The 111,189-nt window shown below is 71.4% G+C and carries 110 protein-coding genes and 1 pseudogene (2 of these 111 only partly in view); 59 read left to right on the top strand and 52 right to left on the bottom strand.

The window, feature by feature from the left end:
• The 4 genes in view from G3I78_RS27625 to G3I78_RS27610 are tightly spaced (at most 11 nt apart) and all read left to right on the top strand, a layout consistent with a single transcriptional unit that may run on beyond the window.
• A protein-coding gene (locus G3I78_RS27625) for a CaiB/BaiF CoA-transferase family protein (RefSeq protein ID WP_164429286.1) crosses the window boundary here: on the top strand, positions 1–1,151 show its 3' portion. The gene continues 10 nt to the left of window position 1, outside the view; only the last 1,151 of its 1,161 coding nucleotides appear in the window; its start codon lies beyond the left edge, outside the window; it ends in the stop codon at positions 1,149–1,151.
• Positions 1,148–1,948: an enoyl-CoA hydratase gene (locus G3I78_RS27620; RefSeq protein WP_164429284.1), complete on the top strand. Its 801-nt coding sequence runs from the start codon at positions 1,148–1,150 to the stop codon at positions 1,946–1,948. The genes G3I78_RS27625 and G3I78_RS27620 overlap by 4 nt, the downstream gene beginning before the upstream one ends.
• Positions 1,941–3,074: a thiolase family protein gene (locus tag G3I78_RS27615; protein WP_164429282.1), complete on the top strand. Its 1,134-nt coding sequence runs from the start codon at positions 1,941–1,943 to the stop codon at positions 3,072–3,074. The genes G3I78_RS27620 and G3I78_RS27615 overlap by 8 nt, the downstream gene beginning before the upstream one ends.
• Positions 3,075–3,085: 11 nt before the next feature.
• On the top strand, positions 3,086–4,234 hold the full coding sequence (locus G3I78_RS27610; RefSeq protein ID WP_164429281.1) for an acyl-CoA dehydrogenase family protein: 1,149 nt from the start codon (positions 3,086–3,088) through the stop codon (positions 4,232–4,234).
• 22 nt (positions 4,235–4,256) lie between these two features.
• Here G3I78_RS27610 and G3I78_RS27605 read toward each other — a convergent pair whose 3' ends face one another.
• Complete coding sequence (locus G3I78_RS27605) at positions 4,257–5,285, bottom strand: phosphotransferase family protein (protein ID WP_164429279.1); 1,029 nt, start codon at positions 5,283–5,285, stop codon at positions 4,257–4,259.
• A complete protein-coding gene (locus G3I78_RS27600) occupies positions 5,282–6,583 on the bottom strand; it encodes an acyl-CoA dehydrogenase family protein (RefSeq protein ID WP_164429277.1) in 1,302 nt (433 codons plus the stop codon). Before G3I78_RS27600 ends, G3I78_RS27605 begins: the two co-directional genes overlap by 4 nt.
• 76 nt (positions 6,584–6,659) lie before the next feature.
• On the opposite strand from G3I78_RS27600, the gene G3I78_RS27595 reads away from it, so the two are divergent.
• Genes G3I78_RS27595 through G3I78_RS27585 form a run of 3 tightly spaced genes read left to right on the top strand, consistent with a single transcriptional unit; the run spans position 6,660 to position 8,565 of the window.
• Positions 6,660–7,298: a helix-turn-helix domain-containing protein gene (locus G3I78_RS27595; protein ID WP_164429275.1), complete on the top strand. Its 639-nt coding sequence runs from the start codon at positions 6,660–6,662 to the stop codon at positions 7,296–7,298.
• Positions 7,295–7,750 (top strand): VOC family protein, encoded by a 456-nt coding sequence (locus tag G3I78_RS27590; RefSeq protein ID WP_164429273.1) that lies wholly within the window; start codon positions 7,295–7,297, stop codon positions 7,748–7,750. The genes G3I78_RS27595 and G3I78_RS27590 overlap by 4 nt, the downstream gene beginning before the upstream one ends.
• Positions 7,747–8,565 carry an SDR family oxidoreductase gene (locus tag G3I78_RS27585; protein ID WP_164429270.1) on the top strand — a complete coding sequence of 273 codons (819 nt, stop codon included), beginning with the start codon at positions 7,747–7,749 and terminating at the stop codon, positions 8,563–8,565. Before G3I78_RS27590 ends, G3I78_RS27585 begins: the two co-directional genes overlap by 4 nt.
• A 125-nt stretch (positions 8,566–8,690) precedes the next feature.
• Here the strand turns inward: G3I78_RS27585 and G3I78_RS27580 are convergent, their stop codons facing one another.
• From G3I78_RS27580 to G3I78_RS53250, 3 genes are read right to left on the bottom strand one after another with little or no spacing between them, the layout of a single operon-like run.
• Positions 8,691–9,002 carry a DUF1330 domain-containing protein gene (locus G3I78_RS27580; RefSeq protein ID WP_164429268.1) on the bottom strand — a complete coding sequence of 104 codons (312 nt, stop codon included), beginning with the start codon at positions 9,000–9,002 and terminating at the stop codon, positions 8,691–8,693.
• An 8-nt stretch (positions 9,003–9,010) separates the two neighbouring features.
• The gene (locus tag G3I78_RS27575) at positions 9,011–9,199 is read right to left on the bottom strand and encodes a ferredoxin (RefSeq protein ID WP_164429266.1); all 189 of its coding nucleotides are present in this window, start codon (positions 9,197–9,199) and stop codon (positions 9,011–9,013) included.
• Positions 9,196–10,476 carry a cytochrome P450 gene (locus G3I78_RS53250; protein WP_164429264.1) on the bottom strand — a complete coding sequence of 427 codons (1,281 nt, stop codon included), beginning with the start codon at positions 10,474–10,476 and terminating at the stop codon, positions 9,196–9,198. The genes G3I78_RS27575 and G3I78_RS53250 overlap by 4 nt, the downstream gene beginning before the upstream one ends.
• Positions 10,477–10,605: 129 nt before the next feature.
• Between G3I78_RS53250 and G3I78_RS27565 the strand changes: the two genes are divergently transcribed.
• The 6 genes from G3I78_RS27565 to G3I78_RS27540 all read left to right on the top strand — a co-directional run bounded on the left by G3I78_RS27565 (position 10,606) and on the right by G3I78_RS27540 (position 17,592).
• A complete protein-coding gene (locus tag G3I78_RS27565) occupies positions 10,606–11,001 on the top strand; it encodes a carboxymuconolactone decarboxylase family protein (protein ID WP_164429262.1) in 396 nt (131 codons plus the stop codon).
• A 47-nt stretch (positions 11,002–11,048) separates the two neighbouring features.
• A complete protein-coding gene (locus G3I78_RS53245) occupies positions 11,049–11,897 on the top strand; it encodes an NAD(P)-dependent oxidoreductase (RefSeq protein WP_203615587.1) in 849 nt (282 codons plus the stop codon).
• A 102-nt stretch (positions 11,898–11,999) separates the two neighbouring features.
• The gene (locus G3I78_RS27555; protein WP_164429261.1) at positions 12,000–13,268 is read left to right on the top strand and encodes an aromatic ring-hydroxylating dioxygenase subunit alpha; all 1,269 of its coding nucleotides are present in this window, start codon (positions 12,000–12,002) and stop codon (positions 13,266–13,268) included.
• A gap of 14 nt (positions 13,269–13,282) precedes the next feature.
• Positions 13,283–13,612 (top strand): hypothetical protein, encoded by a 330-nt coding sequence (locus G3I78_RS27550; RefSeq protein WP_164429259.1) that lies wholly within the window; start codon positions 13,283–13,285, stop codon positions 13,610–13,612.
• Positions 13,612–14,871 (top strand): amidohydrolase family protein, encoded by a 1,260-nt coding sequence (locus G3I78_RS27545; protein ID WP_164429257.1) that lies wholly within the window; start codon positions 13,612–13,614, stop codon positions 14,869–14,871. Before G3I78_RS27550 ends, G3I78_RS27545 begins: the two co-directional genes overlap by 1 nt.
• Before the next feature lie 60 nt (positions 14,872–14,931).
• The gene (locus G3I78_RS27540) at positions 14,932–17,592 is read left to right on the top strand and encodes a protein kinase (protein ID WP_164429255.1); all 2,661 of its coding nucleotides are present in this window, start codon (positions 14,932–14,934) and stop codon (positions 17,590–17,592) included.
• Here the strand turns inward: G3I78_RS27540 and G3I78_RS27535 are convergent.
• Together G3I78_RS27535 and G3I78_RS27530 are read right to left on the bottom strand one after the other, a co-directional pair.
• The gene (locus G3I78_RS27535; RefSeq protein WP_164429253.1) at positions 17,576–18,340 is read right to left on the bottom strand and encodes a glucose 1-dehydrogenase; all 765 of its coding nucleotides are present in this window, start codon (positions 18,338–18,340) and stop codon (positions 17,576–17,578) included. The genes G3I78_RS27540 and G3I78_RS27535 overlap by 17 nt on opposite strands.
• A gap of 5 nt (positions 18,341–18,345) precedes the next feature.
• Positions 18,346–19,812: a fatty acid--CoA ligase family protein gene (locus G3I78_RS27530; RefSeq protein ID WP_164429251.1), complete on the bottom strand. Its 1,467-nt coding sequence runs from the start codon at positions 19,810–19,812 to the stop codon at positions 18,346–18,348.
• 73 nt (positions 19,813–19,885) lie between these two features.
• Here G3I78_RS27530 and G3I78_RS27525 point away from each other — a divergent pair, with 73 nt between their 5' ends.
• Positions 19,886–21,052 (top strand): acyl-CoA dehydrogenase family protein, encoded by a 1,167-nt coding sequence (locus tag G3I78_RS27525; RefSeq protein ID WP_164429249.1) that lies wholly within the window; start codon positions 19,886–19,888, stop codon positions 21,050–21,052.
• Positions 21,053–21,074: 22 nt separating this feature from the next.
• Here G3I78_RS27525 and G3I78_RS27520 read toward each other — a convergent pair whose 3' ends face one another.
• The 8 genes from G3I78_RS27520 to G3I78_RS27485 form a co-directional block, all read right to left on the bottom strand.
• Positions 21,075–22,031 carry an electron transfer flavoprotein subunit alpha/FixB family protein gene (locus G3I78_RS27520; protein ID WP_164429247.1) on the bottom strand — a complete coding sequence of 319 codons (957 nt, stop codon included), beginning with the start codon at positions 22,029–22,031 and terminating at the stop codon, positions 21,075–21,077.
• 36 nt (positions 22,032–22,067) lie between these two features.
• Positions 22,068–22,853 (bottom strand): electron transfer flavoprotein subunit beta/FixA family protein, encoded by a 786-nt coding sequence (locus G3I78_RS27515; protein WP_164429245.1) that lies wholly within the window; start codon positions 22,851–22,853, stop codon positions 22,068–22,070.
• Positions 22,854–22,886: 33 nt separating this feature from the next.
• Positions 22,887–23,633, bottom strand: a complete 747-nt coding sequence (locus G3I78_RS27510) for a GntR family transcriptional regulator (protein ID WP_164429243.1) — start codon at positions 23,631–23,633, stop codon at positions 22,887–22,889.
• A gap of 24 nt (positions 23,634–23,657) precedes the next feature.
• On the bottom strand, positions 23,658–24,851 hold the full coding sequence (locus G3I78_RS27505; protein ID WP_164429241.1) for a CaiB/BaiF CoA-transferase family protein: 1,194 nt from the start codon (positions 24,849–24,851) through the stop codon (positions 23,658–23,660).
• 131 nt (positions 24,852–24,982) lie between these two features.
• A complete protein-coding gene (locus G3I78_RS27500; protein ID WP_164429239.1) occupies positions 24,983–25,249 on the bottom strand; it encodes a hypothetical protein in 267 nt (88 codons plus the stop codon).
• A gap of 61 nt (positions 25,250–25,310) precedes the next feature.
• Positions 25,311–26,762: a FadD3 family acyl-CoA ligase gene (locus tag G3I78_RS27495; protein WP_164429237.1), complete on the bottom strand. Its 1,452-nt coding sequence runs from the start codon at positions 26,760–26,762 to the stop codon at positions 25,311–25,313.
• Positions 26,759–27,940: an amidohydrolase family protein gene (locus tag G3I78_RS27490; protein WP_164429235.1), complete on the bottom strand. Its 1,182-nt coding sequence runs from the start codon at positions 27,938–27,940 to the stop codon at positions 26,759–26,761. The genes G3I78_RS27495 and G3I78_RS27490 overlap by 4 nt, the downstream gene beginning before the upstream one ends.
• Positions 27,941–27,978: 38 nt before the next feature.
• Positions 27,979–29,517, bottom strand: a complete 1,539-nt coding sequence (locus tag G3I78_RS27485; RefSeq protein ID WP_164429233.1) for an AMP-binding protein — start codon at positions 29,515–29,517, stop codon at positions 27,979–27,981.
• A gap of 87 nt (positions 29,518–29,604) precedes the next feature.
• Here G3I78_RS27485 and G3I78_RS27480 point away from each other — a divergent pair, with 87 nt between their 5' ends.
• From G3I78_RS27480 to G3I78_RS27470, 3 genes are read left to right on the top strand one after another with little or no spacing between them, the layout of a single operon-like run.
• Positions 29,605–30,324 (top strand): enoyl-CoA hydratase/isomerase family protein, encoded by a 720-nt coding sequence (locus G3I78_RS27480; RefSeq protein ID WP_343243863.1) that lies wholly within the window; start codon positions 29,605–29,607, stop codon positions 30,322–30,324.
• A 45-nt stretch (positions 30,325–30,369) separates the two neighbouring features.
• Positions 30,370–31,233, top strand: a complete 864-nt coding sequence (locus G3I78_RS27475; protein WP_164429229.1) for an LLM class F420-dependent oxidoreductase — start codon at positions 30,370–30,372, stop codon at positions 31,231–31,233.
• A gap of 5 nt (positions 31,234–31,238) precedes the next feature.
• Positions 31,239–32,081 (top strand): SDR family oxidoreductase, encoded by an 843-nt coding sequence (locus tag G3I78_RS27470; RefSeq protein ID WP_164429227.1) that lies wholly within the window; start codon positions 31,239–31,241, stop codon positions 32,079–32,081.
• Positions 32,082–32,084: 3 nt separating this feature from the next.
• Here the strand turns inward: G3I78_RS27470 and G3I78_RS27465 are convergent, their stop codons facing one another.
• From G3I78_RS27465 to G3I78_RS27450, 4 genes are read right to left on the bottom strand one after another with little or no spacing between them, the layout of a single operon-like run.
• Positions 32,085–32,843, bottom strand: coding sequence for an SDR family NAD(P)-dependent oxidoreductase (locus G3I78_RS27465; RefSeq protein ID WP_164429225.1), 759 nt, complete (start codon positions 32,841–32,843; stop codon positions 32,085–32,087).
• On the bottom strand, positions 32,840–33,676 hold the full coding sequence (locus G3I78_RS27460) for a TauD/TfdA family dioxygenase (RefSeq protein WP_164429224.1): 837 nt from the start codon (positions 33,674–33,676) through the stop codon (positions 32,840–32,842). The genes G3I78_RS27465 and G3I78_RS27460 overlap by 4 nt, the downstream gene beginning before the upstream one ends.
• Positions 33,677–33,696: 20 nt before the next feature.
• Entirely contained in the window at positions 33,697–34,908 is a 1,212-nt protein-coding gene (locus G3I78_RS27455; protein ID WP_164429222.1) for a CoA transferase, read from the bottom strand.
• Positions 34,905–36,356, bottom strand: coding sequence for an aldehyde dehydrogenase family protein (locus G3I78_RS27450; protein WP_164429220.1), 1,452 nt, complete (start codon positions 36,354–36,356; stop codon positions 34,905–34,907). The genes G3I78_RS27455 and G3I78_RS27450 overlap by 4 nt, the downstream gene beginning before the upstream one ends.
• A gap of 212 nt (positions 36,357–36,568) precedes the next feature.
• On the opposite strand from G3I78_RS27450, the gene G3I78_RS27445 reads away from it, so the two are divergent.
• From G3I78_RS27445 to G3I78_RS27410, 8 genes are read left to right on the top strand one after another with little or no spacing between them, the layout of a single operon-like run.
• A complete protein-coding gene (locus G3I78_RS27445) occupies positions 36,569–37,360 on the top strand; it encodes an NAD(P)-dependent oxidoreductase (protein ID WP_343243862.1) in 792 nt (263 codons plus the stop codon).
• Positions 37,361–37,378: 18 nt separating this feature from the next.
• Entirely contained in the window at positions 37,379–38,239 is an 861-nt protein-coding gene (locus G3I78_RS27440; RefSeq protein WP_164429217.1) for a mycofactocin-coupled SDR family oxidoreductase, read from the top strand.
• A gap of 35 nt (positions 38,240–38,274) precedes the next feature.
• Positions 38,275–38,466 carry a ferredoxin gene (locus G3I78_RS52900; RefSeq protein ID WP_164429215.1) on the top strand — a complete coding sequence of 64 codons (192 nt, stop codon included), beginning with the start codon at positions 38,275–38,277 and terminating at the stop codon, positions 38,464–38,466.
• A 15-nt stretch (positions 38,467–38,481) separates the two neighbouring features.
• Positions 38,482–39,837, top strand: coding sequence for a cytochrome P450 (locus G3I78_RS27430; RefSeq protein ID WP_164429213.1), 1,356 nt, complete (start codon positions 38,482–38,484; stop codon positions 39,835–39,837).
• A gap of 17 nt (positions 39,838–39,854) precedes the next feature.
• Positions 39,855–41,498: an OB-fold domain-containing protein gene (locus G3I78_RS27425; protein ID WP_164429211.1), complete on the top strand. Its 1,644-nt coding sequence runs from the start codon at positions 39,855–39,857 to the stop codon at positions 41,496–41,498.
• Entirely contained in the window at positions 41,495–42,394 is a 900-nt protein-coding gene (locus tag G3I78_RS27420; RefSeq protein ID WP_164429209.1) for an alpha/beta fold hydrolase, read from the top strand. Before G3I78_RS27425 ends, G3I78_RS27420 begins: the two co-directional genes overlap by 4 nt.
• Entirely contained in the window at positions 42,391–42,912 is a 522-nt protein-coding gene (locus tag G3I78_RS27415) for a DoxX family protein (protein WP_164429207.1), read from the top strand. Before G3I78_RS27420 ends, G3I78_RS27415 begins: the two co-directional genes overlap by 4 nt.
• Complete coding sequence (locus G3I78_RS27410) at positions 42,909–43,724, top strand: NAD(P)-dependent oxidoreductase (RefSeq protein ID WP_164429205.1); 816 nt, start codon at positions 42,909–42,911, stop codon at positions 43,722–43,724. Before G3I78_RS27415 ends, G3I78_RS27410 begins: the two co-directional genes overlap by 4 nt.
• Position 43,725: 1 nt before the next feature.
• On the opposite strand, the gene G3I78_RS27405 is transcribed toward G3I78_RS27410, so the two are convergent.
• Positions 43,726–44,184, bottom strand: coding sequence for a MarR family transcriptional regulator (locus tag G3I78_RS27405; protein ID WP_164429203.1), 459 nt, complete (start codon positions 44,182–44,184; stop codon positions 43,726–43,728).
• Between the two features lie 148 nt (positions 44,185–44,332).
• On the opposite strand from G3I78_RS27405, the gene G3I78_RS27400 reads away from it, so the two are divergent.
• Positions 44,333–44,881, top strand: coding sequence for a 2'-5' RNA ligase family protein (locus tag G3I78_RS27400; protein WP_164429201.1), 549 nt, complete (start codon positions 44,333–44,335; stop codon positions 44,879–44,881).
• Between the two features lie 84 nt (positions 44,882–44,965).
• Here G3I78_RS27400 and G3I78_RS27395 read toward each other — a convergent pair whose 3' ends face one another.
• Complete coding sequence (locus G3I78_RS27395; RefSeq protein WP_164429199.1) at positions 44,966–45,955, bottom strand: helix-turn-helix domain-containing protein; 990 nt, start codon at positions 45,953–45,955, stop codon at positions 44,966–44,968.
• Positions 45,956–46,260: 305 nt separating this feature from the next.
• On the bottom strand, positions 46,261–47,238 hold the full coding sequence (locus G3I78_RS27390; RefSeq protein ID WP_164429197.1) for an alpha/beta hydrolase: 978 nt from the start codon (positions 47,236–47,238) through the stop codon (positions 46,261–46,263).
• Between the two features lie 247 nt (positions 47,239–47,485).
• Between G3I78_RS27390 and G3I78_RS27385 the strand changes: the two genes are divergently transcribed.
• Positions 47,486–48,454, top strand: coding sequence for a TerC family protein (locus G3I78_RS27385; RefSeq protein WP_164429195.1), 969 nt, complete (start codon positions 47,486–47,488; stop codon positions 48,452–48,454).
• A gap of 84 nt (positions 48,455–48,538) precedes the next feature.
• Positions 48,539–49,420, top strand: coding sequence for an LLM class F420-dependent oxidoreductase (locus G3I78_RS27380; RefSeq protein WP_164429193.1), 882 nt, complete (start codon positions 48,539–48,541; stop codon positions 49,418–49,420).
• Positions 49,421–49,440: 20 nt separating this feature from the next.
• Here G3I78_RS27380 and G3I78_RS27375 read toward each other — a convergent pair whose 3' ends face one another.
• On the bottom strand, positions 49,441–49,638 hold the full coding sequence (locus G3I78_RS27375) for a hypothetical protein (RefSeq protein ID WP_164429191.1): 198 nt from the start codon (positions 49,636–49,638) through the stop codon (positions 49,441–49,443).
• A gap of 117 nt (positions 49,639–49,755) precedes the next feature.
• Here G3I78_RS27375 and G3I78_RS27370 point away from each other — a divergent pair, with 117 nt between their 5' ends.
• Complete coding sequence (locus tag G3I78_RS27370; RefSeq protein ID WP_164429189.1) at positions 49,756–50,661, top strand: LysR family transcriptional regulator; 906 nt, start codon at positions 49,756–49,758, stop codon at positions 50,659–50,661.
• A 169-nt stretch (positions 50,662–50,830) separates the two neighbouring features.
• Here G3I78_RS27370 and G3I78_RS27365 read toward each other — a convergent pair whose 3' ends face one another.
• A complete protein-coding gene (locus G3I78_RS27365; protein WP_164429187.1) occupies positions 50,831–51,394 on the bottom strand; it encodes an NAD(P)H-dependent oxidoreductase in 564 nt (187 codons plus the stop codon).
• Positions 51,395–51,512: 118 nt separating this feature from the next.
• On the opposite strand from G3I78_RS27365, the gene G3I78_RS27360 reads away from it, so the two are divergent.
• From G3I78_RS27360 to G3I78_RS27345, 4 genes are read left to right on the top strand one after another with little or no spacing between them, the layout of a single operon-like run.
• The gene (locus tag G3I78_RS27360; protein ID WP_164429185.1) at positions 51,513–52,184 is read left to right on the top strand and encodes a TetR/AcrR family transcriptional regulator; all 672 of its coding nucleotides are present in this window, start codon (positions 51,513–51,515) and stop codon (positions 52,182–52,184) included.
• 47 nt (positions 52,185–52,231) lie between these two features.
• Positions 52,232–53,278, top strand: a complete 1,047-nt coding sequence (locus G3I78_RS27355) for a LacI family DNA-binding transcriptional regulator (protein WP_203615585.1) — start codon at positions 52,232–52,234, stop codon at positions 53,276–53,278.
• Positions 53,279–53,298: 20 nt separating this feature from the next.
• Positions 53,299–54,477 carry a 4-hydroxybenzoate 3-monooxygenase gene (locus tag G3I78_RS27350; protein WP_164429181.1) on the top strand — a complete coding sequence of 393 codons (1,179 nt, stop codon included), beginning with the start codon at positions 53,299–53,301 and terminating at the stop codon, positions 54,475–54,477.
• 31 nt (positions 54,478–54,508) lie between these two features.
• Positions 54,509–55,945, top strand: coding sequence for an aldehyde dehydrogenase family protein (locus tag G3I78_RS27345; RefSeq protein WP_164429179.1), 1,437 nt, complete (start codon positions 54,509–54,511; stop codon positions 55,943–55,945).
• 31 nt (positions 55,946–55,976) lie between these two features.
• Here G3I78_RS27345 and trxA read toward each other — a convergent pair whose 3' ends face one another.
• Positions 55,977–56,363 (bottom strand): thioredoxin, encoded by a 387-nt coding sequence (gene trxA, locus G3I78_RS27340; RefSeq protein ID WP_164429177.1) that lies wholly within the window; start codon positions 56,361–56,363, stop codon positions 55,977–55,979.
• 145 nt (positions 56,364–56,508) lie between these two features.
• Here trxA and G3I78_RS27335 point away from each other — a divergent pair, with 145 nt between their 5' ends.
• Positions 56,509–57,939 (top strand): NAD(P)/FAD-dependent oxidoreductase, encoded by a 1,431-nt coding sequence (locus G3I78_RS27335; protein ID WP_164429175.1) that lies wholly within the window; start codon positions 56,509–56,511, stop codon positions 57,937–57,939.
• Here the strand turns inward: G3I78_RS27335 and G3I78_RS27330 are convergent.
• Entirely contained in the window at positions 57,936–58,580 is a 645-nt protein-coding gene (locus G3I78_RS27330) for a peptide deformylase (protein WP_164429173.1), read from the bottom strand. The genes G3I78_RS27335 and G3I78_RS27330 overlap by 4 nt on opposite strands.
• Before the next feature lie 138 nt (positions 58,581–58,718).
• On the opposite strand from G3I78_RS27330, the gene G3I78_RS27325 reads away from it, so the two are divergent.
• Complete coding sequence (locus G3I78_RS27325) at positions 58,719–60,116, top strand: PepSY domain-containing protein (RefSeq protein ID WP_164429171.1); 1,398 nt, start codon at positions 58,719–58,721, stop codon at positions 60,114–60,116.
• Between the two features lie 59 nt (positions 60,117–60,175).
• Here the strand turns inward: G3I78_RS27325 and G3I78_RS27320 are convergent, their stop codons facing one another.
• Together G3I78_RS27320 and G3I78_RS27315 are read right to left on the bottom strand one after the other, a co-directional pair.
• The gene (locus G3I78_RS27320; RefSeq protein ID WP_164429169.1) at positions 60,176–60,622 is read right to left on the bottom strand and encodes a MarR family winged helix-turn-helix transcriptional regulator; all 447 of its coding nucleotides are present in this window, start codon (positions 60,620–60,622) and stop codon (positions 60,176–60,178) included.
• A complete protein-coding gene (locus G3I78_RS27315) occupies positions 60,619–61,110 on the bottom strand; it encodes a MarR family transcriptional regulator (RefSeq protein ID WP_164429167.1) in 492 nt (163 codons plus the stop codon). The genes G3I78_RS27320 and G3I78_RS27315 overlap by 4 nt, the downstream gene beginning before the upstream one ends.
• Positions 61,111–61,256: 146 nt before the next feature.
• On the opposite strand from G3I78_RS27315, the gene G3I78_RS27310 reads away from it, so the two are divergent.
• Positions 61,257–62,222, top strand: coding sequence for a pirin family protein (locus G3I78_RS27310; protein ID WP_164429165.1), 966 nt, complete (start codon positions 61,257–61,259; stop codon positions 62,220–62,222).
• A gap of 174 nt (positions 62,223–62,396) precedes the next feature.
• Here G3I78_RS27310 and G3I78_RS27305 read toward each other — a convergent pair whose 3' ends face one another.
• From G3I78_RS27305 to G3I78_RS27295, 3 genes are all read right to left on the bottom strand, one after another.
• Positions 62,397–63,233 carry an LLM class flavin-dependent oxidoreductase gene (locus tag G3I78_RS27305; protein WP_164429163.1) on the bottom strand — a complete coding sequence of 279 codons (837 nt, stop codon included), beginning with the start codon at positions 63,231–63,233 and terminating at the stop codon, positions 62,397–62,399.
• Entirely contained in the window at positions 63,230–64,087 is an 858-nt protein-coding gene (locus tag G3I78_RS27300) for an alpha/beta hydrolase (RefSeq protein ID WP_164429161.1), read from the bottom strand. Before G3I78_RS27300 ends, G3I78_RS27305 begins: the two co-directional genes overlap by 4 nt.
• Positions 64,088–64,257: 170 nt before the next feature.
• Positions 64,258–65,151, bottom strand: coding sequence for a LysR family transcriptional regulator (locus tag G3I78_RS27295; RefSeq protein WP_164429159.1), 894 nt, complete (start codon positions 65,149–65,151; stop codon positions 64,258–64,260).
• An 83-nt stretch (positions 65,152–65,234) separates the two neighbouring features.
• On the opposite strand from G3I78_RS27295, the gene G3I78_RS27290 reads away from it, so the two are divergent.
• The 3 genes from G3I78_RS27290 (at position 65,235) to G3I78_RS27280 (ending at position 69,670) form a co-directional block, all read left to right on the top strand.
• Positions 65,235–66,521 carry an MFS transporter gene (locus G3I78_RS27290; RefSeq protein WP_164429158.1) on the top strand — a complete coding sequence of 429 codons (1,287 nt, stop codon included), beginning with the start codon at positions 65,235–65,237 and terminating at the stop codon, positions 66,519–66,521.
• A 237-nt stretch (positions 66,522–66,758) separates the two neighbouring features.
• The gene (locus G3I78_RS27285; protein WP_164429157.1) at positions 66,759–67,982 is read left to right on the top strand and encodes a serine hydrolase domain-containing protein; all 1,224 of its coding nucleotides are present in this window, start codon (positions 66,759–66,761) and stop codon (positions 67,980–67,982) included.
• A gap of 38 nt (positions 67,983–68,020) precedes the next feature.
• A complete protein-coding gene (locus G3I78_RS27280; RefSeq protein WP_343243861.1) occupies positions 68,021–69,670 on the top strand; it encodes an alpha/beta hydrolase in 1,650 nt (549 codons plus the stop codon).
• Here the strand turns inward: G3I78_RS27280 and G3I78_RS51275 are convergent.
• Complete coding sequence (locus G3I78_RS51275; RefSeq protein ID WP_343243860.1) at positions 69,663–69,860, bottom strand: Gfo/Idh/MocA family oxidoreductase; 198 nt, start codon at positions 69,858–69,860, stop codon at positions 69,663–69,665. The two genes, G3I78_RS27280 and G3I78_RS51275, sit on opposite strands and share 8 nt — an antisense overlap.
• A 59-nt stretch (positions 69,861–69,919) precedes the next feature.
• Between G3I78_RS51275 and G3I78_RS27270 the strand changes: the two genes are divergently transcribed.
• The gene (locus G3I78_RS27270; protein ID WP_164429007.1) at positions 69,920–70,123 is read left to right on the top strand and encodes a hypothetical protein; all 204 of its coding nucleotides are present in this window, start codon (positions 69,920–69,922) and stop codon (positions 70,121–70,123) included.
• A 270-nt stretch (positions 70,124–70,393) separates the two neighbouring features.
• On the opposite strand, the gene G3I78_RS27265 is transcribed toward G3I78_RS27270, so the two are convergent.
• A complete protein-coding gene (locus G3I78_RS27265; RefSeq protein WP_203615584.1) occupies positions 70,394–71,410 on the bottom strand; it encodes a zinc-dependent alcohol dehydrogenase family protein in 1,017 nt (338 codons plus the stop codon).
• Between the two features lie 299 nt (positions 71,411–71,709).
• Entirely contained in the window at positions 71,710–73,098 is a 1,389-nt protein-coding gene (locus G3I78_RS27260) for an MFS transporter (protein WP_164429155.1), read from the bottom strand.
• A 184-nt stretch (positions 73,099–73,282) separates the two neighbouring features.
• Between G3I78_RS27260 and G3I78_RS27255 the strand changes: the two genes are divergently transcribed.
• Entirely contained in the window at positions 73,283–74,170 is an 888-nt protein-coding gene (locus G3I78_RS27255) for a helix-turn-helix transcriptional regulator (RefSeq protein WP_164429154.1), read from the top strand.
• Positions 74,171–74,406: 236 nt separating this feature from the next.
• On the opposite strand, the gene G3I78_RS27250 is transcribed toward G3I78_RS27255, so the two are convergent.
• Positions 74,407–74,904, bottom strand: coding sequence for a hypothetical protein (locus tag G3I78_RS27250; RefSeq protein WP_164429153.1), 498 nt, complete (start codon positions 74,902–74,904; stop codon positions 74,407–74,409).
• 197 nt (positions 74,905–75,101) lie between these two features.
• On the opposite strand from G3I78_RS27250, the pseudogene G3I78_RS27245 reads away from it, so the two are divergent.
• A pseudogene (locus tag G3I78_RS27245) lies at positions 75,102–75,188 on the top strand (D-alanyl-D-alanine carboxypeptidase); the annotation flags it as partial.
• Between the two features lie 78 nt (positions 75,189–75,266).
• Here the strand turns inward: G3I78_RS27245 and G3I78_RS27240 are convergent.
• The 6 genes from G3I78_RS27240 to G3I78_RS27215 all read right to left on the bottom strand — a co-directional run bounded on the left by G3I78_RS27240 (position 75,267) and on the right by G3I78_RS27215 (position 79,156).
• A complete protein-coding gene (locus tag G3I78_RS27240) occupies positions 75,267–75,881 on the bottom strand; it encodes a hypothetical protein (protein WP_164429152.1) in 615 nt (204 codons plus the stop codon).
• A gap of 92 nt (positions 75,882–75,973) precedes the next feature.
• Entirely contained in the window at positions 75,974–76,825 is an 852-nt protein-coding gene (locus tag G3I78_RS27235) for an ABC transporter permease (protein WP_164429476.1), read from the bottom strand.
• An 11-nt stretch (positions 76,826–76,836) separates the two neighbouring features.
• A complete protein-coding gene (locus G3I78_RS27230) occupies positions 76,837–77,733 on the bottom strand; it encodes an ABC transporter ATP-binding protein (protein ID WP_239158074.1) in 897 nt (298 codons plus the stop codon).
• A gap of 11 nt (positions 77,734–77,744) precedes the next feature.
• Positions 77,745–78,098, bottom strand: a complete 354-nt coding sequence (locus tag G3I78_RS27225; protein WP_164429151.1) for a transcriptional regulator — start codon at positions 78,096–78,098, stop codon at positions 77,745–77,747.
• Positions 78,095–78,601, bottom strand: coding sequence for a hypothetical protein (locus tag G3I78_RS27220; RefSeq protein WP_343243859.1), 507 nt, complete (start codon positions 78,599–78,601; stop codon positions 78,095–78,097). Before G3I78_RS27220 ends, G3I78_RS27225 begins: the two co-directional genes overlap by 4 nt.
• Positions 78,602–78,697: 96 nt before the next feature.
• On the bottom strand, positions 78,698–79,156 hold the full coding sequence (locus tag G3I78_RS27215) for a hypothetical protein (protein WP_239158073.1): 459 nt from the start codon (positions 79,154–79,156) through the stop codon (positions 78,698–78,700).
• A gap of 120 nt (positions 79,157–79,276) precedes the next feature.
• Between G3I78_RS27215 and G3I78_RS27210 the strand changes: the two genes are divergently transcribed.
• The 5 genes from G3I78_RS27210 (at position 79,277) to G3I78_RS27190 (ending at position 85,814) form a co-directional block, all read left to right on the top strand.
• Complete coding sequence (locus G3I78_RS27210; RefSeq protein WP_164429150.1) at positions 79,277–79,858, top strand: TetR/AcrR family transcriptional regulator; 582 nt, start codon at positions 79,277–79,279, stop codon at positions 79,856–79,858.
• 105 nt (positions 79,859–79,963) lie between these two features.
• Positions 79,964–81,091 (top strand): SRPBCC family protein, encoded by a 1,128-nt coding sequence (locus G3I78_RS27205; protein WP_343243858.1) that lies wholly within the window; start codon positions 79,964–79,966, stop codon positions 81,089–81,091.
• A 106-nt stretch (positions 81,092–81,197) separates the two neighbouring features.
• Entirely contained in the window at positions 81,198–81,593 is a 396-nt protein-coding gene (locus G3I78_RS27200) for a hypothetical protein (protein WP_164429149.1), read from the top strand.
• 246 nt (positions 81,594–81,839) lie between these two features.
• Positions 81,840–84,785 (top strand): aminotransferase, encoded by a 2,946-nt coding sequence (locus G3I78_RS27195; protein WP_164429148.1) that lies wholly within the window; start codon positions 81,840–81,842, stop codon positions 84,783–84,785.
• 3 nt (positions 84,786–84,788) lie between these two features.
• Positions 84,789–85,814, top strand: coding sequence for a LacI family DNA-binding transcriptional regulator (locus G3I78_RS27190; RefSeq protein ID WP_164429147.1), 1,026 nt, complete (start codon positions 84,789–84,791; stop codon positions 85,812–85,814).
• An 18-nt stretch (positions 85,815–85,832) separates the two neighbouring features.
• Here G3I78_RS27190 and G3I78_RS27185 read toward each other — a convergent pair whose 3' ends face one another.
• From G3I78_RS27185 to G3I78_RS27175, 3 genes are all read right to left on the bottom strand, one after another.
• Positions 85,833–86,900, bottom strand: coding sequence for a LacI family DNA-binding transcriptional regulator (locus tag G3I78_RS27185; RefSeq protein ID WP_164429146.1), 1,068 nt, complete (start codon positions 86,898–86,900; stop codon positions 85,833–85,835).
• 119 nt (positions 86,901–87,019) lie between these two features.
• Positions 87,020–89,398: a beta-galactosidase gene (locus G3I78_RS27180; protein WP_164429145.1), complete on the bottom strand. Its 2,379-nt coding sequence runs from the start codon at positions 89,396–89,398 to the stop codon at positions 87,020–87,022.
• Positions 89,398–91,155 carry a beta-galactosidase gene (locus tag G3I78_RS27175; protein WP_164429144.1) on the bottom strand — a complete coding sequence of 586 codons (1,758 nt, stop codon included), beginning with the start codon at positions 91,153–91,155 and terminating at the stop codon, positions 89,398–89,400. Before G3I78_RS27175 ends, G3I78_RS27180 begins: the two co-directional genes overlap by 1 nt.
• Positions 91,156–91,444: 289 nt before the next feature.
• Here G3I78_RS27175 and G3I78_RS27170 point away from each other — a divergent pair, with 289 nt between their 5' ends.
• The 3 genes from G3I78_RS27170 to G3I78_RS27160 all read left to right on the top strand — a co-directional run bounded on the left by G3I78_RS27170 (position 91,445) and on the right by G3I78_RS27160 (position 93,592).
• Positions 91,445–92,098, top strand: coding sequence for a PAS domain-containing protein (locus G3I78_RS27170; RefSeq protein WP_164429143.1), 654 nt, complete (start codon positions 91,445–91,447; stop codon positions 92,096–92,098).
• The gene (locus tag G3I78_RS27165; protein WP_164429141.1) at positions 92,095–93,072 is read left to right on the top strand and encodes a threo-3-hydroxy-L-aspartate ammonia-lyase; all 978 of its coding nucleotides are present in this window, start codon (positions 92,095–92,097) and stop codon (positions 93,070–93,072) included. The genes G3I78_RS27170 and G3I78_RS27165 overlap by 4 nt, the downstream gene beginning before the upstream one ends.
• A gap of 160 nt (positions 93,073–93,232) precedes the next feature.
• Entirely contained in the window at positions 93,233–93,592 is a 360-nt protein-coding gene (locus G3I78_RS27160; protein WP_164429139.1) for a cupin domain-containing protein, read from the top strand.
• Between the two features lie 115 nt (positions 93,593–93,707).
• Here G3I78_RS27160 and G3I78_RS27155 read toward each other — a convergent pair whose 3' ends face one another.
• Positions 93,708–94,682, bottom strand: coding sequence for an NAD(P)-dependent alcohol dehydrogenase (locus G3I78_RS27155; RefSeq protein ID WP_164429137.1), 975 nt, complete (start codon positions 94,680–94,682; stop codon positions 93,708–93,710).
• A gap of 123 nt (positions 94,683–94,805) precedes the next feature.
• Between G3I78_RS27155 and G3I78_RS27150 the strand changes: the two genes are divergently transcribed.
• On the top strand, positions 94,806–95,507 hold the full coding sequence (locus G3I78_RS27150) for an SDR family oxidoreductase (RefSeq protein WP_164429135.1): 702 nt from the start codon (positions 94,806–94,808) through the stop codon (positions 95,505–95,507).
• A gap of 463 nt (positions 95,508–95,970) precedes the next feature.
• Here the strand turns inward: G3I78_RS27150 and G3I78_RS27145 are convergent, their stop codons facing one another.
• Together G3I78_RS27145 and G3I78_RS27140 are read right to left on the bottom strand one after the other, a co-directional pair.
• A complete protein-coding gene (locus G3I78_RS27145; RefSeq protein ID WP_164429133.1) occupies positions 95,971–97,317 on the bottom strand; it encodes a VWA domain-containing protein in 1,347 nt (448 codons plus the stop codon).
• The gene (locus G3I78_RS27140) at positions 97,314–98,171 is read right to left on the bottom strand and encodes a MoxR family ATPase (protein WP_164429466.1); all 858 of its coding nucleotides are present in this window, start codon (positions 98,169–98,171) and stop codon (positions 97,314–97,316) included. Before G3I78_RS27140 ends, G3I78_RS27145 begins: the two co-directional genes overlap by 4 nt.
• Before the next feature lie 149 nt (positions 98,172–98,320).
• Between G3I78_RS27140 and G3I78_RS27135 the strand changes: the two genes are divergently transcribed.
• The gene (locus G3I78_RS27135; RefSeq protein ID WP_164429131.1) at positions 98,321–98,890 is read left to right on the top strand and encodes a TetR/AcrR family transcriptional regulator; all 570 of its coding nucleotides are present in this window, start codon (positions 98,321–98,323) and stop codon (positions 98,888–98,890) included.
• 62 nt (positions 98,891–98,952) lie between these two features.
• Here the strand turns inward: G3I78_RS27135 and G3I78_RS27130 are convergent, their stop codons facing one another.
• Together G3I78_RS27130 and G3I78_RS27125 are read right to left on the bottom strand one after the other, a co-directional pair.
• A complete protein-coding gene (locus G3I78_RS27130) occupies positions 98,953–100,263 on the bottom strand; it encodes an FtsX-like permease family protein (RefSeq protein WP_164429128.1) in 1,311 nt (436 codons plus the stop codon).
• A gap of 3 nt (positions 100,264–100,266) precedes the next feature.
• Positions 100,267–101,052, bottom strand: coding sequence for an ABC transporter ATP-binding protein (locus G3I78_RS27125; RefSeq protein ID WP_164429127.1), 786 nt, complete (start codon positions 101,050–101,052; stop codon positions 100,267–100,269).
• A 140-nt stretch (positions 101,053–101,192) separates the two neighbouring features.
• Between G3I78_RS27125 and G3I78_RS27120 the strand changes: the two genes are divergently transcribed.
• From G3I78_RS27120 to G3I78_RS27095, 6 genes are all read left to right on the top strand, one after another.
• Positions 101,193–101,837, top strand: a complete 645-nt coding sequence (locus G3I78_RS27120) for a hypothetical protein (RefSeq protein WP_164429125.1) — start codon at positions 101,193–101,195, stop codon at positions 101,835–101,837.
• A gap of 58 nt (positions 101,838–101,895) precedes the next feature.
• Complete coding sequence (locus tag G3I78_RS27115) at positions 101,896–102,576, top strand: ABC transporter permease (RefSeq protein WP_164429123.1); 681 nt, start codon at positions 101,896–101,898, stop codon at positions 102,574–102,576.
• Between the two features lie 101 nt (positions 102,577–102,677).
• Positions 102,678–103,352: an ABC transporter permease gene (locus tag G3I78_RS27110; protein WP_164429121.1), complete on the top strand. Its 675-nt coding sequence runs from the start codon at positions 102,678–102,680 to the stop codon at positions 103,350–103,352.
• The gene (locus G3I78_RS27105; protein WP_164429119.1) at positions 103,349–104,287 is read left to right on the top strand and encodes an ABC transporter substrate-binding protein; all 939 of its coding nucleotides are present in this window, start codon (positions 103,349–103,351) and stop codon (positions 104,285–104,287) included. The genes G3I78_RS27110 and G3I78_RS27105 overlap by 4 nt, the downstream gene beginning before the upstream one ends.
• A 42-nt stretch (positions 104,288–104,329) precedes the next feature.
• On the top strand, positions 104,330–104,923 hold the full coding sequence (locus G3I78_RS27100) for a hypothetical protein (RefSeq protein ID WP_164429117.1): 594 nt from the start codon (positions 104,330–104,332) through the stop codon (positions 104,921–104,923).
• Positions 104,924–105,006: 83 nt separating this feature from the next.
• Positions 105,007–105,924 carry a hypothetical protein gene (locus tag G3I78_RS27095; RefSeq protein ID WP_164429115.1) on the top strand — a complete coding sequence of 306 codons (918 nt, stop codon included), beginning with the start codon at positions 105,007–105,009 and terminating at the stop codon, positions 105,922–105,924.
• A gap of 102 nt (positions 105,925–106,026) precedes the next feature.
• Here G3I78_RS27095 and G3I78_RS27090 read toward each other — a convergent pair whose 3' ends face one another.
• Complete coding sequence (locus tag G3I78_RS27090) at positions 106,027–107,181, bottom strand: betaine/proline/choline family ABC transporter ATP-binding protein (protein WP_164429113.1); 1,155 nt, start codon at positions 107,179–107,181, stop codon at positions 106,027–106,029.
• Between the two features lie 210 nt (positions 107,182–107,391).
• Between G3I78_RS27090 and G3I78_RS27085 the strand changes: the two genes are divergently transcribed.
• Positions 107,392–110,361 (top strand): alpha-L-rhamnosidase, encoded by a 2,970-nt coding sequence (locus G3I78_RS27085; RefSeq protein ID WP_164429111.1) that lies wholly within the window; start codon positions 107,392–107,394, stop codon positions 110,359–110,361.
• Here the strand turns inward: G3I78_RS27085 and G3I78_RS27080 are convergent.
• Both G3I78_RS27080 and G3I78_RS27075 read right to left on the bottom strand, forming a co-directional pair.
• Positions 110,334–110,990 (bottom strand): LUD domain-containing protein, encoded by a 657-nt coding sequence (locus G3I78_RS27080; protein WP_164429109.1) that lies wholly within the window; start codon positions 110,988–110,990, stop codon positions 110,334–110,336. The two genes, G3I78_RS27085 and G3I78_RS27080, sit on opposite strands and share 28 nt — an antisense overlap.
• Positions 110,987–111,189, bottom strand: partial view of a LutB/LldF family L-lactate oxidation iron-sulfur protein gene (locus G3I78_RS27075; protein WP_164429107.1) — the final stretch only. 1,285 nt of this gene lie beyond the right edge of the window; only the last 203 of its 1,488 coding nucleotides appear in the window; its start codon lies off the right edge, out of view; the stop codon is at positions 110,987–110,989. The genes G3I78_RS27080 and G3I78_RS27075 overlap by 4 nt, the downstream gene beginning before the upstream one ends.

The following is a 111,189-nucleotide window of genomic DNA, read 5'->3' as shown; positions in this document are numbered from 1 at the left end:
TGGACGGCGTCACCGTCGTCGCCCTCGAACAGGCCGTCTCCGCGCCGCTGTGCACCCGCACCCTGTGCGACCTCGGCGCCAGGGTCATCAAGGTGGAGAACCCGGCCGGCGGCGACTCGGCCCGGTACATCGACGACGTGGTCGGCGGGATCTCCGCCCACTTCGTGTGGGTGAACCGCGGCAAGGAGTCCGTCACCCTCGACCTCAAGACCGAGGCCGGTCTCCGCACCCTGCACCGCCTCCTCGACCGCGCAGACGTCCTGGTCTCCAACCTCACCCCCGGCACCACCGCCAAGCTCGGCCTCGCCCCCGACGACCTCGCCGGCAGCCACCCCGATCTCATCGCCGTCGAGATCGACGGCTACGGCCGGGGCGGCCCCCTCTCCCACAAGCGGGCCTACGACCTCCTCGTCCAGGCCGAGTCCGGCGCCTGCGCGATCACCGGAACCCCGGGCGCGCCCGCCAAACCCGGCCCGCCGATGGCCGACGCGAGCACCGGCCTGTACGCGGCCCTCTCGATCGTGGCCCTGCTGTACTCCGGTGAGCGGCGGTCCGTCACGGTCAGCCTCTTCGACACGATGACCGAGCTGATGGGCTACGCCCTCCACCACACCCGCCACACCGGCGTCGACCAACAGCCCCGCGGTATGGGCTCCCCGGCCGTCTCCCCGTACGGCGCCTACCGCACCGCCGACGACCAGACCGTAGTCCTCGGCACCACCAACGACCGCGAATGGCAGCGCCTGGCAAGGGAGTTGCTTGAACGCCCGGACCTCGTCGACGACGAACGCCTGCGCACCAACCCGGGCCGGGTCGAACACCGCGACCTGCTCGACACGGAGCTGGCCGCCTGGTGCGCTCGGCACGAACTGTCGTACATCCAGAGGCGCGCCGACGAGGCCGGAATCGGCAACGCCCGCTACAACACCCCCAGCGATGTCCTCGCCCACCCGCACCTCACGGCCCGCGACCGCTGGCGTGACATCGACACACCGTCCGGGCCGGTACCGGCGCTGCTGCCGCCCCCGGTCATCTCGGGCTACGACCCACCGATGGGCGCGATTCCGGCGCTCGGTGCGCACACCGACCGGGTGCTGGCCGAACTGGGCCTGTCCGACGAGGAGTTGCGCGAGCTGCGGAGGGGTGCGTGACCGTCCTGCTGTCCAGCGACGCCGACGGCGTGCGCACCCTGACGCTGAACCGGCCGTACCGCAGGAACGCCGCCGACCCCGAGCTGTGGCAGGCGCTCCGGGAAGCGCTGGCCGCCGTGACCCGGGACCGGAGTGTCCGCGCGCTCGTCCTCACCGGGGCCGGTGGAGCCTTCTGCTCGGGTGCCGATCTCAAGTCGGGGGACTCCCGGCACCCGTTGGACAAGGTCCGCGACCTGAACGACGTGGCGGTCCTGCTCCACGAACTCCCCTTCCCCACCGTCGCGAAGGTGACCGGCGTGGCCGTCGGCGCGGGCTGGAACCTGGCGCTCGGCTGCGATCTCGTCGTGGCCACCCCCGAGTCACGCTTCTCCCAGATCTTCACGCGCCGCGGGCTCTCCCCGGACTGCGGCGGCACCTGGCTGCTGCCGAGACTCGTCGGACTCCAACAGGCCAAGCGGCTGACCCTGTTGGCGGAGACGATCGACGCCGAGGAGGCGCGGGCGCTGGGGCTCGTCACCTGGGTGGTGCCGCCCGAGGAGATCGACGAGTTCGTCGCGGACCTGGGGCGGCGGCTCGCGGCGGGTCCGCCGGTCGCCCTCGCCCAGACCAAGGCGCTCCTCAACGAGGCCACCAGCAGCACCCTGTACGAGGCACTTGCCTCGGAAGCGCGCGCCCAGGCGGCGAACTTCGCTACCACGGACGCCCAGGAGGCCTACGCGGCCTTCGCCGAGAAGCGCGAGCCCCACTTCACCGGCCGCTGGTACCGATCCCCGACCTCGGAGGACCCCCATGCGTGAAGCAGTGATCGTCGAGGCTGTCCGGACGCCGGTGGGCAAACGCAACGGAGGTCTCTCGGAGGTCCACGCCGCCGACCTTTCGGCCCTGGTCCTCCGTGAGCTGGCCCGCCGGACCGGCATCGACCCCGCGATCGTGGACGACGTCGTCTGGGGCTGCGTCTCCCAGGTCGGCGACCAGTCCAGCAACATCGGCCGCTACGCCGTCCTCGCCGCAGGCTGGCCCGAGACGATCCCCGGCACCACCGTCAACCGGGCCTGCGGATCGAGCCAGCAGGCCCTCGACTTCGCGGTGCAGGCCGTGATGTCGGGCCGGCAGGACGTCGTCGTGGCGGGCGGGGTCGAGGTGATGAGCCGGGTGCCGCTCGGCTCGGCGCGGGCCACCGGGATGCCGTACGGCCCCCAAGTCCTCGCCCGATACCCGGGGTTCGACTTCAACCAGGGTGTCTCCGCCGAGAAGATCGCGCAGAAGTGGGGGCTCTCGCGTACTCGCCTGGACGAGTACGCGGCCCTGTCCCACGAACGGGCCGCCATCGCCCAGGACGCCGGTGCCTTCGACGCGCAGATCGTGCCGGTGGGCGCGGTCACGGCCGACGAGGGCATACGGCGGGGCAGTACCGTCGAGAGGCTGTCCGCCCTCAAGCCCGCCTTCCTGGACGACGGGGTGATCCACGCGGGCAACGCCTCCCAGATCTCCGACGGGGCGGCCGCCCTGCTGGTGACGACTCCGGAGCGGGCAAGGGAGCTGGGGCTGACGCCGATCGTGCGCTGTCGCGGGGGAGTCGTCACCGGCTCCGACCCCGTGCTCATGCTCACGGGCCCGATCCCGGCCACCGAGAAGGTACTGCGGCAAACGGGTGTGGGTCTCGCCGAGGTCGGGGTCTTCGAGGTGAACGAGGCGTTCGCCTCCGTGCCGCTCGCCTGGCTCGCCGAGGCCGGAGCCGACCCCGCGCTGGTCAACCCCTTGGGCGGTGCCATCGCCCTGGGGCATCCGCTCGGGGCCTCGGGCGCCGTCCTGGCCACCCGCATGATCCACCACATGCGCGACCACGGCATCCACTACGGACTCCAGACCATGTGCGAGGGCGGCGGCACGGCCAACGCCACCCTCCTCGAACTCGTTTCCTGAAGGAGGGGACCGTGCGCCGAGACGTCTTTGACGCCGACCACGAGGAATTCCGCAAACTGGTCCGGGAGTTCGTGGCCAAGGAGGTCGTCCCGCACTACGCCGACTGGGAGAAGGCGGGCCGCCTGCCGCGCTCGCTCTTCGAACAGCTCGGTGAGCTCGGGCTGTTGGGCATGTCGATCCCCGAGGAGTACGGCGGCACGGGACTCGACGACTACCGGTACAACGTCGTCCTCCAAGAGGAGTCCTCCCGCGCCCTCGTTACCCTCGGCACGGTCCGCACCCAACTGGACGTCGTCCTGCCCTACTTCCTCGCCTACGCCGACGAGGACCAGCGCCGACGCTGGTTGCCCGGACTCGCGGCCGGCACGCTCCTCACCGCGATCGCCATGACGGAGCCCGGCACCGGATCCGACCTGGCCGGCATCCGCACCACCGCCGTCCGGGACGGGGACACCTATGTCCTGAACGGCGCCAAGACCTTCATCACCGGCGGACTCCTCGCCGACCTGGTGATCGTCGTCGCCCGCACCGCCACCGACCCCGACGACCGGCGGGCCGGACTGACCCTGCTGATCGTCGAGGACGGCATGTCCGGGTTCACCCGCGGGCGCGTCCTCGACAAGATGGGCATCAAGGTCCAGGACACCGTCGAGCTGGCCTTCGACGACGTGCGCGTACCCGTGGCCAACCGGCTGGGGGAGGAGGGCGCAGCCTTCCGCTACCTCGGCCACAACCTCCCGCAGGAACGGATGACGGTCGCCGTCGGCTCGGTCGCCCAGGCGCGGGCCGCGCTGGACACCACGATCGACTACGTCAAGGAGCGCGAGGTCTTCGGACGGACGGTCGCGTCCTTCCAGAACACCAAGTTCGAACTCGCCGCCGTCGCCGCCGAGATCGAGGCCGCGCAGGCCATGCTGGACCGGGCGGTCCTGTCCCTGGTCGACGGTGAACTGTCCGGCTCCGACGCGGCGAAGGTGAAGCTGTTCTGCACCGAGATGCAGGCCCGTGTCGTCGACCGGTGCCTGCAACTCTTCGGCGGCTACGGCTATATGACGGAGTACCCGATCGCCCGGCTGTACACCGACGCCCGGATCACCCGGATCTACGCCGGCACGAGCGAGGTCATGAAGGTCATCATCGCGAAGTCGCTGGGCCTGTGAGGGAGTTCGGCGCCACGACCGTCTACGGGGCAGCGACTCCGTAGCCCGTCGTCTCCGCCAGTTCCGCCGCGCTCCGCATGAGGTCGAGGACCATCGGGCCGAACGCCCGCAACTTCTCGTTGTCGCCCGCCCGTTGGAAGCCCTGCTCCAGGACGATCGCCAGCTTCCACTGGGCGAGGACGTCGTAGTAGTCCATGTCGTCGACCTGGCGGCCCGAGACCGAGGCGTAGTGCCGGATCAGTTCGGTCCGTGCGGGCATGCCGGTCAGGTCGACGTAGAGGGCGGTGGCCGCCTCGGGGGTGCTGGTGTCCTCGGGCCAGCCGCGCAGCATCCAGGCGAGGTCCAGCTTGGGGTCGCCGACCGTGCCCATCTCCCAGTCGACGATCGCGGCGAGCCGGGCCGGAGCGCCGTGCCGGAACATGACGTTGGCGAACTGGTAGTCGCCGTGCATCAGGCCGGGGACGTAGTCGAGGGGCTTGTGGGCGCGCAGCCAGGCGGAGGCCTCGTCGAAGCCGGGCAGCTCGCGGCCCTTCACCCGGTCCAGGTAGCGCGTCCAGCGGTCGACCTGACGCTCGTGGAAGCCGTCGGGGCGGCCCAGGTCGTGCAGGCCCTTCGCCCGCCAGTCCACCTTGGAGAGCAGGGCGATGCCCTCCGCGAGCCGGTACCCGAGGCCGGCCCGCGCGCTGAGGTCGGTGTCGAAGGGGGCCGCCCAGCCTCGTACGCCCATGGGGGACCAGCCGTCGACGAACTCCATGAGATAGAAGGTGCGGCCCAGGACCGCGGGGTCCGTGCAGACGGCGACCGCCTCGGTGTGCGGGACGTCCGTGCCGTTCAGCGCCTCGATGATCCGCCACTCCCGCAGGATCCCCTCGTCCCGGGCGGCCGGGGCCGTGGGCGGCGGGATGCGCAGGGCGCAGTGCAGGTCGCCGCGCCGGATCTCGTAGATCTCGTTCTGAGCGCCGCCGGAGACGTACCGGTGCTCGATCGGCTCGCCCTTCCCGGGGAGCCCGGACTGGTCCAGCCAGTTGGCCAGTCGCTCGACGTCGATCACCGGGTACCCGCCTCGTCGGGAAGGAACTCGGCGTACTTGGCGCGCGCCGCCGCCACCCGTTTGGGCAGGTAGGCGCTGGGCCACAGGTCCTCGCTCGGCTTGTGGTCGCGGAGCACCTGACGGGCGACGGTCACCTTGTGGACCTCGGTCGGGCCGTCGGCGATGCCGAGGACGCTCGCGCCGAGCAGCATCCGGAACAGCGGCATGTCACCGCTGACCCCGAGCGCCCCGTGGACCTGGACGGCGCGGTGGGCGATGTCGTGCAGCACCGCCGGGAGCTGGGTCTTGACCATCGCGATGTCCTTGCGGACCTTGCGGTAGTCGTTGTGCTTGTCGATCTTCCAGGCGGTGTGCAGCACGGCCAGCCGGAACTGCGTGAGCTGCGCGTACGAGTCGGCTATGTGCCCCTGCACGAACTGCTTGTCGGCGAGCCGCTCGCCCTGGGTCCGCCGGCTCAGGGCCCGCTCGCACATCATCTCGTAGGCCTTGCCCGCCAGGCCGATCGTCCGCATGGCGTGGTGGATCCGCCCGCCGCCGAGCCGCGTCTGGGCGATCACGAAGGCCTGGCCCTCGCCGCCGAGCAGCGCGTCCGCCGGGACCCGTACGTCGTCGTAGTGCACGAGCGCGTGCGAACCGCGTTCCTCCGGCTCACCGGCGAGGGCCACGTTGCGCTCGATGACGATGCCCGGTGTGCCGGCGGGGACCAGGAACATCGACATGCTCCTGTACGGGTCGCCGTCCGGGTCGGTCACCGCCATCACGATGAAGAAGGCGGCGGTCCGCGCGTTGGACGAGAAGTACTTCCAGCCGCTGAGCACCCAGTCGTCGCCGTCCTGCACGGCCCGGGTGGTGAACTCCTTGGGGTCGGAGCCCGCCTGAGGCTCCGTCATCGAGTAGCAGGAGAAGATCTCGCCGTCGAGCAGCGGGCGCAGATAGCGGTCCTTCTGCCCCGGGGTGCCGTAGTGGGCGAGGATCTCGGCATTGCCCGTGTCCGGGGCCTGGCAGCCGAAGACGATCGGGGCCCAGGAGGAGCGGCCCAGGATCTCGTTGAGCAGGCAGAGCTTGACCTGGCCATGGCCCTCGCCGCCCAGCTCGGGGCCGAGGTGCGTGGCCCACAGTCCATGGGCGCGCACCTCCTTCTTCAGCGGGTCCAGGACGCGGCGGAGGTTCTCGTCGGGCGGGGTGAACTGGAGGCCGTCCCACAGGAGATCGAGGGGCTCGACCTCCTCACGCACGAACCGGGCGGCCCAGTCGAGCTGCGCCTGGTAGTCCGGTTCGGTTTCGAAGTCCCACGGCATTGTGTCTCCTTCCGGCGGCTGCCAGAATAGCGTTCTCATGAAAGAGAACACAATTCCCCTGACGCGGAACGACGTTATGGAAGAGTCGGAGGACCTGGCCGAGCGCATCGCCCGCCAGGCACTGGCCGGGCGCGGTGCCCGGTACGCCGGTGAGGTGCGCGCCCTGCTGGACGCGGCTCTGGAGGTCATGCGGCGCCGCGGCACCGCCTCACGGCCGCGGGTCGCCGACATCGTGGCGGCGTCCGGGCTGTCCAACGAGGCGTTCTACCGGCACTTCCGGTCCAAGGACGCCCTGGTCGCCGCGATCCTGGAGGACGGCGCCGCGCGACTGTGCGGCTACCTCGCCCACCGGATGGCCAAGGAGCCGGCGCCCGAGGACAAGGTGCACCGCTGGGTCGAGGGCGTGCTGTCCCAGGCCATGGACGAGGAGACGGCGGCGACCACGCTCGCCGTCATGTGGAACGCCCAGAGCGTGGGGGAGGGGTTCCTGTCCGGCCCGCCCTCGACCGCGGGCCTGCTGGCGGAGCTGCTGCGCGAGCCGTACGGCGAACTCGGCAGCGAGAACCCCGAGTTGGACGCGTCCCTGGCCGCCCACGCCACGATGGGCAGGCTCGCGGACCACCTGTGGCGCCGCACGCCCCCGACGGGCGCCGACGTCGACCACATCACCCGGTTCTGTCTGCGCACGGTCGCACCCCGAGGAGCGTACGAGTGAAGCCGAGCGATCAGTTCCATGCCGGGATCGTCGTCGACGATCTCGCCGCAGCCGCCGCCGAGTTGACGGCCCTGTTCGGATACGAGTGGTGCGCGGAGATGGGCGGCTCGACGCGGGTGCGGCTGCCGGAGGGGGACGCCGTCCTCGACCTCAGGTCCGTGTACTCGAAGTCCACGCCCCGCGTCGAGCTGGTGCGGAGTGTGCCGGGGACGCTGTGGCAGCCCGCCGACTCCGGCGTCCACCACCTCGGCTACTGGTCCGACGACGTGGCCGCCGACTCCGCCGAACTCGCCGGTCGTGGCCATGAGTTGGAGGCCCAGGGCAGACGGCCCGACGGCACTCCGTACTGGGCGTTCCACCGCGCTGCCGGAGGAGCACGCGTGGAGCTGGTGACCCGGGAGCTGCAACCGGTCCTGGAACGGTACTGGGCGACCGGCGGGAGGAACGGATGACCGGCGTGGGGATCGTCACCGGCGCGGGCCGGGGGATGGGACTGGAGTGCGCGCGCCGACTGGCCGCCAGGGTGGACCGGTTGCTGCTGGTCGACCTCGACGGGGCGACGGTGACCGCGGCGGCCCAGGAGCTGTCGGCCGGCGAACACCGGGCCGTCGTCGAGCCGTTCGTCCTGGACGTCACCGACCGCGACGGTCTGGCCCGACTCGCCGCCCGCGTCGCCGCGTCGGGCACCCTCCGCGCAGTCGCCCACGCGGCCGGCATCTCCCCGACCATGGCCGACTGGCGGCGCATCCTCCAGGTCGACCTCGTCGGTACGGCCCTGCTGGCCGAGGCGCTGCGACCGCTGGCCGGCGACGGCACGGCGATGGTGTGCTTCGCCTCCATGGCGGCCCGGCTGGGCGCCGCCGAGCCGAACCCCGCCGCCGACGAGGCCCTCGACGCCCCGCTGGACGCCGACCTCCCCGACCGGCTCCGTGACGCCCTCGGTCCCGCAGTGGAGGAGCCGGGCGTCGCCTACAGCTGGGCCAAGCGCGGAGTCCAGCGCTTCGTGCAGCGGGAGGCGATGCGGCTCGGCCCGCTCGGGGCCCGGGTCTGCTCGGTGTCGCCGGGCATCGTGGCGACACCGCAGGGGCGACAGGAGGCGGCCGGGCATCCGTCGATGAGGACGCTCGTCGAGCGGTCGGCGCTGGGAAGGGAGGGCCGCCCGGAGGAACTCGCGGCCGTGGTCGCCTTCCTGCTGTCCGAGGAGGCGTCCTTCCTCACCGGCGTGGACGTGCTCGTCGACGGGGGTGTGCTGGCGGGGCTCGGGTGACGGGCGCGGGGCGGGTGGCTTGGTCACGGCGCGGGGCGGGCGGCTCAGCCGTGGCTCGGAGGAGGGCGGCCCGGTCGTGGCTCGGCGGCAGGCGACTCAGTCTCCGCACCGGGGGGGCAGGCGGTTCAGTCGCCCGGCGTGGGCATCTCGAACCCCGACACGATCACGACCCGGCACTCGGCCGCCGCCTGCCGCAAGGGCTTCGCCTTCTCGTAGGACGCCGACTCGTACCAGGCGCGGGCCGCCTCCGCCGACGGGAACTCCAGTACGACGGTCTGGTCGCCGTGCCACTCGCCCTCTAGGAGTCGCGGCCGGGGATCGGCGGCCAGGACCTTCGCCCCGCTCTCGGCGATGGAGGCAGCGGCCGCCCGGCCGTAGGCGGCCATGCCCGCCGGGTCGCTGATGGCCTCGGTGATGATGACGTAGCCCTTGGGCATGGCTCTCCTCAGCTGATCGTGATCGCGCGCTCGGGACACATCCCGGCGGCGGAGCGCACCGCGTCCTCGAACTCGGCCGGGACCTCGGGGGTCTCCACCACGGCGTAGCCGTCGTCGCTCAGGTCGAAGACCTCCGGGCACAGTGTGCAGCACACCCCGTGTCCCCGGCACCGGTCGTCGTCGACGGTGACCTTCAACGGACCTCGCCCCACTCCAGGTTGAGGTGGGTCAGGCCGCGCAGGATGAACGTCGGCACGTACTGGAAGCGCCGGGCGTCGGCGGGCCCGTGGACGGACTCGGCGATCCGGATGTCCGTCGTACGGTCCAGGATCCGCTCGATGGTCACCCGGGCCTCGGCGCGGGCCAGCGGCGCCCCCGGACAGGTGTGCACCCCACGGCCGAAGGCCAGATGGCGGCGGACGTTCGCCCGGCGCACGTCGAAGCCGCCCGGGTCCTCGAACTGGCGCGGATCACGGTTGGCGGCGCCGTTGAGCACCATCAGCGTGGTCCCGGCCGGGATGTCGACCCCGCCCACGGTCGTCGCCACCCTCGACAGCCGGAAGTCGCCCTTGACCGGGCTCTCGGCGCGCAGCGCCTCCTCGACGAAGTTCGGGATGCGGTCCCGCTCGGTGCGCAACAGCCGCTGCACGTCCGGCTGTTCGGCGATGATCCGCAGCGCGGTGCTCAGCAGCCGGACCGTGGTCTCCTGACCGGCGGCGAAGAGATTGGCGGCGACCCGTACGACATCGGCGACCTCGGGCGTCGAGCCGTCGGGGAAGGTCGCGCTCGCGAGTCCGGTGAGGACGTCACCGCGCGGTTCCCGGCGGCGCTCGGCGATGTACTCCGCGAAGCGGCCGTAGAGGAACTCCAGCGGTGAGTGGTGCATGCTGTCGTCGCCGGTGCTTCCGACGCCCGCCTCGGTGGACGGGCGGTTCTGGAGCCGGTCCGTGAACTCGGCGCGGTCCTCCTCGGGCACGCCGAGCAGGTCGGCGATCACCAGCAGGGTGAAGGGCCCGGCGAAGCCGCCGATGAACTCCCCTTCGCCCGGGGCGAGAAAACCGTCCAGGAGGCTGTCGGCCAGGTGCCACATCGACGCCTCGTTCTCCTTGAGGCGCTTCGGAGTGATCAGCCGCATCAGCAGGGCACGGTGATCGGTGTGCTTCGGCGGGTCGAGGGTGGGGAGCTGGTCGCTCATCGGGAGCGCGTCGCGGTGCTCCTCGATGAGCGCGCTCACGTCGTCGCCCTCCAGCGGCACCGGGAACCCGGGGAAGGGGCCGCTGACCGAGAGGCACGAGGAGAAGGTCTCGGTGTCGTTGTAGACCTGCACCGCCTCGTCGTACCCCGTCACCATCATCACGTCGTGGTGGCTCTCCCGGCGCACCGGGCACTGCCCGCGCAGGGCGTCGAAGTACGGATACGGGTCCGCGACGAGCCGCTCGTCCCGGAAGAAGTCGATGCTCTCGAAGTCGTCCACGATCTGCCGATCTCCCTCCGGCGGCGGCCCTGACGGGGTGGGACGGTAGCACAATTCTCCGCTGTCTGGAATCTTGGATGTACGTTTATGAGAGCGTCATTCTCGCAGTCCGGACCCCACGGGAGACCCATGAAAGAGACCGAAGAGACCGAGGAACTGCGCTCTGCGCGCGCCATGCGGCTGGCGGTGCTCGGCGACACCCATGCCGAGGGCCGGGCCACCGAACTCGACGCGGTTGGTGCCGAGTTCCAGGACTACCTCACCACCACGGCCTGGGGGGTCTGGGCCCGCGGCGGCGCCCTGAGCCCGCGCGACCGCAGCCTGCTGGTGCTGGCCATGACCGCCGCGCTCGGCCGCATGGAGGAGTTCCGCCTCCACCTGGACGGCGGCCCGCGCGTCGGCGTCACCGACGCCGAGGTCGACGAACTCCTCTTCCAGATCACCGCGTACTGCGGGGCGCCGGCCGGCAGCGCGGCCCGCCGCTCGGTACGGGCCGTACGGGCGGGGCGGGAGGGTGAGCGGTGATCGGTACGGGGCGTACGGGCCGTAAGGCCGGGACCGGAGGGCGAGCGGTGATCGGTTTCGTCGGACTGGGCAACATGGGCGCGGTGCTGGCCGGGAACCTCGCGGACGCGGGCCACCCGCTGGTCACCCACGACGCCGCGGGCCCGGCGCGCTCCCCTTCGTCCGCTCTCCACGTCGGCGATGTGGCCGAAGCGGCCCGCCGTGCCGAGGTGTTGGTGCTCAGCCTTCCCGACGGCACCGCGTCCGAGCAGGTGGCCCGTGAGGTCCTCGCCGTCGCCGAACGCCGGGTCCGGTGCGTGGTCGACACCTCGACCGTCGGCGTGGGGGCCGCGCGGACGATCGCCGAGCTGCTCGCGAAAGGCGAGGTCGGCTACGTCGACGCCCCCGTGTCGGGCGGGGTGGCCGGAGCCCGTGCCCGCACCCTGACCGTGATGTACGCGGGCGCCGACGACGCCTGCGCCCGCGTCGAGCCGGTGCTGGCCGGTCTGAGCGACCGCCGCCACCGGGTCGGCGACCGCCCCGGCATGGCCCAGGCGCTCAAGCTCGCCAACAACTTCCTGTCCGCCACCACCCTCGCCGCCACCAGCGAGGCCGTCGCCTTCGGACTCGCCGCCGGGCTCGACCTGGCCACCATGCTCGACGTCCTGAACACCTCCAGCGGCCGCAGCGCCGCCACCGAGGACAAGTTCCCGCGCCATGTCCTCACCGGCCGGTATGCCGCCGGCTTCACCAACTCCCTGATGGCGAAGGACGTACGTCTCTATCTGAGCGAGGTGGCGGAGCAGGGCGGACCGTCCGACCTGGGCCGGACGGCGGGCGCGGTCTGGGAGAGCTTCGCGGCGGCCGAACCCGGTGCCGACTTCACTCGGATCTTCCCGTTCACGGAGGGCGCTTGAGGGCGGGTTCTTGACGGTCGATCGCGAGCGAGAATAGCATTCTCATACGGAGAGACTGAGATTATCGCATCCTCCGTACAGCCGACTGGAGGACCAGACCCCATGGCGCACTTCAAGAAGCCCGATGAGGGCAGCTGGACCGAACACCTCAAGATCGACACCGAGCCGGTCTCCTACGAGGACTCGATCTCGCCCGCGCACTACGAGCTGGAGCGGGACGCGATCTTCCGGCGGACCTGGCTGAACGTCGGCCGCGTCGAGCAACTCCCCAAGCGGGGCAGCTTCTTCACCAAGGAGCTGGACGCGGCGGGCACCTCGGTGATCGTGGCCCGGGGCACGGACGACGAGGTACGGGCCTTCCACAACGTGTGCCGGCACCGCGGCAACAAGCTGGTGTGGAACGACTTCCCGCGCGAGGAGACCAGCGGGGTGTGCCGCCAGTTCACCTGCAAGTACCACGCCTGGCGCTACGACCTCGAGGGCAAGCTGGTCTTCGTCCAGCAGGAGCAGGAGTTCTTCGACCTCGACAAGTCGAAGTACGGACTCAGCCACGTCCAGACCGAGGTCTGGGAGGGGTTCATCTTCGTGAACCTCGACCCCGAGAACACCACCCCGCTCAGGGAGTTCCTCGGCGAGTTCGCCCAGGGCATCGAGGGCTATCCGTTCCACAAGATGACCCAGGCCCACAAGTACCGGGCCGAGATCGGCGCCAACTGGAAGCTGTTCATCGACGCGTTCGCCGAGTTCTACCACGCGCCGATCCTGCACTCCGGCCAGTACATGGCGGATGAGGCCCGCAAGATCCAGAAGTACGGCTACGAAGCCCTGCACTACGACATCGACGGCCCGCACAGCATGGTGTCCTCCTGGGGCGGCATCGCCCCGCCGCACGACCGCGCCATGGTCAAGCCCATCGAAGGCGCCCTGCGCAGCGGCCTGTTCGGACCGTGGGAGTTCCCGGACGTCGGCGTGGCCACCGAGGACCTGCCCCCGGCCATCAACCCGACCCGCGACAAGCGGTGGGGCATGGACTCCTTCGTCTTCTTCCCCAACTTCATGCTGCTGATCTGGCGGCCGAACTGGGTGCTGACGTACCACTACTGGCCGACGGCCTACAACTCCCACATCTTCGAGGCCACTTGCTACTTCGTGCCGCCGGAGAACGCCTTCCAGCGGCTCCAGCAGGAGCTGGCCGTCGTCTCGTTCAAGGAGTACGGCCTCCAGGACGGCAACACCCTGGAGGCGACCCAGACCATGCTCGAATCCCGCGCGGTCAGGGAGTTCCCGCTCAACGACCAGGAAGTGCTGCTGCGGCATCTGCACAGCACCGCCCGCCAGTACGTCCGCGACCACGCACAGCGCTCGTCCTGACCCGAGGAGGACCCATGGCCACCGTGTTCCCACCCGAGTTCGCCGCCCTGGAGCCCTTCGCCGACTGGGCCGTACCGACCGAGAAGGCCCGCTACGCCAAGCGGATCGCCTCCACCATGGACGAGCTCGACACCTTCTACAGCGCGGCGTTCCCGCTGCTGGCGAACGGCACCGAGTACCTCCAGCAGGTCTCCATGGAGGGCATCTCCGACGAGGACAAGCACCTGCTGTGGCTGTTCTGCGCCCTGGTGACCGTCGCCTTCCCGGTCGAGGCCTGGCGCCAGCCCAAGGTCCCCGACACGGGGGCGGCCGCCATCGACGCGGTCGTGGAACCGGCCGTCTGATGCCACGACCGCGCGCACCGCAGCCGCCCGTCCACCTCCGCGCCGCCCGCATGCTCGACGTCACCAAGGGCGAACTGGTCGAGCCGGGCGACCTGTTGATCCAGGACGAGCACATCGTCGAGGTCGCCCCCGCGTCGGTTCCGGCCGACGCGGTGGTGATCGACCTCGGCGACGTGACCCTCCTGCCCGGGCTGATGGACATGGAGGTCAACCTGCTGCTCGGCGGCCCCGACCACCGCAGCCCCCTCAACCCGGTCCAGGACGACCCGGCCGTCCGCACCCTGCGCGCGGTCGCCAACGCCCGCCGGACGCTGCGGGCGGGCTTCACGACCGTACGCAACCTGGGTCTCTTCGTGCAGACGGGCGGTCTCCTCCTGGACGTGGCGCTCCAGAAGGCGATCGACCTGGGCTGGATCGAGGGCCCGAGGGTGGTCCCCGCCGGACACGCGATCACCCCCACCGGAGGCCATCTGGACCCGACGATGTTCCAGGCGCTGGCGCCGCACATCATGCCCCTCACCGTCGAGGAGGGCATCGCCAACGGGATCGACGAGGTCCGCAAGGCCGTCCGCTACCAGATCAAGCACGGCGCCCGGGTCATCAAGGTCTGCGCCTCGAACGGCGTCATGTCCCACACCGGCCCGGCCGGCGCCCAGCAGTACTCCGACGAGGAGCTGCGGGCCATCGTCGACGAGGCCCACCGCGCGGGCCGCAAGGTCGCGGCCCACTGCATGGGCGACCGCGCGGTCCGAGCCGCCCTCGCGGCGGGCATCGACTGCGTCGAGCACGGCTTCCTCGCGGGCGACGAGACCCTGGACCTGATGGTGGAGCGGGGCACCTTCCTGGTGGCCACGACCTACATCGCCGACGGCATGGACGTCTCCAAGGCCGCCCCGGAACTCCAGGCCAAGGCCGCGGAGGTCTTCCCCCGGGCGAAGGCCACGATCCGCCGGGCGATCGAACGCGGCGTCCGAGTGGCCTGCGGCACGGACGCCCCGGCGATCCCGCACGGCCGCAACGCCCGCGAACTCCTCGCACTGGTCGACCGCGGAATGACCCCCCTGGCCGCGATCCGTTCCGCGACGACGGTGGCCGCCGACCTGATCGACGCCGACGACCGGGGCCGCCTGGAGCCCGGCCTCCTGGCCGACATCATCGCGGTACCCGGCGATCCCCTCACGGACATCGGGGTGACGGAGGACGTGCGGTTCGTGATGAAGGGTGGGGAGGTGTACCGGCACGAGGGCGGCAGCAGCTGAGGGCGAGGCCGTAGGCTGGCAGCACGCACAGAGCCGTTGGGGGACGATGTCGTGCTGCACATGCCGCTTCACCGGCAGTTCCGGTACATCCACGAACCCTTGCCGGCCGGTGACGGCGCCATTCCGGTGCTCGGTCACGAAGCGCTGGTCGACACGCTCAAGGAACGGCTGACGTACTCCCACGGCGGTGCCTTCCTGGTGAGCGGCTTTCGTGGAGTGGGCAAGTCGACACTGGTGCTGCGGGCGTTGGCCGAGACCTCCGCCCTGTGGGGCGACCGGGACGTCATGCTGGTCGTGCACCTGAACGTCGCCCGTTCCATGACCACGGACCAACTGCTGTTCGCGGTGGTCCGGCGGATCTTCGAGAGCCTCGACGACCGTGATCTGCTGGCGCGCCTTCCGCGCGAAGTGCAGCGTGCGTTGCTGCTCGCCTACTCGCGGACATCGCTGTCGTTCACCCAGACACAGTCCGAGAGCACCGAGAGGGGTACCACTCTGGGGCTCGCCCCACAGCACCGGCTCGCGCCCACCATGAGCTTCAGCGGTCGCAGAACCCGGTCGCAGGCCACGGAGGCCGCGTTCCTCGCGTACTCCGAGACGGACGTCGAGCACGACCTGGTACGCATCGTCCAACTGCTCAACGGCAGTGAGGGCCGCCCCGATCCGGTACGCCGGTCCCGAAGACTCCTGCGCAGGCGGCACCGGCGGGACGCCACACGGATCCGGGTACATCCGGTGATCGTGCTCGACGAGGTCGACAAGCTCACGGACAACGACGCGGAGGCGATCGCCCTCTTCGAGGCGTTACTGGGCCGCATCAAGAACGTGCTCACCGCACGCGGCGCACACTTCATCGTGGTCGCCGGCCCCGACCTCTACGACCGGGCGCTGCAGGACTCCGACCGGGGCAACGGGGTGTACGAGAGCGTCTTCGGGTGGCGGATGTACGTCCCGTGTCTGTGGGACGCGCCCGGACGCCTGGTGCACGGGCTCGTGCGGAGCGGCCGGCCACAACCGGACACGCCATCGGCCTGGGGCCCGCCTGCCGCCCCGTACGGCCCGCTCGGACCGTACGGCGCGAACGCCCCCGGCCCCGGTACGTACGTCACGTACTCGCCCGAGTCCACGTACACCATTCCCAGGTCGACCCCGGACGACCTGCGGCTGGCCCGATTCATCGCCTACCTCCGTTTCAAGGCGCGTGGCGTTCCGCGACGGCTGCTGCAGGAGTTCAACTCCCTCGTGGTGTGGGAGGACGGGCTGCCCTCGTTGAGCGTGAACGAGGAGGTATGGGCACGCGTCGACTTCTATGCGCGCCTGGAGGACGTGGTGTCCGAGACGATGACGGCGAGCACGCCCGACGGATCCGCGGGCGTGCTGATCGACGACGACCGGCGCCTCCTGGGCGGCTACCACGTAGTGGAATGGACCCTGCGCAGCGAAGGCAGACCGTTCACCTCCACCGACGTGACGGGCCCCCAGGGGCTCGACTCCCTGCTGCGCATGACGCCGCCCGCGGTGGAGCGGCTGTTGCGGCACCTGGTGCGGGCCGGCGTACTGGACCTGGTGAGCGAGCCCGGACGACCGGACGTCACCCGCTACGGCGGCGCCGAGTCCGCACTGGCCTACTACAAGCTGTCGGACGCCTACAAGCGGCAGTTGGCCGGCTTCGTCCGGAGCAGCGAGAGCGAGCGCGCAGACCTGGGGATCGCCACCCCGCCACCCGGCCCAGATCTGTACGGCTCCACCATGATCGGCGCCAGGAGCACGCCCGCCGAACCACCGCCGGCGGCCGACGGCGCACCCGGCGCCGGCGCGCCGGTGATCACGCCGGCGGTCGCGGTACTGGCCGAGCGGTACGAGATGAGCAGTCTCCTCGGACAGGGCGGCATGGGCGCGGTCTACCGAGGCCGGGATCTGCTCACCGGCAGGCAGATCGCCGTCAAGGTGCTGCACCACCGGCTGCGCGAAGACGAGCAGATGCTCAGCAGGTTCCGGCGAGAGGCCGAGGTGAGCCGCCAGCTGAACCATCCGCAGATCGTCCGGACCCTCGACGCCCTGGACGGACCGGACACGGAACCCGCGCTGATCATGGAACTGGTGGAGGGGCCCTCCCTGCAAGAGGTTCTGGACGAGCGCGGCGCGCTGCCCGTGGGCCTGGTCGCGCGCATCGGCCGGCAACTCGGTGAAGCGCTCGCGTTCATCGACACCATGGGTGTCTCCCGTATCGATCTGAAGCCGAGCAACGTCCTGCTGCATCCGGAGCGCGGTGCGGTCGTCATCGACCTCGGCATCGCCCGTCCCTCGGTCGCGGACTACGACGTCACGATCGTGGGGATGGTGATCGGGACACCGGGGTACATGGCCCCGGAACAGGCGCTGGGCAATCCCTCGGACATCAGGACGGACCTCTACACGCTCGGCATCCTCATGTACCAGTGTCTGACCGGGACGTTGCCCTGGAGCGCTTCCTCGGACCATCAGGTCATCTACGAGATCGTGCACAGGGACGTACCCGTCGACGCCCTCGCGGTGTCCGAGGAACTGCGTGCCCTGCTCGGCAGGATGCTGTCGCGCGACGCCGACACCCGGCCGCAGAGCCCGGAGGAGTACCTTCGGGAACTGGCCGCGACTCCCGAGGCGGGCGAGGAAGCCGGGCCGGAGACACTGGAGGCGGAAGACACCGCGACATACGTCGGCCCCGCTACACCTTCCGCGTGATCCCCCCGTCCACCCGCACGATCGCCCCCGTCGTGAAACTCGACGCCGCACTCGCGAAATGCAGCGCCAGCGGGGCCACGTCGTCCGGCCGCCCGACGCGGCCCAGCGGAACGAACGACGCGTCGAAGTCGGCCGCCGCCCAGGCCTGGTGAGCATCCGTCAGAACCGGCCCCGGCAGGATCGCGTTCACCCGCACCTTCGGCGCGTACGCCTCCGCCAAGCCGACCGTCAGGGCGTTGAGGCCCGCCTTGGCGCAGGCGTACGGCAGTTCATGCACGCTCGCCAGCAAGGACCCCGCCGTCCCGATGTTGATGATCGACCCGCCCCCGTGATCCGTCATGTGCTTCGCCGCGAGGACGGCGAGACGGAACGGCCCCTTGAGATTCACGGCGAGCGTCTTGTCGTAGAGCTCCTCGCTGACCGTGTCGAGGCTGTCGTACATCGGGGACATGCCCGCGTTGTTGACCAGCACGTCCAGGCGCCCGAAGTGCCCGAGGGTCTCGGCGACCAGCCGCTCGCAGTCGTCCCACCGGCCGACATGACAGGCGATGCCCACAGCCCGACGCCCGGTCGACGCCCGCACCTCCCCGGCCACCGCCTCGCACGCCTGGAGCTTTCGTGAGGCTACGACGATCTCGGCACCGGCCTCCGCCAGCGTCTGCACGATGGACCGGCCGATCCCGCGCGAACCGCCGGTGACCACCGCCACCTTGCCCGTCAGGTCGTGCAGCTCGGCGAAGGAAGTCACGCGCGTCAGCCTTTCCTCGGGGTGTCCAGCAGCTGCCGGCGCAGCAGTTTTCCGGTGGGGGTGTAGGGGAGTTCGGGGAGGAAGGCGACCGTGTCGGGGGTACGCGAGCCCCGCAGCCGGGCGCGTACCCAGGAGCGCAGCGTCTCCGCGTCCGTCACCGCCCCCTCGTGGACGACGACGAACGCGGCGATCCGCTCGCCCCACTCCTCGTCGGGCACCCCGACGACAGCCGCCTCACGCACGGCGGGGTGCCCCAGCAGGACGTCCTCGATCTCGGCCGGAGCGATGTTCTCGCCGCCCCGGATGATCGTGTCGTCGGCCCGCCCCGAGATGAACAGATAGCCGTCGCCGTCGAAGCGGGCGAGATCGCGGGTGTGGAACCAGCCGTCCGCGTCGAGGAGGGCGTCCGCCCCCCTGTACTCACCGGAGACCTGCGGCCCCCGCACCCACAACTCACCTGCCAGGCCTGGAGATCGAGTGCCTCGGATCTCCGCCTCCACCCCCGGCACCATCCGGCCCGCCGAGCCCAGCCGCGCCCGCACCGCCGGGTCGTCCGACGCCAGCGCCGTCCGATGGTCCTCCGGGCCGAGCAGGGCGATCGTCGAGCTGGTCTCGGTGAGACCGTAGGCATTGGTGAAGCCCGTGTCGGGGAAGGCGTGCAACGCCGCCTCCAGGACCGTGTGCGGCATCCGGGCCCCGCCGTACGCCAGCGACCGCAGCGTGGGTACCGAGGCCGGCCGGCCGTCCAGATGCTCCACGATCCGGGCCAGCATCGTCGGCACGACCATCGCGGACGTGACCCCCTCCGCGCGCACCAGCGCGAGCCACGCCTCCGGCTCGAACGCCCCCAGATGCACCATGCGGCGCCCGGCGTAGAGGTTGCTGAGCACCGAGCCGACCCCCGCCACGTGATACGGCGGCACGCTCGTCAGGACCGCGTCCTGCGGTCCGGCCGAGGCGAACTCGACGGTCTGGAGGACGTAGCTGCTCAGATGCCGGTGCCGCAGCACCGCCGCCTTGGGCGCCGCCGTGGTCCCGCTGGTGAAGAGCAGCACCGCCGGGTCGTCCGGCGAGCCCTCCCAACCGGAGGCCGGTGCGACGGACATGGCTTCCTTGAGCAGGTCCTCGGGCGTTCGGGCCTCCTCGAAGGCGCCCGCGAAGGCCTCGTCGGCGACCACCAGTGGCCGCTCGGTGTGCCGGAGCAGAGCGGTCAACGCGTCCGGCGACAGACGGTAGTTGACCGGCACCAGCGGCACCCCGGCCAACGCGGCGCCGAACAACATCACCGGAAACACAGGCCCGTTGACCCCGGCGAACACCAACTCCCGTGCACCGGAGGCATGGACCACGGCGGCGACCCCGGCAGCCGTCCGCCGCAGTTCCGCACAGGTCGTCCCGGAGGCGAGGGGGCCGATCGCCACCCGGTCGGGATCACCGGCCACGGCCATGTCGAGCAGCGTCGCGATGTTCAAGGCGGTCTTCCTTTCTCGGCGGACGCGAACGCTATTCTACTTACAGGGAAACCTCATTCTCCAGGGAGGCGCCGTGGATTTCGAGTTGACCGAGCAGCAGGAGGACATCCGGGCGGGCGTCCGCGAACTGGCCGCCTCCTTCGGCCCCGAGTACTGGGCGGCCCAGGACGAACGGGCCGAGTTCCCCTGGAGCTTCTACGACGCCTTCGCCAAGGCGGGCTGGCTGGGCATCGCCGTCCCCGAGGAGTACGGCGGCGGGGGACTGGGCGTCCTGGAGGCCTCGCTGCTGCTCGAAGAGGTGGCCGCCTCGGGCGCCGGCATGAACGGGTGCAGCACCATGCACCTCACCATCTTCGGCCTCAACGTCCTCGCCCGGCACGGCAGCGAACACCTCCGCCGCGAGGTCCTCCCGCACGCCGCCTCCGGCGACCTGCACGTCTGCTTCGGCGTCACCGAACCCGACGCCGGCACCGACACCACCAGCATCTCCACCTTCGCCCGCCGCGACGGCGACCATTACGTCATCGACGGCCGCAAGATCTGGATCACCAAGGCCGGGGACTCCCAGAAGATGGTGCTCCTCGCCCGCACCACCCCGCGCGACCAGGTGGACAAGCCCACCAAGGGCATCTCCGTCTTCCTCGTCGACGTCGACCGCACCGCCATGGACATCCGGCCGATCCCCAAGATGGGCCGCAACGCCGTCGCGTCCAACGAGATCTTCATCGACGGCCTGCGGGTCCCGGCCACCGCCCGCATCGGCGAGGAGGGCGAGGGCTTCCGCTACCTCCTCGACGGCCTCAACCCCGAGCGCATCCTGCTCGCCCACGAAGCCCTCGGCCTCGGCCGGGCCGCCCTCGACGCGGCCACCCGCTACGCCCGCGACCGGATCGTCTTCGGCCGCCCCATCGGCCAGAACCAGGGCATCGCCTTCCCCCTCGCCGAAGCCCTGACCCGGCTCGACGCGGCCCGCCTCATGGCCCGCAACGCCGCCTGGCGGTACGACCGCGGCCTGGAGTGCGGACGCGAGGCCAACATGGCCAAGTTCCTGTGCGCGGACGCCGGTTTCCAGGCCGCCGACCGAGCCGTGCAGACCCTGGGCGGCATGGGATACGCCCGCGAGTACCACGTCGAGCGGTACTTCCGTGAGTCCCGGCTGCTCAGACTGGCCCCGATCAGCCAGGAGATGGTCCTCAACTACGTCTCCCAGCACGTGCTCGGGCTGCCCAGGTCCTACTGAACCGGGCAGCCCCTCAACACGTTCAGCCCTTGCGGGAGTTGATCTCCTCGGTGAGGGCGGGGACGACGTCGAAGAGGTCGCCGACGACGCCGTAGTCGACGAGGTCGAAGATCGGGGCCTCGGCGTCCTTGTTGACCGCCACGATCGTCTTCGAGGTCTGCATGCCCGCGCGGTGCTGGATCGCGCCGGAGATACCGTTCGCGATGTACAGCTGCGGGGACACGGACTTGCCGGTCTGGCCCACCTGGTTGGTGTGCGGGTACCAGCCCGCGTCGACGGCCGCCCGGGAAGCGCCGACCGCTGCTCCCAGGGCATCGGCGAGTGCTTCTACGACGGTGAAGTCGCCGCCGATGCCACGGCCGCCGGAGACGACGATCGCGGCCTCGGTCAGCTCCGGACGCCCGGTCGACTCACGCGGGGTGCGGCCGGTCACCTTGGTGCCGGTGGCCTGCGCGGAGAACGACACCGACAGGGCCTCGACCGCGCCCGCGGCCGGGGCGGCCTCGACGGCGGCCGAGTTGGGCTTCACGGTGATGACCGGAACGCCCTTGGAGACACGGGACTTGGTGGTGAAGGAGGCGGCGAACACCGACTGGGTGGCCACCGGGCCCTCGGCGCCGGCCTCGATGTCGACGGCGTCGGTGATGATGCCGGAGCCGATGCGCAGCGCGAGGCGGGCGGCGATCTCCTTGCCCTCGGCGGAGGAGGGGACCAGGACGGCGGCCGGGGAGGCGGCCTCGACGGCGGCCTGGAGGGCGTCGACCTTCGGTACGACCAGGTAGTCGGCGTACTCGGAGGCGTCGTGGGTGAGGACCTTGACCGCGCCGTGCTCGGCGAGCGCGGCGGCGGTGTCGGCGGCGCCGCCTCCCAGCGCGAGGGCGACGGGCTCGCCGACGCGGCGGGCCAGGGTCAGCAGCTCCAGGGTGGGCTTGCGGACGGCACCGTCCACGTGATCGACGTAGACGAGAACTTCAGCCATGGGACAGCAACTCCTGTGAAATCAAGGACGGTTGGATCAGATGAACTTCTGGCTCGCGAGGTACTCGGCGAGCTGCTTGCCGCCCTCGCCCTCGTCCTTGACGATCGTGCCCGCGGTACGGGCGGGACGCTGGGCGGCGGAGTCGACGGCCGTCCACGCCCCCGCCAGGCCGACCTCCCCGGCGTCGAGGTCCAGGTCGGACAGGTCCCAGGACTGAACCGGCTTCTTCTTCGCCGCCATGATCCCCTTGAAGGACGGGTAACGCGCCTCGCCCGACTGGTCGGTCACCGACACCACCGCAGGCAGCGCGGCCTCCAGCTGCTCCGAGGCGGCATCCCCGTCGCGGCGGCCCTTCACGGTGCCGTCCTCGACGGAGACCTCGGACAGCAGCGTGACCTGCGGGACCCCGAGACGCTCCGCGACCAGCGCCGGTACGACACCCATCGTGCCGTCGGTCGAGGCCATCCCGGAGATCACCAGGTCGAACCCCGCCTTCTCGACCGCCTTCGCCAGCACCAGCGAGGTCCCGATCGCATCCGTGCCGTGCAGGTCGTCGTCCTCGACGTGGATCGCCCTGTCGGCACCCATCGACAGGGCCTTGCGCAGCGCGTCCTTGGCGTCCTCGGGACCGACGGTCAGGACGGTCACCTCGGCGTCGTCCGCGTTGTCGGCGATCTGCAACGCCTGCTCGACCGCGTACTCGTCCAGCTCGGACAGCAGCCCGTCCACGTCGTCGCGGTCGACGGTCAGGTCATCGGCGAAATGCCGGTCGCCGGTGGCGTCGGGCACGTACTTCACGGTGACAACGATCCTCAAGCTCAAGGCCTTCTCCTGATTCTTGCGTGTGCGACGACGTCAGCGCCCGCTGCGCCGCAGCCGTACGCGATACGAGTAGTGCTCGGGCAGGAAGTGACCGACGGCCAGCTCCACGAGCTGTCCGTCAGCCGACTGGTAGACCCGGTCGATGCGCAGCAGCGCCCGGCCCGGTTCACAGCCGAGGTGTTCGGCGATCTCGGCGGTGGCCGCCGCGACCGTGATGCTCTGCTCGGCCTCGGCGATCGGCTCGGGCAGCCGCGCGTCGAGCAGGCCGATGACGGTGGAGGCGCTGGAGGTGCCGGGTGCGGCCAGCTCCGGGACCGACTCCAGCAGCCGGCCGACCTCCGGGGGCAGGAACACGGAGGTGTGACAGAACGCCGTGTCCTCGTGCAGCCGCAGGAAGGCGACCTGGTGGACCTGGTCGGTGTGCAGACCCAGCCGGCCCGCCGCGTCCACGTCGACCCGCCGGTGCAGGGGTGTGACGACGTCCATGCGGGTGTCGAGGGACAGGCTCATCAGGTCGTCCACCGAGCCGAACTGGCGCAGATACTGCTCCTCGCGCGGAGTGGCGAAGGTGCCGCGTCCCGGCACCCGGTGGACGAGACCCTCGGCGACGAGGTCCTGGAAGGCCCGCCGTACGGTCTGCCGGCTGATCCCGAACCGGTCGGCCAGCTCCGCCTCCGTGGGCAGCCGCACCCCCTCCGGGAAGTCGTGCCGCAGGATCGCCGCCCGCAGCTCGCGCGCGAGCCGCAGATAGATGCTGTCCCGCTGTGTCCGCTCGGCCATGGTGTCTCCTGTGCGGCCCGGTGCTCAGACGACCGCGTCGGCGCGCAGCACCGCGATGTCCGCGTCGCCGCGCCCGAGTTCGGTGAGGATCGCCGTGGTGTGCTCGCCGACCGCGGGTACCGGGTCCATGCGCGCGGGCAGGCCCGCGAGGTCGGCCGGGGGCAGCAGCGCCTCCACCGTGGCCCCGCCGGGGACCGCCACCTCGTGCCAGCGGCCGCGGGCGGCCAGGACCGGGTGGTCGAGGAACGCGGCGACGTCGTTGACCCCGGCACAGGCGATCCCCATGTCCTCCAGGTCCCGCAACACCTCGGCGGCGGTGGAGCGCGCGACGCGCTCGGCGACCACGCTGTTCAGCTCCGCGCGGTGGGCGACCCGGTCGGAACCGGTGGCGAAGCGCGGATCCCGGGCCAGCTCGGGCTGTCGTAGGAAATTGGCGCAGAGGCTGATCCATTCGCGTTCGTTCTGGATCGAGAAGAGCACGTCCTTGCCGTCGGCGGCCGTGAAGGCGCCGTAGGGGGCGATGGTGGCGTGCTGGGTGCCCAGGCGGGGCGGCTGACTGCCGCCGTAGCGGGTGTAATTGGCCGGCTGGCTCATCCACTCGGCCAGTGCCTCGAAGAGCGACACCTCCACCGGGTGGGACCTGCCGGTGGTGGCGCGGGTGTACAGCGCGGTGAGGATGCCGCTGTAGGCGTACATCCCGGCCGCGATGTCGGCGACCGAGATCCCCACCCGCGCGGTCTCCTCGGCGGTCCCGGTCAGCGACACCAGGCCCGTCTGGCACTGCACCAGCAGGTCGTACGACTTGCGGTCGGCCCACGGTCCGTCCGTGCCGTACCCGGAGATCGTGCACGGGATCAGGCGCGGCCACCGGGCGGCCAGGGAGTCCGTCGACAGCCCCAGCCGGTCCGCCGCGCCCGGGGCCAGGTTCTGCACGAACACGTCGGCACCGTCGAGGAGCTGGTCCAGGATCTCGCGCCCGCGCGGGTCCTTGAGGTCCAGCGTGAGCGATTCCTTCGACCGGTTGAGCCACACGAAATAGCTGGAGTGGCCGTGCACGGTCGTGTCGTAGCGCCGGGCGAAGTCGCCGTCGCCCGGCCGCTCCACCTTGATCACCCTGGCCCCGAGGTCGGCGAGCTGGCGGGTCGCGTAGGGCGCGGCCACGGCCTGCTCCAGGCTGACCACCGTGACCCCGGACAGGGGAAGCTGAGGCACGCTCATGCGGCCATTTGTACGGCCAAATCCAAGAGGGTGTCAACGGCCGCCGTACCCCCACGACCTGTGCTCTTCGCCACCCGGCGGATGTCGGGCGGATCACTCCCGGCGGCTTTGTACGGCTGTATCGCGGACGGTCAGTTCTGCCGACCCGGAGTGCACAGCACCAGCACCGCGCGGGCGACCAGTTCGCCGGCGCCGCCGAGTTCCTGGCGGTAGCGGTCGGTGATCTCCCGTACGGTCTCCGCGAAGCCGGGGTCGACGGCGCGGGCCCGGGCCGGGGCGGGGAGTTCCTGGGCCATCTCGCGCCGGCGCGCGAGCAGCGCGATGATCTCCTCGTCGAGCCGCTCTATCCGAGTGAGTGACATGTCTTCCCCCGGGGCGGTGGCCTGGTTCGTCGTCACGCTCAATCTCCGTTCTCCGGCGCGAAACGCGGTTCTTCCGCGCACAACGCGGCGCGTTCCTTCACAGTTGGTCCTTCAACACCTTGCCCGTGGCGGTCAGCGGCAATTCCTCCCGGAACTCGACGGCCCTGGGCACCTTGAACCCGGCCATCCGCTTCCGGCTCCAGGCGAGCAGTTCCGCCTCGGTCACCGGAGCGCGCCGCACCACGTACGCCTTGCCCACCTGGCCGAGCCGGTCGTCGGGCACGCCGACCACCGCGGCCCGCGCCACCGCCGGGTGCTCCAGGAGGAAGCCCTCGATCTCGGCCGGATAGGCGTTGAAGCCGCCGACGATGAACATGTCCTTCTTGCGGCCGACGATCCTGAGGCGCCCCTGGTCGTCGAGTGTGCCCAGGTCACCGGTGTGCAGCCGGCCGTCCGGGCCGATCGCCCCGGCGGTGGCGGCGGGGTCGTCGAGGTAGCCGAGCATCACGCTGTAGCCGCCGACCAGCACTTCGCCGTCGTCCGCGAGGGAGATCTCGACGCCGTCGCACGGGGTGCCGACCGTCGTGGCGATGTCCTCGAAGGAGTCGCCGGGCCGCGAGGCGGTGACGGTGCCCGCCTCGGTGAGGCCGTAGCCGGTCATGATCGACCGGAAGGGCAGCTCCTCGCGGATACGGCGGATCAGCTCGACCGGGATGTCCGCGGAGCCGGTCACCGCCGCCCGCAGCGAGGACAGGTCCCGGCGGCCGTGGGCCTCCAGGAGCGAGTGGTACAGCGTGGGCGGCCCGGGGAGCATGGTCACCTTCTCGCGCTCCACCAGGTCGAGGACGACGTCCGCGTCGAAGACCGGCACCGGCAGGATCGTGGCGCCGCGGATCAGCGAGGCGATGAGGCCCGCCTTCCAGCCGAACATGTGGAAGAACGGGTTGACGATCAGATAGCGGTCGCCCTCCCGCAGATCGGCGAGATCGCACCACTCCGAGAACAGCCGGAGGTTCTGGGCGTGGCTCATCAGCACACCCTTGGGCCGCCCGGTCGTCCCCGAGGTGAAGATGATGTCGCAGACGTCGGTCCCGCTCACCTCGCGGGCGAACGGCTTCCCGCTCGCGAGGAAGTCCGACTTCAGGTCGATCACCGGGACGCCGGGCGGACCGGTGAACTCCAGCCCGAGGAAGCCCTGTTGGACGAGGAGCGCCTTGGCCCCGCTGCGCCGGACGATGTCATGGGCCTCGTCCGCCTTGTACCGGGTGTTGACCGGTACCAGCACCCCGCCGGCCGTCAGCAGTCCGAAGGCGGCGACGATCCACTCGGCGGAGTTGGGCGCCCAGACCGCGACCCGGTCGCCCTTCTCCACCCCCAGTTCCGCGAAGGCTCCCGCCGCGACCCTCACCCGCTCGACGAGTTGGGCGAAGGTGAGGCGCAGCGGACCGTCGACGACCGCCTCGGCGGCACCGAAGCGGTCGGCCGCGCTCAGCACCATCGCCGGGACCGAGTCCCAAGTCACCGGAGAACCGGCGGACTTCGACGTCATGCCGGGATCAGCCTGGACAGGTTCCCGCCCATGATCTTGGCCTGGTCGGTGATGCTCAGCCCCTGGATGGCCTCGACGTACGACGTCGGCTGGGCCAGCCCCTCAGGGTGCGGGTAGTCCGAGCCGAACAGGATGCGGTCGACGCCCATCAGGTCGACGAGTCCTCCCAGGTCCTCCTCGTAGAAGGGGCTGACATGGATGCTGTTCTTGATGGCCTCGACCGGGTTCCCGAGGAACTGCTCCGGCATCTTCTTGTACACGTCGGCGAGTTGGTCGAGCAGCGGGGCCACCCAGGACGAGCCGTTCTCGATCAGCGCGATCTTCAGCTCCGGGAAGCGGAACAGCGCGCCGTGGCACACCCAGGCCGCCACCGCGTCCTGGATCGGCCGCCACTCGTTGACCTGCCGGAAGGCGTTCGACTTGAACGGCAGCATCTCCGCGCCGCCGCCCTCCCAGTCGGCGGCGTACTTGGCGTACCCGCTGTCCGAGGAGTGCATCGCGACCAGCACCCCGGTCTCCACGACCCGCTTCCAGAACGGGTCGAACTCCTCCAGGGCGAAGGAGCGCGAACCGCCGTACCCCGGCACCGGGGCCGGCCGTACGAGGATCGCCTTGGCGCCGTGCTCCACCGCCCAGTTGAGCTCGGCGATGGCCTTCTCGACGATCGGGAGGGTGATCACCGGGGTGGTGAGGATGCGGTCCTCGTAGTTGAACGACCAGGTCTCCAGCAGCCATTCGTTGAGCGAGTGGATCACCGCGTGGATCAGCTCGGGGTGATGCCGCATCCGCTCCTCGATGAGGCTCGCGAGCGTCGGGAACATCAGCGTGCGCTGTACGCCCAGCTCGTCCAGCAGCTCCAGACGCGGCCCCGGTTCGCGGAAGGCGGGGATCGAGCGCATCGGCTCGCCGAAGATCTCCCGGCGGGACTTCCCGTCCGGGTTGCCCACGCGGAAGTACTCCTCCATCGCGCCCGGACGGGCGACCACCTCGAAGGTGGGGTTGGGGATGTAGTCGCTGATCTGGCCCAGGATCGCGATCTTCGTACGGCCGCGGACCTGCACGTACTCGATGGCTCCCTCGTACTGCTTGGGGAGGTACCTGGTCAGTGCCTCTTCGGTCTCGTACAGGTGGTTGTCCGCGTCGAAGAGCGGATACGGCAGCGCGCGAGGCGACGACATGAGACCCTCCTTTGCTTTCTGAGAGAATCGTATTCTCTTCACTTGCGTACGGCAATGTCCTGCCGCAGCCGGAACTTCTGGACCTTGCCGCTCGCCGTGCGCGGGAAGTCGTCCACGCCGTGCAGTTCCTCGGGCCACTTCTGCCGGGCCAGGCCCGCGTGCTCGAAGTGGACGCGCAACTCGTCGAGCGTGGGCAGGGGTTGACCGGGCAGCATGCGCAGGAAGGCCGCCGCGTGCTCGCCGAGCCGTGCGTCGGGGGCGGCCACCACCGCGGCCTCCGCCACCCCGGGCAGCCCCAGCAGCACTTCCTCCACCTCGGGCGCGCTGATGTTCTCGCCGCCGCGGATGATGACGTCCGCCTTGCGGTCGGTGATCGCGAGATAGCCGTCCTCGTCGAGCACGCCGATGTCCCCGGTGCGGTACCAGCCCTGCTCGTCGAAGGTCTTGGCGGTCAGGGCCGGGTCGGTGTAGCCGAGGCACAGGTCGGGGCCCCGGCTGAGGATCTCGCCGTCCTCGGCCAGCCGGATCTCCACACCGGGCAGCGGGTCCCCGTCGGTGAACAGCCGCTTCGCCTCGGGTGCGTCGTGCCGGGACGAGGTGATCGAGGGGTGCTCGGTGCTGCCGTACGCCCGGAAGACGTGGATGCCGAGGCCGGCCAGCCGCGTGGTCACGGCGGCCGGGACCGAGGAGCCGCCCAGGCCCGCGTACCTCATGTACGGCAGATGGGTGGCGGGGACGAACCCGGGATGTTCCAGCAGGCTCGTGATGTAGTACGGCGCCCCGCCCCCGACGTGCAGTTCGTGACTGACCATCAACTCCAGTGTCCGGCCCGGGTCCCAGACGTCCGTGAGGTGGACCGGGGTGCCGTCCAGGACCGGGATCAGGAAGGCGTTCACCATGCCGATGAAGTGGCCCACCGGGGCCGCGGTGAGCTGGTCGCCCCGGTCGGGCGGGTAGCTCGCGGCGAGTTGGCGGGTCTCGTGGCCGAGGGTCTGGTGGCTGTGCACGACGCCCTTCGGGTCGCGGGTGGTGCCCGAGGTGAACGCGATCAGGGCCGGGGCCGTCGGATCGACGGGGAGGGTCCCGAACAGGGGCTTGTCCGCGAGCAGTTGCTCGAAGTCACGGCCCACCACCCCCACGACCGGCACCTCGGCGCACAGGTCCGGCTGGAACTCCAGCCGCCCGAACCGTTCGGCGGCGACGAAGACCTGGGGCCGCACGGAGTCGAGGATGTAGCCGACCTCCTTGCGGCCGTAGAAGTGGACGATCGGCACCACGGCCGCCCCGAGGATCGCCGAGGCCCAGAACACCGCAGCCGCCTCCATCCAGTTGGGCAGCTGGAAGGCGACCGTGTCACCGGGGCCCACGCCCCGCTCGTGCAGCCCGGCGGCCAGTCGGCGTGCCGTCTGCTCGACGTCCGCGAAGGTGCCGGACCAGGGGCGGACGGCCGAATGGACCCGGAACTCGGTGTCGGGGGCCGCCGCGAGGCCCCGGGTGAGCAGATCCCCGATCGTGTCCCGGGTCCACCAGCCCTCCGACTCATAGCGTTCGACCAGATCTGCGGGGATCCTTCGCATGAGAGTGCTACCTCCAGTGCTGCGGGTCGGCGGCGCATACGCTATTCTCCGTTTTGGAGAATGCCAATATCCCTCGGGGGGAATCGCGTGATCGACCTCGACGTGGACCAGGGCCTCGCCGTGGTCACCATCGACCGCCCGCACGCGCGCAACGCCATCTCGCTCGCCACGATGGACGAGCTGGAGAAGGCGCTCGACGCGGCGGCGGGAGCGCGAGCCCTGGTGATCAGGGGCGCCGGTGACCGGGCCTTCGTCTCCGGCGGAGATCTCAAGGAACTCGCCGCGATCCGTACCGAGGTGGACGCGGCGGACATGGCATGGCGGATGCGCCGTGTCTGCGACCGGATCGCCGCCTTCCCGGCCCCCGTGATCGCCGCGCTCAACGGCCATGCCCTGGGCGGCGGGGCAGAGGTCGCCGTCGCCGCCGACATCCGGGTGGCCGCGGACGACATCAGGATCGGCTTCAACCAGGTGACCCTCGCGATCATGCCCGCGTGGGGCGGCGCGGAACGGCTCGCGGCACTCGTCGGCAAGGGGCGTGCCCTGATGCTGGCGGGTTCGGGCACCGTCCTGGATGCTGTGCGGGCACAGCAACTCGGCCTGATCGACGAGGTGTTGCCGCGTGCCGCGTTCGACGAGGGATGGCGTACGCTCGCCCGCTCCCTCGCCCACGCCCCGGCCGCGGAGATCAAGCGCGTGGTCTCGGGCGGCACTTCGGCGCACGAGGCGGTACAGGCCTTCGCCCGGCTCTGGGCGGCGGACGCCCACTGGGAGGCGGCGGACAGGGTGATGTCGCGCACGAAGTGAACGACACGGCGACGTCCCACCAGCGGTGAGCGACAGGAGGCGGCGGTGCGTTTCATCTTCCACTACCCGGAGACGGGCGGCCCCGACGGGGACTTCCTCGACGCCGGGCCCCTGCACGAAGTGGCCGCGGCCGCCGAACGGCACGGCTTCGACGGGCTGTCGTTCAGCGAGCACCCGGCGCCGGGCGCCCGCTGGCTCCACTCGGGCGGCCACCAGACCCTCGACCCCTTCGTCGCCCTCGCCTACGCGGCCGCCGCGACGGAACGCCTGCGGCTGCTGACCTACCTCGCCGTCGCCCCGTACCGCAATCCCTTCCTCCTCGCCAAGGCCGCCGCCACCCTCGACAAGCTCTCCGGGGGCCGGCTGATCCTCGGGCTCGGCGCCGGATACCAGAAGAGCGAGTTCCACTCCCTCGGCGTCGACATGGCCGAGCGCAACGCCCTCTTCGACGAGGTGCTCGACGTGCTGCCGCTGCACTGGAGCGGTGAGCCGTTCAGCTACGAGGGACGGCACTTCAGCGCACGGGACGTGGTCGCGCTGCCACGGCCGGTGCAGCGGCCCGTCCCCGTCTGGATCGGCGGCAACTCCCGGCTGAGCCGGAGGCGGGCCGTCGAGCGGGCGCAGGGCTGGATGCCGATGTCCGGGGGAGCGCAGCTGAGCACCACCGCGCGGACGCCCGAACTGGGATCGGTGCGCGAACTGGCCGCACAGATAGCCGAGTTGGGTGCTGACATCGACGTCGTGTACTCCTACCGGGACGCCGAGCCCGGCGAGGCCGACCGTCATCGAGAAGCCTTCGCCGAGCTGGAGAAGGCCGGTGTCACCTGGGTGGTCGTGTCCTGCCCGGCACGGTCGGCCTCGGCCACGCTGGAGTTCCTGGAGTCCTTCGGCGCGGCCTGCCTGCGGTGACGGGGATGGGGACGGGCTGGTTCGAGGAGCGGGCGGGGCTGGTGGGGACCGTCGCCGTGGTCACCGGCGGGGCGGGCGGACTCGGGGCGGCCGTCACCCGCGACCTGGCCGCGAACGGCGTGCGGGTGGCGGTGATCGACACCGACGGGGAGGCGGTCGGGAAGCTGTCCGGCCCCGACCTGATCGCCCATCACGGCGATGCCCGCGAACCCGACGCTCTCGGCGCCCTGTTCGAGGCGGTCGACCGCCGCTGGGGCCGCCTCGACACCCTGGTCAACGTCGTCGGCGGCACCTTCCGCGCGCCCTTCACCGACACCACCCCGAAGGGCTGGGACGCGATCCTGCGCACCAACCTCACGCATGTCCTGCACGCCTGCTCCCTCGCGGTGCCCCGGATGCGCGCCGGCGGCCGGGGCGGCAGCATCGTCAACCTCACCACCGTCGAGGCCCACCGCGCGGCCCCCGGCTTCGCCGTCTACGCGGCGGCCAAGTCGGCGGTCGAGCACTTCGCGCGCACCCTCGCCGTCGAACTCGCCCCCGAGCGGATCAGGGTCAACAACGTGGCCCCGGACCTCACTCCCACGCCGAACATGCGCAAGTTCGGCGTACGGCACGACCCCGAGGGCATCCGCGTCGCCATCCCCATGGGCCGGGTCGGCGAGCCCGCCGACGTCTCCAACTGCGTGGTCTTCCTCGCCTCGGGCCTGTCCGCGTACGTCACCGGGACCACCCTGCACCCCGACGGCGGCACCCACGCCTCCTCGGGCTGGTTCAACTGGCCGGAGACGGGCTGGGACAACCACGCTCCGGCACAGCTGCTCGGCCGGCTGGGAAGCGGCACCGAGTGAACCTCAGGTGTTCCGGCCGCCGTTGACCCCGATCACCTGCCCGGTGACATAGCCCGCCTCCTCGGACACCAGGAACGAGCACGCGGCCGCGATGTCCTCCGGGCGCCCTGGCCGCCGTACCGGAGTCAGCTCGGCATGGTGGTCCACCGAGCCGCCGAGCAGCCCGCGCTGCTCCGAGGCGCGCAGCATCGGGGTGTCGACGAAGCCGGGCGGGATGGTGTTCACCGTGATCCCCGACGGGCCGAGCTCCAGGGCCAGGGCCTTGGTGAAGCCGATGAGACCGGCCTTGGAGGCCACGTAGTGCGTCATGTACGGCTGGCCCGACTGTGCGCTGGAGGAGGAGATGTTGACGATCCGCCCCCAGCCGGCCTCCTTCATGTCGGGCACGACCGCCTGGCAGAAGTAGAACGGGCCGCTCAGGTTCACGGCCATGATCCGGTCCCACCACTCGTCGGTGATCTTCAGGAACCCCTCGGTGCGGGCCACCCCGGCGTTGTTGACCAGCACCGACACCGGACCGCCGAGAACCTTCCGGACCTCTTCCACGGCCTCGTCGACCCGGGCGCGGTCGGACACGTCGACGCCCCCGAACGCGACCGCCTCGTGGCCCTTCCGCCCTATCTCGTCGGCCACTTGAGCCGCCGACTCCTCGTTGAGGTCCAGGACCGCGACGGCGAACCCGTCCTCGGCCAGCCTCAGGGAGATCGAGCGCCCGATGCCCGAACCGCCGCCCGTCACGACCGCCGTACGCCGCTCGCTCATGCCACCGCCTCCTCGCCCGCCAGTGAGGTGCGGTGCATCAGCCGGGAGGACGCCTTGCCGTACGGCAGGGCCCGGTGCAGCATCCCGGTGTTGTCCCAGATGACGAGGTCGCCCTGGCGCCAGCGGTGGCGGAGGGTGAACTCCGGCCGGGTGGCCCGCTCCAGGAGACCGTCGAGGAACGCCCGCCCCGCGTCGGCGGGCCGGCCCACGACCTCGCCCGCGGTCGCGCCGATCAGAAGGGACTTGCGGCCACCGGCGCGCGTCCAGACCAGGGGGTGCTCGCGGGCCGGATTGCGGTCCCAGGCGGCCCGTTCCTTCGGCGACGGGTCCGGGGTCACCAGGAGCTGCGAGGCCGTGAAGCTGTGCACCACGCGCACCCCCTCCAGCTCCCGCTTCTCGTCGTCCGTCAACGCCTCGTACGCGGCGAAGGTGTTGGCGAACTCGGTGTCGCCGTCCCCCTCGTCCGAGATCTGGCGTGCCGTCAGAAGCGTTGCCCGGTCGGGGATTTCGCTCGTCGTCCCGTCGATGTGCCAGTGGAAGGTGCTCTCCCGGTAGGCGGCCAGCGGGCTCTTGGAGGGGTCCCGGGTGATGCGCTGGATCTCCTGGTGGGTCGGGTGACCGCCCATCGGCAGCGGGACGACCTGGCCCAGCAGCCTGCTGAACGCGACCAGATCGTCGTCGTCGAGGTCGGCCTCGCGGTAGATCACCACCCCGCGCCGCTCCAGCGCGGACCGGCATTCCTCCGCCACGGCCTTGTCGACCAGGCGGCTGCCGGACAGACCGGTGATCTCGACACCGGTCGTCGGGGTGAGTTCGGTGACGGTGACTGCCATGTACGGGTCCTCTCGTGCGTTCAGGTCACCGCTCCCGCGGCCTTCAGCTGTGCGATCCGCTCCCAGTCCAGGCCCAGCTCCAGCAGGACCTCCTCGGTCTGCGCGGCGAACTCCGGTGCCGGGTCCAGCGCGGGGGCGCTGACGTCGAACTGCACGGGACTCGCGGCGAGTTCGAGCTCACCGGCGCGGAGCAGGTACTCGTTCGCCCGGACCTGGGCGTCCGAGCCCACCTGGAGGGAGTCCTGGACGGGAGCCCAGGGTCCCGCCAGCGTGGCGAACCGCTCGGTCCACTCCGCGAGCGTGCGGCCGGACAGCACCTCGCGGAGGATCTTCACGGCCTCCTCGGTGTGCGCGGCCAGGTCCTCGGCGGTGGCGAAGCGCGGGTCCTCGGCCAGTTCGGGCCGGTCGACGTGCCGGCACACATCGGCCCAGAACTTGCCGGGCTGCATCATGACGAAGGCCAGATAGCGGTCGTCGGAGGTGCGGTACAGGCCGGACAGCGGATTGGTGGGGGAGCCGTGACCGCCCAGGGGCGGCGCGACCATCGGCTTGTCGAGGTGCACGGAGAGCGCGACGCCGTGGCCCAGGGCCCACACCCCGCTGCCCAGCAGGGAGACGTCCACGACCGGCGCCTCACCGGTGCGCTCGCGCTTGAGCAGCGCGGCCGCGATCCCCCCGGCGAGGTTCGTCCCGGAGATGGTGTCCCCGTACGCCGGACCCGGAGGCGGGATCATGCCCTCCACTCCGGGCGGGGTCAGGCTCGCCGCCGTGCCCGCCCGGGCCCAGAAGGCCGTCATGTCGTAGCCGCCCTTGTCCGCCTCACGGCCGCGCGGGCCCAGCGCGCTGCCCCGGGCGTACACGATCCGAGGGTTCAGTGCGCGGATGTCGTCCACGTCGATGCCGAACTTCCGCCGCGCGTCCGGCAGGAAGCTGGTCAGGAACACGTCCGAGCGCCTGACCAGGTCGTACAGCACCTCCCGGCCCTCCGGGCGTGCCATGTCGAGGCCGAGGCTGCGCTTGCCGCGGTTGGCGTGCTCGACGTTCGGGTTGGGGTCGCCCTCCACCTTGAAGGCCCCGGTCTGCCGCAGTCCGCGCTGTGGATCGCCGCGTACGGCGTGCTCGACCTTGACGACGTCGGCGCCCCAGTCGGCGAGCACGGCACCGGCCGACGGCACGAAGCCGTACATGGCGACTTCGAGGACCCGTATGCCGTCGAGCGGTCCGGTGCTCATGCGACCACCTCGCCGTAGGTCTTGCGTTCCATGAACTCCTCCAGTCCGTCGATGCCCTTCTCCCTGCCGATCCCGGACTGTCGGTAGCCCCCGAACGGGGTGTCGGCGAAGAAGTAGTTGCCGCCGTTCACGCTGAACGTGCCGGTCCTGATCCGCCGTGCCAGCGCCAGGGCCCGCTCCCGGTCGGCGCCCATGACCGCGCCGGACAGCCCGTACACCGAGTCGTTCGCGATCCGCACCGCGTCGTCCTCGTCGTCGTACGGCAGGACCGCGAGGACCGGCCCGAAGACCTCCTCCTGCGCCAGCTCGCTCCTCGGGTCCACGCCGGTGAGCAGGGTGGGTGTGTAGAAGAAGCCGGGGTCGACACGCTTGCCGCCGGTCACCAGCGTGGCGCCCGCGGCGACGGCGCGCCGGACCATGCCGTCGACCTTGTCCCGCTGCCGTTCGCTGATCAGCGGGCCCATGTAGGTGCGGGGGTGCGCGGGATCGCCGTACCGCACCCGGTCGAGCGCGCCCGCGACCCGCTCCACGATCTCGTCGTGCCGGTTCCTCGGCACCAGCATCCGGGAGGTGATCGCGCAGCTCTGCCCCGCGTGCAGACAGATCATGTACGCCGCGTAGCGCGCCGCCGCCGTGAAGTCGGCGTCGTCCAGGACGATCAGGGCCGACTTGCCGCCGAGTTCGAGGAAGACCCGCTTCACCGTGGAACTCGCGGCGGCCATGATCCGGCGCCCGGTCGCGGTGGAACCGGTGAAGCTGACCATGTCGACGGCCGGGTGGGTGGTGAGCAGCTCTCCGACCGCAGTGTCCGACGCGGTCAGGACGTTCACCACACCCGGCGGGACGTCGGTGTGCTCCGCGATCAGCTCGCCCAGGGCCAGGGTGATCAGCGGGGTGTCCGGGGCACCTTTGAGTACGACCGTGCAGCCGGCGGCCAGTGCGGGGGCGAGCTTGGCGAGGGCCAGCTGGACGGGGTAGTTGTACGGCACGATCGCCGCGAGGACCCCGCCCGCCTCCTTCTCCACCCAGCGGTGATGGCGCTGCCCCTGGTACTCGACCACGCCCAGATCCTCGGTCAGCGGGTGGGTGCGCAGCAGGTCGGCGTAGTAGCGGACCAGCTCCACCGGCTCGTCGAGCTGCTGGCCGTGGGTGAGCATGCGGGGCGCGCCGACCTCGGCGATCGTCAACTCCCGTAGTTCTTCGAGGTGTTCGGTGAGCGCCCGGTGGAGCTGGTCGAGGCAGTGGATCCGGAACTCCCGGTCCGTCGGCCAGCTCGTGGTGTCGAAGGCGCGGCGGGCAGCCGTGACGGCGGCCTCGGCCTGCTCGGGCGTGGCGTCCGGGGCGGCGCCGAGGACGTCGCCGCTCGCGGGGTCGATCGTGGTGAACGTCCGCTCCGGGTCGAGGAGTTGTCCGTCGACGAGCAGCCGTCGTGTGTGCGGGAGTGGCATCCCGTTCCCTTCCCGGCTGTGGAAATGTGGTTCTCTGAAAGAGAGATCCAGTGTCCAGTTCGCTGAGAACCATACCCCTACCCCTGGCGCCCGTCACGACCTCGGCTGTGTGCTCCTTCCATTTGTCATGCAGTGACATGAAGTCAAGACACGGGACTTCCGATCGACGCCTCGATGAAAGTATGGTTCTCGCATTCGGAAGGGAGATTCTTGTGATCGGTGTCGTGGGCGCCGGGAGAATGGGCCGCCCGATGCTCCGCAGGCTCGCCGAGGCAGGCCATGACGTGCGGGTGCTCGGCCGGAGCACCGAGACCCGCCGTGCCCTCGACCGGGAGTCGGCCCGGGTCGTGGCCGACACGGCCGAGGTCGCCGAGGGTGCCGACGCCGTGCTGGTGTGCGTGTACGACGACGACCAGGTCCGTGAAGTCTGCCTGGAGAGCGGGCTGTTGGACGCGATGCCGGCCGGAGCCGTCCTCGTCGTCCACACCACCGGCCATCCGGACACCGTCGAGGCCGTCGCGGCACGCGGGATCGACGTGGTCGACGCCCCCGTCAGCGGTGGCCCGCACGACATCGCCGCGGGTCGCGTCACCCTCTTCGTGGGCGGCGCCGACGACACCGTCGCCCGCGTCCGGCCGATCCTGCGCAGCTACGCCGACCCCGTGCTGCACGTGGGCCCACTGGGCACGGGACAGCGGGTCAAGCTGGTCAACAACACCCTCTTCGCCGCCCAGATCGGCCTGCTGTCCCACGCGGCACGCCTGGGGCGGCAGCTCGGAATCGACGAGACCGTCCTCCTGGACGCCCTCACCCACGGCAGCGCCGCGAGCCGCGCCCTCGCCGGAGTCGTACGCCGCGGCTCGGTCGCGGAGTTCGCCCGGTCCACGGCCGGATTCCTCGGCAAGGACCTGGACGTCGTCAGGGCGGTCGCGGACCAACTCGGCGCGGACCTCGGGGCCTTGGCCGCCGTGCTGGACGCGGCGGCCCCCGGACAGCAGCACTGAACACGAAGGGACACCCCGATGGGACGAGTCGAAGGCAAGGTCGCGTTCATCACCGGCGCGGCACGCGGACAGGGACGCAGCCACGCCGTGCGGCTGGCCGAGGAAGGCGCCGACATCATCGCGGTCGACATCTGCCGCGACTACGAGACGGTCGGCTACCCGATGGCGACACCCGAGGACCTCAAGGAGACGGCCCGCCTGGTCGAGGAGCAGGGCCGCCGGATCGTCGCGCTCCAGGCCGACGTACGGGACACCGCGCAGCTGCGCGGCGCACTGGACACGGGCCTCGCCGAACTCGGCCGCCTGGACATCGTGGTCGCCCAGGCCGGCATCGCCCCGCTGCGCGGCGAACCCAAGCTCCAGGCCTGGTGCGACGCGATCGACGTCGACCTGATCGGCACCATCAACGCCATCCAGCTCTCGCTCCCGCACCTGCGCGAGGGCGCCTCCGTCATCGCGACCGGCTCTACCGCGGCCCTCATGGACCACGGCATCGTGCAGGACCCCGGCGCCAACCCCGGGGGCGCCGGATACGCCTTCGCCAAACGGGCGTTGTCCGAGTACGTACACGAACTCGCCCGGAATCTGGCACCGTTGAACCAGCGCGCCAACGTCATCCACCCCACCAACGTGAACACCCGGATGCTCCAGAGCGAGCCGATGTACAAGTCGTTCCGGCCCGACCTGGAGAACCCCACCCGCGAGGACGCCGAGCCCGCCTTCGCGGTGCAGCAGGCCATGCCCGTCCGGTACGTCGAGCCGCGCGACATCAGCGAAGCCGTACTCTTCCTCGCCTCGGACGAGGCCCGCTTCATCACCGGGACCCAGCTGCGGGTGGACGCGGGCGGATACGTCAAGTGGTACGACTGGCACCGCTGAGCAGCGAGAACCCCACCGTGACAGGGAGGCAATCCGTGAAGGTGCGAGTCGATCCGGAGCGCTGCCAGGGCCACACGCTCTGCGCCATGATCGCGCCGAAGGCCTTCGAACTGGACGACGTCGACGGGCACTCCACCGCCGTCGGCGAGGACGTCCCGGCCGACCAGGAGGAGGAGGTGCGCGAGGCCGCGCACTCCTGCCCGGAACGAGCCATCCAACTGTTCTGAAAGGAGGGCGACTTCATGAGCGAGGCCGAGGACCGCAAGAAGCACCAGGTGCACTTCGACCGCCACACCCCCGAGTACCGCCACCAGTTCGAGGAGATCACCCACGAACTGCACGGCAAGTGCCCCATCGCCTGGACCGACACCCACGGCGGCCACTGGGTCGCCAGCGGCCACCACGAGGTCTTCGAACTCGCCCGGTCCGCCGAGTACCTCTCCAACGACCACGACGTGAAGGGCGAGCGGCGCGGCTACAAGGGCATCACCATCCCCTCGCCGCCCCGCGCCCGCGAACAGCAGGGCGGATTCCTGGAGATGGACCCGCCGGGCCAGCGCCACTACCGCCAGACCCTCAACCCCTACCTCTCCCCGGCCGCCGTCAGCCGCTGGATCCCCTTCGTCGACGAGGTGGTCCGCGCCTGCATCGACGAGAGGATCGAGGACGGGCGGATCGACTTCGTCGACGACCTCGCCAACATCGTCCCGGCCGTCCTCACCCTGGCGATGATGGGCATCCCCCTCAAGGACTGGACCGTCTACAACGAACCGGCCCACGCCTCCGTCTACACCCCGCCCAACTCACCCGACATGCCCCGGGTCTCGGAGCTCGGCCGGAACATGGGCATGGCCCTCTACATGTCCATCCTCAAGGTCCGCGAGCAGCCCAGGCCGGGCCTCATCGACGCCCTCGTACATGCCGAGATCGACGGGAAGAACCCCTCCGACGAGGAGCTGACCGGCGTCCTCGCCCTGCTCGTCGGCGGTGGCTTCGACACCACGACCGCGCTCACCGCGCACGCCCTGGAGTGGCTGTCCGAACATCCCGGTGAGCGGGACCGGCTCAGCCGCGAGCGCGAGACCCTGCTGGACTCGGCCACCGAGGAGTTCCTGCGCTATTTCACACCGGCGCCGGGAGACGGCCGTACGTTCTCCGCCGACTGCGAGATCGCCGGCCAGCGGTTCGAGGAGGGCGAGCGGCTGTGGCTGTCCTGGGCGATGGCCAACCGGGACCCGTCCGTCTTCCCCGACCCCGACCGGGTCGACATGGAACGCAAGGGCAACCGGCACAGCAGCTTCGGCCTCGGCATCCACCGCTGCATCGGCTCCAACGTCGCCCGCACGGTGTTCAAACGGATGGTCACGGCCGTGCTCGACCGCATGCCCGACTTCCGCTGCGACCCCGACGCCACCGTCCACTACGAGACGATCGGCATCATCCAGGGCATGCGCCGGCTCCCGGCCACCTTCACACCCGGCACCCGCCTCGGCCCCTCCCTCGACGAGACCTTGGAGATCCTCCAGAAGGCCTGCGACGAGGAGCGCCTCGCCGAGCCGGTCACCGTACGACCGGGCCGGGCGCGCATCACCCGCTGACGACGAAAGGGACCCACGTGGCCGGAACCCCGGGCCGCCCCCAGCCCCAACTCACCGACCAGAACGCCTTCTTCTGGACCTCGGGGGCGGACGGCAGGCTGCGGATACAGGAGTGCCGCTCGTGCACGGCCCTGATCCACCCACCGCAGCCCGTCTGCCGGTACTGCCACGGACATGAGCTGGCCCCACGGGCCGTCTCCGGCCACGCCACCCTCATCGGCTTCACCGTCAACCACCGCTTCACCGCACCCGGACTCCCGCCGCGGTACGTCGTCGCCCAGGTCGCCCTCGAAGAGGACCCCCGGGTACGGCTCACCACCAACGCCGTCGAGTGCGACCCAGACCAACTCGCCCTCGGCATGCGGATGGAGGTCGTCTTCGAGCAGTCCGGGGACGTATGGCTGCCGCTGTTCCGCCCGGCCGCCGAGCAGGGCGAACCGGCACCGCTGCCCGAGGACGACACCGCGCCCGTGGTCCGGCCCATGGCGACCACGGAGAAGTTCGAGGACAAGGTCGCGCTCACCGGCATCGGCAGCTCGCGGCTCGGCCGCCGGCTGATGGTCCCCCCGATCTCCCTCACCCTCCAGGCCTGCGAGGCGGCCATCGCCGACGCCGGACTCACCCTCGACGACATCGACGGACTCGCCACCTACCCGGGACCCGGCCCCTACGGCGGCTTCTCCGAAGGCGGCGTCACCGCCCTGGAGTCCGCCCTCGGCATCCGGCCCACCTGGTACAACGGCGGCGGAGAGACCTTCGGCCCCGGCGGCTCGCTGATCGCGGCCATGCTCGCCGTCGCCGGGGGCCTCGCCCGCCACGTGCTGTGCTTCCGCACCCTGTGGGAGGCGAGCCACGGCGAGTTGCTCAAGCAGGGCAGGCTGCCGGTCCCGGCCGGCGGCGACGCGGGCTGGCTCAAGCCCTTCGGCGCGTCCTCCGCCGCCCACACCCTCGCCCAGAACGCCCAGCGCCACATGCACCGTTACGGCACCACCCGCGAGACCCTCGGCTGGATCGCCCTCAACCAGCGCGCCAACGCCGCCCTCAACCCCACCGCGATCTACCGCGACCCGCTGACGATGGACGATTACCTCGAAGCCCGGCCCATCACCACCCCGTTCGGGCTCTACGACTGCGACGTCCCCTGCGACGGAGCCGTCGCCGTCATCGTCTCCGCCGTGGACGCGGCCCGCGACCTCGCGAAGCCGCCCGTCCTGGTCGAGGCCGTCGGCACCCAGATCACCGAGCGCATGGAATGGGACCAGAGCACCCTCACCCACGAACCCCACACCCTCGGCCAGTCCGCCCACCTCTGGACCCGCACCGACCTGCGCCCCGCCGACGTCGACGTGGCCCAGCTCTACGACGGCTTCACCTTCAACTGCCTTTCCTGGATAGAGGCGTTGGGCTTCTGCGGCATCGGCGAGGCGAAGGACTTCCTGGACGGAGGAAAGAACATCGCCAGAGACGGCGTACTGCCCCTGAACACCCACGGCGGCCAGCTCTCCCACGGCCGCACCCACGGTATGGGCCTGGTCCACGAGGCGATCGTCCAGCTGCGCGGCGACGGGGGAGAGCGCCAGGTGCCCGGCGCCCGGGTCGCCGTGGTCAGCACCGGCGGCCTCGCGCCCAGCGGGGTCCTGCTCCTCAGGACGGACACGTGACACAGAGCCAAGTCGTCGAGGTCGACGGCATCTCCCTTTCCTATCGGGCCAGTTGGGTACGGGAGCCGCGTGCCGTCGTCCTCGCCCTGCACGGCGGCGCCACCACCTCCACGTACTTCGACTGCCCGGACCTGCCGCGCCTCTCGCTCCTGCGCACGGCCGCCGACCTCGGCTTCGGCGTCCTCGCCCTGGACCGCCCGGGGTACGGCGCCTCGCTGGACCGGGCCGCCCAACTCACCGACCCCGCCAGGAGAGTCGACCTCTCTTACGCGGCGCTCGACCGCCTGCTCGCCGACCGGCCACGAGGCGCGGGCGTGTTCCTGCTGGCGCACTCGGCGGGCTGCGAACTCGCCGTGCGGATGGCCGCCGACCCGCGCGGACACGACCTGCTCGGCCTGGAGATCGCCGGCACCGGCCGCCACCACCACCCGCGCTCCCTGAACTTCCTGGAGTTCGGCCCCGAGGACGACCTGCGCCGGTCGGGCCGCGCACGCGCCCGCCTGCGTGAAGTCCTGTGGGGACCGAGCCACTTGTACCCGCCCGAGGTGGCGGGAGGCGCGAGCATCGCCGCCGAGTCGCCGCCCTACGAGTCCGCGGCCCGCCACTGGCGCTACGAACTCCCCGAACTGGCCGCCCGCGTACGGATACCGGTCCAGTACAGCCTGGGCGACCACGAGGAGGTGTGGAGTTCGGGGCCCGACGCCCTCGCCGACATCGCCGCCCTCTTCACCGCCTCGCCCCGGGTCCGCGTCAACGAACAGCCCGACAGCGGGCACAACCTGAGCCTTGGCCACTCCGCCCGGGCCTACCACCTCAAAGTGCTGTCGTTCGCCGAGGAGTCCGCGGTGACCAGGGAGAACGCCTGCGCGCAGGCGAGAGAGGGGAGAGCGGGATGAGCGACTCCGACACACTCGCGCTGCTGCTGGTGCGCCTGGTCCTGGGCGCCGTCATGATCGCGCACGGCCTCAACCACTGGCGCGGCGGCGGCCGTATCGCGGGCACCGCCCGCTGGTTCACCGGCCTCGGCCTGCGCCACGGCACCCTCCAGGCGTGGCTCAGCGTCCTCACCGAAGTCGGCGCGGGCGCCCTGCTGTTGCTGGGTCTGCTCACCCCGCTGGCCTGCGCGGCGGTCATGTCGGTGATGCTCGTCGCGGGCCTGCTCGCGCACCGCCCCAACGGCTTCTTCGTCTTCAAGGAGGGCTACGAGTACGTCCTCACGCTCGCCGTCGTCGCGCTGGCACTGGCGCTGCTCGGCCCGGGGGACGTCTCCGTGGACGAGGCGGCCGGCATCGCGGTGACCGGCTGGGCCGGGGGAGGCGTCGCACTGGGCGTGGGGATGGTGGCTACGGCAGGGCTGCTGGCGGTGTGCTGGCGTCCCGAACCCGTGCCCGTCAAGGAGGAGGTCCTGTCATGAGGGTCGGATTCATCGGACTGGGCAGCCAAGGCGCCCCCATGGCCCGCCGGATCGTCGACGCCGGGTACGAGACGACGCTGTGGGCCCGGCGCCCCGCCACACTCGTGCCCTTCGCCGACACCGCCGCGAAACGCGCCTCCTCACCCGCCGACCTGGCCGCCGTCAGCGACCTGGTGTGCGTCTGCGTGGTCGACGACGCGGACGTCGAGGAGGTCGTCACCGGCGAAGCGGGCGTACTGACCGGGCTGCGCAAGGGCGGGGTGATCGCCGTGCACAGCACCGTCCACCCCGACACCTGCCGGCGCCTCGCCGACCGGGCCCGCGCCCGCGGGGTCACCCTCATCGACGCGCCGGTCAGCGGAGGCGGATCGGCGGCGGCCGAAGGCCGCCTGGTGGTCATGGCCGGGGGGGAGCCCGGCACGGTCGCCTACTGCCGCCCGGTGTTCTCGACCTACGCCGACCCCGTCGTCCACATGGGCCCGCTGGGCACCGGACAGGTCGCCAAGCTCCTCAACAACGTCCTGTTCACGGCCAACCTCGCCACGGCCGCCGACACCCTCGCCCTCGGCCGCGACCTCGCCGTGGACCCCGAGGCCCTGGCCCGGGTCGTGTCCCACGGCAGTGGCACGAGCTTCGCGCTGGACCGGGTCACCTCCGCGGGCGGCACCCTCGACCGCATCGCCACCCACGCGGGACCCCTGCTGCGCAAGGACGTCCGGCTGCTGACGGACGTGGCCACGGCGGCCGGGGCGTCGCCGGGCATCGTGACCACGGCCGCCGACGAGGCGCTCACCCTGATGAACCGGGTCTGACTCAGGCGGGTACGCCGAGGCTTTCCAGGGCGCGCACGAGGGGGGCGAGTTCCGGGTCGGCGGCGGCCTTGGCGAGGGCTTCGCGCAGCGCCTTCCCGTTGGTGGGGCGGGCCTCTTCGAGGAGCGTACGGCCGCTGTCGGTGACGTCGGTGTAGATGCCACGGCGGTCGGTGGGGCACAGGTAGCGCGTCAGCAGGCCGCGGTCCTCAAGGCGGGTGACCAGCCTCGTCGTGGCGCTCTGGCTGAGCACGACCGCGTCGGCCACCTGCTTCATCTGGAGGTGCCCGCCCTCACCGCTGTGCTGGCGGCTCAACACGTCCAGCAGCGAGTACTCCCGCACGCTCAGGTCGTGCCCGGACTGGAGGGCGCGCTCGATGTGGGCCTCGATCCGGCCGTGCAGCAGGGACAGCGCGCACCAGCCCTGGGCGAGAGCGGTCAGTGCCGGGTCTGTCGCGGTCATGGGCCTGGGCCTCCGTCCCGAAGTGGTGGGATCCAGAATAGGTCATCGCCGAAATAGTCGGCGTGAGCCGGTTGTGCGTGCATGCAAGGTGTGCCGGTTCAGGTGTGCCGGTTCGCGGTCCCCGTGGGCCGACTGGTACACCCATGGGATGGCAGTCGACTCATCCGCCCCGTTCGTCAGCGGCCAGACGGCACTCGTCGTCCCCGTCCCGGAGGCCGAGCCCGCGGTACGGGCCTGGCGCGACCGCTTCGACCCGGCGGCCCGAGCCGGCGTCCCGGCCCACATCACCGTGCTCTTCCCCTTCCTGCCCGCGTCCCGCGTCGACGCCGGCATCCACGCCGCCCTGGAGGAGATCTTCGGAGGCCACCCCTCCTTCGACATCCGGTTCGAGGGCTGCGGACGCTTTCCCGGCCTGCTTTATCTCGCCCCCGTCCCGGACACGCCCTTCCGCTGGCTCACGGAGGCGGTCGTCGCACGCTGGCCGGAGGCCCCGCCGTACGGCGGGAAGTACGAGCCCCATCCGCATCTGACGGTCGCACAGGTCCAGGACGAAGTGCTGCTGGAGGAAGCCGAATCCGCCCTGCGCACCGAACTCCCCTTCTCCGCCCGGGTCTCGGAGGTCGAGCTCGTGACCTACACCGGCACGGAGTGGCATCGCCTGGCGGCCTTCGCCCTCCCGGGATCGCCCGCGACCTGAACGTCGAGCACGACGGCGCCGGTTGCGTGACCCGGTTCGAGGCCGGGTCGGACGCTGTGCCCGAGCGATGTACGAGGCGTCCCGCTACGGCCGGGCCAAGTGCCGCATCGCCAGCGCCAGTTGCAGCCTCAGTCGGCCCTGCGGTGTGCGCAGCGGCCAGCCCAGCAGATGCTCGGCGTGGGTCAACCGGTCCTGGAGCGTGGAGTGGTGGACGTTGATCTCGGCGGCGGCCGCCCGCAGGCTCGCCGTCGAGACGACTGCGTGCAGGGTGGCGAGCAGCCAGGGCGTGGTCGCCCCCGCCGCCTCCAGCGCCTGGACGTCGGCGGGCGGCTCCGCGCCCGGTGCGACGAGGCCGGCCAACAGCGCGACGCCGCCCAGCTCTTCGGCGTACACGATCCTCGGTCCGGGGTCCTGCGCGGTGCCCTCCGCAGTGAACCGCAGGGCGACGCGGGCGTCCGCCCAGGATCGCGGCAGGTCGAGCACGGGCACCGCGGGCCCGACCCCGACCCGCCCTGAGGGCAGTTCGGCGTCCGACCGCCCGGCCATGATCCGGGGCCGCCCGTCGAGCGGGGCCAGCGCCCGGGCGGCCCCCGCTGTGTCCAACCCGAGTCCGCGCGCCGCGTGCACCCGGGCCGCCTCCGGCGCGGACCCGTCCAGCACCGTCTCGACCAGCGCGGGATCGTCGGCCGGGGCCCGTCCGCGGGTACGGTCCAGCACCAGCCGTACGGCTCCCGCGGCCCGCTCCAGAATCACCGCGTCGACCACACTCGGCGCCGCCGCGGCCCGCTCCAGCCACAGGGCGGCGGCCCCGCCGGGCGCGAGGGCGGCGGACGGCCAGGCCGGGTCGGGTGTCGTCCCGGAGTCCTTGCGCGTCCCGTCCGGCTCGACCCGGACCCGCACCCGCCGCTCGACGTCGACCAGCCGCGCGGGCACCCCGGACAGCACCGCGGCCCCGCGCACCAGCGCCTCCAGCCCCGCCCGGGACTCGGACAGCCGGTCGAAGTAGGCGATCACCCGAACGGCGGCACCGGCGTCAGGATCGAGCGCGGTGAGCCGCCCGGCCAGCTCTTTCATACGTCCATGGTGCGGCATGGGAGGGCTTGAGAGGAGGCCCCGGCCGGGTTCGCGGGGGTCGGACGATTGTGGTGCGCCGCCTCAGTACCGGCTCCGTACGAGCTTCGTAGCGGCTCAGCACCGCCTCCGCAGCGGCACACACTGCGGCAACGTCCCGGAAGGCACGCCACGGCACGCGACCGGCCACGGCCGAGCGGCGGCCAGGCGACGAGTGACCGGCGACGGGGTACGGACGGGGTACGGGGGACGGCCTCGATGCGCGGCCCCCGCCCCCGCATACCCCGCCCCCGCGTGGCGCCCCCGACCTAGCTCCCCAACAACCTCCGCAGCCACCCCACATGCGCAGCCCGCGCTGCCTGGGACAGCGCCGCCTGCGGAGCGAACCCGTCGAAGCCGTGGAACCCCCCGGGCCACACATGCAGCTCCGCCACCCCGCCCGCCTGCCAGATCCGCGACGCGTACGCGACGACCTCGTCGCGGAACGTCTCCGCCGAGCCCACGTCGAGGAAGGCCGGTGGCAGTCCCGACAGGTCCTCGGCGCGGGCCGCCGCCGCGTACGCCGGTACGTCGGGACCGCCCCGCAGCTCGCCGAGGAGCGCGGTCCACCCCGTCTCGTTGGCCGTGCGGTCCCAGACGCCGAGCCCCGCCATCTGGTACGTGGACGGGCTCTCGTTGCGGTCGTCCAGCATCGGGCACATCAGCAGCTGGCCGATCGCCCGCGGGCCCTTCCGGTCCCGGGTGAGCAGGGCCAGCGCCGCCGAGAGCCCGCCGCCCGCGCTCGCTCCGGCGATGACGATCCGCTCGGCGTCCCCGCCGAACTCCTCCGCGTGCGCGGCGGTCCACACCAGCCCGGCGTAGACGTCCTCTATCGGCGCCGGATGCGGATGCTCGGGCGCCAGCCGGTACTCCACCGACACCACGACCGCGTCCAGCTCCTTCGCCCAGGCCAGCGGGCCGTCCACGCCCAAGCGGTTGTTGCCGAGGACCATGCCGCCGCCGTGGACGTGGTAGATCACCGGACGGCCGGTGCCGGCGGGGGCCGGGGCGACGGGACGGCAGATCAGCAGCGAGATCTCCGGGGCGCCCTCGGGCCCGGGCACCGACCGGTCCGCCACCTCGAAGAACCCGTCCAGGGTGAGGTCCAGGTCGGCCAGCATCTGGACGCCCGGCCCCTGGCGCACGGCGTCCAGCTCGTCCAGGGTGAGGCCGGGCGAGATCATCTCCTTGATGAGATCCAGGGCGGCGCTGAGCTCGGGGTCGAACGGCGGCGGGACATGGGTCATGGCTTCTCCTCGTGCGGAACGCGGCGGCTCGTGGCGTCATGATCGGGGCAGCGGTGACCGTCCGGGGCGCCGCCGTCCGGCGGAACCTGCCCGCCGTACGGCGGGTGGTGATAGGCGAGAATCAGCCATGATCCGGCATGACCTGCGCTTCCTTGCCATCGCGTGACCTGTTGTTCACCTGTCGTAGGTGGAAGGGATCACCGGTGGTGACAACGCTGTCGATGCCCCCGATGTACCAGGAGAACCAGTGAACGTCTCTCTCAGCGTCTGGCTGCTGACCATCGTCGCCTTGTGCGTCCTGGTCGGAGCCGACTTCTTCATCGGCCGCAAACCCCACGACGTGTCGGTCAAGGAGGCCGGCATCTGGACCGTCGTCTGGGTCGTGCTGGCCTGTCTCTTCGGCCTCGGACTGCTGGTCTTCGGTGGTGGCAAGCCCACCGGGGAGTTCTTCGCCGGGTACATCACCGAGAAGTCCCTGAGCGTCGACAACCTCTTCGTGTTCGTCCTGATCATGGGGAAGTTCGCGGTGCCCTCGCAGTACCAGCAGCGGGTGCTGATGGTCGGCGTGGTCATGGCGCTGGTGCTGCGCACGATCTTCATCGCGGCCGGAGCGGCGATCATCTCGGCGTTCTCCTGGGTGTTCTACATCTTCGGCGCCTTCCTGATCTGGACCGCCTGGAAGCTCGTCCAGGACGCGCGCAAGGACGGACATGACGAGGAGTACGAGGAGAACAAGCTCCTGAAGATGGTGGAGCAGCGGTTCGGCGTGGCCGACCGCTACCACGGCACCAAGCTGTGGATCGAGGAGAACGGCAAGCGGGTCATGACCCCGATGCTGGTCGTGATGCTCGCCATCGGCTCCACCGACGTGCTGTTCGCCCTGGACTCCATCCCCGCGATCTACGGCCTCACCCAGGACCCGTACATCGTCTTCACCGCCAACGCCTTCGCCCTGATGGGCCTGCGGCAGCTGTACTTCCTCATCGGCGGCCTGCTGAAGAAGCTGGTCCACCTCAGCTACGGCCTGTCGATCATCCTGGGCTTCATCGGCGTCAAACTCGTCCTCCACGCGCTGCACGAGTCCGGCGTCCACGTCCCCGAGATCAGCATCCCCTTCTCCCTCGGCTTCATCGTCCTCGTCCTGACGATCACCACGCTGACGAGCCTGCGGGCGGCGAAGAAGCAGGAACAGGCGGAGGTGGAGCGGACGGCGTGAGGCGCGCCCTCCGCCCTTGACTTCGAGCGCACTCCAAGTCATAGCGTCACCAGCATCGGCGAACACCCGTGAACGGAGACCGACATGCGCGTGGGCGTGCACATCAACCGGTTCGACCACCCCGGGGGCGGCGCCGCCCTCGGGGCCGAGCTCGCCGCCGCGGGCGGGGCGGCGGAGGCGGCCGGGGTGAGCTGGCTGTCGGTGATGGACCACTACTTCCAGATGGAGTTCAACGGCGGCGCCGAGGCCCCGATGCTGGAGGCGTACACCACGCTGAGCTACCTCGCGGCCCACACCGAGACGGTCCGGCTCGGCGCGCTGGTGACCGGAGTGACGTACCGCCACCCCGGACTGCTCGCCAAGATCGCCACCACGCTCGACGTGCTCTCCGGCGGCCGGGCCACCCTCGGCATCGGCGCCGCCTGGTACGACCGGGAGCACGCGGGGCTCGGCGTCCCCTTCCCGCCGCTCGCGGAGCGCTTCGAACGGCTGGAGGAAACCCTGCGGATCTGTCTCCAGATGTGGGACCCGGCGTCCAACGGCCCCTTCGAAGGCGCCCACTACCGGCTCGCCGAGACGCTCTGCGTACCGGCCCCGATCAGTGCCCCGCACCCCGAGATCATGATCGGCGGCAGCGGCGAGAAGAAGACGCTGCGCCTGGTCGCCCGCTACGGCGACGCCTGCAACCTCTTCACCACCACGCCCGAGGAGGTCGCGCACAAGCTCGACGTGCTGCGCGGCCACTGCGACACCGAGGGCCGGGACTACGCCGAGATCCGCAAGACGGTGGCCTACTCCGGCGAGGCGGCCGACCAGGGCGACCTCGACGCCTTCACCCGGGACATCGACGGCTACACCAAGCTCGGCATCGACACGGTCATCCTCTCCCCGCGCATCGGCGCCCCGGCCGAGTGGATCGAGCGCTTCGCGGCCCCCGCCGTACGGCGACTCGCTGAACTGGACTGAGCGGAACCGCCGGACAGGCCCTAGGCGACGGCGGGTCGGCTGCGCGAGACGATCCGTGTGCCGCCGCCGTCGACCACCCGGACCTGCAAGGAGCCGCAGCCGCACCGGGTCCACTCGGTGCGGCCGGCGGCCGTGCCGTGCCGGGACACCACCTGGAAGGGCTCGGCGTCGTCCGGCCAGCCGCAGTGCGGGCAGACGGCGCGGGTCGTGCTGGTCATGGTCACTCCCAGTTCCTCGTGGCTGATGGCGGCCGTCGCGACACAGCCCAGGATGGTGCGGAGCCTTCGTTCACGTCCAGGTTGACTTTGTGGACCTCACCTTGAAGCGTGGGCTTCATGATTGATCTGCGCCGGCTCCACGTCCTGAGGGCGGTCGCCCACTACGGCACGGTCACCGCGGCCGCCCGCGCCCTGCACTTCACCCCGTCCGCCGCCTCCCAGCAGATCCGCCAGCTCGCCCGCGACCTGGGCGTCGACCTCCTGGAACCCCAGGGCCGCGGGGTCCGCCTCACCCCGGCCGCCGAGAGCCTGCTCGCCCACGCTGACGCCATCCAGGCCCGCTGGGAACAGGCCGAACTCGATCTGCGCGCCGACCGCACCGAGCCCGCCGGACCACTGAGAGCGGGCGGCCTCCCGGTGTCCGTGCCGGTGCTGCTGGCCCCCATGGCCGTGCGGTTGCGCGAGCGGTACCGCCGGCTGACCGTCAGCATCCAGGAGACGGACATCCCGGAGAGCTTCGACCTGCTCTTCGAGGGCAAGCTCGATCTGGCCGTCGTGGAGGCGACCCCGCACAACCCGCCCATGAGCGACCCTCGCTACGACCAACAGCCCCTGCTGGACGACCCGTTCGACCTGGTCGTACCCGCGGATCATCCGCTGGCCGCCCGCGACCACGTGTCCCTCGCGGACGCGGCTCACGAGGAGTGGATCGCCCCCTTCGCGGACAGCCCCTGCCGTACGCACATCGTCTCGGCCTGCGGCGGGGCCGGCTTCACCCCGAGCGTGGTCCACCACGCCCGGGACTGGAACGTCACCGCCCACCTGGTCGCCCACCGCCTGGGCGTGGCATTGATCCCCCGCCTGGCCCGACTGACCCCGGACCTCCCGATCACAAGGCTCCACTGCGAGGGCAACCCCCACCGAAAGCTGCTCACCTGCACGCGCGCCGGAGCGGGGGAACGCCCTGCGGTCGCGGCGGCGATGGAGGAACTGAGGGCGCTGGTAGGCACTGCGGTGGCGTGAGGCTCCCCTTCAGGGGCGCGGGGAACGGCGCGACAAGCCCCCACCGGCCCGCAGCCGACGCAACTAGCCCCACCGGCCCACAGGCGACATAACAAGCCCCCACCGGCCCACAGGCGACACAAAAGGGGGCCGGGACAGAAATCCGCGACCCCCCTTCCGTACCGCGGGCTCAGGCCGCGGCCACCTCACCCGTCGTGCTGTGCAGTCGCGCGACCACCTCGGTCAGCTGCGCGGCGACCTCCGCGTCGTCGGCCGGGTGCGTCTCGGCGAACCGGACCACGGAACCCGGGATCGACAGCTTGACGTCCTCGAGCACCTTGCCACCGGCGATGCCGACGGCCTTGCGGGTCTCGTCCTGGGCCCACACACCGCCGTACTGGCCGAACGCGGTGCCGACCACGGCGACCGGCTTACCGCCGAAGGCGCCCGCGCCGTACGGACGCGACAGCCAGTCGATGGCGTTCTTCAGCACGGCCGGGATGGTGCCGTTGTACTCGGGCGAGAAGAACAGGAAGGCGTCGGTGGCCAGCGCGGCCTCACGCAGCTTGGCCGCGGCGTCGGGCAGGCTCCCCTCGACGTCGATGTCCTCGTTGTAGAAGGGGATGTCGGCCAGGCCCTCGAAGAGCACGACGTCGGCGCCCTCGGGTGCGAGCTTGACGGCGGCTTCGGCGAGCTGTCGGTTGTGCGAGCCGGCACGGAGGCTTCCGACGAGCGCGAGAATGCGAACGGACATGCGAACTCCAAGGGGGATGAAACATTGCCGTAATGATCCGGACCGGGGTCCGTTTAAAGTTGTACCTCTAGAACCGGACCTCGGTCCAGTTTTCTTCCCGTTGCTTTACGCTGTTTTCATGTCCGCCGTCCTGCCGCCGCTGCCGCCCCTGCCGATACCCCCGGACCCGACGGGACAGCCCGAGCTGCTTCAGCTGGGCCTCCCCGAGGACAAGCCCTGCCTGCGCGCGGACGCGGCGCGCAACCGGGCCCGGCTCCTGGAGGCGGCCGCCTGCCTGGTCGCGGAGCACGGCGCGGCAGCGGTCACGATGGAGGCGGTCGCCGCGGCGGCCTCGGTCGGCAAGGGCACCGTCTTCCGCCGCTTCGGCGACCGCACCGGACTGCTGACGGCGCTGCTGGACCACTCCGAGCGCAAGTTCCAGGCGGCCTTCCTCAGCGGCCCCGCCCCGCTGGGCCCCGGCGCCCCGCCCGAGGACCGGCTGCGCGCCTTCGGCCACGCCATCCTGCGCCGGTCCGGCGACGAGATGGACCTGCTGCTGGCGGCCGAGCCGAGCCCGGACCGCCGCTTCACGCCCGCTCCCCGCCGGGTGCACCACGGCCATGTCGCCCTGCTGCTGCGCCAGGCCCGCCCCGAGGCGGACTGCGAACTGCTCGCCCAGGCCCTGATGGGCTACCTCGACCCCGCCACCGTCCACCACCTCACCCGGAGGTGCGCCATGCCGCTGGAGCGCCTGGAGAAGGGCTGGGACGACCTGGTCGCCCGGCTCACCTGCACCGATCCGTCACAGTAGGGCCGGGCCGCGCCCCGGTCCGATACACCCTCACAGCTTCTGCAAAGATGACGACCGTCATGGTGCAGATACCGAAAACGCCCGCGCCCGTTCCCCCGGCGACGCGCTCGGTTCCCACGAGTGCCGATGTGGCCCGTCTGGCCGGCGTCTCGCGCGCGACCGTCTCCTACGTCCTCAACAACACCAGTGCCGTCCGGATCAGCGAGCCCACCCGCCGCCGGGTCCACGCGGCGGCCAAGGAACTCGGATACGTCCCGCACGCTGCCGCCCGCAGCCTGCGCGCGGGACACAGCCGGATGGTCCTGATGCCCGCCCCGTCGATCCCGGTCGGCCCGCTCTACAGCCAGTTCATCAACGAACTCCAGTGGGCCCTGGGCCGCCTGGACTACACCGTCGTGCAGTACGGCAGCGTCGGCCTCCAGGGCGACGAAGCCGCCCGCGCCTGGGCCGAACTGCGCCCGGTCGCCGTCCTGGTGCCCGGTGCCGGACTCGGCCCGCAGGGCGTGTCCCTGCTGCGGCGCTCCGGCGCCCGGGCCGTGGTGACCCTCGCCCCCGAAGCGGTCGAGGGCGCCCATGCCCTGCTCATGGACCACGAGGGCGTCGGCCACTGCGCCGGGACCCACCTCCTCGCCCGCGGCCGGCGCCGTATCGGGGTCGTGGTCCCCGAGGAGGCCGGCCTGGAGGCCTTCTCGCTGCCCCGCCTGGCCGGGGTGCGCCGCGCCCTGCGCGACACCGACGCCACGCTGACCGAACTGCCCCTCGCCTACGAGGAACAGGCCGCGATCAAGCTCGCGGCCCGCTGGCGGGACCTCGACCTCGACGCGGTGTTCGCGTACAACGACGAGTACGCGATGTTGTTAATGCGCGCCCTCCAGGACGAAGGTGTGCGCGTCCCGGAGGACACGGCGGTGATCGGCGCCGACGACCTGCTCATCGGACGTCTGCTGCGGCCCCGGCTGAGCACCGTCCACATCGAGCTGCCGTCCGGCCGCGACCTCGCCGAACTGGTCGACCGCGCGGTGCGCGAGCCGGCCGCGGCCACCGAGACGCACACGGTGCTGGGAGCCACGGTGGTCCATCGCGACTCCAGCTGACGGACGCAGGGAGGCCTGCCATGCGCACCACGGTCGGGATCATCGGCGGCGGCCCCGCCGGACTGCTCCTCGCCCGAATGCTGCACCGCGCCGGTGTCGACTGCGTGGTTCTGGAGAGCAGGACGCGCGAGTACGTCGAGCAGCGCCAGCGCGCCGGCATGCTGGAGCAGGGCACGGTCGACGCGTTGCGCGCGTGCGGCGCGGCCGATCGCCTGGAGGCCGAGGGACTCGTCCACCGGGGTATCGAGCTGCGGTTCGCGGGGGAGCGGCACCACATCGACTTCCCCGCCCTCACCGGCGGCTGCACCGTCACGATCTACGCCCAGACCGAGATCGTGAAGGACCTCGTCGCGCTCCAACTCGCCGACGGGCCACCGCTGTTGTTCGAGGCGGAGGCCCTGGCGGTGGAGAAGCCGGAGAGCGCCGCCCCGGTGGTGCGGTTCCTGCACGAGGGCCGTGAACAGACGCTGACCTGCGACTGGATCGCCGGCTGCGACGGCTCCCACGGCGTCGCCCGCGCGGCCTTCCCGACGGCCACGAGCCGGACGTACGGGCATGACTACCCGTACTCCTGGCTCGGGATCCTCGCCGAAGTCCCGCCGTCCTGCGAGGAGTTGATCTACGCGCGCGGCGAACGCGGCTTCGCCCTGCACAGCACGCGCTCGCCGACCGTGTCGCGGCTGTACCTCCAGGTGCCCAACGGCACCGACCCGGACGACTGGTCCGACGGGCGGATCTGGGACGAACTCGCCGCCCGGTTCGCGATCGACGCCGACTGGACCCTCGCCCGGGGCCCGATCACCGCCAAGTCCGTGACGCCGATGCACAGTCACGTCCACGAGCCGATGCGTCACGGCCGCCTCCTGCTCGCCGGCGACGCCGCGCACATAGTGCCGCCGACCGGGGCCAAGGGGCTCAACCTCGCCGTGTCGGACGTATCCGTCCTCGCCCGGGCACTGACCGAGTTGCACCGCACCGGATCGACACAACTGATCGACAGATATTCGGAGTTGTGTCTTTCTCGTGTGTGGCAGGCCACGCGCTTCTCCTACGACATGACTAGGATGTTGCACGCTCAACCAAACGGGGATGCGTTCGAGAGCCGGATGCAGCTCGCACGGCTGCGCCGGATCACCGCATCCCGCCCCGCGGCCGCCGAACTGGCCGCGAACTACACGGGACCACCGCTCCCCGTGTGAAGTCCCACCGGTGATCGAACGGAGAGCCGTCATGTCGTTGCTCGACCCCAAGAGCTGGCAGTCCCACCCCCTTTCGGGACCTGAGTACGCCGTCACCGAGCCCGCCACCGGCGACACGCTCGCCACCGTCACACTCGCCACCGGCGAGGACGTGGCACGCTCCGCCGAGGCCGCCCGCGCCGCCCAGGCCGAGTGGGCCCGGCTGCCGCACTTCGTCCGGGCCGGGGTGCTGCGCAAGGCCGGTGACCTGTTCGCCGCGCACGCCGACGAACTGCGCGGATGGATCGTCCGGGAGTCCGGGTCCATTCCCGGCAAGGCCGACTTCGAACTGCACGTGGCCGCCCAGGAGTGCTACGAGGCCGCCGCCCTCGCCTCGCGCCCCGCGGGCCAGGTGCTGCCCAGCGAGGCGCCGAGGCTGTCGTACACCCGACGCGTCCCGGTCGGCGTGGTCGGCGTCATATCGCCCTTCAACGCCCCGCTGATCCTCTCGATCCGCTCGGTCGCCCCGGCCCTCGCCCTGGGCAACGGCGTGATCCTCAAGCCGGACCCGCGCACCGCGGTCTGCGGCGGACTCTCGCTCGCCGCGGTCTTCGCCGAGGCGGGGCTGCCCGAGGGCCTCTTCCACGTCCTGCCCGGCGGCCCGGACGTCGGCCAGGCCCTGGTCTCCGACCCGCGCGTGCCCGTGATCTCCTTCACCGGGTCCACCGCGGCGGGACGCGCCGTCGGCGAGGCGGCCGGACGCCACCTCAAGCGCGCCCACCTGGAACTCGGCGGCAACTCCGCCCTGATCGTCCTGGAGGACGCCGACATCGAGGCGGTGATCTCCACGGCGGCCTGGGGCTCCTTCTTCCACCAGGGCCAGATCTGCATGACGACCGGCCGCCACCTCGTCCACGCCTCGCTCTACGAGGAGTACGTCGAGCGCCTGGCCGCCAAGGCCGACTCGCTCGCCGTCGGCGACCCGAACGTGGACCAGGTCCACCTCGGCCCGATCATCGACGACAACCAGCTCGCCAAGGTGCGCGGTCTGGTCGAGGCGAGCACCGCCCAGGGCGCCAAGCTGGCCGCCGGCGGCACGCACGAGAAGCTCTTCTACCGTCCGACGGTCCTCGCGGGACTCGACGACAGCACCCCCGCCTATGCGGAGGAGGTCTTCGGACCGGTCGCTCCCGTACGGTCCTTCGGCACCGTCGACGAGGCCGCCGCCCTGGCCTCGGCGGGACCGTACGGCCTCTCGCTCGGTATCGTCACCGGGGACGCGGCCCGCGGGCTCGACCTCGCGGAGCGGATCCCGACCGGCATCGTGCACATCAACGACCAGACGGTCAACGACGAGGCGGTCGCGCCCTTCGGCGGCATCGCCGCGTCCGGCACCGGCGCGCGCTTCGGCGGTGAGGCCAATGTCGAGGCCTTCACCGACGTGCGCTGGACGACGGTACGCGCGGACGTGGCGCAGTACCCCTTCTGATCCGGTTCTGATCCGGTTCTGATCCGGAGCCTTACTGGCCGTTCTGCTCGGTCTGGGCCTGCTGCTCGGCCACGGCCTTGCGGACCTCGTCCATGTCCAGCTTGCGGGCCTGCCCGATGACGTCCGTCAGGGCTGATTCGGGCAGCGCGCCCGGCTGGGCGAACACCGCGACCTGGTCGCGGACGATCATCAGCGTCGGGATCGACTGGATGCCGAAGGCGGCGGCCAGCTCCGGCTGCGCCTCGGTGTCCACCTTGCCGAACACCAGGTCGGGGTTGTCCCCGGCGGCCTTCTCGTAGACCGGCGCGAACTGGCGGCACGGACCGCACCAGGCCGCCCAGAAGTCGATCAGGACGAACTCGTTGTCCGTGACCGTCTGGTCGAAGTTCTCCTTGGTGAGCTCCACGGTGCTGCTCATGACGTGATCCCTCTTCCTGGGTCTCGGGGCGAAGCCGTCGGCACAACACGGCCGGTCGGCCGGGTATTCCACGGCTGTGTGCACTCGGTATGCGGCGCGCGTACCCCTGGTGGCCCGAGCGCACACCACCCACCAGACTGGCCCCATGACGGAAACGGAAAACATCGCCTACGACGTCGTGGTGCTCGGTGCCGGACCCGTGGGGGAGAACGTCGCGGACCGCACCCGTGCGGCCGGCCTCTCCACCGCGGTCGTGGAGAGCGAGCTGGTCGGCGGAGAGTGTTCGTACTGGGCCTGCATGCCCAGCAAGGCCCTGCTGCGGCCGGTGATCGCCCAGGCGGACGCGCGCCGCCTGCCGGGCCTGAGCGAATCGGTACAGGGCCCCCTGGACACGGCCGCCGTCCTCGCCCGCCGGGACTACTTCACCTCGAACTGGAAGGACGACGGCCAGGTCGGCTGGCTCGACGGCATCGGTGCCGACCTGCACCGCGGCCACGGCCGTCTCACCGGGGAGCGCACGGTCGAGGTCACCAGCCCCGACGGCTCGCGGAAGGTCCTCACCGCCCGGCAAGCGGTGGCCGTGTGCACCGGCACCCGGGCCGTCCTGCCCGACCTGCCGGGCCTCGACGAGGTCAAGCCGTGGACCAGCCGGGAGGCCACCAGCGCCAAGGCGGCGCCCGGACGCCTGGTCGTGGTCGGCGGGGGAGTGGTCGCCACCGAGATGGCCACCGCCTGGCAGGCCCTCGGCTCCCGGGTCACGCTCCTGGTGCGCGGCAAGGGCCTGCTCAACCGCATGGAGCCGTTCGCCGGGGAACTCGTCACCGAAGCGCTCACCGAGGCGGGCGTCGACGTCCGCACCGGCACCTCGGTCGCGTCGGTCACCCGGGAGAACGGCACCGTCGTGGTCGTCACCGGCACCGGTGACCGCATCGAGGCCGACGAGATCCTCTTCGCGACCGGACGCGCCCCGCGCACCGACGACATCGGCCTCGACACGGTCGGCCGTGAGCCGGGCTCCTGGCTGGAGGTGGACGACAGCCTGCGCGTCACCGGCAGCGACTGGCTCTACGCGGTCGGCGACGTCAACCACCGCGCGCTCCTCACCCACCAGGGCAAGTACCAGGCGCGCATCGCGGGCGCCGCGATCTCGGCCCGCGCGTCCGGCACCTCGGTCCAGGCCGAGCCGTGGAGCGCCCATGCCGCGACCGCCGACCACGCGGGCGTGCCCCAGGTCGTCTTCACCGACCCGGAGGCGGCCTCCGTGGGCCTGTCCCTGGCCGAGGCGGAACAGGCCGGCCACCGGGTCCGCGCGGTCGACTACGACCTCGGGTCCGTCTCCGGCGCCGGCCTCTACGCCGAGGGCTACCGGGGCCGCGCCCGCATGGTCGTCGACCTGGAGCGCGAGATCCTGCTCGGCGTCACCTTCGTCGGCCCCGGCGTCGGCGAGCTGATCCACTCCGCGACGATCGCGGTCGTGGGCCAGGTCCCCATCAGCAGGCTGTGGCACGCGGTCCCGTCGTATCCGACGATCAGCGAGGTGTGGCTGCGGCTCCTGGAGACCTACCGGGACAACTAGGGCAGCTCGAAACCGAGGGACGTGGCCGCCCGCTCCGGCGTCGGCTGCGTCCAGCGCTCCGCCATCGCCTGGTTCGAGGACAGTGAGCGCAGTTCGGCGCGGTCGAGGTAGAGCATGCCGTCGAGGTGGTCCGTCTCGTGCTGGACGATCCGCGCGGGCCAGCCGGTGAAGACCTCGTCGACGGCGTGGCCGTACTCGTCCTCGCACGTCAGCCGCACCTCGGCGGGCCGCGCCACCACCGCTTGCCACCCCGGCACGCTCAGACAGCCCTCGAAGAACGCGGCCCGCTCCGCGCCGAGGGGTTCGTACGACGGGTTCACCAGGACCCGGAAGGGCTGCGGAACCCGCCCGCGCGCCAGCCGCACCTCCTCCGGCACGGGCGCCGGGTCCTCGATCACCGCGATGCGCAGGGGCACCCCCACCTGCGGGGCGGCGACACCGACACCGGGCGCCGCGTGCATGGTGACGCGCAGGGCCTCGACGAAACGGGACAGGAGCGGGGCGTCGAGCTGACCGTCGTAGCGCTCGGTGCCCTGCCGGAGCACCGGATCGCCGGCCGCGACGATCGGCAGCGGACCGTCCGTGGCCAGGAGTGCCTCGACCAGCTCGGCAAGGGGCGCGCGATGACTCGGAGTTGCCATCGCGTCAGGATGCCACGGCGGCCCGGGCGGACCTCCGCGCTGGCGTGTGACGCAGGTCACTTGGAGTGCCGGGAACTCGGCGGCCCCTCTCTCCGACTACTGGACCGCTACCGTCCCCAGCCCTCGGAGAAGCCGCCGATGTCCATCGCTCCCTCAACCACCGCGGACGAGGCCCCGGAGGCGGCCGCTCCGGCGCCGCCCTCCCGCGGCTGGGCCCCGCCGCTGCGTCAGCTCGTGCTGCGTCTGCACTTCTACGCCGGTGTGTTCGTCGCGCCCTTCCTGCTGGTGGCCGCCGTGACCGGCTTCCTGTACGCGGGCGCCTTCCAGGCCGAGAAGATCGTCTACCGGGACGAGATGACCGTCGCCGCCGTCGGCGACGGCAAGCTGCCCATCTCCGAGCAGGTGGACGCGGCCCGCAAGGCACACCCCGAGGGCACCGTCTCGGCCGTCCGCCCCTCGCCCGACGACGACGCGACCACCAGGGTGATGCTGTCCGGGGTGAAGGGCGTCGACCCGAACCACACGCTCGCCGTGTTCGTCGACCCCTACACCGGCAAGGTCCGCGGCGCCCTCGAACAGTACGGCTCCACCGGCGCGCTCCCGCTGCGCACCTGGATCGACGAGTTCCACCGCGACCTCCACCTCGGCGAGAACGGCCGTCTCTACAGCGAGTTCGCCGCCAGCTGGCTTGCGGTGATCGCCGGCGGCGGCCTGGTGCTGTGGTTCTCCCGCCGCCGCGCCCTGCGCAAGGTCCGCGGCACCAGCGGGCGGCGCCGCACCCTCGGACTGCACGGCAGCGTCGGCGTATGGGCCGCGGCCGGGTTCTTCTTCCTGTCCGCGACCGGCCTGACCTGGTCGACGTACGCGGGCGCCAACATCGACGAACTGCGCACCTCCCTCGGCCAGTCCACCCCCTCGGTCTCCGCGGCCGCGGGCGGCGACCACTCGGGCCACGGCGCCTCCGCCTCGGCCGGGGACGCCGAGCACGGCGTCGGCCTCGACAAGGTGCTGGCCGCCGCCCGCGCCGAAGGTCTCGGCGACCCGGTCGAGATCGTGCCGCCCGCCGACGCCTCGTCCGCCTATGTCGTACGACAGGTGCAGCGCAGCTGGCCCGAGAAGCAGGACTCCGTCGCCGTCGACCCGGGCACAGGCGAGGTCACCGACACCGTGCGGTTCGCCGACTACCCGCTGCTCGCCAAGCTGACCCGCTGGGGCATCGACCTGCACACCGGCGTCTTGTTCGGCCTGGTCAACCAGATCGCCCTGATGCTGCTCGCGCTGGCCCTGGTCCTGCTGATCGTGTGGGGCTACCGGATGTGGTGGCAGCGCGGCCGGGGTTCCGCCTTCGGGCGGCCGGTCCCGCGAGGCGCCTGGCAGCAGGTGCCGCCGCAGATCCTGGTGCCGGGCGTGGTGCTCGTCGCCGTCCTCGGCTACTTCGTGCCGCTGTTCGGCATACCGCTGGCCGGCTTCATCGTCGCGGACGTGATCCTCGGCGAGATAGCCCACCGGAAGGGGAAGGAGACGGCGGCGGCCTGAGGGACGCGTGCGGGCCCGGTTCCTGTGCGGAACCGGGCCCAACCGCCTTTCTGCGGACGCTACTTGCCGAGAACTGCGAGCTCCGCGTCGGCCCGCTCGGTGATGAGGCTCAGCACGCGCCCGGCGACTGCCAGGTCCTCCGTGGGGATACCGGCGTAGATCCGGGCGGAGACGGGGGCGGTCTCCGCGGACGTGCGGGCGTACAGCTCCCGTCCGGCGTCCGTGATCCGTACCCGGGACGGTTCCTGAGGGGCCAGCAGTCCGGCGGCGATCAGCTCGTCCACCACGCCCTGCGCCTCCGCCGGGTCGATCTTCAGCGCGCCGACCACGCCCTCGACGACACGGTCCCGCTCGACCGGCCCCTCGGCGACGGCGGCGAGCCGGAGCGTGACGGACTGCTGGAAGGTGACGCCGTGGCGGGCCAGCACCCGCTCCAGGAGGGCCCGGCCGGCGTAGTGGGCCAGGGCGATGACCCGGGGGTCGAGCAGGGGAGTGGTGGTGGTCATGACTGCTCCTTGTCGGAATCGCTGTGCATGACGAACGGGTCGAGAGGCGCGTCGAGCAGGGTCGACAGCTCGCGCTCGAACTCCCGCGTGCGGTCGCTGCCCAGGCCGCCGAGCGGCGCGAGCAGTTGCTCCAGGAGGTCCTGGACGACCTCGACGGCCTGCCGGGTCCGCTCGCGGCCCTGCTCGGTGAGCGCCAACTGCACCGCGCGCGGGTCGCGCGGGTCCCGGGTGCGCTCCAGGAGCCCGGCGCTCTCCAGGGAGCGCGCCAGCTTGGAGACGTAGAGCGCCTCCAGGCCGGTCCGGTCGGCGAGGCGCCGCTGGCTGGGCCGCTCACCGGCGCGCTGCATGCCGTACAGCGAGGCGACGAGCGAGTACTGGGCGTGCGTCAGCCCGAGCGGTGCCACCGCGCGGTCGACCGCGACCCGCCACTTCATCGACAGCCGCCAGACCAGGAAACCGGGCGTGGCGCCCTCGTGTGCCGTACTCATGCCGGATACGATACATGGTTATTATCGTCGTGTCTGGCCGTGAGGTATGCGGAGTATGCGGGGTATGCGGAGTGTGCGAGAAGCGCCCGTCACGGAGCCGGGGTACGGCCTGACGGGAATCGCTTCCCGGGGCTAGGTTGGGCGACATGAGCAATCTTGATCGTGAGGCGGTTCCCGCCCTGTGCGGCGGCCGCGGCTTCGTCGTCGCGGAGCCCGTGCGGGAACTCCTCAGCCCTCGCCGGGTCAAGCTCGGCGAGTCCTCCGAGGTGCGCCGATTGCTGCCCAACCTGGGCCGGCGCATGGTCGGCGCCTGGTGCTTCGTCGATCACTACGGCCCCGACGACATCGCCGACGAACCAGGCATGCAGGTGCCCCCGCACCCCCACATGGGCCTCCAGACCGTGAGCTGGCTGCACGAGGGCGAGGTGCTGCACCGCGACTCCACCGGCAGCCTCCAGACGATCCGCCCCCGTGAGCTGGGCCTGATGACCTCCGGCCGCGCGATCAGCCACTCCGAGGAGAGCCCGAGGTCCCATGCCCGCTTCCTGCACGGCGCCCAGCTGTGGGTCGCCCTCCCGGACAGCCACCGCCACACCGACCCGCGCTTCGAGCACCACGCCGAGCTGCCGCAGATCAGCGCCCTCGGCCTCACGGCCACGCTGATCCTAGGCGACCTCGACGGCGCACGCTCACCCGGAACGGCGTACACCCCGATCGTCGGCGCCGACGCGGCCGTCACCGGCGGCACGGACGTACGCCTGCCCCTGGAACCGGACTTCGAGTACGCCGTCCTGTCCATGTCCGGCGAGACCCACGTGGACGGCGTCCCCCTCCTGCCCGGCTCGATGCTCTACCTCGGCTGCGGCCGCACCGAACTCCCGCTGCGCGCCGAGTCGGACGCGGGGCTGATGCTGCTGGGGGGTGAGCCGTTCGAGGAGGAGCTCGTCATGTTCTGGAACTGGATTGGGCGGTCGCAGGCGGAGATCGAACAGGCTCGCCGGGACTGGATGGAAGGGTCGCGGTTCGGAGAGGTGAAGGGGTACGACGGGGCTCCGCTCGCGGCGCCGGAACTGCCGCCTGTGGCGCTGAAGCCGCGTGGGCGAGTGCGTTGACCAGCGCAAATCTCTAGGCGTGGGTCGTGCCCGTCCCTCTCTCGGCGATGCGCGCGGACCTGTGCCGCAACCGATGCCGAGCGTCCGATCGCGGGGCGACGCGGCCGGCGCAACAGAGGTGTTCGTTGTTCAGGCGTGGTTCCGCTTCGTGGTCGGACAGGCTGGAGATCCTGGTCAACGGATCTGCTCGACAGCGATATCGACGGGACCGTCATGGATGACACCTCGTACCTGATCCAGTGACACTTCTTCCGGATCGAACTCCGCCAGCCACCAAGTGGCGCCCGCCTCGGCAAAGGGCGTCGGGTCGGTGCCGGGTGGGAGGGGGACGGCGACGTCGTACGGGGTCGTCTCCTGTCGGCGGAGATCCGTGAGGGTGGCGACGACGTCGGCGAGCTGGTCAGGGTGTTCGAGATTGACCGGGAAGAAGCCGTCATGCCGGGCGGCACGGCGCATCGGTTTGGCCTTGCCCGGAAAACCCGCTGCCCATACGGGCACGCCGGGCAGCTGAACCGGTCGGGGGAGGAAGGAGACGCCGTCGACGGTGTAGTGCCGGCCGTGGTGGTGCACCGGCCGGCCGGACCACGCGGCGGTGAGGATCTCCAGTGACTCGTCGAGCATCTCACCCCGGAGCCGGTCATCGAGTTCCTCGCCGGTCGCGCTCAGCTCGCCGGCGAAGCGGTCGCTGCCGAGTCCGACGCCGAGCGTGAGGCGTCCGCCGCTGAGCCGGTCCAGTGTCGCGGTCTCCTTGGCGACCTTGGCCGGTCGGCGGCGTGCCAGAGGGGTGACCATGGGGCCGAACCGGAGGCGTTCGGTGGCGGTGGCGATCGCAGTCAGCGTGATCCATGGGTCTGCCACATGCCCGACCGGCGCCCGCCAGCGCAGGTGGTCCCATACGAACACGCCGTCCCACCCCGCCTCCTCCGCCTCGGCAGCCAGCCGGGCGACCGCCATCGGGTCGGCGAGACCGTCGAAGAGCGGCAGCCAGAGCGCAGAACGCAGGCGGGTCATCGTCGACCCCTTTCCGTGTGCTGGAGCAGTGCTGGGACGAACGTGTCCCACAGGGGCCTTGGCAGGTCGTGCCCGGCCCCTTCCAGGATCAGCAGCTCGGCGCCGGGAATCGCCTCGTGCAGCGCGTGTCCGTGCGGGAGCGGGAGAACCGGGTCGTGGTCGCCGTGCACCACGAGGGTCGGCGCCTTGATGGAAGCGAAATCGCGGGACGATCCGTCGAAGGACATCGTGTAGTGGTTGACGAGGGTGGCCGCGATGTCGCGGGTGCGGGCCACGTCCTGCTCGACCAGCACGCGCGTGGCGGCTTCGTCGAAGTAGGGCGAGCCCCCCGAACACGCCTTCGCCGAGGCTACGACGAAGTCCACCACCGCGCCCGAGTCGGTGGGGTCCGGGTTCTCGGGGATTCCGCTGGTGAGCTCGTCCGACGCCGACGGGAGTCCGTCCTCGCCCGTGGAGGTGGAGACGAATGTCAGCGATTCCACCCGGTCGGGGTGGTCCACGCCCATGATGAGCCCGATGCCGCCTGACATGGACCGGCACACGACGTGCGCGCGTTCGACGTGCAGGGCGTCCAGGATGCTGTGCGCGTCCCCGGCCAGGTCGGTGAATGCGTAGCTCGGCCGGCCCGGCGGGTAGTTGGTGGATCTGCCGGTGTCCCGGTTGTCGTAGCGGATCACGAACCGGCCGCCGAGCGCGATCCGTTCGCACAGCTCGGTTTCCCACCACAGCATCGAGGCGCTCGCACCGTCGATCAGCAGGACGGCCGGGTTCGCGGAGTTCCCGAAGGTCTCGACGCACAGTTCGGCATCGTTGATCTTGAAGAGCTTCTCGCCGTTCGAAAGGTGATCGGTCATGGGCACCACGCTAGGTCAGTCGGAACATCATAAAAAGTGATTGATTTCGATCAAATTAATCGCCTGAGGCGATTTCAATGAGCTGGGCGCGCGGAATCCGGTGCGCATGACCGCGCAGTGCGCTCGCGCCGGCAAACGGGCACGATCCACCAGTCGAGCCTCGTCCGATGTCACATCTGGCCGACAAGCTCTTCGGCGGCTTCACGGGCGATGGCGATGGCCCGCGCGGCGAGCGGCGACTGGGTGCGTCCGGTCGGCCAGTACAGGTACCACGTGGTGGTGGGCGACGGCTGTAGTCGGTGGATACTGAGCCGGTCGTCGGACCAGGCGTCGGATCCGTGGAGGGCGAGTGCGGGCAGCACCGCCGAACCGATGCCCGCCCGCGCCATGGACACGATGGATTCGTGGCCTGCGGTTCTGAACACGATGCGCGGCCTCGCTCCGGCTCTGGCGAGGGTCCGCTCCAGCCATGTCTGGTGCGGGCCGGCCGCCCAGGCGACCATCGGAGCGTTGTTGAGCAGCTTCACCGACACGGGCCCGTCGGGGAACGTGCCGGCGTGGGCCACCAAGAGATACGGCTCGTCGAGCAACTCGACATGCTCGACGTCGCCTTCGAGCTGACCGTAGTGGAACAAGAGATCACGATCTCCGATCCTCGGGTCCTCCGGTTCCGCCTCGGACAGCCTGATGTCGCAGCCAGGGTGCTCGCTCAGCAACTGGCGCACGACGGTCGGCAGGATCGTGTTGGTCGCGCCCCGGAACGTGCCGATGTCGATCCGGCCGTTGCCCGCCCTGAAGCGGTCGACGGCGTCTGCCAGCGCTCCCGCTTTCGTGAGCAGATCGCGACCGTGCGCCAGAACGACCTGACCAAGAGGGGTGATCCGTACCCGCCTGGGTCCCCCAGGCCGATCGAAGACCGCGCCCCCGACGGCCTTCTCCAACGCGGCGATCTGCTGGCTCACAGACGATTGCGTGTAGCCGAGCCTCCCCGCCGCTCCCCCGAACGTTCCTTCATCAGCGATGGCAGCCATGGTCCTCAGATGGCGCAGCTCTACATCGGTCATGGCATCAAGCATATCGATTAGCGATTATCTTCATCGGAATTCATCGCTTTTCTTAATGCTGCAGCGTCTCTAGGGTCACCGACATGACGACCTCCCTGACACCCACTCCGAACAGCACGAGGTCCGGTCGCGTGACCTCCCACCTGCGTTTGGATCTGCCCAACCTGGTGTGGGCCCTTGCGGCCACGCACTTCGTGAGCCGGGCCGGCGGAGCCGTGCAGTCCTTCCTCGTGCTCTACCTGACCCAGGAGCAGCGTCTGACACCGACGACCGCGGGCGCGGTGGTAGCAGCGGTCGGGGCCGGAGGTATCGGCTCCCAGATCCTCGGGGGCTGGCTGAGCGACCGGATCGGCCGACGCCACACGATGCTCGCAGGGTTCCTGGGGACCGCGGTGGCGCTCGTCGGACTCGGATCTGCCGACACGCTGCCGACGATCTGGGCGGCGGCGGCCTGCGTCGGGCTGATGGGGGACCTGTTCCGCCCCGCGGGGTCGGCCGCGGTGGCCGACCTCCCGCCGCAGCAGCGGATCCGAGCGTTCGGGCTGCTCTTCTGGGCGACCAACCTCGGCTTCTCCGTCGCCACGGCAAGCGCCGGCATCCTGGCCCGGCGAGGGTATGGCCTGTTGTTCTGGATCAACGCGACGGCCGCGGTCATCGCGGCGCTGATCGTCTGGCGCCGCGTCCCCGAAACCCGTGCACGCACCCTCAAGCAGACCCGGCGGGCACTTCTGCCGACACTCCTGCGTGACCGGCTGATGATCGCCATGGTGTTGGTCCACGTCGCCTACTTCACGCTGTTCCTGCAGACCTTCACGACGACCCCGCTGGCCATGACGGCGGACGGCCACAGCGCTGCGACGTACGGCACGATGCTGGCTTTGAACGGCCTCCTCATCGTCGCAGGTCAGCCACTGGCGGTACGACTGCTCGCGGGCCGCGACCCCAGCACGGTGCTGGCACTTTCCATGCTCATGGTCGGTGCTGGTGTCGGCTCCAACTCCATCGTGCACAGCAACTCCGGTTACGCGGTATCGGTCCTGGTCTGGAGCCTCGGCCAGACAGGCATCGCCGTCATGTTCGGCACCACCTTCGCCGACCTCGCACCAGCGGGCCTGCGCGGCGGGTACATGGGAGTCGCCTCCGCCACGTGGAATATCGGTGCCATGCTCGGCCCGCTGGTCGGCACCACACTGCTCAGCCATGTCGGGCGTACAGGGCTGGCAGTGGCCTGTGCGGTCGCCGGAACGGCTCTGTGTGCCGCCCAGCTGGCACTCCGTCCGGCGCTCCGCAGCCGAACGGCGCCGGAGAAGAACAACACCGTCCGTCTGCCCACTTCGGATCACCTCGCTCGCGACGACCGTCGTACGTGAACCCATGAGCGGAACGGCCGGTCGACCCTCGCGATCGGACGATCGGTGCAAGAGGCCGAGGAACGAGGCCGGCTTGGAGAGGCCTCAACGGATCGAACCGGGGAAGGCACGGTGACCGGGACAGGTCGGTCTTCCCCCGGGGGAACGCCCCCTGTTCCGGGCTGTGGCTGCCCCCACCCGCGTAACGGCTGCCAGCCGGAGTGCTCCCGCTGTGGCGCGTGTCTAGCGTTGTGACGCATGGCATCCTCCCTCCTCACCTCGACGCTGGGCAGACGCACAGGCGTGGCGGCTCTGTTGACGGCCCTGGTCATGCCCGTCGTTCCGGCTGCCGCACAGCCGCCCGCTGCCCGGCAGCACGCCGACTGCGGACCGCACGACGAGCTGCGTCAGGCTCTGCGCACGCTCACCGATCGCGACGGGATCACCGGTGCCGCGGTCCTGATCACCGACCCCACCACAGGCGCGTCCTGCGGAAGCCGGACCGAGACCGCCGGGACGGCCGACCTGAGCACGGGCCGCCCCATGAACGCCACCGACCGATTACGCGCGGGCAGCGTCACCAAGACGTTCACCGCGACGGTCGTGCTCCAGCTCGCCGCCGAGCACCGGATCGCTCTCGACGATCCCGTCGACAGGTATCTGCCCGGTCTGATCCGGCAGGACGGCTACGACGGCCGCCGGATCACCGTACGACAGCTGCTGCGGCACACCAGCGGGTTGCCCGACTACCTCGACGCACCCGAGTGGGAGCACCCCGAACGCCTCCGGTATCGCCACTTCGAGCCGCGCGAACTCGTCGCCCGCGCCCTCGACTTGCCGCGTCCGCGCGGTGCGTGGCACTACGCCACGACCAACTACCTCATCGCGGGCCTGATCATCCGCGAGGTCACCGGCCACTCTCCGGAGGCGGAGATCACCCGCCGTGTGATCCGGCCCCTCGCGTTGCGCGACACATACTGGCCCGGGGACGACACCCGCATCCACGGACCGCACTCACGCAGTTACTTCACTTCCGAGGACAGCCGCCTCGCCGACGGCACCGCCTGGAACATGACCTTCGGCGGGGTCGGTGGCGCCCTCATCTCCACGCCCGCTGACCTGACCCGGTTCATCACCGCGCTTCTCGGCGGCCGTCTGCTGCCCACCGACCAACTGGCCGACATGCGGCGGACGGTGGCCGCCGACCCCGACCGGCTATGGCCCGGCGCCCGCTACGGACTCGGCCTGATCGCCTCCCCGCTGCGTTGCGGCGGCCTGTGGTGGGGCCATGCGGGAACCGTGCCGGGAGGCCACCGGGCGCTGACCGCCGTAGGCCCCGGTGGGCGGAGCGTCGCCGTCGCGCTCAACGAAATACCGGACACGCTCCAGGTCGAACAGGACTTCCTCGACGTGGTGCAGACCGCCTTCTGCGAGGACCCGCCTTCCGAAGGACCACAACCAACAGATGGGGAACATCAGTGATCCGCTTACCCTCCTCGCCGCAGGGCGCTCCCGGAACGGTGAGAAAGGCCGCCCTGGGCCTGGCCGCCACCGCTCTCGCCCTCACCGCGCTGCCCGCCACAGCTCTCCCGGCCCAGGCCGCTCCCGACCCCCTCGCCCGCTACCACCATCAGAGCCTCGACTGGAAGAGCTGCGTGCTCGGCCCGGACGACGCGACCGGCAAGGAGCTGGAGCAGGCGGGCGCCCGATGTGCCGACGTGACCGTGCCGTTGGACTACAGCGACCCCGGCGGCCGGACGATCACCGTCGCGATCTCCCGGATCCGCGCCACCGACACCGCCCACCGCGTCGGCCCGCTGCTGCTGAACGGTGGTGGCCCCGGCGGGCGGACGATCGGCGACCCGCCGTGGGTGCGCCAGGCCATGCAGGACGTCGGCGCACGGTACGACGTGGTGGGCGTGGATCCCCGCTTCGTCGGCCGCAGCACCCCGCTGGACTGTCACTGGCCGACCGGCTCCGCGTTCCGGAGCGCCGGCGTCGACCGCGCCGGGTTCGACCGCATGACTACCTTCTCCCAGGACCTCGCCCAGCGCTGCCGGCAGCACGCCGGTGACGTACTGCCGTACGTCACCACCCGCAACACCGCGCGCGACCTGGACGTGATCCGCGCCGCGCTCGGCGAGCGGCGGATCTCCTACCTGGGTTACTCGTACGGCAGTTACCTGGGCGAGGTGTACACCACGATGTTCCCCGGCCACACCGATCGGGTCGTCCTGGACGGTGTCATAGACCCGGACCGCTACAGTCCCCGGCTGCTGCGGGGGACCGAGAAGGCCAACCGCCACGCACTGGAGGGCTGGGCCTCCTGGGCCGCCGCCCGTGACACGACCTACGGCCTGGGCCGCACTCGCGGAGCGGTGCTGGCGACCGTCGACCACGTCCGGGCCGCCGCCACCCGCGCTCCACTGCGGCTCGGCACCCACCGGGTGGACGAGCACACAGTGCCCCTCGTCGTCTTCAACGGCCTCTCGCAGGACAACGATGCCGCCTACGGGGACTTCGCACAGGGGGTACGGGACATGCTGCGCGCGGCCGACGGACACAGGGTCACCCCGTCCCCATGGCTCGCCGAGGCTCTCACGTTCATGCTGACCGGGGCCGACTCCCACTACGGCAGCGTCCAGATGGCGATCGTGTGCGGTGACATCGCCGCCCCGCGTGATCCTGAGGTCTACTGGCGCGACATCCAGCACGCCCGCGTGCGGGACGCGCTGTTCGGCCCTGTCACGAACAACCTCACCCCCTGCGCGTTCTGGAATCCGCCGAGCGAGCGCCCGACCACCATCAGGCGTGACCTCCCCGCTCTGCTCGTCAACGCCACCGGAGACCCGCGCACCACCTACGAGGGCGCCACAGCGGTGCGCCGGACATGGCCCTCCTCCCGCCTGGTCACCCTGCGCGGAGCCGACCAGCACGCGGTCTACGGTGTCTACGGCGCCCCGTGTGTCGACGCTACGGTCAACGCCTACCTGGCCACCGGCCGTCTTCCGGCCAAGGACGTCACCTGCGGCGCGCGCCCGGTGAACGCCGGACCGGACCGTGATCCGACCGGTGAACGCCGTCGCATCGTCGACGGTCACCCGGCCACGCCGGTTGCCCGCCCGCGCGGAGAGTCCACTGGAACGAGCGGGCAAAGGGTGCTCAGGTGACGAACGTGGTCTGCGTCGCCGACACTCCGGTGAGTCGTTCTCCGGTCAGATGCTGGAGGAGGTCGATGACGTGTGACCCGAGGTCCCCCAGGGCGCCGGAACCGGCCCGTTCCCTGCGCAGCCGCCACACCAGTGGGAACTCGGGGTCCACGATCCAGTCCCGGAGGTACTGGGCCCTGACGTGCCGCACCTCGCCGGCCCTCGGCGATCAGACGGGCGGCGTGTGCCAGTGCGGGCACACGCCGGTTGTTGAAGCCGACCATCGACGGGACGCCGGCCCGGGCGGCGGCCTGCGCGGCGGCGGCCATGCGCTCGGCCTCCTCCGCGGTGTTGTCGAAGCTCTCCATCCGCCGACTGCCCAGCTGCGGCAGCAGATGGATGTCCAGCAGCGACTCCAGGTGCCTCACCGATGCCGGCCCCAGGCTGCGCGGCGTTGCCTTCCTCGCGTTGTAGATATCCAACAGCCGCTCGGTCGCCCGGTCCTGGGTCGCGAACCCCGAGTCCTCCCGCTGGTCCCCGCCCACCGCCCGGTAACGGATCTTGTAGAGATGTGCTGTCGGCTCCCCAGCTGCCGGCGCTGCCGTTGAAGCCGCGGGGGAGGGTGCGGTGACCTCGCCCTGAGGCGGGTTGCGAAACGGTGGGCCCCGTCCGTGGGGAGGCTGCGTACCCGGAACGCGGCCGGCGTGCCGTGCTGGCACGCCTACAGGCGGCCCATCTGAGGTGTCAAGGGCGCAGGAGCGCCTTGACGGCACGGCGTTCGTCCATGGCCCGGTAGCCCTCGGCGGCCTGGTCGAGGGGCAGGGTGAGGTCGAAGACGCGGCCGGGGTTGATCTGTCCGGCCATAACGCGGTCGACGAGGTCGGGCAGGAAGCGGCGTACGGGGGCGGGGCCGCCCTGGACGCTGACGTGGGAGTGGAACAGGGCGGCGCCGTCGATCTGGACGCCGTGGGGGACGCCGGCGATGCCGATGCCTCCGCCGGGGCGGGTGGCGCCCAGGGCCTGTCGGTTGGACTGCTCGGTGCCGACGCACTCCAGGACGCGGTCGGCGCCGATACCGCCGGTCATGTCCTTGATGTGGGCCGCGCCCTCTGTGCCGCGTTCGGTGACGATGTCGGTGGCGCCGAAGGCGCGGGCCAGCTGCTGGCGGCTGATGTGGCGGGACATGGCGATGATGCGCTCCGCGCCGAGCTCGCGGGCGGCCAGTACGGCGCAGAGGCCGACGGCTCCGTCGCCGACGACGGCGACGGTGTCGCCACGCTGCACGCCTGCGGCGATTGCGGCCCACCAGCCGGTGCCCATCACGTCGGAACAGGCGAGCAGGTCGGGCACCTGTGCGTCGGTGGGCAGTTCGGCGGTGGGGACGAGGGTGCTGTTCGCGTACGGGATACGGATGTACTGGGCCTGGCAGCCGCCGACGAACTCACGGTCGAGGCAGTTGCTGGGGTAGCCGTTGCGACAGTTGGGACAGGTGCCGTCGCCGGCGAAGAAGGAGCCGACGACGAACTGGCCGGGCCGTACGTCGGTGACCTCGTCGCCGACTTCTTCGACTATGCCGGCGTATTCGTGGCCGACGGGGGCGGGGTCCTTGGCGGGGTTGATACCGCGGTAGTCCCACAGGTCGGAGCCGCACACGCAGGTGGCGAGGGTGCGGATCACGGCGTCGGTGGGCTTGAGGATCTTCGGGGTGTCGCGTTCTTCGACGCGGACGTCGCCGGGGCCGTAGAGGATGGCTGCACGCATGGCGGGGGCTCCTTGCTGGTCTTCAGGGTGGTGCGGGGAGGAATTCAGAGGTCACGGGTTGCGCAGCTGCTGCCGCTCGTACTTCACGCAGTCCCACACGTCGCGCGGGGTGATGGCTTGGACGCGGTTGAACCCGGTGTCGGCGGTCTCCGCGTTCGGCGTCTGCACGCCGGTGTTGTCGTAGGTGAAGTCGCAGACGTCCGGCAGTGCTTGGTTGCCTTCGGCGGCGAAGGCGCGGGCCGTCGCCGGACCGATCCCGGCCCCGGCGCAGCCGAGGGCGTGTCGGATCGGCGCGGCCGTCAGGCTGCCCTGCTGCGCCCCAGGCCGGGAGCGGCGAGGGCGGCCATCAGGGCGACGACGGCGGCGAGGGTGAGGCTGACGCGCAGACCGTGCTGGAAGCCGGCCGGGGTGGAGACCAGTGCGCCGAAGACGGCCACGGCCAGGGCGCCGCCGATCTGGCGGCTGGTGTTGAACACGCCGCCGGCGGTGCCGGTCTGCTCGGCGGGCACGTGCTCCAGGAGCAGGGCGGTCGTCGGGGGCATCACCAGCGGTCCTGCCGTACCGACGGGGATCAGCAGCAGCGCGCTCGCCCACACCGGCAGCGAGGCGGGCACCAGCGCGAGGGCGATCGCCCCGGCCGCGAGCAGGACCAGTCCGGCGATGACCGGCACGCGGGGACCGGTGCGCTCGGCGATCCGGGCGGACAACGGCGTCAGACAGGCGCTGAACAGCATCATCGGCAGGAACGTGAGCCCGGCGCCCAGCGCCGAAAGGCCGTGCTGCTGGAAGTACAGGGAGAACAAGAACGGCAGCCCGTAGAAGCCGACCATGAACGCAAAGCCGATGCCGGTGGCGACGACCATGGTCGGGGACCGGAACAGGGCCGGGGGCACCATCGGGTGAGCCACCTTGGCCTGCGCAGTGACGAACGCTGCCAGCGCGGCGATCGCGACACCGAGCGAGAGGAGGACCTGCGGCGCGGAGAACCCGGCAGCGCCCGCCTCGATCGCTGCGAAGGTGAGACCGCCCATCGCCAGGACCGCGGTGATCTGGCCGATCCAGTCGAAGGGGGAGGGCCGGGTCGGCGAGGGCTCGGTACGGTGCAGCAGGAACAGGGTGATCAGACCGACCGGCACGTTGACGAGGAAGATCATGCGCCAGGAGGCCAGGCTCAGCAGGCCGCCGAGCACCGGGCCCGCCGCGGCGGCCACGGCACCGCCCATCGCCCACACGGCCACCGCGCGCGCCCGGCGGGCCGGGTCGGGGAACGCCTGGCGCACGAGCGCCATCGAGGTCGGCATGGTGACGGCCGCGCCGATGCCCTGGATGGCACGGGCAGCGATGAGGGCCGGCTCCGAAAGAGCGAGTCCGCAGGCTACCGACGCGACGATGAACAGGCTCAGGCCGCCGGCGAACGCGCGGCGTGCCCCGACCCGGTCCGAGAGAGCCCCGGCGGACAGCAGCAGGGCGGCGAACATCAGGGTGTAGGCGTCGACGACCCATTCCAGGCCGGTGATCCCGCCGCCCAGCGCGTCACCGATCGAGGGCAGGGCGACGTTCACGATCGTCGCGTCCAGGGTGATCACGAAGAAGCCGAGGACGGCGGCGGCTAGGGTCGCGGTGGCGTGCCGACGGTTCTCGGGCGCGCCCGTCTCCTGCGACCGGTGCGGTGAGGTGGTGGGAGGCATGACGGTCTGTGATCCTTTTCAGGGTTCTCAGGGTTCTGAGGGTTCTCAGGGTGAGGAACGGTGTCGGCCATGGCGGCCCGGTCACCTCTTCACAGAACCACGCACCTCATCTGAACAGGGAGTCCTTGTCAGGAGGGGCACTGGCAGGGACCCTCCGACGGAGGCCGTGTCCTACGCTGAAGGCGTGCCAGCCGACACCGTCCGTGAGGACATCCGCCACTTCCTCACCAGCCGCCGTGCCCGTCTCACCCCGCGGCAGGCCGGTCTGCCGGACTTCGGCGGGCGCCGTCAGGTCAGCGGTCTGCGACGCTCGGAGGTCGCGCAGCTCGCCGCGATCAGCGTCGAGTACTACACCCGCCTGGAACGCGGCAACGTCGGCGGCGTCTCCGACGAGATCCTCGACAGCCTCGCCACCGCCCTCCAACTCGACGACGTCGAACGCGCCCATCTGGCTGCCCTCGTCCGCGCCGCCGGCTCCCCGCACCGCGCCCCTGACCGCGACGGCGGCACCTCGCACGTCCGCGACAGCATTCAGCAGATCCTCGACGCGATGACCGGCGCCGCCGCCTTCGCCCGCAACGCCCACCTGGATGTGCTCGCCACCAACCAGCTCGCCCGCGCCCTGTACCAGGACGCGCTCGACACCACCGAGCAGCCGCCCAACCTTGCCCGCTTCGTCTTCTGCGACCCGCGTGCCCGCCGCTTCTACCGCGACTGGGAGCAGATCGCCCATGCCGCCGTCGGCAGCCTGCGCACCGAAGCCGCCCGCACACCCGGCAACACTGACCTGGCCGACCTCATCGACGAACTCGTCACCCACAGCCCCGAGTTCGCGATGCGTTGGGACGCGCACGACGTCGAGTACTACCGCAGCGGACAGCAGCACTTCCACCACACCGCCGTCGGCGATCTCGACCTCGACTACGACGCCCTCGAGGTCCCCGCGGACCCCGGGTTGACCATCGTCACTTACACCCTGGCCCCCGCCGCACCCCACGCGCCCGCATTTCGCCGGCTCCAGGCTGAGCCCCCTGTTCTCGACAGGACGGCGACGTCCAGCGGCGCGAACTGAGACCGCCGGGACAGGTCTACGACGTCCTCGACGCCCCCGGCTGTGCCGCAAGTTCATGACCCGTGCCTTCTCCGCGGCCCACCCTCAGACGTAACGAGCCCGACCTCGACGAAAGAGCCCTGCTTCACTTCCCCGGCTGATCGGCCGCCCCCAACTCCTCACCCTCGGATACGCACGGCGGTCGGTCATGATCTGGACGTACCGCCGGACGGGGCGCGACGACGCACAGCGCGCCGTCATCCGGGCATCGCGGTCCGCGGTGAGGAGTAGAGGAACTGGCCCTTGCCCAGGGGTTGTTCCGCTACCGAGCCACGCCATAGGAGTACGTCGTGGCGCCGCTCCCACAGGAGCGCGTACACGCCCTTGACGATCCGCTCCGGCACGAAGAAGACCAGCCAACCGATGCCCCAGGGGCTCCAGAGCAGTCCGAAGGCCAGGGAGGGCAGGGTGACGATGACGACGAACGCCACGTCGAAGCTTCGGAGCAGGGACTTACGTGGCGAGGGCAGTATCGCCTCGGGGGCAGTCAGCGGGACGGCACTCTCGAAATCCCCCTTCTCGCCGCCCAGCCAGTTCAACCGGGTCGAGACCGCCAGCAGACCGAAGAAGGCGCTGGCCCCTGCCAAGTACAGCAGGGCAGCCACCTTGGCGCTGTCGAGCTGCGGCAGTCCACGCACGCCGAAGGCGACAGGCGCGGAGACGGCCACGGCGGCCCCTACCTCAACCACAGTCATCAGTTGGTGGTGAACGTAGCGCACCACGAGTCTCCCCCTCCGTACGCGTCCGCCCGGGGACGCAGCACTCACTATGCACAGCGTTCACGCCCTCTGGCATCGCGAGGATTCGTCCCTCACCGCCGCAAGTGCGCCAGCGCATCGTCCCCCAGGTGGGTGAACAGCGCCCGCACCTTCCGGGGATCGTCGTCACCCGCGCGGTCGGAAAGGTCATGGCCAAGACCGGCACCCTCACCACCGCCATCGCCCTCAGCGGTATGACGAAGACGGCGGACGGCCGCTGGGTGTGACCTGAGCCCGAGGCGCCGCACCCCCGTCCGGGTCCCGGGACCCGGGAGGTCCGCCCGCTGGAACTCCCGGTCTCAGGACAGGGGTTCGGACACGCCCAGGACTACGAGCGCGGTGCCGTCCAGTGCCTTCCCGTACAGCTGCGGATCGCGGCGCATGTGGCAGTGGTCCCACTGCGCGCGCCGGATCACCTGGTCGGGGTGGCCGAGTGCGCCCAGTACGTCCCAGTGCAGGGCCTGGGCCCAGACGTAGCCCGGATCGCCGTCGACATCCATGTCCCGTGGGTCGGTCGGGATGTCCGCGAGTGCGGAGGCCAGGCGGTGGTGGTCCACGGGGCCGGCGGCGAAGTCCAGGAACGCGGCCGGCTCCGCGCCCTCGGGCCCGCTGTCCGTCTGGTCGTCCCGGTCCGGGTCGGATTCGTAGCGGTGGGCGCGCACGCCGTCGCGCCAGACCTCCAACTTCAGCCAGTTTCCGTCGTACTGGAAGGTGGCCAGGACCGGAACGGGCAACCGGGCACTGACGGGCCCGGCGAGTTCGAAGACGCCGTTGTCGTCGGTGAACCGGTCCGGATGCAGGAGGCAGAAGCCCGGTCCGGCGGAGATCGCGTAGCCGGACGCGCAGACCTCGCGCAGGACGGGAGCCGCTTCTTCGAGCGGCAGGGGAATCAACATCGTGCCGTAAGTGCTCACGGCCTCACCTCCTGGGACGCGGTGACCTTATGTGCCGCCGTCATGGCGGGGCCAGCGAAATATGCCTGCGTGACGGGCCTTTGTGCGGCCACTCACATCGGCGGTGCGCCGCTCTCGACCGCCCTGCGCTGTCGCGCGGACAGACGGGAGCCGGACTCGCGGCGGGCGGCGCGGCGCAGGAGGGGTACGGCGAGGAGGAAACCGAGGACCGTCCAGGCGGTCAGGACCAGGGCGACCATGGGGAGTTCCCAGGAGCCGGCGGCCTCGGCGGTCCGTGCCGTGTCGGGGAGCAGTGCCGAACGCAGCCCCTGGGCCGTCCACTTGAGCGGGAAGACCGCGGCCACCTGCTGGACCGGCACGGGCAGCGAGGTGATCGGGTACACCGTCCCGGAGATGAACAGCAGCCCCATCGTCGGCAGCATGAGCAACGCCAACGCCTCGCGGGGGTTGGGCAGTACCGCTCCGACGGCCGCTCCCAGCGGGACGACGGCGAGCAGTCCGAGCGTCGTGACCCACAGCAGGGTCAGCCAGTCGCCGGGCCCGTGCGGCAGCGGTCCGTCCACCAGGAGGGCAGCGGCTCCCAGGAGCAGTGCCAGGGTGCCGACCGCCACCACGGTCACCAGTAGGCACTTGGCGACGAGGTAGGCCGGGATCCCGCCGGGTGTGGCGCGCAGTCGCAGCAGGGTGCCTTCCTCCCGTTCGGTCACCAGGATCTGCGGGAGGCTGATCAGCCCGATCTGGAAAAGCAGATAGGCGGCGAAGCCCGCCAGCACCAGATGGGACATGGGGGTCCGGGTGCCGGGCACCTCGTCGCTGACGTAACCGGCGACGAGCAGCGCGACGACCACGTTGGTCAGATGACCGGACAACTCCTTGCCGTTGCGCAGGAGGTGCCGCAGCTCGATGCCGCCGCGCTGGAGCCCGGCACGCCAACTGTGCGTCATGAGTGCCCTGTTCACGCTGCCTCGACCTCCTCGTCCACGGCCCCGTCCGTGCCGTCGGTCTCCTGGTGCACCATGTGCAGATAGGTGTCCTCCAGCGTCGGGCGGCGGACCTCCAGGTCGGGTATCGGACCGTCCGCGCGTCGGTGGAGTTCCCAGACCAGCCGTGAGGGGTCCTCTGTGCGTTCGCGGCGGGGCGTGCCGTCGTCGGCCGTCCAGCGCACCTCGGCCCGGGCGGCGGCCCGCCGGGCCAGATCCGCAGGCGTGCCGGAGGCCCGGATACGGCCGCCGACCAGCATGGCGATCCGGTCGGCGAGCCGCTCGGCCTCCGCCAGATCGTGGGTGGTGAGCAGGACGGTGACGCCCTCGTCATGGGCCAACCGCTCGACCAGGACGTGGAATTCGTGGCGCGCCTCCGGGTCGAAGCCGGTCGTCGGCTCGTCCAGGAAGAGGAGTTCGGGGCGTCCGACGATGCCGAGCGCGACGTCCAGCCGCCTGCGCTGCCCGCCGGACAGCCGGTCCACCCGACGGCCGGACTGGTCGGTCAGGCCCACCAGGGACAGCAGTTCGGCCGGGTCGCGCGGATCGGGGTAGTACATGGCGAAATGGGTCAGCAACTCGGCGACCCGCCAGCGGCGATGGTCCCGCCAGGACTGCAGGACCAGCCCGATCCGGCCGCGCCAGGCGTCGTCGCCCCGCTCCGGGTCCGTGCCGAGGACGCTCGCCTCGCCACCGGAACGCCGTCGGAAACCCTCCAGGATCTCGACCGTGGTGGTCTTCCCGGCACCGTTGGGACCCAGCAGCGCGAAGACCTCTCCGCGGTGGATATCCAGGTCGACCCCGTGCAGGACGTCGAGACCGCCGTACGCCATGGTCAAGTCGCGTACGTGGACGACGGGTTGGGCGGGCATGCGGTTCGGTGTCATCGTCCTGCTCCCGCCGGGCGGGGCTGTTGTGGCGTGGTTGCGGTCGTCGCGGAGGGACCGGCGCCCTCGACGATCGCCCGGAGTGCCGCGACGTGGCCTTCGAAGGCGGTACGGCCGCGGTCCGTCAGACGCACCTTCGTGCGCCGCTTTCGGCCGCCGCCCTCCTTCTGGAGCTCCAGGTATCCGGCCTCCTCCAGGGTGTGCAACTGCTTGGAGAGCGCGGAGTCGCTGAGCGAGAGGCTGTCGCGGACGAACGCGAAGTCCGCCCATTCCGTCGCGGCGAGCAGCGCGACCACCGAGAGGCGGGTGGCGGGATGGATCAGTTCGTCGAAACCGGCGGGGGTGCTCATCGGCCCGCCTCCGCCGCTCCCGTGTCCGCCGCGCCGCGCCGCGCCGACCTGGCCGCCCAGCGGCTTGACGGCCCCACGAACAGCACGAACACCGCAGCCGAGACGGTGGCCTGGAGCAGGCCGGCGGACATCGGCTCCAGCGAATCGAGCAGCCGTCCGGACAGCAGGGTCGTCGTGCCGACCACCAACGCCCCCGCGACGAAGGTGCCGAGCATCCGCCGGGTGACGCGGGTGTGGTGCAGCCGTACCCGGCTCCGGCGGTTCTGGAGCACGGCGAGGGCGCCGAGCAGCGCGGCGTACCCCGCGATGGCCAGGGCCACGCCCCATCCGGGCAGGTCGAGGCCCAGGCCGGCCAGGAAGAGCCACATCAGCGTGGCCGTCGCCCAGGTGGTGCCCCAGCCGCCCGCGGCGGACCGCTCGACCTCGTCGTACACCCGCTCCTGCGGAACCCGGATGCGTTGCAGATCCCGCCATGCCTGTTCGGCATCCACCGGTGTGCCCACGGGCTCGCCCCTCCGTCGCTGCTTCACTTTCCTACTGGGAAAGTTATCTTTGACTTTCCTGGCAGGCAAGTGGGCGGCTGGAGCGCGCGCCGGGCGTCAGTTGTAGTAGGTGTCGAACGATCCGATCCACCACGCCGCCAGCGGCAGGACGCACACCTGGACGCCGGCCGTGATCCAGCAGCGGCCCAGCGCCGCGATCCCGAAGGTCCACCACGCCGTCGCGCGGAGGGCGCTGACCACTCCCGCCTGGTAGCCCTGTCCGTTGGGATCCATCATGCCGGGGTAGCCCATCCAGTCCTCGGTGAAGATGCCGTCCGACCCGAACACGACGGCGGTCGACACCAGCCACAGGTCGGCCAGGAGGGCCGCCACCGCGAGGGACTTGTCGAAGCGCAGGTACGCGGGCGTCGGCATCAGCAGCCGTACGGCCGGGCTCCCGGCACGGCGCATCCAGTCCGCCGGCCAGACGCGCGCCAAAGTGATGGCGGAGTACACCAGCGCGCCGCCGGCCGCCGCCCACGCCCCCATGAACATCAACCCGAGGAACAACATCATCAGACCCACGCCGGGCCAGATGTCCCACGGCGCCGGAACGGTTCCCTCCGTGCCGCCGGGCGAGGGAGGGGAGCGGATGGTGCCCCCAGGGCGACACAGCCCTCCGGCTATGCTGCCGTGATGCCCCGTCCCCCTGTCGAAGTCCCGGAGAAAGACCGGCAGGAGCGCATCCTCGACGCCGTGCTCACCCTCCTTTCCCGGCACGGTATTTCGGGCGTCAGCATGCGTGCCGTCGCCCGCGAGGCCGGTGTCGCCCTCGGGCTGGTCAACTACTACTTCGAGGACAAGACCGGACTGATCTCCGCCGCCCTGCGCTGCATCGAGGAGCAGGACGTCGCCCTCGTCAGACCGGGCCCCGGGGCGTCGCCGGAACGCCAACTGCGCGCGGCGCTACGGCGGGTGGCGGCACCGGAGTTCCTGACCACGGAGTATCTGTCGCTACGGCTGCAACTGTGGTCCCTCGCCCAGGCCCACGAGGACTTCGCCGCGATCAACACCACGGCACAGAAGCGCTACCGCTCCGGTCTCGCCGAACTCATCCACGCCGCCCGGCCCGACCTGGACCGCCGGGAGTGCAATCGGCGCGCGGCCGACATCGACGTCGTCCAGAACGGCATGTGGCTCACCGCGCTCCTCGGACTGGACCGGGCCTCGCTGCGGCGCGCGGTGACGCGTTGCGAGGAGATCGCACTGGCGCCGTAGTGCACCCGCACCCGAGCAACTGCCATGCGGATCAAGGCGGGCAGGGTTGAACGAACGTCCAATCGGCCGTAATCTCGCGCCATGATTCCCGTCACGATCGATGACGTGCGCAGCATCGCCGCGGGCTATCACGAAGATCCCGCGCTCTCCATGTCGCTTCGCTCCGAGGCCTACGTGGACCCGAAATGGCTCGACGCCGAGATGAAGGGCGTCTTCGCGCGCACCTGGCAATGGATCTGTCACGTCGAGAAACTCAGGGAACCGGGCAGCTATGTGTCCGCGACCGTCGCCGGAATGCCGGTCGCGGTCGTCCGGGACCGCGACGGAACCCTGCGGGCCTTCTACAACGTCTGCAAACACCGCGCCCATGAACTGCTCTCGGGTTCCGGCACCACACGCAACATCGTCTGCCCCTACCACGCCTGGACCTACACGCTCGCCGGCGAACTGCGGTCGGCCCGGCGCGCCGACGCCATGCCGACCTTCGACAAGTCGCGGATCTGCCTGGACCGCGTCCCGGTCGAGGAGTTCGGCGGCTGCGTCTACGTCAACCTGGACCCGGCCGCCGAACCCCTCGCCCGCCAGGCCCCCGACCTCGCGGCCGAGATCGCCCACTGGGCCCCGGACATCGCGGAACTGACGCACGCCAAGCGCCTGACGTACGAACTGCGCAGCAACTGGAAGAACGTCGTCGACAACTTCCTGGAGTGCTACCACTGCCACATCGCGCACAAGGAGTTCGTCGACCTGGTCGACATGAGGACCTACGACGTCCGGACCCACGGCATCTGGTCCAGCCACTTCGCCGAGGCCGGCAAGGGCGAGAACTCCGCCTACGACGTCTCGGGCGCGACGGTCGACCAGCACGCGGTGTGGTGGCTGTGGCCGAACACCTGCCTCCTGCGCTACCCGGGGCGCGGCAACTTCATGGTCCTCCAGATCCAGCCCGCCGGTCCCGAACTGACCCTGGAGACCTGGGACTTCTACTTCGAGACGGCCGAACTCACCCCCGCCGAGGCCGAGTCCGTGAAGTACATCGACGACGTGCTGCAACAGCAGGACATCACCCTCGTCGAGAGCGTGCAGCGCGGCATGCGGACGCCTGTCTTCGACCAGGGCCGCATCGTCTACGACCCCTCCGGAACCGGACTCTCCGAGCACGGCGTGCACCACTTCCACGGACTCGTGCTCGGCGCCTACCGGAACCTGGTCGGCGCGCCGGACTCGGCATGACAAGGGGATCTCGCCCACGCCGGGGAAACGGCCGGGACGGCAGCCGATCTGTCCGTGACAGGCCCCGTCTGGGATGCTGAAGGCCGACTGGACAGGGGGGCGGCGGATGTACACGGAACCGATGGCGCGAGCCGTGGTGGAACCGGCGGTGCGCGAGCTGATACGGCAGTACCCGCGGGGCAGGCCGTTCTCCACGACGGTCACGTTCGGCGGCGACGACTTCCGCATGTGCGCCCACGTACGGGCGCAGTGGGCGGCGCCCGGGCAGGTGAAGATCGCGCTGGCCTGCTGGGTCGTCAACATGGACACAGCGCGCTACCTCGGTGACAACCCGCCGACCGGGGAGGAGATGCGTCTGCCACCCGAAGGCACGGCCGAGTGGGACGAGGAGCTGACCAGCCGAGTGATCGGGCATCTCGCAGCGCGTATGAACGCACGTGCCACTGCTCTGCCGACCACCGACGACCATCTCACCATCACGGTGCCTCTGGCTTTGACGTAGTCCGGTCGAAGGGCCGGTCGCGCAGGACTGACCGGGGCGTACGCCTCCCGCCACACCGCAGGTCTGACCGGGGCGCACCCCTTCCACCCCACCGCAGGTCTGACCGAGCCGCACCCCTCCCACCACACCGCGGGTGCGGCGAACCGGCCGTTGACCACACCCCACACAGCCGCCTACCGTCGTCGAACAGCGTGCCGGAACGTTCCGGCAGGGGAGCGGCGCGTCGCCGCGGAAGCGGAGCGAGTCATGGGCCTTCCGTCCACGGACTGGCTGGTGCGGCCGGTCGCACCGATCGACGAGGGCGCCGCGGCGGCCGTGCTGGCGGACCGGTTCGGGGTGCGGGGCACCCTGCGGGACCTGGGCAGCCAACAGGACCGCAACTACCGGGTGCGCGGGGAGACGGGGGAGTACGTCCTCAAGGTCGCCAACCCCGCCACCGGGCCCGCCGAACTGCGCGCCCAGTGCGCTGTCGTCGAGCACCTCGCCGCCGCGCTGCCGGAGCTGCGGTTGCCCCTGGCCCGGCCCGGGACCGACGGTGACGTGGTGCAGCCGTTCGCCGCGGAGGGCGCCCAACTCTCCTGTCGGCTCCTGGAGTTCGTGCCGGGTGAGCCGATCATGGACAGCCGCTATCTCGCGCCCGCCGTCGTCGCCCGGCTCGGCGGACTCGCCGGTCGGATCGCCGCGGGCCTCGCCGACTTCACCGCGCCGGAGACCGACCGCTTCCGCCCCTGGGACCTGCGCAACGCCCTCGCGGTCGTCGAGACGCTCGCCCCGCAGTGGCCCGACCGCGTCCGCGCCGACCAGGTCCTGACCGCGGCCCGGAGTGCGTACGCGCTGGTGGAACCCCATGCCGACGCTCTGCCGGTGCAGTTCGTCCACGGCGACGTCACCGACAACAACGTCGTCTGCGAGAGGGCGAGGGACGGCCGGCGGATGCCCGTCGGAGTGATCGACTTCGGCGACCTCGGCACCGGCTGGACCGTCGCCGAACTCGCGGTCACCTGCACCTCCGTACTGCATCACCACGGCGCCGGGCCCGCGTCCGTCCTCCCCGCGGTCCGCGCCTTCGACGCCGAACGCCCGCTCACGGAAGCGGAGTTGGTCGTACTGTGGCCGCTCGTCGTGCTGCGCTCGGCCGTCATGGTGGTCAGCGGGCAGTACGACGTCCTCCAGGACCCCGGCAACGGCTACGCGTCCGCCGCCCTGGACCGGGAGTGGGCCATGTTCGAGTCCGCCGTCTCGGTACCGGCTCAGGTCATGGCGGCCCAGCTCGCGTCGGCACTCGGCCGGCCCCTGCCCCGGGCGGAGATCGTGCCCGCCCACCGGATGCTGCCGGACCTGCCCGACGACATACCCGCGCTCGACCTCTCGCCGGAGAACGAGGAGCTGCACACGGGCCGCTGGCTCGACCCCGGCGCCGAAGTCGCCCTGGCCGACGCCGTCCTGGCCTCCGGGCGGGCGGCCGTCCGCACCCGGCACGGCGAACACCGCCTGACCCGGACGGCGGTCGACACCACGACCGGCGGGGCGACCTGTGCCCTCGGAGTGGAGCTGTACCTGCCCGGCCCGCTGGACGTCCACGCGCCTTGGTCCGGCACGCTCTCCCGCGACACCGACGGCACCCTGGCCCTGTCGGGGGAGGGGCACACCCTCTGGGTCCACGACGTGGACAGCCGGGTCGCCCCCGGCCCGGTCGCCGCCGGTGAACTGCTCGGTACCGTCGCCGAGTCGTACGGCGAGCACGCGCTCGGGCTCCAGTTGTGCACGCTGGGCGACCACCGCCCGCCGAGGTTCGTCCGGCCGGACCTGTCCGACGGCTGGCTCGCGGTGAGCCCGGACCCGACCGGCCTGTTCGTCACCAAGGCCCCTGATGAGGAACCGGCGACGGCCCCTGACGAGGAACCGGCGACGGACGGCGACCTCCTGGCCCGCCGCGAACACGCCTTCGCCACCGTCCAGGAGCACTACTACGACCAGCCGCCCCGCATCGAGCGCGGCTGGCGCCACCACCTCGTCGACACCCACGCCCGCAGCTATCTCGACATGCTCAACAACGTGACAATCCTCGGCCACGGACACCCCGCGCTGAGCGACGCCGTGCACGCCCAGTGGCGTCGCCTGAACACCAACTCCCGCTTCCACTACGGCTCGGTGGTGGACCTCTCCGAACGGCTCACCGCACTGCTGCCCCGGGACCTCGACACCGTCTTCCTCGTCAACAGCGGCTCCGAGGCGGTCGACCTCGCCCTGCGGCTGGCCTGGGCGGCGACCGGACGGCAGGACACGGTGGCGGTCGAGGAGGCGTACCACGGCTGGACGTACGCCGGCGACGCGGTCTCCACCTCGATCGCCGACAACCCCAACGCCCCCTCATCACGGCCCAGTTGGGTCCACACGGTCACCGCCCCCAACTCCTACCGCGGTCGGCACCGAGGCACGGAGGCGCGACGGTACGGCCCCGAGGCCGCCGCACGGATCACCGAACTCGCCGAACAGGGCCACCGGCCCGCCGCGTTCATCTGCGAACCCTTCTACGGCAACGCGGGCGGCATCCCCCTCCCGGACGGCTACCTCCGCCAGGTCTACGAAGCCACGCGTGCCGTCGGCGGGCTGTGCATCGCCGACGAGGTACAGGTCGGATACGGCCGACTCGGCACCCACTTCTGGGGGTTCGAGCAGCAGGGAGTAGTGCCGGACATCGTCACCGTGGCCAAGGCGATGGGCAACGGGCATCCGCTCGGGGCCGTGATCACCCGGCGCGAGATCGCCGACGCCTACCGGAGCCAGGGCTACTTCTTCTCCTCGGCCGGCGGCAGCCCGGTCAGCAGTGTGGTCGGGCTGACCGTGCTGGACGTCCTGCGGGACGAACGGCTCCAGGACAACGCCCTTGACGTCGGCGGGTACTTGAAGGGGCGGCTGGAGGAACTCGCCGTCCGGCACCCGCTGATCGGTGCCGTGCACGGCTCCGGCCTCTACCTGGGCGTCGAGTTCGTGCGGGATGCCGAGAGCCTGGAGCCGGCCACCGAGGAGACCGCCGCGATCTGCGACCGGCTGCGGGAGCTCGGGGTGATCGTCCAGCCGACCTCGGACCGGCAGTGCGTACTGAAGATCAAGCCGCCGCTGTGCCTGACCAGGGAGAGCGCCGACGTGTTCGTTGCCGCGCTGGACGACGTGCTGACTTACGGCTGGTGACCCGTGCGGCCGTCCAGGACTCCCCGCCCGCCGACCGGACCGGACGCGCCCGCCACCATCGCCGACGTCGCCCGCGCGGCCGGCGTCGCCAAGACCACCGCGTCGGACGCGCTGCGCGGCCACGGCCGGGTCTCCGACGCGACCCGGCGGACCGTCCTGGACGCCGCCCGGCGCCTCGGATACGCGCCGAACCGCAGCGCCCGCAGCCTGCGCACCTCCGTGACGGACACCATCGCGCTGCACATCCCGGAGTTCCTCACCAGCGCCGAGTACTACATGTCGTTCGTCTTCGGCGTTGCCGAACAGGCCGCCCGTGCCGGCCTCAACGTCACCCTGGTCTCCTCCGGCCGGCTCCCGCAGCGCGGCACGGTCCCGCAGGCCGACGGGCTCGTCCTGTGCGACCCGGTCGCCGAGGACCCGGTCGTCGACCAGCTGATGAACACCGGTCTGCCGGTCGTCACGGCCGAGCGCTACATCGGCGACAGACCGCCCACCGGCGTCGTCCGGTCCGACCACCAGACGTCCATGACCGGACTCCTCGACCATCTGCGCACGTCGGGGGCGCGCAGACCGGCGTTCGTCGCCTCCGACACCACCTCCGACTGGTCCCTCACCCTCCAGCGCACCTACACCCGCTGGTGCGCCGGGCACGGCATCCCCCGCCACCTCGGCAAGGCGCCCTTCGGCTCCACGCCGGAGGTGCTGCGGGGCGTCGTACGGAAGATGCTCGCCGACACACCCGAGACCGACGCGATCCTGTGCGCGGCCGACGGGGCCGCCGCGGCCGTCCTGCCCGAGATCCGGGCCGCGGGCCGCACGGTCGGCGCGGACTTGCTCCTGGCGTCCTGCGTCGACAGCCAGGCGATGCGGACCGCGGAACCGCCGATCACGGCGCTCGACCTGCGGCCACGCGAAATGGGCGCGGAATGCGCCCGGCTGCTGTGCGAGATCCTCTCCGGCGAGGCCCCACCGGGCACCACCCGCACCCTGCCCATCGACATGATCGTGCGGGCCTCCACGGGGATGTAGCGCGGGGAGGCCCGGAAGTCAGTTGCCGGCCGCCGGGCCGCTGCTCGCGCGGACCACGAGGTCGACCGGGACCAGCGACTCGGGCCCCGGGGGCTCGGCGTTCTCGTCGATACGGCTGAGCAGGAGCCGCAGGGACCGGGTGCCGATCTCCGCGAAGTCGGTGCGCACGGTCGTCAGCGGCGGCAGCAGATGCGCGGCCTCGGGGATGTCGTCGTACCCCACCACGCTGATCTCGCCCGGCACCGAACGGCCGGCCTCGTGGAAGGCGTGCAGGACACCGAGGGCCATCTGGTCGTTGGAGACGAACACCGCGCTGACATCCGTCCGCCGGGCCAGTCGGCGGCCCAGGTGGTAGCCGGAGTCGGCGCTCCAGTCGCCGAACAGCGGCTCGGGCACCGGAGCGCCGGCCGCCTCCAGGGTGGACCGCCAGCTCGTCAGCCGGTGGTCGGCGGAGGTCCAGCCGCTCGGGCCCGCGATGTGCCAGACGGTCCGGTGCCCGAGCCCGAGCAGATGCTCGGTGGCCTTGCGCGCCCCGGCCCGCGAGTCGCCGGTGACCTGCTCGGTCTCCGTATCGAAGCCGTTCTCCAGCACCACCAGCGGGGTGTCGATCCGGGTCTCCGCCAGGGTGTGGCCCACCCACAGCTGCGGGGCGATGGCGATCACCCCGTCCGCGCCCTCGGCCGACAGCCGGTCGACCGCCTCGACCACCGTGTCCCGCTCGGCCGTGTCCAGGGAGATCGAGCTCAGCAGGTAACCCGCCTCCTGGGCCGCGGTGTTGATCGCGGTCAGGATCGCGGCCGGGCCGTAGCGGGCCGCGTCGAACGAGATGACCCCGACCATCCGGGTCCGTCCGCTGGCCAGCGAACGCGCGCTGCGGCTGGGCCGGTAGCCGAGCGTCCGCATCGCCGTCAGCACCGCCTCGCGGGTCTCGGGGCGGACCGACGGATGTTCGTTGAGCACCCGGGACACGGTCTGCTTGGAGACCCCGGCCAGCCGGGCCACGTCGTCCATCACCGGACGCGCACCGGCGAAGTTGCGGCGGCTGCGCCCCTTCGGCACGGCTCCCTCGGCGGCGCTTGGCGTCATGGTGGCGGTTTCCTCGACATGGGGGGTGACGGTTCTACGGCGGTCCCGGCCCGCCCGGTGGCACAGCATAGGCGGGCCGGTCGCGAGGACCCGGCGGCGGCACCGGGTCTCTCGGCAGGTCAGCCCGCCCGCACCGACCAGGTGCGCCGGGTGACCCACTCGGCGTGCGTGACGACGGCCTGCCCCCGCTCACCGTCCGCCTGCTCGGGCAGGTACACCGGCGCCTGCGCGTGCAGCGGAAGCACCCGCACCCGCAGACCCTCGGTGCGCGGGGTGTTCGCGGGCAGCCGGTCCATGCCGATGTCCCAGACCCGTCCCGCGAAGAACTGGTCCGCGACGAGCGTGTCGCCCACGTACGCCCGCCCGACGTCCCCGCTCCACCGCAGCCGCAGCAGCGTCCCGGGCGGCAGGTCGTCCGGCACCTCGACGCGGTACTCGGCGGCCACGGTGTCGAAGTACTTGCCGTCGGGCGCGCTCGCCCGGCCCAGCACACCGGTCACGGTCTCGGGCGCGGGACCGGCGGCCCGGACGAGGGCGATGCCGACGGCGGAGTCCACACCGTCCGCCGGGACCGCGTAACGGGTGAACACCCCGTCCGCGACCGCCTCCGCAGCCACCCCGTCCACCAGGGGCACCCGCTCAGGCGCGGGCAGCACGGCGAACGACGTCGCCGCCCCCGAGCCGTGCAGCCGCACCTCGTCCCGGTCGAAGACCACCCCGTCCCCGCACAGCACCAGCCGCTCGGCACCCCACGCCTCGCCCCGGTAGACGGTACGGGCCGTCGCCGCGTCCAGCACCAGCAGGCCGACCCGGCCACCGTCCGCGGTGTCCACCTCGACGAGGGCGTCGGTGCCGGGGCGCAGCCCCGTCACCAGGAGCCGGTCGCCGACCGGGGTGACGGTGCCGGTGGGAGTGCGGACCGCCGCCACCGTGCCCGTGTCCAGGGCGAGTTCGGGCGCGATGCCGTCCGTCGCGGCCAGCACCAGGACCGTACGGCCGTCCACGCCGACCGTGCACACCGGCTGGGCCGTGGCCCACTCCAGCCGCAGCCCGGCCACCTCCAGCCGGAGCGGCCAGCAGAAGTAGGCGCCGGACGGGACCGTGACGGGAGTACTGGGCAGGGTCAACTCGCTCTGCGCGTCAGTGAATTCGACCGTGAATGAGGTGTCCCGGTGCTCCGGAAGCGGCTCGTGCGGCTGGTGGTTGTTGACGAACAGGAAGCCCGAGGCGCCGTCACCGCGCACCGCCCACCGCAGGGTGTCCCGGTCGGACTGCCCGTCCGGCCGGACCTCCGGCAACGCCGACCCCATGGGCGCGATCAGCTCCCCGAAGTCCGCCAACAGCAAGTGCTGGAGCCGGAGTTCGTGATACGTGCGCCGGTACTGGCCGTACTCGCCGAGCGGGGCCTGGAAGTCGTACGTCAGGACCGGCAGGTCGTTCGGGTAGCCGGTGGCGTGCGACTCCTGGAGGGTGCTCAGCTCGCCCGCCGGGTTGGTGCCGCCGTGGAACATGTAGTAGCCCTGCCAGACCGAGCCGCAGCCGATCTTGGTGAGGCCGAGGGCGCCGATGTCGTCGGGGTCGACGTACGGCCGCCGGTGGTACGACACCGCCATGCCGCCGCCCAACTCGCAGGTGGCCCAGGGGAACCGGTCCGCGAAGGCGTCCGGCTCGCTGCCGCGCACGGTCGTCGGGCGCAGGTCGGATCCGATGCCCTCGTCGTCGCGCTGGTGGGTGAAGAAGAAGTGCTTGCGGCAGGTGTCGGGCCAGCCGCCGTCGGCCTCGGTCCAGAAGGCCTCGGTGTAGCCGCCGTACAGCGGAAGCAGTTCGTCCGGCGGGAGTCGGACCCCGCCCCAGGCGGTCGAGGTCCACAGGGGTGCGCTGAGTCCGGCCTCCTGGGCCATGCGCTTCAGCGTCAGCAGATGGCCGGGCTGGTCGTAGAGTTCGTTCTCGATCTGGACGGCCACGATCGGGCCGCCGTGCGCCCGGTCGAGGCCGCTCAACTGCTCGGCGATCGCCGCGAACCACGGCCGTACGGCCGCCAGATAGGCGGGATCGTCGGTGCGGGGCACGCAGTCGCGGGCCATCAGCCAGTCGGGCAGGCCGCCGTTGCGCACCTCGGCGTGCGACCAGGGGCCGACGCGCGGAATGAAGTCCAGGCCGTGCCGGGCGCACAGTTCGGCGAAGCGGCGCAGGTCGAGGTCGCCGTCGAAGCGGAGCCGGCCCTCGGCCTCCTCGTGGTGGATCCAGATGAGGTAGCTCGCGACGGCGGTGACCCCGCCCGCCTTCATCTTCAGCAGCTCCTCCTCCCACTCCCCGGCGGGGTGGCGGGAGTAGTGGAACTCGCCGGAGACCGGGAACCAGGGGCGGCCGCCACGGGTGAGCCAGCGGCTGGTGACCTCGATCGGGTCGGGCACCCCCGGGGCGTCCGTGAAGGGCAGATGCCCGGTCAGCGGAGGCCCGGCGGGGGAGGGGACACGTAGGTGGTGCGGGCGGCTCATCAGTCGGTCTCCGGTCCGAGGTCGGGCGTGTCGGTGAGCTGGGCGCGCGTGGCGGTGGTGGCGTGCAGTTCCAGGAGCACGAGTTCGTTGGCGCCGGGGCGCAGGACGGGGGCGGGTACGTACAGCGTGTGCTGCGGGCCCCGGTTCCAGTAGCGGCCCAGGTGGAAGCCGTTGACCCAGGCCTGCCCCTTCGTCCAGCCGGGCAGGGCGAGGAAGGTGTCGGCCGGGGTGTCCACCTCGAAGGTGCCCCGGTGGAACGCGGGCACGGAGTCCGTGGCCGCGTCCGACGGCCCGAACGGCACGCCGGCCAGGTCGTCGACCGGCACCGCCCGCGCCTCCCAGCCCCGTAGCTCGTCGCCCCGGAAGGACACCGGTCCGAGCAGCCCCTTGGGCGCCCCGATCCGCGGCCCGTAGTTGACCCCGCCCATGTTCTCCACGAGCACTTCGAGCACGGCGTCCGCATGCGGCACCCGCACGGACAGCGTCTCGTCGTGCCGTTCCCGCTCCAGTACGCCGGCGGCGGCGCCGTCCACGAACACCTGGGCGCGGTCCCCGACCCCGCCGGGGAAGTGCAGCAGGCCGTCGCCCGAGCCGGGCAGCGTGGTGCGGTAGAGCACGTAACCCGTGTGCAGGCCCAGCTCGTTCATCGTCACCGGCGCCTCGGTGCTCACCGCGGAGAGCCCGCGGACGTACGGCAGCAGCGGCGCCCGGTGGTCCAGGTCGACGTCGGTGACGGGGAGTTTGGGCGCGGGCGCCGGGGCCGGCTCCTCGGGTACGCCCGTGCGGCGGGCGATGACCTCGCGGAACGCGTGGTACTTGGGGCCGGGGTCACCGCTCTCGGTGAGCGGGGCGTCGTAGTCGTAGGACGTGATGGTGGGTTCGTAGGCGTGCTTGTGGTTGGCGCCGTTGGTGAAGCCGAAGTTGGTGCCGCCGTGGAACATGTAGATGTTGACCGAGGCGCCCGCCGACAGCAGCCGGTCCAGGTCGGCCGCGGCGTCGGCGGCCGGGCGCACATGGTGCGGGCCGCCCCAGTGGTCGAACCAGCCGACCCAGAACTCCGAGCACATCAGGGGACCTTGGGGCTGATGGGCGCGGAGCGCGGCCAGGTTCTCCTCGACCCGGCTGCCGAAGGTGACCGTGGCGAGCGTGCCCGGGAGGGTACCGGCCGCCAGATGCTCGGCGTTGGCCTGGTCGCAGGTGTACAGCAGCTCCTCCACGCCCCGGTCCCGCAGCGCCTGGTGGACGTGCTTGAGATACGCGGTGTCGTCGCCGTAGGCCCCGTACTCGTTCTCCACCTGCACGGCGATCACCGGACCGCCGTGCGCCGCCATGAACGGCCGCAGCACCGGCAGCAGTTGGTCGAGATAGCCGTCGAACGCCGCTGTGAAGCGGGGGTCGCTGCTGCGCAGCCGGATGTCGTGGTCGGCGAGCAGCCAGGCCGGCAGACCGCCGTCGTCCCACTCGGCGCAGATGAACGGGCCGGGGCGCAACAGGACGTTGAGTCCCTCGTCCTGGGCCAGCCGCAGCCAGCGCGGCAGATCGAGGAGACCGTCCAGGACGAGGGTGCCCGGCTCCGGCTCGTGGAGGTTCCACGGCAGATAGGTCTCGATGGTGTTGAGGCCCATCAGCCGGGCCTTGCGCAGCCGGTCGGTCCACTGGTCGGGGTGGATGCGGAAGTAGTGCATGGCCCCGGAGATGATCCGGAACGGCTCGCCGTGCAGGAGGAAACCGTCGGAGGACGTCGTCAGAGCGGGCATGCGGGCATCCCTTCGAAGTGAACAGACCGGTACCGGCGGACAAGTGGGGCGCCAACTCCCTGACGGACGCCGACAGTGGACAGACCGTCATGCCGTTGCGGGGCACGGCGACGGGGTCCCGGTCGCGGACCGTGCGGTGCCGTCAGCAAGGACATGAACATGAATGTTACCGGTAACATCCGGGCCGTCAAGATCCATGGACAAACACCCGAAGGGGTGACGGGATTGGACTGGTGGTCCAACGGATGGATTGCTAGTCTGGTCGGACGGTTGGAGACGGGAGGATGTGATGGAGGCGGAGCGGGACGCGATCCTCGCCGCGCTCACACCGGTCGTCGACGGCATCGTGGCGACCTTCGGCCCGGTGTGCGAGGTGGTGCTCCACGACTACCGGAACCCGGAGAAGTCGGTCGTGGCCATCGCCGGCTCGGTGACGGGGCGCGCGGTGGGCGGGGCGATGAGCCAGATCGGCCTGCGGATGGTCGCCCGCGGGGACGAGGCGGGCGACGAGCTGAACTACGTGACCAGAACCGACACCGGCAAGCTGGTCAAGTCGTCGACGATGCCGCTGCGGGACTCCTCGGGCGCGGTCTTCGGTGCCCTGTGCGTCAACGTCGACATCGGGGCGGCGAGCGAGGTCCACGCCCTGCTGGGAGCGCTGGCCGGGATCGGCGCGACCCCCGCCGAACCTCCCGTCACCACTTTCGGCGACGACATCGACTCCGTCGTCGACGTCATGCTCGACACCCACCGGCACCAGTCGTGGGCCCTGCTCGACCGCGCGGGGCGCCTGGACCTCTTCCGGAGCCTGGACGAACGGGGGGTGTTCGCGGTGCGGCGCGCGATCGAGCAGGTCGCCGGCCGGCTCGGCATCTCCCGCGCCTCCGCCTACAGCTATCTGGCCCAGTCCCGCAAACAGGCGCACTCCGGAGGACCCTCGTGACGACCACCACCCCACCGGTCACCCTGGACGACATCCTGGACGCCGCCGCCCGGCTCAAGGGCGTCGCCCACCGCACACCCGTGCTGCGCTCGCGGACCCTCGACACCCTGGTCGGCGCCGAGACCTTTCTGAAGTGCGAGAACTTCCAGCGCGTCGGCGCCTTCAAGTTCCGCGGCGCCTACAACGCGGCCTCCCGGCTGACCCCGGACCAGCTGGCCCGGGGCATCGCCGCGTACTCCTCGGGCAACCACGCCCAGGCCGTCGCCCTCGCCGCCCGAGAGCTCGGCACCACCGCCGTGATCGTCATGCCCGAGGACGCCCCGCGCTCCAAGCGGGTGGCCACCGAGGGCTACGGCGCCGAGATCGTCACCTACGACCGCTACACCGGCGACCGCGAGGCCATCGCCGGGGCCCTGGCCGCCGAGCGGGGCCTGGCGCTCATCCCGCCGTACGATCACCCGCACGTGATGGCCGGACAAGGTACGGCGGCCCTCGAACTCCTAGAAGAAACGGGGGAGTTGGGTGCTCTGCTCGCTCCGGTCGGGGGCGGTGGGCTGATGGCGGGGAGCGCGACCGCGGCCAAGGGCGCGCACCCGGGCATCCGCATGATCGGCGTGGAACCCGAGGCCGGTGACGACACCAGGCGGTCCCTGGAGGCGGGGCGGCGCGTCAGCGTCCCGGTGCCGAAGACCATCGCCGACGGACAGGCCCTGCCCACGCCCGGCGAGCTGACCTTCTCCGTGAACCGGCGCTTGGTCGACGAGATCGCGCTGGTCTCCGACGACGAGATCCGCGCGGCCATGCGGTTCGCCTTCGAGCGGCTGAAGATGGTCGTCGAACCGAGCGGCGCGACCCCGCTGGCCGCCCTGCTCAGCGGCCGGGTGAGCGACCTGCCGGACCGGGTCGGGGTGATCGTCTCGGGCGGCAACGTCGACGCGGAGCGGTTCGCGCGGCTGTGCGCCTGCGAGGACTGACCGGGCCGAACGAGCCGGCTCGTTCACTCGAATGGCAGTGCCGACTGGACAGGCGGACCATGGAGTGGTGGGGCTCGGACCCCGCCGGTGCCGCCCGCGACGGGCGGGAGACGGAGACCGGCCCCGGCCGTGACGGACACGGCCGGAAGGGAGAGCCGTCATGCTCGAGGTGAAGACGCTGGACAAGCCGGACGAACGCAGGGACTTCCCCAAGGGGCATCTCGAAGCGGTCCACATGACGGGACTGGACTTCGCCGTGGGCACCTTCGAGCCCGGCTGGCGCTGGTCCCAGTCGGTGGCCCCCATCGCGGGGACCAGGAGCTGCGAGGTCCACCACAACGGCTATGTGGTCCAGGGCCGCATGCACATCGTCATGGACGACGGCGGCGAGGGCGAGGTGGGCCCCGGCGACATCTTCGTGGCGGCACCGGGACACGACGCCTGGGTCGTCGGCGACGAACAGTGCGTGGTCTACGACTTCGCCGGTGGCATGGCGAAGGACTACGCGAAGGAGAGGTGAGGCGCGGGGGCGGCTGTGCGCCTGGGACGACCCTGGGGCACGCTCGTCGCGCACCCGGGTGTCTCAGTCACGCGGGGCGTCTCATGCGGTGACGCTCACTCTCATGCGGTGACGCTCACACAGTGAGGACGATCTTCGCCCGCGCGTGCTCCACCTCCAGGTGACGGATGGCCTCGGCCGTCTCGGTCAGCGGGTAGGTCCGTTCGACGACCGGGGCGATCTTGCCCGCCTCGGCGAGTTCTCGGAGTGTCGCGAAGTTCTCCTTGCTCGCCTTCGCCGGGAGCTGGGCCACGCGTTGCCGGATGAAGGGAGAGGCGAGCTGTCCCCGTGCCACCAGCCGTATCGGGCCCAGTACGCTGCCGCCCTCGAACACGCCCCCGCCGGACAGCACGATCGTGCCCGTCGGAGCCGTCGCGCGCCGCAGGTCGCGCAGTGACCGGTTGCCGACCAGGTCCAGCAGGACGTCGTAGCGGTGTCCGGCCCGGGTGAAGTCCTCCCGGCCGTAGTCGACGACCTGGTCCGCCCCGAGCGATCCGACGAGTTCGGCGTTGCGCGAGCTGCACACCCCGGTCACCTCGGCGCCGAACGCCTTGGCGATCTGCACGGCGAAGGTGCCCACACCGCCCGACGCCCCGTTGACCAGGACGGACTGCCCCGCCTTGAGGCCCGCCACGTCCCGCAGCCCCATGAGCGCGGTGTTCGCCGCCAGCGGCATCGCGGCCGCCTGCTCGAAGGTGAGGTGGGCCGGCTTGAGGTCGGTCTCGCTGTCCTTGGCGCACACGTACTCGGCGAAGCTGCCGTCCGTCTCGCCGTACACCTCGTCACCGGGGCGCAGTCCCTCGACGCCGGGGCCGACGCCCTCGACCCGGCCCGCGAAGTCCCGCCCCCTGATGCGCACCTTCGGCGCGCGCAGCCCGAACGCCAGCCGGGCGATCTTCGGGTCGCCGTGCAGGTAGTGCCAGTCGTAGGCGTTGACCGAGGCCGCGTGCACCCGTACCAGCACCTCCCCGGCGGCCGGCGCCGGCTGCTCGACCTCCCGCAACTCCAGTGTGTCCACTGAGCCGTACCGGTCCTGGACGACCGCCTTCATGGGACCCCCCTCCGTCACTGCGGAGCGTAGGGAAAGGCGTCGGCCTTGCCACCTGAAACCGATCGGTTTACTCTGTGGAACGTACGTAAACCGATCGGTTTTTCGACGTTCCTGGAGACTCGCATGACCACCATCGAAGGTTCCGTCGCCCTCGTCACCGGCGGCAGCCGTGGTATCGGCCGGGCCCTGGTGGCCGCCCTGTACGAGCGCGGCGCGAAGAAGGTGTACGCCACCGCGCGCGACCCGCGGACCGTGACCCACCCTGACGCCGTGCCGCTGGCCCTGGAGGTGAGCGACCCCGCCTCCGTCGCGGCCGCCGCCGAGCAGGCCCAGGACGTCACCCTGCTGATCAACAACGCGGGCGCGTCGGTGAAGGCGAGCTTCTTGGACGCCCCCGTCGAGGATGTGCGCCGCGAGTTCGAGACCAACTTCTACGGCCCGCTCCTCGTGACCCGCGCCTTCGTCCCGGTCATCGAGCGCAACGGCGGCGGCCACATCCTGAACGTCCACTCGGTGCTCTCCTGGCTCGGCGTCGCCGGGTCCTACAGCGCCTCCAAGGCCGCCCTGTGGTCCCAGACCAACTCCCTGCGCCTGGACCTGAGGCCGCGCGGCATCGAGGTCACCGGCCTGCACGTCGGATACGTCGACACGGACATGGCCGCGGAGATCGACGCCCCGAAGGTCACGCCCGAGAGCGTCGCCGCGCAGGCCCTCGACGGCATCGAGTCCGGCGCCTTCGAGGTGCTCGCGGACGACCTGACCCGCCAGGTCAAGGCCGGTCTCGCCGCCGATCTCGGGGCGCTGTACCCGCAGTTGGCGGTCTGACCCACCTGGACGCGGGCGGCGCGGTCCGCCGGTGGATGCTCCCGCCGGGCGCGTACCGGCCCGCCTTCCTCCGCACCGCCGGACTCGGGTCCCCGGCACGGCCGGCCTCCAGCGCGGCGACGGCACGGGGGTCGGTGCGGGGGTCGGTGCGGGGTCGGTGTGGGCGAACCTCCCCACCGGTTCGGCAGCCCCGGCCCGCGCCCGCGGATCGGGATCATCGGCCGGGTGCCGCGACGCGGGCTCCGGAACCAGCTCGGCGCCAGGCGCGCAGGTAGCACCCTTGCACCGGTCGCAGGCCGGTGCGTGGAAGACGGCGATCCGCACCCGGGCGTCGGGGTCGTCGGCCATGGCGGTGAGCTCGCGCATCGACTCGGTGTCGACCAGATGGTCGTGCGGCCGGCAGCATCCCTCGCGGACGGCCGGGTTCTCTCAGCCCGGCGCGGACGGCGTCCAGCGCGTCCCGTCAGATCGGCAGCAGCCGCCCCACCAGCGCACTGAGCTGCACGACATTGCGGCACTCGTGCATCTCCACCAACTCCGCGTAGTCATGAGCCGCCGAGTCGCCCGTGCCCCACTGCGCACACGCCTCCGGGTTCAACCAGTAGACGCGGCGCGCCCGTTCGGTGATCTCCCGTACGGCCGACAGGTTCGGGTCGCTCATGTTGGTGCGGGCGTCGCCGAGCACGAACACCGTCGTGCGCGGGCTCAGCGCGTCGCCGTACAGGGACGTGAACTCGCCGAGCGCGACGCCGTAGTCGCTGCTGCCGTGCCAGCCCGTGAGCGTGGCCTCGGCGCGGATGCGGGCGCCGAGGCCCTCCGGGTCGGCCGCGCCGTGCCGCAGGAGACGGGTGACCTCGTCGAGCCGGTTGACGAAGGCGAACACCCGCACCTTGCTGAACTGGTCGTGCAGCGCCTGCACCAGCAGCATCGTGAAGTCCGAGAACCCCGACACCGAGCCCGACACGTCGCACAGCAGCACCAGTTCGGGCCGGGCGGGCCGGCGCCTGCGCAGCACCGGCTTCATCGGCACCCCGCCCGTCGACAGCGAACCGCGCAGAGTCCGCCGTAGATCGATACTGCCCCGCGAGGCACGGCGGCGGCGGGCCGCCAGCCGGGTGGCGAGCTTGCGGGCCAACGGCTGGACCGTGCGCCGCAGTTCGGCCAGCCGGTCCTTCCCGGCGAACAGGAAGTCGACCCGGTCGGTGGTCGGGGCGACCGCGCGCCGGGCGATCTCGTCCGTGCCGCGTCGCTCGGCGACCCGCCGCCGGGCCTCCGCCGCCACCAGCACCCGGAACGCCTCGATGCGCCGCCGGATCTCGTCCTCCAGCAGCCGGTCGGTGAACCCGGACATGCCCTGCCGCCCCCGCACGTCGTCGCGGACGCGCGCGAGCAGTGTCTGCGGGCGCAGCCGGTCGAGCGTCTGGTGCGACGACCAGCCGTCCGAGGCGGGGGAGTTGCCGTATCCGCCGAACCCGTCGACGGCCTCCACCGCGAGGCGGCCCATCAGGGTCTCGTCGTTCGCGGCGAGGGCCTTCGCCAGGCGCTCGCGCAGATCGTCCCGGTCCCCGGCGGACTCCTCGGGCGCGCCGACCCCGCGCGGGAAGTACAGGTCGAAGACCGGGTCGAACACCTTCCGCTGGGCGGTGCCGTGCAGCAGCGTCGCCGCCAGGCCCTCCCGCAGCAGCTCCCGGTCCGTGAGGCCCAGCGCCTCGACCGCCTGTGCCGCGTCCACGGTCTCGCCCGTGCCGATCCGCACCCCGTGCGCGCGCAGGGCGCCGACCAGGGAGGTCAGTCGCTCGGCGGTGCTCACACCGCGTCCAGGTCGAGCTTGGCCCCGGCCTTGAGGATGTCGTCCTGGTGCTTGAGGAGCACGCCCAGGCTGTCCCGTACGACGGTCTCGTCGAGGTGGTCCGCGCCGAGGGCGAGGAGCGTGCGGGCCCAGTCGATGGTTTCCGCGACGGACGGCACCTTGCGCAGGTCCATGGCCCTGAGCGCGCCCACGACCCGCACCACGGACCTGGCCAGCATCTCGTCGAGGCCCGGCACCTTCAGCCGTACGATCCGCCGCTCCAGTTCCTCCTCCGGGAACCCGATGTGCAGGAAGAGACAGCGGCGGCGCAGGGCCTCCGACAGCTCGCGGCTGGCGTTGGAGGTGAGGACGACGAAGGGGCGGCGGGACGCGGTGATCGTGCCCAGCTCGGGGACCGTGACCTGGAAGTCGCTGAGCACCTCCAGGAGCAGGCCCTCGACCTCGACGTCCGCCTTGTCGGTCTCGTCGATCAGCAGGACCTTGGGCTCGTCGCCGCGGATCGCCGTCAGCAGGGGCCGGGAGAGCAGGAACTCCTCGCTGAAGATGTCCGTGCGGGCCTCGTCCCAGGTCTCGTCCCGGCCCGCGCTGATCCGCAGCAGCTGCTTGGCGTGGTTCCACTCGTACAGCGCCCGGGACTCGTCCACGCCCTCATAGCACTGGAGTCGCACCAGCCGGGCGCCCGCGACCTCGGCCACCGCCTTGGCCAGCTCCGTCTTGCCGACCCCGGCGGGGCCCTCCACCAGGAGCGGCTTGCCGAGCCGGTCGGCGAGGAAGACGGTCGTGGCGACCGCGGGCGAGGCGAGGTAGCCGGTCTCGGCGAGGCGCGCGGAGACGTCGTCGACGGATGTGAACAGCAACGGGGCCTCCAGCGCGGTGCGCGTACTCGTATCCGTCAACTATCTAAGCGCTTGTTCACCCGATCTGTCACGTGGTTCCGGAGCCGGGGGCACGTGGTATACCGATCGGTTTCCATGTGGGTGGCCGCGGAGGTAACCTCGCGAGTATGGCCATGACAGACAAGGCGTCCCCGAGAGACCGGCTGCTCGACGCGGCGTCCGAGCTCTTCTACCACGACGGCGTCTCCATCGGCGTGGAGGCGCTGTGCCGCACGGCCGGGGTCTCCAAGCGGTCGATGTACCAGCTCTTCGCGAGCAAGGACGAACTTCTCGCCGCCAGCCTGGAGCGCAGCGCTCCCGGCTATGCCGCCCGGCTCACCGCAGGCCTGGACGAGACCGGCACACCGAGGGAGCGCATCCTGCACGTCTTTTGGCGCGTGGAGCGGCTCGCGGCCGAGCCCGACTACGAGGGCTGTCCCTATCTGGCCGCACTGGTCGAGCTGAAGGACCCCGAGCATCCGGCGAGCAGGGTCGCGCGCGTTGCCAAGGGGACACTCCAGGAGGCGTTCCGCGCCCAGGCGGAACTGGGCGGCGCACGCGAACCCGACTTCCTGGCACGCCAGTTGATGCTGGTCTTCGACGGGGCGAGCGCCCGCGCCGGTGCCCGGATCGAGACGCTGGACGGACTGACCACGGCGACCGTGACGACCCTGCTGGACGCGGCCGGGGTGGCATGACGAGAGGGCAGCCACCTGTCGGTGGCTGCCCTCGGACCTTTCACGCCGGGCCCGGTCGCCTCCTACGCGGCCAGCCCCACCGCCGTCACCGCCGGAGCGCGCAGCACCCGGTGGGCCGTGGCCAGGCTCGTCCCGATCGTCGCCGCCGCCGCGACCGACACCACCGCCCACCAGACGCCGAGCCCCTGGTCGGGCAGTACCGAGTCGGTGCGGACGACGGTGAACGGAATGATCCCGGCCAGCGCCGCGACCGTACCGAAGAAGATGCCGACGGCCGTGAAAATCAGCCCCTCCGCGCCCACCGTGCCCAGCACCTGACCCGGCGTCGCCCCCGCGAGCCGCTGCTGCCCGAACTCCCTGGCGCGGTAAGTCGTCGCCGCGTACAGCGAGTTGACCAGCATCACGCAGACGAACACCACGATGATCCCGACGACCGTGAGGTTCAGCGTCTCCAGGTTCTTCGCGTCGACACTCTTCACCGCGCCCGAGGCCCGCACGGCGTCGCTCTCCACGCCCTGCATGTACAGCGTCGCGACGGACACCGCCGTGAACAGGATCAGCGACATCAGGATCCCGGAGAGGTGGTCCGCCCGCCGGCGCAGGTTCCGCACGGCCAGCCAGCCGCTCGCACCGGTCAGCGGCAGCCGGTCCAGGACCGCCTTCAGCAGCCGCGGCGCGAGCAGCGCGAACCCCACGGACAGCAGGATCGCCCCGTACGCCGGTGTCGCCATCAGCGCCTCGTCCGTCGCCGAGAACGCGAACGTGGAGGTCACCGACACGGCACCGAGGCCGAGAGCGCCGTATGCGAGAAACGTCCGTGCCCGCCCCCGCCGCCGCGGCCCGCGCGTGGCCCGTCGTACGGCGAGGAAGGCAGCGCCCGCCGCCGCGACCAGGGTGATGTCGACGCCCGACATCAGCGCGACGAGCCCGAAGGAGGGGTCGACGCTCCGAGCGACCTGCCCGCTGTCCTGGAAGGCGTCCAGCAGGGCCCGCCCGCCGAGCATCGCCGGGCCGATCGCCAGCACGGCCCCGACCAGGGCCACCGCCACGGCCTCGCCCACGACCATCCGCCTGATCTGCCCCGGAGTCGCCCCCGAGCAGCGCAGCAGCTCCAACTCACCCGCCCGCTGGCGGACGTTGACCGTCAGCGTCGAGGCCACGGCGAAGAACACCAGAAGGGTGCCGTAGCCGCCGACCACGCTCGCCGAGGTCGTCAGCGTCCCGGCGCTCACCGGGTCGACACCGGGCCGGGCCGCCGTGTCGTACAGCGAGTTGAACGTCATGATGATCCCCGCGCCCAGGAAGGCGGCCAGCAGGGTCGCGAGGAACCGTCCGGGCCGTTGCCGTATCGACCGCATCGCCAGCATGAACATCGTTCACACCCCCGCCGTCATGTCGTCGCCCAGGTGCGCGAGGCGCTCGGCCACCGCGTCCGGCGTCGGGGCGTCCATCCGGCCCGCGAGCCGGCCGTCCGCCAGGAACAGCACCGAGTCGGCGTAGGAGGCGGCGACCGGGTCGTGGGTCACCATCACCACGGTCCTGCCGTGCACCCGCACCGCCTCCTGGAGCAGCCGCAGCACGTCCCGGGCGCTGCGGGTGTCCAGGGCGCCCGTCGGCTCGTCGGCGAAGATCACCCGCGGGTCGGTCACCAGCGCGCGGGCGATCGCCACACGCTGCCGCTGACCGCCGGAGAGCTGGTCGGGGCGGTGACCGAGCCGGTCCCCGAGCCCGACGGAGGTGAGGACCTCCCGGGCCCGCCGCCGGTCGACCTCGCGCCCCGCGAGTTTCAGCGGCAGCACCGTGTTCTGCGCGACCGTCAGCGTCTCCAGCAGGTTGTACTGCTGGAACACGAACCCGACCCGGCCGCGCCGGAACCGCGTCAGCTCCGCCTCGCCGCCGCCCGTCAGCTCCGTGCCGTCCACCCGTACGATCCCGCTGTCCGGCCGGTCGAGCCCGGCCGCGCACTGGAGCAGCGTCGACTTGCCCGAGCCCGACGGCCCCATCACCGCCGTGAAGGTGCCCCGGGCCAGGCTCAGCGTGATCCCGTCCAGCGCGGTCACGGCACTGTCGTCCGAGCCGTACGCCCTGCTGACCTTGACCAGCCGCAGCGCCTCGGCGGCGGGTCCCGTGTCGTGGTCGCGTCGTGAGCCTGTGCGAAACATCGTCGCCCCCTTCGTCCGGCACTCCGTGTGCCTCGCTGAAGAAGCTACGGAGCGGGCGGGCAGGGCACATTGGGCGCAGAACCCGTCTTCGGGGGTGTACTCAGTGACACCCTCCGGCGGATACGGCAGGGTTGATCGCCATGACCGACGGAATAGCCTGGCTCGCCGAACCCCAGTCCATCGCCTACGGCGGCTACAGCGTGGTGATCGCCCCCGACCTCGAATCGGAGTCACTGGCGAGACGGATCGTCGAGACCGCCCGCAGACCGTACCGGCCCCGCCCGATCGGGGAGTTGACCGGCCGTCAAGTGCACGACCTGTTGGAAGGCCTGTACGACGACGTCTTCCAGGGACTCGCCCTGCGGCACGGCGAGCTCGACGAGTGGTCGTACGTCATCAAGTACGGCGGCTGGCAAGGCGAGTTCGGCCACGGAGGACGGCCGGTCGACCGTGGTGGCCTGCACGTCTACCACCTGGAGTACGACGAGGAGAACGGCAGGCCGGTGCCCCCGCGCTTCGCCTACCGCCACGACGACAACCTGGTGTGCGAGTTCAACCTGTATCTGGACGGCAGCTGGGCGCACGGCAGTCCCCAGGGCGACCCGGCGGTCTCCTCCGCCGTCCGGGAACGGCTCACCGCCGCCGGACTGCCCGACGGCGACCTGGACCGCCGTGCCGTGCACCGGGCCTCGCTCAAGATCCTTGAGGAGCACTTCGGTCTCACCCTGCCCAGGCGGCCGATCCTGGAGGGGACACTCCCCACGCTCCTGCTGACCGAGGAGTGACCCTCGTACGGGTCACCACAACGCGCCGACGCCGAGTTCCGCCGGATGCAATGGAGGCGTGACCACGCCCCCGGACGACTGCCTCGCGCGCAACGAGTGGATCTGCGGCGAGTATCTGAGCTCCCGCCGTCACATCCTCCTCGACGCGGTGCTCCAGCACCTTCAGCTGACCGCGGTCTCGGTGCTCCTCGGACTCGTAGTCGCCCTGCCCCTGGCGGTGCTGGCCCGCCGCTGGGGCTGGGCGGCCGGACCCGTCCTCGCCGTCACGACGATCCTCTACACGATCCCGTCCCTGGCGATGTTCTCCCTGCTCCTGCCCGTCTACGGCCTCTCCGCGAGCCTCGTCGTCGCCGGACTGGTCCTCTACTCGCTGACCCTGCTCGTCCGGAACATCCTCGCCGGACTGCGCGCCGTCCCCGAGGAGACCCGGCAGGCCGCCCGGGGCATGGGCTACGGCCCGATCCGCCTCCTGCTCACCGTCGAACTGCCCCTCGCGCTGCCCGCCGCGATGGCCGGACTGCGGATCGCCATGGTCTCGGCGGTCTCCCTGGTCACGGTGGGCGCGATCGTCGGCTACGGCGGCCTCGGCAACCTCATCTACTCCGGCATGAACACCTACTTCAAGGCGCAGGTGCTCACCGCGTCGGTGCTGTGCGTGGTGATCGCGATCGCGGCCGACCTCCTGCTGCTCGCCGTACAGCGGCTGCTGACGCCGTGGACCAGGGCGGCTCGCGGATGAGCGAGGGGCGCGGATGAGCGAGGGGCGCGGATGAAGAAGGGGACGCCGATGAGCAGGGCGACGCCGACGAACGGGGCGACGCCGATGAACAGGGGGAGCCGATGGACACCCTGACCGACGCCTGGGACTGGCTCGCCGACTCCGCGCACTGGGCCGGCGAGGACGGCATCTGGCACCGGCTGCTCCAGCACCTCGTCCTGACCGTGGTCTGCCTGGTGATCAGCTGTCTGATCGCACTGCCGGTCGCCCTGGTGCTGGGCCATCTGGGCAAGGGCGGCGCGCTCGCCGTCAACATCTCCAACATCGGCCGCGCGGTCCCTACCTTCGCCGTCCTGGTGCTGCTGCTCCTGACCCCCGTGGGCAAGTGGGGCGAGGGTCCGACGGTCGTGGCGCTGGTGCTGTTCGCCGTGCCGCCGCTGCTCACCAACGCCTACGTCGGCATGCGCGAGGTCGACCGCAGCACCGTGCAGGCGGCGAAGGGGATGGGGATGACCGGGCGACAGGTGATGTTTCACGTGGAACTGCCCCTTTCGCTCCCCATGGTCCTGAACGGCGTCCGGATCGCCGCCGTCCAGCTCGTCGCGACCGCCACCATCGCCGCACTCGCCGGCGGGGGCGGACTGGGCCGGATCATCACGGCGGGCTTCAACCTCGCCAGCACGCCCCAGGTGGTGGCCGGCGCGGTGCTGGTCGCCCTGTTCGCGCTGCTGGTGGAGGGGGTCTTCGAGGCCGCGGAACGCCTGGCGCCCCGGTGGACCAGGGGAGGGGCACGATGAGACGCGCCGCCGGAGCCCTGGCCGCCGCACTGCTCCTCACGGGCTGCTCGACCGGCCCGTCCCTGGAGACCCAGGGCGAGGTCACCGCGCCGCCCGGCGACAGCCACCATCTGACCATCGGGTCCGCCGGGTTCACCGAGAGCGACCTGCTCGCCCAGATGTACTCCCAGCTCCTGGAGCGGGCCGGATACGACACCTCCCTGCTCACCGTCGCCAACCGCGAACTGTACGAACCGGCCCTGGAGTCCGGTCAGATCGACGTCGTGCCCGAGTACGCGGCCACCTTCGCCGACTGGCTCAACGCCAAGACCAACGGCGCCGACGCACCGCCGGTCGGCTCACCTGACCTCGACGCCACCATGAAGGCCCTGCGGAAACTGGCGACCCCGCGCGGCCTCACCGTCCTCGACCCGGGCCGGGCGGTCGACCAGAACGCCTTCGCCGTGAGCGCGTCCTACGCCCGCGAGCACCGGCTGAGGACGCTGAGCGACCTGGGCGCCTCGGGGCTTGAGGTGCGGCTCGCGGCGGGCGACGAGTGCGTGCAACGGCCGTACTGCGAACCGGGGTTGAAGAAGACCTACGGCATCGACGTCACCGGTGTCGACCCCAAGGGCGTCGGCACGACCCAGGCCAAACGGGCCGTGCAGAGCGGCCAGGACCAGATGGTGCTGACGACCACGACGGACGCCACGCTGGACGACTTCGGCCTGGTGCTGCTGGCCGACGACAAGCACCTCCAGAACGCCGACTACGTCGTCCCGGTGGTGAACCGCTCCCGCGCGGGCGCCGAGGGTGTCACCAGGGCCCTGGGCGCACTGAACGACGTCCTGACCACGGCCGACCTCGCGTCGATGAACCAACAGGTCGACAGCTGGCGGCGGTTGGCGTCGGACGTGGCCCGGAACTACCTGGAGGACAAGGGCCTGCTGAAGTGACGCGCGGGGGCGTTGTCAGTGCTGCCCTGTACGTTTCGGGGCATGGGGATCTATCTGGTGAGTGTGGCCGCGCAGGAGTGGTTCGACGCCGACGAGGAGGAGGGCCGGGGGGCCGTCGCCTCGGGGCTGAACGAAGAGCTGCGCAGCCGGGGGCTGCCGCCGTACGAGTCCGTGCCCGAGGCGACCGAGTTCGACCGCGGGTCGGGGCAGCGGTTCGAGGAGAAGCTGGTGCCGTCGATGCAGGGCTTCCTCGAGTTGGCCCGTGCACGGCTGGCACCCGGCGAGCCGGAGTCCCTCCTCGACTGGTCGGTACTGGTGCCGGTGCCGCTCGACACGGAGATCGAACTGCCGGTGGAGTCCCCCTACTCCGACACCACGGTGATCGCCGGAGCCCCGAAGATCCTGGGCCTGGCGCAACAGCTGGCCGAGGCCGTGCGGTTGCCGCTGGACGAGATACCCGAGACCTGCGACAACCTCGACCTCACCTTCTGGTTCCTCGAAGGCGACGCCGAGCGGGTGGCCGCCGCCCGGCCCGGACCGTGGGGCGAGGACCTGGACACCGCCTTCTACGTCGCCGTGTACCTGCGTGCCGCCCAGCACTCCCTGCGCCGCGGCTGCCCGATCGTCTACAGCTGACGTGACGACTCCGTGACGCCGGTGACCGTACTGGTGCGATGACGGGGCTTCACGGGGCGGGGCGCGGCCGGTACACCCGGTTCATGGGGGACAACCACGGGGGACGGCGCCCATGGTGGCGTCGGTCGAGAGAGATGTTCGGCGGGGCGGAGATCGAGCGGCGGCCCGTGCGGCTGGCGGAGCTGGTACGACGACCCGACGACGAGGTGGCCTACAAGGCCTTCTGCGAGGCGTACCCGGCGCAGCACCTGGGGATGGAGCGGGCGCTCGGGACCTCGCAGTGCGCGTTCGACCGCACGACCCGCCAGGCCGTGCGGCAGACCCTGACCAGGGCCCTGCGCAACGTGCTCGACGACAGCGGCCCGAAGTCCGCCGACTACGTGCGTGGCTACCTCGACCAGGAACTCGCCGACGTGCACGCCTGGCTGGAGCAGGACCGGGCCACCGCCGTGGCCCGGGGACTCAACGTCGGCCTGGGCCTGGGCGCCCTCGCCGGGGTGCTGCTGCTGGCCGTCCCGCTCCTGGCCGGTGTGCCCGCCCTCCACCTGCTCGGCGTCACCCTCGGCTGCGGCGACCGCTGGGGCCTGCTGGGCGTGTTCGCCGCGGGCGGGGTGGGCGCCCTGGGCGCGGTGCTGAGCGTGCTCGTCCGGCTGAGGGTCAGTGCCGAGGAACTGGCGTGCCGTCAGGCGACAGGACCGGGAAGCGCACAGGTACCGGCCCGACAGCTGGCCCGGCGGATGCGTCACGAGGGCGTCTACCGCGTGTTCGTCGGCTGGATCCTCGCGACGGCCGTCTACCTGGTGCTCAGCGGCGGCATCGTGCCGGTCGTCGAGATCCCGACCACGGCGGCCGACGTCTGCCTGCCGGCCGGACAGGCCGTCCCGGGCACCCGGTTCTGGTCCTTCTGGTGCGCCATCGGCTTCGTCGCGGGCTTCAACGAGCGGTGGGCCTTCGGAATCCTCCGACGGGACACACCTCGCAAGCGGACAGGGAGCACCTGAGCGGGGCCGTGCCGTGCGGCTCCGCCGCATGCCCGTGATCCGCCGTACGCCACTGACCAGCTACGACGGCGCAGCAACTGTGTGACGGCGACGCATGCCCGCCTACGCGTCCGCGACCGAGTCGAACGGCACCTCCCCACGCGCCACTCCCAACGCGTCGGCGTCCACCGACCGCCTCAGCGCCTCATGCAGCTTCGCCGGCGTGAGCACCCCCATGAACCGCGAACCGTCCACCACGGCCACCCACCCCGCGTCATGCTGGAGCATCACCCCGAACGCCTGCTTCAAGGGCGCCCCCACCGGCACCCACGCGTTCATCCGCCGCGCCCGGTCACCCACCGACGCACCCGCACCGAGATCGTCGATACCCACCCACCCGTGCAGATCACCGTGCGCGTCGAGCACCACGGCCCACCGCGCCCCCTCGGCCCGCAACCGCTCCGCCGCCCGCTCACCCGGCTCGTCCAGACGCGCGACCGGCGGCTGCTCCAGATCGTCCGGCTCGATCTCCGTGACGGACAGCCGCTTCAGCCCACGGTCCGCACCGACGAACTCGGCCACGTACGGCGTCGAAGGCCGCCCCAGCACCGCCCCGGGCGTGTCGAACTGCTCGATCCGCCCCTGTCCGTACACGGCGATCCGGTCACCGAGCCGCACGGCCTCCTCGATGTCGTGCGTGACCAGCAACACCGTCTTGCGCACCGCGGCCTGCATCCGCAGGAACTCCTCCTGCAACTGCTCCCGCACCACCGGGTCCACCGCACCGAACGGCTCGTCCATCAGCAGCACCGGCGGATCGGCGGCCAGCGCCCGCGCCACCCCGACCCGCTGCCGCTGACCGCCCGACAACTGCTCCGGATAGCGCGGCCCGTACGTCTTCGGGTCCAGGCCCACCAGATCCAGCAGCTCGGCGGCCCGCACCCGCGCCTTCGCCCGCTTCCAGCCCACCAGGGAGGGCACGGTCGCCGTGTTGTCGAGGATCGTGCGGTGCGGGAAGAGCCCGACCTGCTGGATGACGTAGCCGATGCGCCGCCGCAGCCGGACCGGGTCGACGCCGGCGATGTCCTCGCCGTTCACGAAGATCCGCCCCGAGGTCGGCTCGATCAGCCGGTTGACCATCATCATCGTCGTCGTCTTGCCACAGCCCGACGGGCCCACGAGGGTGACCAGCTCACCCTCGGACACCTCGAAACTCAGGTCGTCCACCGCCGTCGTACCGTCCGGATACCGCTTGGTGACCTGCTCGAACCGGATCATGTCCTCACGCTAACGGCGTGGCCCCCGGCCCGCCCATCAACGGGGTCCCACCGGCTGGCGCGGCCGGGGATCCGCCGGTGAACGGTTTCAACGCACGCCCCGCGGCGAATTCTTCTGCCGAACCCGTAGACACGTGTCAGGCAGGCCACTAGCTTCGACCGCCGACCGTGCTGAATCGATACAACCCGCACCGGCCGAAGGGACAACGCGATGACCGACGCAGTCGACCGCACCGCCGTCGAGGGCCTCACCGTGGAGCACCGCGTCGACCCGCTCGGCGTGGACGAACCCCGCCCGAGATTCGGCTGGCGCACCGCCTCCCGGGTCCGAGGCCGCCGCCAGACGGCGTACCGCCTCCTGGTCGCCTCCTCGCCCGACCGCCTGACCGACGCCGGCGCGGACGTCTGGGACAGCGGCCGCGTCGACTCTGCGGACTCCGTGGCCGTGCGCTACGCGGGCCCGGAGCTGCACGCCTCGACGCGCTACCACTGGACGGTCCAGCTCTGGGACGAACACGACCACCGGCTCCCGGCCGCACCGCCCGCCCACTTCGAGACCGGCCTGCTCGGCACCGACGGCGTCGACGGCTGGGACGGCGCCCGCTGGATCACCATGGCGGGCAAGGCACCCAACAGCGCGGGCGCACCCCTGCTGCGGAACCAGACGGAACTCACGCACGACGGCGTCCGCGAAGCCAGGCTGTACGTGTCCGCGCTCGGCGTGTACGACGTCCACGTCAACGGCCACCGCGTCGGCGTGCCCCAGGACGGCGGCACCACCCAGGAACTGCTCACCCCGGGCTGGACCAACTACGACACCACCGTCAGCTACTTCACCTACGACGTGACGGATCTGCTCGCGGGGGAGCGGCAGGTCACCCTCGCGGCCGTGCTGGGCAACGGCTGGTACAACGGCCGGGTCTCCGAGCACAGCGTCTACTACTCCGAGGCAGGCAACCGCCTCGCCCTCAAGGCCCGGCTCCTGATCCGCTACGAGGACGGCTCGACACAGACCGTCGTGACGGCCCCCGGCGACGACTGGCGTGCCACCGACACCGGGCCCTACCGCGCCGACGACATCTACGACGGCCAGACCTACGACGCCCGCGCGGAGCTGCCCGGCTGGACCGCGAACGGCTTCGACGCCTCGGCCTGGGCGGGAGTCGAGGAACACGACTTCACCACCCGGTTCCCCGGCTCCCGGTTGGTCGCCTACCCGGGCGAGTCGGCCCGGCTGATGCCCGAGTGGGACCGCGTACCGCAGTCGGTCACCGTGTACACGGGCGGCGACGACTTCGTCCTCGACCCGGCCCGCACGGTCACCGAACCGGCCCGGGCCGCCACGGCGACCGTCACTCTGCACCCCGGCGACACCGTCGTGATCGACCTCGGCCAGAACCTGGTCGGCGTCCCCCGCTACACCCTGCGCGGCCCGGCGGGCGCCCAAGTCACCTTCAAGCCGGGGGAGATGCTCAACGACACCAGCGCGGGCGCCGACGGCCCCGAGGGCTCGGTCTACCGGGCCAATCTCCGCAGCGCCGGGGCCACCAGCACCTACATCCTCAAGGGCGACCCCGAGGGCGAGACCCACCAGGACTCCCTGACCTTCTACGGCTTCCGCCACGTCTGCGTCACCACCACCGAGACCGTCACCCTCACCGAACTGACCGGCAGGGTCGCCACCTCCGCCCTCCGCGACATCGGCACCGTCACCACCGACGACCCCGACGTCAACCAGCTGATCAGCAACGTCCGTTGGGGCCAGCGCGGCAACTACCTCTGGATTCCCACCGACTGCCCCCAGCGCGACGAGCGCCTCGGCTGGAGCGGCGACACCCAGCTCTTCGCCAACACCGGCCTCTACAACGCGGATGCGGTCGGCTTCCTGAGCCACTTCCAGGACATCCTGATCGAGTCGCAGCGCACCTACGGCACCGACGGCGCCCAGTTCACCTGGATCGCGCCCGGCTCCCGCTACAACGAGCCCGTCCCGGCGAGCGGTTGGGCGGACTGCGGGGTCGTCGTCCCCTGGACCGTGTGGCAGATGAGCGGCGACGCCACCCTCGTCGACCGCAGCTGGGACGCGATGACCGCCTACATGGACTGGATCCGCGCCCGCACCGGAGACACCTACGCCGGCCAGGGCGCGGTCTTCGGCGATTGGCTGGCCTTCCAGGTCACGAGCACCCAGCTCATCAGCGACGCCTACTACGGCTACAGCGCCCTGCTCATGGCGGACATGGCCCGCGGCACCGGCCGCACCGCCGAGGCCCGGGCCTACGAGGAGCTGTTCGCCCACATCAAGAGGGCGTTCGTCGCCAAGTACCTGAGCACCGACGGCGGCCGCCTCACGGTCCGTTCCAGCCTGGGCGACCCGCCGCCGTTCACCCCCGGCGACAGCCCCGCCAAGCCCGAGGACGACACCCAGACCGCCCTGCTCTGGGTCCTCAAACTCGGCTTCTACGACACCGAGGACCAGCGGCGCGGGCTCGTCCGGCTGCTCGCCGAGAACATCGGCAACTCCGCCGCCTACAAGGCCGCCCACCCCGACAGCGCCCGCGTCGGCTACGCCGAGAACACCCTCTCGGTCGGCTTCCTCGGCGTGAACGTCCTGGCTCCGGTCCTCACCGCGGAAGGCCAAGTCGGCCTGGCCTACGAGGTGTTGTACCAGGACGCCATGCCGTCCTGGCTGTACTCGGTGAAGAACGGCGCGACCACGGTCTGGGAGCGCTGGAACTCCTACTCGAAGGAGAACGGCTTCGGGCCGGTCGAGATGAACTCGTTCAACCACTACTCCTACGGCGCGATCATGGAGTGGATGTACGAGACCATGGCCGGCATCGCCAAGGACCCGGCACATCCGGGCTTCCGCCGCTTCCACCTGCGCCCGCACCTCGACCCGACCGGCAGGATCACCCGGGTCGCCTCCTCGCACCTGTCGCCCTACGGCGAGATCGTCAGCGAATGGGCGGTGCGGGACGGCGAGTTCACCCACCGGGTCGCGGTCCCCGCAGGCAGCACCGCGACCCTGGGCGTCCCCACGGCCGACCCCGACTCGGTGCGCGAGGGCGGCACACCCCTGTCACACGTGGACGGAGTGCGCTACCTCGGCTTCGAGGCAGGGGTCGCCTCGTACGAACTCCCCTCGGGCAGCTACGAGGTGACCTCGTCGCTGGCCTGATCCGCCACCAGCACCACCTCCAGGGTGCGCGGACCGTGCACCCCCTCGACCCGGTCCAGCTCGATGTCGCTGGTCGCCGAAGGACCGGAGATCCACGTCAACGGGCGTACCGGGTCGAGGCGTTCGAGGGCCTGCGGTACCGAGGACACGACCTGATCGGGGACCCGTACGACACAGATGTGGTGGTCCGGGACGAGGGTGATCCGGCGCCGGCCCTGGTCCGGGCCGCCGTCCAGCACGATGGTGCCGGTCTCGGCGACGGCCACCGCGCACGCGGTGACCACACTGTCGATCCGGTCCAGCTCGTGCGGGGTGCTCCCGGCCCGGTCGGGGACCTGCTCCGCGTCGGCCTCCGCCAGCCACGACGCCTCCAGGCCCGGCGGCACGAGGACCGTCCCGGCACCCCTGGCCGCCAGCATCCCGGCGAGGGTCGCTGGCAGGTCGGCCGTCGTGCAGCGGTGCACGATCGCCCGGTAGTCCGCGAGGTTCTCGGCCAGCAGCTCCACCGTCTCCTCGACGCTCCGGTCGCCGTGCTCCCGCAGATACGCGCGCTCGAACGGCGTGTCCTCGCCCGGCGCGTCGGCCAGCGCGCGCCGCACCCGGCCCAGGATCCGCTCCCTGCTGCTCACTTCGAGCCCCCCTTCTCGGATCGGCCGCCGTCGGTCCGCTGCCACCAGTCGCGGAACGGCTCCGCGGGCACGGGCGGCAGATCCCGCGTCCCGCTCCAGGCCTTGCCGGGTCCCGGCAGAGTGCGCGGATGCAGACGCCGGGTGCGGGAGGCCATCCGCTGCCCGGTGCGCAGGGCACCGGGGCGGGCGAAGGCCCAGC

The sequence above is a fragment of the Streptomyces sp. SID13726 genome (assembly GCF_010548375.1).
Lineage (GTDB): Bacteria > Actinomycetota > Actinomycetes > Streptomycetales > Streptomycetaceae > Streptomyces.
This window is presented reverse-complemented; position numbering and strand designations above follow the sequence as displayed.

What these genes read in the sequence shown, in the direction of transcription:
- G3I78_RS27615 (WP_164429282.1), top strand. Translation starts at nt 1,941, where the DNA reads ATGCGTGAAGCAGTGATCGTCGAGGCTGTCCGGACGCCGGTGGGCAAA.
- G3I78_RS27600 (WP_164429277.1), bottom strand. Translation starts at nt 6,583, where the DNA reads ATGCCGTGGGACTTCGAAACCGAACCGGACTACCAGGCGCAGCTCGAC.
- G3I78_RS27595 (WP_164429275.1), top strand. Translation starts at nt 6,660, where the DNA reads ATGGAAGAGTCGGAGGACCTGGCCGAGCGCATCGCCCGCCAGGCACTG.
- G3I78_RS27585 (WP_164429270.1), top strand. Translation starts at nt 7,747, where the DNA reads ATGACCGGCGTGGGGATCGTCACCGGCGCGGGCCGGGGGATGGGACTG.
- G3I78_RS27580 (WP_164429268.1), bottom strand. Translation starts at nt 9,002, where the DNA reads ATGCCCAAGGGCTACGTCATCATCACCGAGGCCATCAGCGACCCGGCG.
- G3I78_RS27565 (WP_164429262.1), top strand. Translation starts at nt 10,606, where the DNA reads ATGAAAGAGACCGAAGAGACCGAGGAACTGCGCTCTGCGCGCGCCATG.
- G3I78_RS27555 (WP_164429261.1), top strand. Translation starts at nt 12,000, where the DNA reads ATGGCGCACTTCAAGAAGCCCGATGAGGGCAGCTGGACCGAACACCTC.
- G3I78_RS27550 (WP_164429259.1), top strand. Translation starts at nt 13,283, where the DNA reads ATGGCCACCGTGTTCCCACCCGAGTTCGCCGCCCTGGAGCCCTTCGCC.
- G3I78_RS27545 (WP_164429257.1), top strand. Translation starts at nt 13,612, where the DNA reads ATGCCACGACCGCGCGCACCGCAGCCGCCCGTCCACCTCCGCGCCGCC.
- G3I78_RS27540 (WP_164429255.1), top strand. Translation starts at nt 14,932, where the DNA reads ATGCCGCTTCACCGGCAGTTCCGGTACATCCACGAACCCTTGCCGGCC.
- G3I78_RS27520 (WP_164429247.1), bottom strand. Translation starts at nt 22,031, where the DNA reads ATGGCTGAAGTTCTCGTCTACGTCGATCACGTGGACGGTGCCGTCCGC.
- G3I78_RS27510 (WP_164429243.1), bottom strand. Translation starts at nt 23,633, where the DNA reads ATGGCCGAGCGGACACAGCGGGACAGCATCTATCTGCGGCTCGCGCGC.
- G3I78_RS27505 (WP_164429241.1), bottom strand. Translation starts at nt 24,851, where the DNA reads ATGAGCGTGCCTCAGCTTCCCCTGTCCGGGGTCACGGTGGTCAGCCTG.
- G3I78_RS27495 (WP_164429237.1), bottom strand. Translation starts at nt 26,762, where the DNA reads ATGACGTCGAAGTCCGCCGGTTCTCCGGTGACTTGGGACTCGGTCCCG.
- G3I78_RS27490 (WP_164429235.1), bottom strand. Translation starts at nt 27,940, where the DNA reads ATGTCGTCGCCTCGCGCGCTGCCGTATCCGCTCTTCGACGCGGACAAC.
- G3I78_RS27485 (WP_164429233.1), bottom strand. Translation starts at nt 29,517, where the DNA reads ATGCGAAGGATCCCCGCAGATCTGGTCGAACGCTATGAGTCGGAGGGC.
- G3I78_RS27470 (WP_164429227.1), top strand. Translation starts at nt 31,239, where the DNA reads ATGGGGACGGGCTGGTTCGAGGAGCGGGCGGGGCTGGTGGGGACCGTC.
- G3I78_RS27465 (WP_164429225.1), bottom strand. Translation starts at nt 32,843, where the DNA reads ATGAGCGAGCGGCGTACGGCGGTCGTGACGGGCGGCGGTTCGGGCATC.
- G3I78_RS27460 (WP_164429224.1), bottom strand. Translation starts at nt 33,676, where the DNA reads ATGGCAGTCACCGTCACCGAACTCACCCCGACGACCGGTGTCGAGATC.
- G3I78_RS27455 (WP_164429222.1), bottom strand. Translation starts at nt 34,908, where the DNA reads ATGAGCACCGGACCGCTCGACGGCATACGGGTCCTCGAAGTCGCCATG.
- G3I78_RS27450 (WP_164429220.1), bottom strand. Translation starts at nt 36,356, where the DNA reads ATGCCACTCCCGCACACACGACGGCTGCTCGTCGACGGACAACTCCTC.
- G3I78_RS27440 (WP_164429217.1), top strand. Translation starts at nt 37,379, where the DNA reads ATGGGACGAGTCGAAGGCAAGGTCGCGTTCATCACCGGCGCGGCACGC.
- G3I78_RS27430 (WP_164429213.1), top strand. Translation starts at nt 38,482, where the DNA reads ATGAGCGAGGCCGAGGACCGCAAGAAGCACCAGGTGCACTTCGACCGC.
- G3I78_RS27415 (WP_164429207.1), top strand. Translation starts at nt 42,391, where the DNA reads ATGAGCGACTCCGACACACTCGCGCTGCTGCTGGTGCGCCTGGTCCTG.
- G3I78_RS27410 (WP_164429205.1), top strand. Translation starts at nt 42,909, where the DNA reads ATGAGGGTCGGATTCATCGGACTGGGCAGCCAAGGCGCCCCCATGGCC.
- G3I78_RS27405 (WP_164429203.1), bottom strand. Translation starts at nt 44,184, where the DNA reads ATGACCGCGACAGACCCGGCACTGACCGCTCTCGCCCAGGGCTGGTGC.
- G3I78_RS27400 (WP_164429201.1), top strand. Translation starts at nt 44,333, where the DNA reads ATGGCAGTCGACTCATCCGCCCCGTTCGTCAGCGGCCAGACGGCACTC.
- G3I78_RS27395 (WP_164429199.1), bottom strand. Translation starts at nt 45,955, where the DNA reads ATGAAAGAGCTGGCCGGGCGGCTCACCGCGCTCGATCCTGACGCCGGT.
- G3I78_RS27390 (WP_164429197.1), bottom strand. Translation starts at nt 47,238, where the DNA reads ATGACCCATGTCCCGCCGCCGTTCGACCCCGAGCTCAGCGCCGCCCTG.
- G3I78_RS27380 (WP_164429193.1), top strand. Translation starts at nt 48,539, where the DNA reads ATGCGCGTGGGCGTGCACATCAACCGGTTCGACCACCCCGGGGGCGGC.
- G3I78_RS27375 (WP_164429191.1), bottom strand. Translation starts at nt 49,638, where the DNA reads ATGACCAGCACGACCCGCGCCGTCTGCCCGCACTGCGGCTGGCCGGAC.
- G3I78_RS27370 (WP_164429189.1), top strand. Translation starts at nt 49,756, where the DNA reads ATGATTGATCTGCGCCGGCTCCACGTCCTGAGGGCGGTCGCCCACTAC.
- G3I78_RS27365 (WP_164429187.1), bottom strand. Translation starts at nt 51,394, where the DNA reads ATGTCCGTTCGCATTCTCGCGCTCGTCGGAAGCCTCCGTGCCGGCTCG.
- G3I78_RS27360 (WP_164429185.1), top strand. Translation starts at nt 51,513, where the DNA reads ATGTCCGCCGTCCTGCCGCCGCTGCCGCCCCTGCCGATACCCCCGGAC.
- G3I78_RS27355 (WP_203615585.1), top strand. Translation starts at nt 52,232, where the DNA reads ATGACGACCGTCATGGTGCAGATACCGAAAACGCCCGCGCCCGTTCCC.
- G3I78_RS27350 (WP_164429181.1), top strand. Translation starts at nt 53,299, where the DNA reads ATGCGCACCACGGTCGGGATCATCGGCGGCGGCCCCGCCGGACTGCTC.
- G3I78_RS27345 (WP_164429179.1), top strand. Translation starts at nt 54,509, where the DNA reads ATGTCGTTGCTCGACCCCAAGAGCTGGCAGTCCCACCCCCTTTCGGGA.
- trxA (WP_164429177.1), bottom strand. Translation starts at nt 56,363, where the DNA reads ATGAGCAGCACCGTGGAGCTCACCAAGGAGAACTTCGACCAGACGGTC.
- G3I78_RS27335 (WP_164429175.1), top strand. Translation starts at nt 56,509, where the DNA reads ATGACGGAAACGGAAAACATCGCCTACGACGTCGTGGTGCTCGGTGCC.
- G3I78_RS27330 (WP_164429173.1), bottom strand. Translation starts at nt 58,580, where the DNA reads ATGGCAACTCCGAGTCATCGCGCGCCCCTTGCCGAGCTGGTCGAGGCA.
- G3I78_RS27325 (WP_164429171.1), top strand. Translation starts at nt 58,719, where the DNA reads ATGTCCATCGCTCCCTCAACCACCGCGGACGAGGCCCCGGAGGCGGCC.
- G3I78_RS27320 (WP_164429169.1), bottom strand. Translation starts at nt 60,622, where the DNA reads ATGACCACCACCACTCCCCTGCTCGACCCCCGGGTCATCGCCCTGGCC.
- G3I78_RS27315 (WP_164429167.1), bottom strand. Translation starts at nt 61,110, where the DNA reads ATGAGTACGGCACACGAGGGCGCCACGCCCGGTTTCCTGGTCTGGCGG.
- G3I78_RS27310 (WP_164429165.1), top strand. Translation starts at nt 61,257, where the DNA reads ATGAGCAATCTTGATCGTGAGGCGGTTCCCGCCCTGTGCGGCGGCCGC.
- G3I78_RS27305 (WP_164429163.1), bottom strand. Translation starts at nt 63,233, where the DNA reads ATGACCCGCCTGCGTTCTGCGCTCTGGCTGCCGCTCTTCGACGGTCTC.
- G3I78_RS27300 (WP_164429161.1), bottom strand. Translation starts at nt 64,087, where the DNA reads ATGACCGATCACCTTTCGAACGGCGAGAAGCTCTTCAAGATCAACGAT.
- G3I78_RS27295 (WP_164429159.1), bottom strand. Translation starts at nt 65,151, where the DNA reads ATGACCGATGTAGAGCTGCGCCATCTGAGGACCATGGCTGCCATCGCT.
- G3I78_RS27290 (WP_164429158.1), top strand. Translation starts at nt 65,235, where the DNA reads ATGACGACCTCCCTGACACCCACTCCGAACAGCACGAGGTCCGGTCGC.
- G3I78_RS27285 (WP_164429157.1), top strand. Translation starts at nt 66,759, where the DNA reads ATGGCATCCTCCCTCCTCACCTCGACGCTGGGCAGACGCACAGGCGTG.
- G3I78_RS27265 (WP_203615584.1), bottom strand. Translation starts at nt 71,410, where the DNA reads ATGCGTGCAGCCATCCTCTACGGCCCCGGCGACGTCCGCGTCGAAGAA.
- G3I78_RS27260 (WP_164429155.1), bottom strand. Translation starts at nt 73,098, where the DNA reads ATGCCTCCCACCACCTCACCGCACCGGTCGCAGGAGACGGGCGCGCCC.
- G3I78_RS27250 (WP_164429153.1), bottom strand. Translation starts at nt 74,904, where the DNA reads ATGACTGTGGTTGAGGTAGGGGCCGCCGTGGCCGTCTCCGCGCCTGTC.
- G3I78_RS27235 (WP_164429476.1), bottom strand. Translation starts at nt 76,825, where the DNA reads ATGACGCACAGTTGGCGTGCCGGGCTCCAGCGCGGCGGCATCGAGCTG.
- G3I78_RS27230 (WP_239158074.1), bottom strand. Translation starts at nt 77,733, where the DNA reads ATGCCCGCCCAACCCGTCGTCCACGTACGCGACTTGACCATGGCGTAC.
- G3I78_RS27225 (WP_164429151.1), bottom strand. Translation starts at nt 78,098, where the DNA reads ATGAGCACCCCCGCCGGTTTCGACGAACTGATCCATCCCGCCACCCGC.
- G3I78_RS27215 (WP_239158073.1), bottom strand. Translation starts at nt 79,156, where the DNA reads ATGATGTTGTTCCTCGGGTTGATGTTCATGGGGGCGTGGGCGGCGGCC.
- G3I78_RS27210 (WP_164429150.1), top strand. Translation starts at nt 79,277, where the DNA reads ATGCCCCGTCCCCCTGTCGAAGTCCCGGAGAAAGACCGGCAGGAGCGC.
- G3I78_RS27200 (WP_164429149.1), top strand. Translation starts at nt 81,198, where the DNA reads ATGTACACGGAACCGATGGCGCGAGCCGTGGTGGAACCGGCGGTGCGC.
- G3I78_RS27195 (WP_164429148.1), top strand. Translation starts at nt 81,840, where the DNA reads ATGGGCCTTCCGTCCACGGACTGGCTGGTGCGGCCGGTCGCACCGATC.
- G3I78_RS27185 (WP_164429146.1), bottom strand. Translation starts at nt 86,900, where the DNA reads ATGACGCCAAGCGCCGCCGAGGGAGCCGTGCCGAAGGGGCGCAGCCGC.
- G3I78_RS27180 (WP_164429145.1), bottom strand. Translation starts at nt 89,398, where the DNA reads ATGAGCCGCCCGCACCACCTACGTGTCCCCTCCCCCGCCGGGCCTCCG.
- G3I78_RS27175 (WP_164429144.1), bottom strand. Translation starts at nt 91,155, where the DNA reads ATGCCCGCTCTGACGACGTCCTCCGACGGTTTCCTCCTGCACGGCGAG.
- G3I78_RS27170 (WP_164429143.1), top strand. Translation starts at nt 91,445, where the DNA reads ATGGAGGCGGAGCGGGACGCGATCCTCGCCGCGCTCACACCGGTCGTC.
- G3I78_RS27160 (WP_164429139.1), top strand. Translation starts at nt 93,233, where the DNA reads ATGCTCGAGGTGAAGACGCTGGACAAGCCGGACGAACGCAGGGACTTC.
- G3I78_RS27155 (WP_164429137.1), bottom strand. Translation starts at nt 94,682, where the DNA reads ATGAAGGCGGTCGTCCAGGACCGGTACGGCTCAGTGGACACACTGGAG.
- G3I78_RS27150 (WP_164429135.1), top strand. Translation starts at nt 94,806, where the DNA reads ATGACCACCATCGAAGGTTCCGTCGCCCTCGTCACCGGCGGCAGCCGT.
- G3I78_RS27135 (WP_164429131.1), top strand. Translation starts at nt 98,321, where the DNA reads ATGGCCATGACAGACAAGGCGTCCCCGAGAGACCGGCTGCTCGACGCG.
- G3I78_RS27130 (WP_164429128.1), bottom strand. Translation starts at nt 100,263, where the DNA reads ATGTTCATGCTGGCGATGCGGTCGATACGGCAACGGCCCGGACGGTTC.
- G3I78_RS27125 (WP_164429127.1), bottom strand. Translation starts at nt 101,052, where the DNA reads ATGTTTCGCACAGGCTCACGACGCGACCACGACACGGGACCCGCCGCC.
- G3I78_RS27120 (WP_164429125.1), top strand. Translation starts at nt 101,193, where the DNA reads ATGACCGACGGAATAGCCTGGCTCGCCGAACCCCAGTCCATCGCCTAC.
- G3I78_RS27110 (WP_164429121.1), top strand. Translation starts at nt 102,678, where the DNA reads ATGGACACCCTGACCGACGCCTGGGACTGGCTCGCCGACTCCGCGCAC.
- G3I78_RS27105 (WP_164429119.1), top strand. Translation starts at nt 103,349, where the DNA reads ATGAGACGCGCCGCCGGAGCCCTGGCCGCCGCACTGCTCCTCACGGGC.
- G3I78_RS27100 (WP_164429117.1), top strand. Translation starts at nt 104,330, where the DNA reads ATGGGGATCTATCTGGTGAGTGTGGCCGCGCAGGAGTGGTTCGACGCC.
- G3I78_RS27095 (WP_164429115.1), top strand. Translation starts at nt 105,007, where the DNA reads ATGGGGGACAACCACGGGGGACGGCGCCCATGGTGGCGTCGGTCGAGA.
- G3I78_RS27090 (WP_164429113.1), bottom strand. Translation starts at nt 107,181, where the DNA reads ATGATCCGGTTCGAGCAGGTCACCAAGCGGTATCCGGACGGTACGACG.
- G3I78_RS27085 (WP_164429111.1), top strand. Translation starts at nt 107,392, where the DNA reads ATGACCGACGCAGTCGACCGCACCGCCGTCGAGGGCCTCACCGTGGAG.